Source organism: Caballeronia sp. GACF4 (assembly GCF_023631025.1).
In the GTDB taxonomy this organism is placed as follows: Bacteria; Pseudomonadota; Gammaproteobacteria; order Burkholderiales; family Burkholderiaceae; genus Caballeronia.
In genome coordinates this window covers 1-115,343 of sequence record NZ_JALQDW010000027.1, presented here as the reverse complement: position 1 = coordinate 115,343, position 115,343 = coordinate 1, and the positions used below count along the sequence as shown (strand labels likewise).

At 62.8% G+C, this 115,343-nt stretch carries 98 protein-coding genes and 2 pseudogenes (1 of these 100 running past the window's edge); 41 read left to right on the top strand and 59 right to left on the bottom strand.

What is annotated here, in order from left to right; translation table 11 throughout:
* On the bottom strand, positions 1-876 hold the 5' portion of the coding sequence (locus tag NCR40_RS26450) for a pyrroloquinoline quinone-dependent dehydrogenase (RefSeq protein WP_250511177.1). The gene continues 804 nt to the left of window position 1, outside the view; 876 of the gene's 1,680 nt are visible here — the first part of the coding sequence; it begins with the start codon at positions 874-876; its stop codon lies off the left edge, out of view.
* A gap of 447 nt (positions 877-1,323) precedes the next feature.
* Between NCR40_RS26450 and NCR40_RS26445 the strand changes: the two genes are divergently transcribed.
* The 3 genes from NCR40_RS26445 (at position 1,324) to NCR40_RS26435 (ending at position 4,692) form a co-directional block, all read left to right on the top strand.
* Positions 1,324-2,052 carry a GlcG/HbpS family heme-binding protein gene (locus tag NCR40_RS26445; RefSeq protein ID WP_250511176.1) on the top strand — a complete coding sequence of 243 codons (729 nt, stop codon included), beginning with the start codon at positions 1,324-1,326 and terminating at the stop codon, positions 2,050-2,052.
* A 718-nt stretch (positions 2,053-2,770) separates the two neighbouring features.
* Positions 2,771-3,853, top strand: coding sequence for a glycosyltransferase family 4 protein (locus tag NCR40_RS26440; protein WP_250468210.1), 1,083 nt, complete (start codon positions 2,771-2,773; stop codon positions 3,851-3,853).
* On the top strand, positions 3,850-4,692 hold the full coding sequence (locus NCR40_RS26435; protein WP_250511175.1) for a polysaccharide deacetylase family protein: 843 nt from the start codon (positions 3,850-3,852) through the stop codon (positions 4,690-4,692). Before NCR40_RS26440 ends, NCR40_RS26435 begins: the two co-directional genes overlap by 4 nt.
* A gap of 25 nt (positions 4,693-4,717) precedes the next feature.
* On the opposite strand, the gene NCR40_RS26430 is transcribed toward NCR40_RS26435, so the two are convergent.
* From NCR40_RS26430 to NCR40_RS26390, 9 genes are all read right to left on the bottom strand, one after another.
* Positions 4,718-5,560: a PA4780 family RIO1-like protein kinase gene (locus tag NCR40_RS26430; protein ID WP_244830330.1), complete on the bottom strand. Its 843-nt coding sequence runs from the start codon at positions 5,558-5,560 to the stop codon at positions 4,718-4,720.
* A 130-nt stretch (positions 5,561-5,690) separates the two neighbouring features.
* Positions 5,691-7,094, bottom strand: coding sequence for a sensor histidine kinase (locus NCR40_RS26425; protein ID WP_250511174.1), 1,404 nt, complete (start codon positions 7,092-7,094; stop codon positions 5,691-5,693).
* Positions 7,075-7,752, bottom strand: a complete 678-nt coding sequence (locus NCR40_RS26420) for a response regulator transcription factor (protein ID WP_244830328.1) — start codon at positions 7,750-7,752, stop codon at positions 7,075-7,077. The genes NCR40_RS26425 and NCR40_RS26420 overlap by 20 nt, the downstream gene beginning before the upstream one ends.
* Positions 7,749-9,056, bottom strand: coding sequence for an MFS transporter (locus tag NCR40_RS26415; RefSeq protein WP_250511173.1), 1,308 nt, complete (start codon positions 9,054-9,056; stop codon positions 7,749-7,751). Before NCR40_RS26415 ends, NCR40_RS26420 begins: the two co-directional genes overlap by 4 nt.
* Positions 9,057-9,150: 94 nt before the next feature.
* Complete coding sequence (locus NCR40_RS26410) at positions 9,151-10,140, bottom strand: quinone oxidoreductase family protein (RefSeq protein ID WP_250511172.1); 990 nt, start codon at positions 10,138-10,140, stop codon at positions 9,151-9,153.
* Between the two features lie 35 nt (positions 10,141-10,175).
* Entirely contained in the window at positions 10,176-11,168 is a 993-nt protein-coding gene (locus tag NCR40_RS26405) for an ABC transporter substrate-binding protein (protein WP_250511171.1), read from the bottom strand.
* 150 nt (positions 11,169-11,318) lie between these two features.
* Positions 11,319-12,449, bottom strand: coding sequence for an acyltransferase family protein (locus NCR40_RS26400; protein WP_250511170.1), 1,131 nt, complete (start codon positions 12,447-12,449; stop codon positions 11,319-11,321).
* Positions 12,450-12,621: 172 nt separating this feature from the next.
* On the bottom strand, positions 12,622-13,698 hold the full coding sequence (locus NCR40_RS26395) for an SGNH hydrolase domain-containing protein (RefSeq protein WP_250511169.1): 1,077 nt from the start codon (positions 13,696-13,698) through the stop codon (positions 12,622-12,624).
* Positions 13,699-13,749: 51 nt separating this feature from the next.
* Positions 13,750-14,646: an acyltransferase family protein gene (locus NCR40_RS26390; RefSeq protein ID WP_250511168.1), complete on the bottom strand. Its 897-nt coding sequence runs from the start codon at positions 14,644-14,646 to the stop codon at positions 13,750-13,752.
* A gap of 514 nt (positions 14,647-15,160) precedes the next feature.
* Here NCR40_RS26390 and NCR40_RS26385 point away from each other — a divergent pair.
* Positions 15,161-15,418, top strand: coding sequence for a hypothetical protein (locus NCR40_RS26385; protein WP_244830318.1), 258 nt, complete (start codon positions 15,161-15,163; stop codon positions 15,416-15,418).
* 164 nt (positions 15,419-15,582) lie between these two features.
* On the opposite strand, the gene NCR40_RS26380 is transcribed toward NCR40_RS26385, so the two are convergent.
* Positions 15,583-16,434, bottom strand: coding sequence for a LysR substrate-binding domain-containing protein (locus NCR40_RS26380; RefSeq protein WP_244830316.1), 852 nt, complete (start codon positions 16,432-16,434; stop codon positions 15,583-15,585).
* A 164-nt stretch (positions 16,435-16,598) separates the two neighbouring features.
* Between NCR40_RS26380 and NCR40_RS26375 the strand changes: the two genes are divergently transcribed.
* The 7 genes from NCR40_RS26375 to NCR40_RS26345 all read left to right on the top strand — a co-directional run bounded on the left by NCR40_RS26375 (position 16,599) and on the right by NCR40_RS26345 (position 24,005).
* Positions 16,599-17,441, top strand: coding sequence for a DMT family transporter (locus NCR40_RS26375; protein WP_250511254.1), 843 nt, complete (start codon positions 16,599-16,601; stop codon positions 17,439-17,441).
* A gap of 98 nt (positions 17,442-17,539) precedes the next feature.
* A complete protein-coding gene (locus tag NCR40_RS26370) occupies positions 17,540-17,797 on the top strand; it encodes a flavin reductase family protein (RefSeq protein ID WP_250511167.1) in 258 nt (85 codons plus the stop codon).
* A gap of 128 nt (positions 17,798-17,925) precedes the next feature.
* A complete protein-coding gene (locus NCR40_RS26365; protein ID WP_250511166.1) occupies positions 17,926-18,156 on the top strand; it encodes a hypothetical protein in 231 nt (76 codons plus the stop codon).
* A gap of 383 nt (positions 18,157-18,539) precedes the next feature.
* Complete coding sequence (locus tag NCR40_RS26360; protein WP_250511165.1) at positions 18,540-19,853, top strand: MFS transporter; 1,314 nt, start codon at positions 18,540-18,542, stop codon at positions 19,851-19,853.
* Positions 19,854-19,936: 83 nt separating this feature from the next.
* Positions 19,937-21,625, top strand: a complete 1,689-nt coding sequence (locus tag NCR40_RS26355; protein ID WP_250511164.1) for a GMC family oxidoreductase — start codon at positions 19,937-19,939, stop codon at positions 21,623-21,625.
* Positions 21,626-21,653: 28 nt separating this feature from the next.
* The gene (locus NCR40_RS26350; RefSeq protein WP_250511163.1) at positions 21,654-22,574 is read left to right on the top strand and encodes a TauD/TfdA dioxygenase family protein; all 921 of its coding nucleotides are present in this window, start codon (positions 21,654-21,656) and stop codon (positions 22,572-22,574) included.
* A 9-nt stretch (positions 22,575-22,583) separates the two neighbouring features.
* The gene (locus NCR40_RS26345; RefSeq protein ID WP_250511162.1) at positions 22,584-24,005 is read left to right on the top strand and encodes an aldehyde dehydrogenase family protein; all 1,422 of its coding nucleotides are present in this window, start codon (positions 22,584-22,586) and stop codon (positions 24,003-24,005) included.
* Between the two features lie 70 nt (positions 24,006-24,075).
* Here NCR40_RS26345 and NCR40_RS26340 read toward each other — a convergent pair whose 3' ends face one another.
* Positions 24,076-24,441 (bottom strand): BON domain-containing protein, encoded by a 366-nt coding sequence (locus NCR40_RS26340; protein WP_250494339.1) that lies wholly within the window; start codon positions 24,439-24,441, stop codon positions 24,076-24,078.
* Between the two features lie 45 nt (positions 24,442-24,486).
* On the bottom strand, positions 24,487-25,650 hold the full coding sequence (locus NCR40_RS26335; protein ID WP_250511161.1) for a porin: 1,164 nt from the start codon (positions 25,648-25,650) through the stop codon (positions 24,487-24,489).
* A gap of 87 nt (positions 25,651-25,737) precedes the next feature.
* Between NCR40_RS26335 and NCR40_RS26330 the strand changes: the two genes are divergently transcribed.
* The 8 genes from NCR40_RS26330 to NCR40_RS26295 all read left to right on the top strand — a co-directional run bounded on the left by NCR40_RS26330 (position 25,738) and on the right by NCR40_RS26295 (position 35,815).
* The gene (locus tag NCR40_RS26330) at positions 25,738-26,628 is read left to right on the top strand and encodes a DUF2889 domain-containing protein (protein ID WP_250511160.1); all 891 of its coding nucleotides are present in this window, start codon (positions 25,738-25,740) and stop codon (positions 26,626-26,628) included.
* Positions 26,629-26,763: 135 nt separating this feature from the next.
* Positions 26,764-29,604, top strand: coding sequence for a winged helix-turn-helix domain-containing protein (locus NCR40_RS26325; RefSeq protein WP_250511159.1), 2,841 nt, complete (start codon positions 26,764-26,766; stop codon positions 29,602-29,604).
* Positions 29,605-29,780: 176 nt separating this feature from the next.
* A complete protein-coding gene (locus NCR40_RS26320) occupies positions 29,781-31,670 on the top strand; it encodes a feruloyl-CoA synthase (RefSeq protein WP_250511158.1) in 1,890 nt (629 codons plus the stop codon).
* Positions 31,671-31,714: 44 nt separating this feature from the next.
* Entirely contained in the window at positions 31,715-32,854 is a 1,140-nt protein-coding gene (locus NCR40_RS26315; RefSeq protein WP_250511157.1) for an acyl-CoA dehydrogenase family protein, read from the top strand.
* A gap of 30 nt (positions 32,855-32,884) precedes the next feature.
* The gene (locus NCR40_RS26310; RefSeq protein ID WP_250511156.1) at positions 32,885-34,069 is read left to right on the top strand and encodes a lipid-transfer protein; all 1,185 of its coding nucleotides are present in this window, start codon (positions 32,885-32,887) and stop codon (positions 34,067-34,069) included.
* A gap of 28 nt (positions 34,070-34,097) precedes the next feature.
* Positions 34,098-34,538 carry a MaoC family dehydratase N-terminal domain-containing protein gene (locus NCR40_RS26305; protein ID WP_250511155.1) on the top strand — a complete coding sequence of 147 codons (441 nt, stop codon included), beginning with the start codon at positions 34,098-34,100 and terminating at the stop codon, positions 34,536-34,538.
* Between the two features lie 12 nt (positions 34,539-34,550).
* The gene (locus NCR40_RS26300) at positions 34,551-34,967 is read left to right on the top strand and encodes a MaoC family dehydratase (RefSeq protein WP_244830293.1); all 417 of its coding nucleotides are present in this window, start codon (positions 34,551-34,553) and stop codon (positions 34,965-34,967) included.
* A 23-nt stretch (positions 34,968-34,990) separates the two neighbouring features.
* Positions 34,991-35,815 (top strand): SDR family NAD(P)-dependent oxidoreductase, encoded by an 825-nt coding sequence (locus tag NCR40_RS26295; RefSeq protein ID WP_244830292.1) that lies wholly within the window; start codon positions 34,991-34,993, stop codon positions 35,813-35,815.
* 81 nt (positions 35,816-35,896) lie between these two features.
* Here NCR40_RS26295 and NCR40_RS26290 read toward each other — a convergent pair whose 3' ends face one another.
* The 12 genes from NCR40_RS26290 to NCR40_RS26235 all read right to left on the bottom strand — a co-directional run bounded on the left by NCR40_RS26290 (position 35,897) and on the right by NCR40_RS26235 (position 50,127).
* On the bottom strand, positions 35,897-37,057 hold the full coding sequence (locus tag NCR40_RS26290) for a CaiB/BaiF CoA transferase family protein (protein ID WP_250511154.1): 1,161 nt from the start codon (positions 37,055-37,057) through the stop codon (positions 35,897-35,899).
* A gap of 161 nt (positions 37,058-37,218) precedes the next feature.
* A complete protein-coding gene (locus NCR40_RS26285) occupies positions 37,219-38,775 on the bottom strand; it encodes a long-chain-fatty-acid--CoA ligase (protein ID WP_250511153.1) in 1,557 nt (518 codons plus the stop codon).
* 23 nt (positions 38,776-38,798) lie between these two features.
* Positions 38,799-39,593, bottom strand: coding sequence for a crotonase/enoyl-CoA hydratase family protein (locus NCR40_RS26280; protein WP_250511152.1), 795 nt, complete (start codon positions 39,591-39,593; stop codon positions 38,799-38,801).
* Between the two features lie 88 nt (positions 39,594-39,681).
* Positions 39,682-40,686: an acyl-CoA dehydrogenase family protein gene (locus tag NCR40_RS26275; protein ID WP_250468183.1), complete on the bottom strand. Its 1,005-nt coding sequence runs from the start codon at positions 40,684-40,686 to the stop codon at positions 39,682-39,684.
* 25 nt (positions 40,687-40,711) lie between these two features.
* The gene (locus NCR40_RS26270; protein ID WP_250511151.1) at positions 40,712-41,869 is read right to left on the bottom strand and encodes an acyl-CoA dehydrogenase family protein; all 1,158 of its coding nucleotides are present in this window, start codon (positions 41,867-41,869) and stop codon (positions 40,712-40,714) included.
* A 93-nt stretch (positions 41,870-41,962) separates the two neighbouring features.
* Entirely contained in the window at positions 41,963-43,150 is a 1,188-nt protein-coding gene (locus NCR40_RS26265; protein ID WP_250468181.1) for a lipid-transfer protein, read from the bottom strand.
* Positions 43,151-43,177: 27 nt separating this feature from the next.
* Positions 43,178-44,317 carry an acyl-CoA dehydrogenase family protein gene (locus NCR40_RS26260; RefSeq protein WP_250468180.1) on the bottom strand — a complete coding sequence of 380 codons (1,140 nt, stop codon included), beginning with the start codon at positions 44,315-44,317 and terminating at the stop codon, positions 43,178-43,180.
* Between the two features lie 143 nt (positions 44,318-44,460).
* Positions 44,461-47,202, bottom strand: a complete 2,742-nt coding sequence (locus NCR40_RS26255) for a winged helix-turn-helix domain-containing protein (RefSeq protein WP_250511150.1) — start codon at positions 47,200-47,202, stop codon at positions 44,461-44,463.
* Positions 47,203-47,517: 315 nt separating this feature from the next.
* Positions 47,518-47,778 (bottom strand): helix-turn-helix domain-containing protein, encoded by a 261-nt coding sequence (locus tag NCR40_RS26250; RefSeq protein ID WP_250511149.1) that lies wholly within the window; start codon positions 47,776-47,778, stop codon positions 47,518-47,520.
* Positions 47,775-48,752 (bottom strand): serine O-acetyltransferase EpsC, encoded by a 978-nt coding sequence (gene epsC, locus NCR40_RS26245; protein ID WP_244830271.1) that lies wholly within the window; start codon positions 48,750-48,752, stop codon positions 47,775-47,777. The genes NCR40_RS26250 and epsC overlap by 4 nt, the downstream gene beginning before the upstream one ends.
* A gap of 187 nt (positions 48,753-48,939) precedes the next feature.
* Complete coding sequence (locus tag NCR40_RS26240; protein WP_244830270.1) at positions 48,940-49,167, bottom strand: hypothetical protein; 228 nt, start codon at positions 49,165-49,167, stop codon at positions 48,940-48,942.
* 129 nt (positions 49,168-49,296) lie between these two features.
* Positions 49,297-50,127, bottom strand: a complete 831-nt coding sequence (locus tag NCR40_RS26235) for a helix-turn-helix transcriptional regulator (protein WP_250494312.1) — start codon at positions 50,125-50,127, stop codon at positions 49,297-49,299.
* A gap of 98 nt (positions 50,128-50,225) precedes the next feature.
* Between NCR40_RS26235 and NCR40_RS26230 the strand changes: the two genes are divergently transcribed.
* A complete protein-coding gene (locus NCR40_RS26230) occupies positions 50,226-51,113 on the top strand; it encodes an SDR family oxidoreductase (RefSeq protein WP_250511148.1) in 888 nt (295 codons plus the stop codon).
* A gap of 138 nt (positions 51,114-51,251) precedes the next feature.
* Here the strand turns inward: NCR40_RS26230 and NCR40_RS26225 are convergent, their stop codons facing one another.
* A complete protein-coding gene (locus NCR40_RS26225) occupies positions 51,252-51,704 on the bottom strand; it encodes a YjjA family protein (protein WP_284507869.1) in 453 nt (150 codons plus the stop codon).
* A 390-nt stretch (positions 51,705-52,094) separates the two neighbouring features.
* On the opposite strand from NCR40_RS26225, the gene tauA reads away from it, so the two are divergent.
* Genes tauA through NCR40_RS26210 form a run of 3 tightly spaced genes read left to right on the top strand, consistent with a single transcriptional unit; the run spans position 52,095 to position 54,771 of the window.
* Positions 52,095-53,126 carry a taurine ABC transporter substrate-binding protein gene (gene tauA, locus NCR40_RS26220; protein WP_250511147.1) on the top strand — a complete coding sequence of 344 codons (1,032 nt, stop codon included), beginning with the start codon at positions 52,095-52,097 and terminating at the stop codon, positions 53,124-53,126.
* Positions 53,123-53,902: a taurine ABC transporter ATP-binding protein gene (locus NCR40_RS26215; RefSeq protein WP_250511146.1), complete on the top strand. Its 780-nt coding sequence runs from the start codon at positions 53,123-53,125 to the stop codon at positions 53,900-53,902. The genes tauA and NCR40_RS26215 overlap by 4 nt, the downstream gene beginning before the upstream one ends.
* A gap of 50 nt (positions 53,903-53,952) precedes the next feature.
* Positions 53,953-54,771, top strand: a complete 819-nt coding sequence (locus tag NCR40_RS26210; protein ID WP_250511145.1) for an ABC transporter permease subunit — start codon at positions 53,953-53,955, stop codon at positions 54,769-54,771.
* A 197-nt stretch (positions 54,772-54,968) separates the two neighbouring features.
* Here the strand turns inward: NCR40_RS26210 and NCR40_RS26205 are convergent, their stop codons facing one another.
* The 4 genes from NCR40_RS26205 to phaP all read right to left on the bottom strand — a co-directional run bounded on the left by NCR40_RS26205 (position 54,969) and on the right by phaP (position 60,009).
* On the bottom strand, positions 54,969-56,096 hold the full coding sequence (locus NCR40_RS26205; RefSeq protein ID WP_250511144.1) for a zinc-dependent alcohol dehydrogenase family protein: 1,128 nt from the start codon (positions 56,094-56,096) through the stop codon (positions 54,969-54,971).
* Positions 56,093-57,757: an acetolactate synthase large subunit gene (locus NCR40_RS26200; RefSeq protein ID WP_250468172.1), complete on the bottom strand. Its 1,665-nt coding sequence runs from the start codon at positions 57,755-57,757 to the stop codon at positions 56,093-56,095. Before NCR40_RS26200 ends, NCR40_RS26205 begins: the two co-directional genes overlap by 4 nt.
* Positions 57,754-59,358 carry an acyl CoA:acetate/3-ketoacid CoA transferase gene (locus NCR40_RS26195; RefSeq protein ID WP_350029327.1) on the bottom strand — a complete coding sequence of 535 codons (1,605 nt, stop codon included), beginning with the start codon at positions 59,356-59,358 and terminating at the stop codon, positions 57,754-57,756. The genes NCR40_RS26200 and NCR40_RS26195 overlap by 4 nt, the downstream gene beginning before the upstream one ends.
* Before the next feature lie 108 nt (positions 59,359-59,466).
* A complete protein-coding gene (gene phaP, locus NCR40_RS26190; protein WP_250511143.1) occupies positions 59,467-60,009 on the bottom strand; it encodes a TIGR01841 family phasin in 543 nt (180 codons plus the stop codon).
* A gap of 480 nt (positions 60,010-60,489) precedes the next feature.
* Between phaP and NCR40_RS26185 the strand changes: the two genes are divergently transcribed.
* The 5 genes from NCR40_RS26185 (at position 60,490) to NCR40_RS26165 (ending at position 64,829) form a co-directional block, all read left to right on the top strand.
* On the top strand, positions 60,490-61,299 hold the full coding sequence (locus tag NCR40_RS26185) for a transglutaminase-like domain-containing protein (protein WP_244830261.1): 810 nt from the start codon (positions 60,490-60,492) through the stop codon (positions 61,297-61,299).
* Between the two features lie 40 nt (positions 61,300-61,339).
* A complete protein-coding gene (locus NCR40_RS26180; protein ID WP_250468168.1) occupies positions 61,340-62,428 on the top strand; it encodes a zinc-binding metallopeptidase family protein in 1,089 nt (362 codons plus the stop codon).
* 239 nt (positions 62,429-62,667) lie between these two features.
* Complete coding sequence (locus NCR40_RS26175) at positions 62,668-63,390, top strand: hypothetical protein (RefSeq protein ID WP_250511142.1); 723 nt, start codon at positions 62,668-62,670, stop codon at positions 63,388-63,390.
* Positions 63,391-63,429: 39 nt separating this feature from the next.
* Positions 63,430-63,891, top strand: a complete 462-nt coding sequence (locus NCR40_RS26170; protein ID WP_250511141.1) for a YsnF/AvaK domain-containing protein — start codon at positions 63,430-63,432, stop codon at positions 63,889-63,891.
* Between the two features lie 62 nt (positions 63,892-63,953).
* Entirely contained in the window at positions 63,954-64,829 is an 876-nt protein-coding gene (locus NCR40_RS26165) for a YsnF/AvaK domain-containing protein (RefSeq protein WP_250468165.1), read from the top strand.
* Positions 64,830-64,873: 44 nt separating this feature from the next.
* On the opposite strand, the gene NCR40_RS26160 is transcribed toward NCR40_RS26165, so the two are convergent.
* Complete coding sequence (locus NCR40_RS26160; RefSeq protein ID WP_250511140.1) at positions 64,874-65,680, bottom strand: alpha/beta hydrolase; 807 nt, start codon at positions 65,678-65,680, stop codon at positions 64,874-64,876.
* A 161-nt stretch (positions 65,681-65,841) separates the two neighbouring features.
* On the opposite strand from NCR40_RS26160, the gene NCR40_RS26155 reads away from it, so the two are divergent.
* The 5 genes from NCR40_RS26155 (at position 65,842) to NCR40_RS26135 (ending at position 71,389) form a co-directional block, all read left to right on the top strand.
* Positions 65,842-66,627, top strand: coding sequence for a DUF4118 domain-containing protein (locus NCR40_RS26155; protein WP_250511139.1), 786 nt, complete (start codon positions 65,842-65,844; stop codon positions 66,625-66,627).
* Positions 66,628-66,635: 8 nt separating this feature from the next.
* Positions 66,636-67,511: an alpha/beta hydrolase gene (locus NCR40_RS26150; RefSeq protein ID WP_250511138.1), complete on the top strand. Its 876-nt coding sequence runs from the start codon at positions 66,636-66,638 to the stop codon at positions 67,509-67,511.
* On the top strand, positions 67,508-68,296 hold the full coding sequence (locus NCR40_RS26145) for a MipA/OmpV family protein (protein WP_250511137.1): 789 nt from the start codon (positions 67,508-67,510) through the stop codon (positions 68,294-68,296). Before NCR40_RS26150 ends, NCR40_RS26145 begins: the two co-directional genes overlap by 4 nt.
* 334 nt (positions 68,297-68,630) lie before the next feature.
* On the top strand, positions 68,631-69,500 hold the full coding sequence (locus tag NCR40_RS26140) for an ATP-grasp fold amidoligase family protein (RefSeq protein WP_250511136.1): 870 nt from the start codon (positions 68,631-68,633) through the stop codon (positions 69,498-69,500).
* Between the two features lie 557 nt (positions 69,501-70,057).
* Positions 70,058-71,389, top strand: a complete 1,332-nt coding sequence (locus NCR40_RS26135; RefSeq protein ID WP_250511135.1) for a hypothetical protein — start codon at positions 70,058-70,060, stop codon at positions 71,387-71,389.
* A gap of 16 nt (positions 71,390-71,405) precedes the next feature.
* Here the strand turns inward: NCR40_RS26135 and NCR40_RS26130 are convergent, their stop codons facing one another.
* The 3 genes from NCR40_RS26130 to NCR40_RS26120 form a co-directional block, all read right to left on the bottom strand.
* Entirely contained in the window at positions 71,406-72,629 is a 1,224-nt protein-coding gene (locus NCR40_RS26130; RefSeq protein WP_250511134.1) for a glycosyltransferase, read from the bottom strand.
* A 502-nt stretch (positions 72,630-73,131) separates the two neighbouring features.
* A complete protein-coding gene (gene eno / locus NCR40_RS26125) occupies positions 73,132-74,415 on the bottom strand; it encodes a phosphopyruvate hydratase (RefSeq protein WP_250511133.1) in 1,284 nt (427 codons plus the stop codon).
* Between the two features lie 2 nt (positions 74,416-74,417).
* On the bottom strand, positions 74,418-75,446 hold the full coding sequence (locus NCR40_RS26120; protein WP_250511132.1) for a phosphotransferase family protein: 1,029 nt from the start codon (positions 75,444-75,446) through the stop codon (positions 74,418-74,420).
* Between the two features lie 123 nt (positions 75,447-75,569).
* Between NCR40_RS26120 and NCR40_RS26115 the strand changes: the two genes are divergently transcribed.
* Positions 75,570-75,764, top strand: coding sequence for a YqaE/Pmp3 family membrane protein (locus NCR40_RS26115; RefSeq protein WP_244830248.1), 195 nt, complete (start codon positions 75,570-75,572; stop codon positions 75,762-75,764).
* A 19-nt stretch (positions 75,765-75,783) separates the two neighbouring features.
* Here the strand turns inward: NCR40_RS26115 and NCR40_RS26110 are convergent, their stop codons facing one another.
* The 7 genes and pseudogenes from NCR40_RS26110 to NCR40_RS26080 form a co-directional block, all read right to left on the bottom strand.
* On the bottom strand, positions 75,784-77,526 hold the full coding sequence (locus NCR40_RS26110; RefSeq protein ID WP_250494292.1) for an IlvD/Edd family dehydratase: 1,743 nt from the start codon (positions 77,524-77,526) through the stop codon (positions 75,784-75,786).
* Positions 77,527-77,575: 49 nt separating this feature from the next.
* A complete protein-coding gene (gene yjfF / locus NCR40_RS26105; RefSeq protein ID WP_250468155.1) occupies positions 77,576-78,664 on the bottom strand; it encodes a galactofuranose ABC transporter, permease protein YjfF in 1,089 nt (362 codons plus the stop codon).
* On the bottom strand, positions 78,661-79,698 hold the full coding sequence (locus tag NCR40_RS26100) for an ABC transporter permease (RefSeq protein WP_250511131.1): 1,038 nt from the start codon (positions 79,696-79,698) through the stop codon (positions 78,661-78,663). Before NCR40_RS26100 ends, yjfF begins: the two co-directional genes overlap by 4 nt.
* On the bottom strand, positions 79,695-81,209 hold the full coding sequence (locus NCR40_RS26095) for a sugar ABC transporter ATP-binding protein (RefSeq protein ID WP_250511130.1): 1,515 nt from the start codon (positions 81,207-81,209) through the stop codon (positions 79,695-79,697). The genes NCR40_RS26100 and NCR40_RS26095 overlap by 4 nt, the downstream gene beginning before the upstream one ends.
* A 77-nt stretch (positions 81,210-81,286) precedes the next feature.
* On the bottom strand, positions 81,287-82,222 hold the full coding sequence (locus tag NCR40_RS26090) for an ABC transporter substrate-binding protein (protein ID WP_370652268.1): 936 nt from the start codon (positions 82,220-82,222) through the stop codon (positions 81,287-81,289).
* A 202-nt stretch (positions 82,223-82,424) separates the two neighbouring features.
* Positions 82,425-83,398, bottom strand: a pseudogene (locus NCR40_RS26085) (LysR family transcriptional regulator).
* A 44-nt stretch (positions 83,399-83,442) separates the two neighbouring features.
* Positions 83,443-84,402 (bottom strand): GlxA family transcriptional regulator, encoded by a 960-nt coding sequence (locus NCR40_RS26080; protein ID WP_250494287.1) that lies wholly within the window; start codon positions 84,400-84,402, stop codon positions 83,443-83,445.
* 94 nt (positions 84,403-84,496) lie between these two features.
* Between NCR40_RS26080 and NCR40_RS26075 the strand changes: the two genes are divergently transcribed.
* A complete protein-coding gene (locus NCR40_RS26075) occupies positions 84,497-85,216 on the top strand; it encodes a GNAT family N-acetyltransferase (RefSeq protein ID WP_250494286.1) in 720 nt (239 codons plus the stop codon).
* An 18-nt stretch (positions 85,217-85,234) separates the two neighbouring features.
* Here the strand turns inward: NCR40_RS26075 and NCR40_RS26070 are convergent, their stop codons facing one another.
* On the bottom strand, positions 85,235-86,785 hold the full coding sequence (locus tag NCR40_RS26070) for a GGDEF domain-containing protein (protein ID WP_244830239.1): 1,551 nt from the start codon (positions 86,783-86,785) through the stop codon (positions 85,235-85,237).
* A gap of 513 nt (positions 86,786-87,298) precedes the next feature.
* Between NCR40_RS26070 and NCR40_RS26065 the strand changes: the two genes are divergently transcribed.
* Positions 87,299-89,482 carry a hybrid sensor histidine kinase/response regulator family protein gene (locus NCR40_RS26065; protein ID WP_244830238.1) on the top strand — a complete coding sequence of 728 codons (2,184 nt, stop codon included), beginning with the start codon at positions 87,299-87,301 and terminating at the stop codon, positions 89,480-89,482.
* A 242-nt stretch (positions 89,483-89,724) separates the two neighbouring features.
* Here the strand turns inward: NCR40_RS26065 and NCR40_RS26060 are convergent, their stop codons facing one another.
* From NCR40_RS26060 to NCR40_RS26015, 10 genes are read right to left on the bottom strand one after another with little or no spacing between them, the layout of a single operon-like run.
* Positions 89,725-90,672, bottom strand: coding sequence for a phosphotransferase (locus NCR40_RS26060; RefSeq protein ID WP_250511129.1), 948 nt, complete (start codon positions 90,670-90,672; stop codon positions 89,725-89,727).
* A gap of 6 nt (positions 90,673-90,678) precedes the next feature.
* Positions 90,679-91,635: a phosphotransferase gene (locus NCR40_RS26055; RefSeq protein ID WP_250511128.1), complete on the bottom strand. Its 957-nt coding sequence runs from the start codon at positions 91,633-91,635 to the stop codon at positions 90,679-90,681.
* Positions 91,632-92,939 (bottom strand): Zn-dependent hydrolase, encoded by a 1,308-nt coding sequence (locus NCR40_RS26050; protein WP_250511127.1) that lies wholly within the window; start codon positions 92,937-92,939, stop codon positions 91,632-91,634. Before NCR40_RS26050 ends, NCR40_RS26055 begins: the two co-directional genes overlap by 4 nt.
* Positions 92,914-93,663: a DeoR/GlpR family DNA-binding transcription regulator gene (locus NCR40_RS26045; protein WP_250511126.1), complete on the bottom strand. Its 750-nt coding sequence runs from the start codon at positions 93,661-93,663 to the stop codon at positions 92,914-92,916. Before NCR40_RS26045 ends, NCR40_RS26050 begins: the two co-directional genes overlap by 26 nt.
* A gap of 40 nt (positions 93,664-93,703) precedes the next feature.
* Positions 93,704-95,239, bottom strand: a complete 1,536-nt coding sequence (locus tag NCR40_RS26040) for an amidase (RefSeq protein ID WP_250511125.1) — start codon at positions 95,237-95,239, stop codon at positions 93,704-93,706.
* A gap of 43 nt (positions 95,240-95,282) precedes the next feature.
* Positions 95,283-95,999 carry an ABC transporter ATP-binding protein gene (locus NCR40_RS26035; protein WP_244830232.1) on the bottom strand — a complete coding sequence of 239 codons (717 nt, stop codon included), beginning with the start codon at positions 95,997-95,999 and terminating at the stop codon, positions 95,283-95,285.
* Positions 95,996-96,721 (bottom strand): ATP-binding cassette domain-containing protein, encoded by a 726-nt coding sequence (locus NCR40_RS26030; RefSeq protein ID WP_250511124.1) that lies wholly within the window; start codon positions 96,719-96,721, stop codon positions 95,996-95,998. The genes NCR40_RS26035 and NCR40_RS26030 overlap by 4 nt, the downstream gene beginning before the upstream one ends.
* Positions 96,718-97,761, bottom strand: coding sequence for a branched-chain amino acid ABC transporter permease (locus tag NCR40_RS26025; protein WP_250511123.1), 1,044 nt, complete (start codon positions 97,759-97,761; stop codon positions 96,718-96,720). Before NCR40_RS26025 ends, NCR40_RS26030 begins: the two co-directional genes overlap by 4 nt.
* Complete coding sequence (locus tag NCR40_RS26020; protein WP_250468144.1) at positions 97,758-98,630, bottom strand: branched-chain amino acid ABC transporter permease; 873 nt, start codon at positions 98,628-98,630, stop codon at positions 97,758-97,760. Before NCR40_RS26020 ends, NCR40_RS26025 begins: the two co-directional genes overlap by 4 nt.
* 14 nt (positions 98,631-98,644) lie before the next feature.
* Complete coding sequence (locus NCR40_RS26015; RefSeq protein ID WP_244830228.1) at positions 98,645-99,889, bottom strand: urea ABC transporter substrate-binding protein; 1,245 nt, start codon at positions 99,887-99,889, stop codon at positions 98,645-98,647.
* A gap of 691 nt (positions 99,890-100,580) precedes the next feature.
* Between NCR40_RS26015 and NCR40_RS26010 the strand changes: the two genes are divergently transcribed.
* From NCR40_RS26010 to NCR40_RS26000, 3 genes are all read left to right on the top strand, one after another.
* Positions 100,581-103,013 carry a two-partner secretion domain-containing protein gene (locus tag NCR40_RS26010; protein WP_250511122.1) on the top strand — a complete coding sequence of 811 codons (2,433 nt, stop codon included), beginning with the start codon at positions 100,581-100,583 and terminating at the stop codon, positions 103,011-103,013.
* 328 nt (positions 103,014-103,341) lie between these two features.
* The gene (locus NCR40_RS26005; RefSeq protein ID WP_250511121.1) at positions 103,342-105,198 is read left to right on the top strand and encodes an AAA family ATPase; all 1,857 of its coding nucleotides are present in this window, start codon (positions 103,342-103,344) and stop codon (positions 105,196-105,198) included.
* 150 nt (positions 105,199-105,348) lie between these two features.
* Positions 105,349-106,521 (top strand): acyl-CoA dehydrogenase family protein, encoded by a 1,173-nt coding sequence (locus NCR40_RS26000; protein ID WP_250511120.1) that lies wholly within the window; start codon positions 105,349-105,351, stop codon positions 106,519-106,521.
* 75 nt (positions 106,522-106,596) lie between these two features.
* Here NCR40_RS26000 and NCR40_RS25995 read toward each other — a convergent pair whose 3' ends face one another.
* Positions 106,597-107,175: a DUF4865 family protein gene (locus NCR40_RS25995; RefSeq protein WP_250511119.1), complete on the bottom strand. Its 579-nt coding sequence runs from the start codon at positions 107,173-107,175 to the stop codon at positions 106,597-106,599.
* A gap of 117 nt (positions 107,176-107,292) precedes the next feature.
* Here NCR40_RS25995 and NCR40_RS25990 point away from each other — a divergent pair, with 117 nt between their 5' ends.
* A complete protein-coding gene (locus tag NCR40_RS25990; RefSeq protein WP_250494336.1) occupies positions 107,293-108,159 on the top strand; it encodes a LysR family transcriptional regulator in 867 nt (288 codons plus the stop codon).
* Here NCR40_RS25990 and NCR40_RS25985 read toward each other — a convergent pair.
* Complete coding sequence (locus NCR40_RS25985) at positions 108,154-108,732, bottom strand: DUF1993 domain-containing protein (protein ID WP_250511118.1); 579 nt, start codon at positions 108,730-108,732, stop codon at positions 108,154-108,156. The genes NCR40_RS25990 and NCR40_RS25985 overlap by 6 nt on opposite strands.
* 301 nt (positions 108,733-109,033) lie before the next feature.
* Between NCR40_RS25985 and NCR40_RS25980 the strand changes: the two genes are divergently transcribed.
* Complete coding sequence (locus NCR40_RS25980; protein ID WP_250511117.1) at positions 109,034-110,197, top strand: GNAT family N-acetyltransferase; 1,164 nt, start codon at positions 109,034-109,036, stop codon at positions 110,195-110,197.
* Positions 110,198-110,212: 15 nt separating this feature from the next.
* On the opposite strand, the gene NCR40_RS25975 is transcribed toward NCR40_RS25980, so the two are convergent.
* The 5 genes and pseudogenes from NCR40_RS25975 to sdhB form a co-directional block, all read right to left on the bottom strand.
* Entirely contained in the window at positions 110,213-110,611 is a 399-nt protein-coding gene (locus tag NCR40_RS25975) for a hypothetical protein (RefSeq protein WP_250511116.1), read from the bottom strand.
* 140 nt (positions 110,612-110,751) lie between these two features.
* Positions 110,752-111,168 carry a rubredoxin gene (locus NCR40_RS31375; protein ID WP_284503456.1) on the bottom strand — a complete coding sequence of 139 codons (417 nt, stop codon included), beginning with the start codon at positions 111,166-111,168 and terminating at the stop codon, positions 110,752-110,754.
* 190 nt (positions 111,169-111,358) lie between these two features.
* A complete protein-coding gene (locus tag NCR40_RS25965) occupies positions 111,359-112,390 on the bottom strand; it encodes a porin (protein ID WP_250511115.1) in 1,032 nt (343 codons plus the stop codon).
* Positions 112,391-112,465: 75 nt separating this feature from the next.
* On the bottom strand, positions 112,466-114,898 hold the full coding sequence (locus NCR40_RS25960) for a glucose/quinate/shikimate family membrane-bound PQQ-dependent dehydrogenase (protein ID WP_250511114.1): 2,433 nt from the start codon (positions 114,896-114,898) through the stop codon (positions 112,466-112,468).
* Between the two features lie 361 nt (positions 114,899-115,259).
* Positions 115,260-115,343, bottom strand: a pseudogene (gene sdhB, locus NCR40_RS25955) (succinate dehydrogenase iron-sulfur subunit); the annotation flags it as partial.

Sequence of the window (115,343 nt, the reverse complement as noted above, 5' to 3'; positions counted from 1 at the left end):
AAGGTCCGGCGAGGGATTGCCCACTACGAAATACACCGTACGTGTCGCGCGATCGACCGCAGGCGCCATCCACACGCCGCCGCCAAGCGTCATCTCGAAGTCGTGGCCTTTTTCCGCGAGCGTCTTTTTCTCCGCCTCGATATCGCGCTTCATATTGCGGCCCACGGCGTCGTTCTCGGCCCACACGCCTTCGCTGCCGGAGTCGGGAATGGTGTAGAAGGTCCAGAGCAATTGACCTGAGTTCGCGTCGAATGCCTTGACGAAACCACGTATGCCGTACTCGCCGCCGTTCGTGCCGATCAACACCTTGCCATCGACGACGACCGGCGCCATCGTTTCCGAATAGCCGTCCTCCGGGTCCGCGATCTGCGAGGTCCACACGACGCTGCCGGTCTTTGCATCGAGCGCAACGAGCTTGGCGTCGAGCGTGCCCATATACAGGCGGTCGCCGGATATGGCGACGCCGCGATTATTCGGTCCGCAGCAAAAGGTCGTAACCGGTCCCATCTTGTGCTTGTAATGCCAGAACTCCTTGCCGGTGACCGCGTCGATTGCATAGATGTGGTTGTAGGAGGTCGTGAGAAACATGACGCCGTTGGATACGATCGGCGCGGTTTCCATCGACTCCATCACCGCCGTCTGGAAGATGAATGCCGGCTTCAGCTTGGCTACGTTTGAACGATTGATCTGCGCTGCCGGCGCATAACGCGTCTCGGCATACGATCCGTTCGAATGCAGCCATGAGGCGCTGTCGTTCGCGGCGGCATCGAGTTGCGCCTGCGATATCGGCCGCAATGACGTGGGAACCGGCGCTGTGGCCGTAGTGTTGGCGTTCTGGATTTCGTCGGCGGAGTAAGCCGCAGGCGCTGTAATCATTCCGAAAGCGCCGACAAGAGCCGCGACTGAACCAAGCAAAGCACGGGGATAGCCTGCCATGACGGTCTCCTTATTCGTTTTCTTCTGCGCCTGTGGGCTGGATTCGAGATGCGCGTCGCGAAACGCGCGGAATCCGAGAAAAAGCATAGGCAATTTAACGAGGCACTTCCAGAGCGTATTGATACGAGCCGCGCGGCTCGTGCCAAGCGATTCATTCTTCAGCCGACACTTCCGTCGCCTATATACCCTTCCCGACACGGCCCAAGCTCACACATACGAATCCATTACACATAAATTAATGGCGCATTCTTGAATGTTCGAAAGCCCATATTCCTTAGCGATTAAACGCTCGTTCTATTCCATTCGGCCTACTACGGTTTACCAAAATAAAAATTCATAACCCCCTTCTTGTTCCTTCCTTAAACGTCTCTTGTCGGGAGAATCGCCATGCTTGAAAAAGTCGCGAAGTGCTTGGCCGTGGGTGTGCTTATTTCGGGTTCCTCATTTATTTACGCACACGATTACGACGATGTCCCTACCGGCCGGTGCACGCTTCCACAAGGAACGATTTCTCTCGTCGAACGACAGCTTTACACCGTCGTCAATCTATCCGACTCGAACGGCGGAATTTTCAAGCCCAACCGGATGTGGGCCGCCATCGTCGACCGCGAGGGTCATCTATGTTCGGTCACCAAGACCGGCGATGCATGGCCTGGCAGTCGCGCCATAGCAATAGCCAAGGCGTACACCGCAAACGGTTTTAGCAACGATGCGCTTGCGCTTTCCACCGCAAATCTTTATGCCGCCACGCAGCCGGGCGGATCGCTTTATGGGTTGAACAATTCCAATCCCTTCGACGCGCGCTTCCTGGAGCAAGGCAGCGGGATCAACCATAGCGTGGGCGGTGTGATCACCTTCGGCGGCGGCGTGGCGCTCTACGCCGGTGGAAAAGTAATTGGCGGCCTTGGCGTGAGCGGTGACAGTTCGTGCGCCGACCATGCGATTGCCTATCGCATGCGCAAGCTTGCAGGACTTGGCTCCGTGCCTGCTGGCGAAGGACCGAACAACACGGACAATATCAAATACTCGACCGGAGCCTCGCCGATGGGATTCGAACAACCTCACTGCTTCCCGAGCGATCTAAGCGCAAGCGGAGTCGAGAATATTCCGCACTGACCGCCTTCAATGACGCGACGGGCAGAGGACGGCCCGTCCGACTGATCGGCATCGACGTGTTCCGAGCGCATAAGCGATAAGCGCCCTGTCGATGAGCAAACGATTGCGCCGCTGTCAAAGCCGAAACCAATTGAAGTCGTTTGTCATTAACTGATAGACGCATCTTTTTAGCTTTTGCTTAACGACGCATCGCTCTTTGCGGCATTGTCCATTGCAAGCGAATGAGACTCTCACGCTTAGGTAGCGAAAGATTGCAAGGAACTAAGCCCTTGAGCTTCGGCACCACGACTTTCTTAGCCAAAACCTGCTCGCATACGTTTGCCACCGTCTCAACGGCGAATCTCGACCTAAAGTCACCTAAAAGAACTAACAACCTCTTTAGAAGCACGTTAAGCTATTTCCGCTAAAAAAATTTGCATGCTGTTGGTCAACCGCAAGTAAGACATCCCCGTTAGCTATCGATGCCAGGCATCCGCATGGTAGCGACCTCTTCGCTTGCCGTGATGGACATCGAGCCGAATTCTCTGCAGAGGATCCAGACCTGCTTCGTTTGAAGCGGCCTGTCTTATCCCTCGGCTAGAAAAATCCTCTAAGAGTTTTTTCTTTTCTTCCCTTCATTTTCTTTACTAAAGACATGAAGGCAGAAAGCCAATCGAATTATTACCAAAAATTTCCTAAGCGTTTTTTTAATGACGCAAAGGCCTTGGAGATTAGTGCGTTGAAGATCCTACATAGCGAGTCCTCGAAGGGATGGGGCGGTCAGGAAATCCGTACGCTCAAGGAGATGGTCGCGCTGCGTGAGTGCGGCCATAGCGTGGAACTGCTGTGTCCGAGCGATGCACGTCTCGGCATTCGTTCAACCGAGCTTGGCTTTGCCGTGCACCACGCGCGCATGCGTAGCGGCGGCGACGTGCGCTCCATGATGAGAATCAAGGCGCTGCTGCAACGCCGTGCCTACGATGTGCTCAACACGCACAGCGGTCACGACAGTCTGGTTGCCGGCACGGCCGCCCGATTGGCGGGAACGCCTCTCGTCGTGCGTACGCGGCATCTCGCATTGCCTATCAGTTCGCTCGCAACTTATACGTGGATTCCTCATCGCGTCATCGCGGTCAGTCATTTCGTGCGCCGCTATCTGATCTCGGCGGGGGTCTCCGAGAAGCGCGTGGAGACTATCCACGACGGCATCGCGACCGAGCGCGCCACGCATTCGTCGCTGCGAGACGAACTCAAACTCGGGCCGGATGCCACCATCGCATGCATGGTGGCGATCATGCGCGACGAGAAGGGACACGAAGATCTGATCGACGCGGTACGGCCTTTATTCGACACGCATCCACACCTGCATATCGTGATGGCCGGGGACGGTCCCGCTTTCGAACGCATAGAAGGCATCGTGACGCGTCTGGGTCTTGCGAGTCGCATCCATCTGCTCGGTTTTCGTACCGACGTCCCCAACATTTTGCGAGGCAGTGATTTCTTCGTGCTGCCGACGCATCAGGAAGCGCTCGGCCAAGCGTTCATCGAAGCGATGGCCGCGGGCCTGCCCGTCATCGGCACGAGTGTGGACGGCGTGCCCGAATTGATCGAAGACGATGTAAATGGTCTGCTGGTACCGCCGCGCAATCCGCCGGCATTGCGCGCGGCTATCGCTCGCATGATCGACGAACCCGGCTTGCGTGAACGTCTGCGCACCAATGGCATGCGTATCACCGAGCGCGGCTTCACCATTGCAAACATGGCATACGAAACCGCGCTCTTCTACCGGCGCGCATTGAAAGAGAGGGAATCTCGCCGATGAAACAACAAGCGCGCGCCATTCCCGTGTTGATGTATCACCACGTCAGTCCGTCGCCGGGCATGATCACCGTCAAGCCCGAGCATTTTGCGGAGCAAATGGCGTATCTCGCGAGCGCGGGGTATCGCACGATCGGCGCCGTGCAACTCGCGGCGTTTCTACGCGGCGAAGAAATGCCGGAGCGCTCGTTCGTCATTACCTTCGACGATGGCTATCTGGATAACTGGGTCCATGCACATCCGGTGCTGCAGCGTCACGGATTTACCGCACTGTGCTTTCTCGTCAGCAGCTGGCCGGGCGATGGCAACGTGCGGCCCAATGCAGCCAACGCGCCAGCCCATGCATTGCCCGCACTGCTCGACCATCACGCGGGCGAACGCGCTATCGAAGAAGGACGCGCCGACGACACGATCCTGCGCTGGTCAGAAATCGATGCGATGCGCCATGCCGGCACGTTCGAATTTCATAGCCATACGCATACGCATGTTCGTTGGGACCAGAAGACCGCATCGGCCGATGAGAAGCGGCAGCGCCTCAGTGAAGATTTGAAGACTTCGCGCGCGACCTTGAACGCGCGGCTGGGCCAGGTATCGGACCATCTATGCTGGCCGCAAGGCTATTACGACGAGGACTATCGCGAAGTCGCACTGGACGCGGGCTTTAGCCACTTTTATACCTGTCATCCCGGGACCAATTCGCGCGGACAAGAGGCATCGAACGAAGCGCGTGGATCGATCCGACGTCTCGAGGTGAGAGATCGCCCGGCATCGTGGCTCCGTTCGCGTATGTGGGTGCTTAGCCGGCCGTTGGTGAGCCGCGCTTACCTCAGCGTCAAGCGGTAAGCGTTAAGCGGTAGCCGATCTGCGCTCAGTCCAGCTCTCGCCGCACGCGCGCGTCTTCTTCCAGACGCGTGTCTTCGATCTCTTGCAACACGCTATCGAGATCGACAGGGCCAGTGGGCGCTTCGACGTGACCGGTCAATGCGACATCGACATGCAGGCCGCCCGCTTCGAACAGCGACCATATCTCCGTTCCGTAGTCGGTGCGCAGAAGTTTTGGCGCGAACTGACCGAAGTAACTCGCGAGGTTGTCGACGTCGCGCTTGAGCATGGGCGCGGCTTCGTTGTTGCCCGCCGCATCGACGGCCTGAGGCAAGTCGATGATCACCGGACCTTCGGCCGCCAGCAAAATGTTGTATTCCGACAAGTCGCCGTGAATCACGCCCGCGCACAGCATGCGCACGACTTGCTTGAGCAGCATTGCGTGCAGTTCCAGCGCGCGCGCTTCGGTCAGGTGAACGTCGTTGAGGCGCGGCGCCACGTTTCCCGATTCATCGACGACGAGTTCCATCAGTAACACGCCGTCGGTGCAGATGAAGGGTTGAGGCACGCGCACGCCCGCATTGGCCAGGCGAAAGAGCGCATCGACCTCGGCGTTCTGCCACAACGCTTCCTGCATTTCGCGGCCGTAACGCGTGCCTTTTTCCATCGCGCGCGCTTGCCGGCTGTTCTTGACCTTGCGGCCATCCCGATACGACGATGCCTGCCGGAAGCTGCGCTGCTTCGCGTCCTTGTAGACCTTGGCGCAACGCGTCGCGTCTTGGCAGCGCACGACGTAGACGGTAGCTTCCTTGCCGCTCATGAGCTGGCTGATGACCTCGTCGATGAGTCCTTCTTCGAGAAGCGGTATGAGGCGTTTAGGCGTTTTCATGCGAGCCTCGGATGGGGCTCGTGGCGCGAGCGTTCGAGATGCGTAACGTTCCGCGAGCGGAAGACTGGCGGACCGACGCCATGGAAAAGAGCGGCGTAGCCACAGGGCAGATTGTGCGATTCATGCCGAATTATACGGGGGTGCGTGCGAACGGCCGCCTCGGCTCCTGTTCGCGCGCCAGAACCACCTCCACCATTGCTCCCACGCCTCCCGGCGCGTCGTGGATCGCAACCACGCCGCCGTGCGCCCGCACGATCTCCTTGGCAATCGCGAGTCCAAGTCCGCTGCCTTCTTCTGCCGATGCCCGGAAGAACGGCTCGAAAACGCGCTCGCGCAACGTCGCCGGAATGCCCGGCCCTTCATCCACGACGCTGACGGTCACGTTCACGTGCGTTTCCTTGGCATCGACCGTGACGCGCGTGCCGCGCGGCGAGTAGCGTATGGCGTTATCGATGAGATTGGAAAACACGGCCGACAAGAGCGGCTCGCTTCCCGTCACGACGAGCGCACCTTCGAACGCTACAGCCAGTTCGATATCGCGCCGCCGCGCCACGAGCGCGAGCTTCTCGACGGCCAGCGTGATGACCGCGCGTAAGTCCACCGCCTCGCCTTCGTAAGCGGTGTAGTCGGCGGCTTCGGCTTGGGCGAGCATGAGAAGCTGATTGATCAGCGTCACCATCGCGCGGTTGCTTTGATGCATGGCAGTGAGCGTTTCCCTCACTTCGTCTAGACCGTGCTGGCGGCGCGCGTACTGAAGCTGCGACCCGAGCAACGTAAGCGGCGTGCGTATCTGATGCGCGGCATCGGCGATGAACCGGCGCTGCGTCGCCGTTTGCCGTTCGATGACATCGAGCGATGCATTGAACGCCGTGACGAGTGGATGCAGTTCCACCGGAAGACCTGTCGCGTCGATTCGCTCCTTGCTCTTGAGCGGATGAACGGCCAAGCCGCTCGCGAGCTTCTCGAGTGGTCTCAACTCGAGTGCGAGCCCGGTGCAGATCAGGATCATGGCAACCGCGATGCTGCCGAGAATATAAGCAATCTGCGGCGTCCAGAGCGATGCAACCAGCGCGTCGCGGGCAACGAGCGTGCGGCCTATGGAAACGACCAGTTCGATGGTCTTGCCATTGTCGAACATGGCGCGCTTAAGCGATACGGCGCGAATGGGCGAGCCTGCCACCTGCGCGTCGTACCACTGCGGAGAGGCGCTCAGACGCGTCCGCGGAAAGTCGGATGTTCCCGCGATCACCGCGCCGCCCGCGATCTCGATGCGATAGAACACTTGATCGCCTTCGGGCGTGCCGACGATCTGAATCGTGCTTGGCGATACCGAAGCCACCAGATCGTTGTCGTTCCAGCGCACATCGGCGGCCATCACGCGTGCTGCGGCAAGCAACGCCGCGTCCTGCAGCAGGTCGGCCGTGCGCCGCGCGTTCAAGTGCGTGGCCCATCCCGCGACGATCCCGAAGATCGTCGTCGGAACGATCAGCCAAATCAGGAGCCGCGCGCGCAGGCTATGCTTGCGGCTCTTCATGTTCCAGCAGATAGCCGAGCCCGCGCAACGTAATGATCGCAGCCGTGCTCTTTTCGATTTTCTTCCTGACCCGCGAGACGTAGATCTCGATGGCGTCGCCGCTCGGTGGCGCGTCGCGGTCGTTCAAGGCTTCGGCGAGCACGGCCTTCGAGACCGTCCGCCCGGTTTGCAGAATGAGCGCTTCGAGTACCGCGTGTTCGCGCGGCGTGAGCGACAGCGCGTCATCGCCGACGAAGAATTGCCGCCGGTCCATGTCGTAGAGCAAGGTGCCGCAGCGCAAGCGGTTCGAGCGCACCGGCGCGTGCCGCCGCGCAAGCGCCTTGATACGCGCGATCAGTTCGCGTTCGTCGAACGGCTTGACGACGTAATCGTCGGCGCCATCCGCCAGGCAAATCACCTTTTCGCCGATGTCGCCCGTGGCCGTCAGAACCAGCACGGGCGTGTCGTTGGCCTGGTCGCGCATGCGCCGCAGGACCGCCTTGCCCGACATGCCGGGCAGGTTGAGGTCGAGCAGCACGACGTCATAGCGCGTGCCGGCGAGCGCCGCGCCGGCGGTTTCGCCATCGGGCACATGCTCGACGAGGAAGCCCTCGTCGGTCAGCGTCTTGCTCAGCCAGTGCGCCAGCTGGCGGTTGTCTTCGATCAGCAGAAGTTTCATTGCTCCGGAACGCTTTGCCACCGGTATCCATTGCGGGCTTCGCGCGACCGGTAAAGGACGAGCGTCGCGATTGCGCCGCACAGCGCGGCCACGGCCATCCATGCGCCGGGCGCCGCCTTGTCGCCGGTGAAGTGGATCAGCGAAGTCGATATGGCCGGCGTGAAGCCTCCCACCATCGTGGCGAGGCTGTACGCCATCGAAAAACCGGTCGTGCGCACGTTCGCCGGCATCAGCTCGGTGAGCGCGACCACCATCGCCCCGTTGTACCACGCATAGAGCACCGAGAGCCACAGTTCCACCGCGAGCAGACGCTCGAACGACGGCGCCGCGACGAGCCATTGCATCGCCGGATACGAGGTCAGGATGGTCAGCGCGGTAAAGATGAGCAGGATGGGCCGCCTGCCGACGCGGTCGGACACGGCGCCGGAAATGGGCAGCCACACGAGGTTCGACACGCCCACGCAGACGGTGACGATAAGCGAATCGAGCGACGAAAGATGCAGCACCGATCGGCCGAAAGTGGGCGTGTAGGTCGTGATCAGATAGAACGACGCGGTCGTCATGATGACGAGCCCCATGCCCGCCACAATCAGCCCGGCGTTCTCGACCATCGACATCATGATCTCGCCCATGCTCGGATGATGCTTCCGCGCGGCGAACTCGTCGGTCTCGCGCAGCGTGCGGCGAATCATGAACAGGAACGGCACGATCAGGCAGCCGATCAGAAACGGGATACGCCAGCCCCATGCGTTGACGTCGGCGACCGGCAGCAACTGATTCAGCAGCACGCCGAGCGAAGCCGCGAAGATCACCGCCACTTGCTGGCTGCCGGATTGCCACGAGCAGAAGAAGCCGCGCTTGCCCGGCGTCGCGATCTCGGCGAGATAAACCGAGACGCCGCCCAGTTCGACACCGGCCGAAAAGCCCTGCAGCAACCGCCCGATCAACACGACGATGGGTGCCGCCACGCCAATCGACGCATAGCCGGGAACGAACGCCACGCACGCGGTGCCCACGGCCATGAGCCATAGCGAGAGGATCAGGCCGCGACGACGCCCGTGGCGATCGACATACGCGCCGAGCACGAGCGCGCCGACCGGACGCATGACGAAGCCCGCGCCGAACACCGAGAGCGAGAGAAGCAGCGAGACGAACTCGTTATCCGAGGGAAAGAACGTGTGCGCAATCGCGCTCGCATAATAAGCGTAGACGGTGAAGTCGAACATCTCGAGAAAGTTGCCGCTGACCACGCGGAACACTGATCGAAACGGCGATTCGGTACGGCCTTGAATAACGGATGCCATGAGGTCCCCTTCTGCAAAAGGACGAGTTGCGTCACCGGCGCGGCACGGCGAGCGCCGGAAGAAAAAAGTCATGCGATGCCTGTGAGTGAAGCGGTCAACCGATTTCCATGACCGCCTTACCGGACTGACGACGTTCTTCGAGCGCGGCATGCGCCGCCTCGACGTTATCCATCGTGTAGCGCCCGTTGATCTCCACGCGCAACGCGCCTTCGACGATGGCGGCGAAGATGTCGTCGGCACGTCGCTGCACGGTGGTCGCATCGGCGAGATGGTCGGCCAGGCGCGGGCGCGTGAGAAAGAGCGAACCGGCCTCGCCGAGTTCGTACGGATCGAGGTCGCGCATGGGACCGGTGACGGAGCCGTAGTTCACGATGAGTCCGCGCACACGCGCTGCCCGGAAGCTGTCGCGCAGGGTACTCTTGCCGACCGCGTCGAACACGACGTCGACGCCACGGCCGTTGGTCAACTCGCGGGTGCGATCCGCGAAGCCGCCGTTCTCGTAGAGCAGCACGTGATCGGCGCCGCGCGCCTTTGCGATGGCCGCCTTGTCCGGGGTACTCGTCGTCGCGAATACTTCCACGCCGCGCCGTTTTGCCAACTGCACGAGCAACTGGCCGATGCCGCCCGACGCCGCATGCACGAGGCAAGTCATTCCCGCTTCGAGCCTTGCCACGTCGTCGAGCAGATAGTGCGCGGTCGAACCCTGGAAGATCGACGCGGCCGCGACGTCATAAGCAATCGCGTCCGGAATGCGTGCGAGCCGCGCAGCGGGCACGATCGCATAGTCGGCGTAGGCGCCCCACGAGATGCACCACGCGACTCGGTCGCCCTTGCCGCACGAGGTCACGCCCGCGCCCACGGCAACCACTTCGCCCGCGCCTTCCATGCCGAGCGTGCATGGAATGCTCACGGGATAGGTCCGCGAATCGCGATACTTGCCTTGTCGCGTGTGAACGTCCATGAAGTTGATGCCGGCCGCGACGACGCGCACCAGCACTTCTCCCGCACGCGGCTTCGGAATCTCGATATCGACGCGCCGCAGCACTTCGGGTCCGCCGTACTCGTGAATTTGAATGGCTCGCATCGGCATGTCTCCATTGAAATTAAGGTCGCGGCGCGTCAGTGCGCGTCGGCGACGAAACGGTCGGTCCAGGTTCGCGTGAGATCGACGTGACGCGCCGATACCTCGGTATCGATGTCCGCAAGGGTCGCGAGCACGGTCGATGGCGCACCGGCGGGCATCCGGCCTGTCGAGGAGAACGCCGGCTTCATCACGGACAAGGCTTGGCGGTAGATTGCCGGGTCGTTGCCCTTGAGCGATGCCGGCATGGCGGCCTCGATATCGGCTTCGCTGTGTGTGCCGATGAAGCGCAGCGCGTCGAGCAACGCGTGCGCGAGCCGGCCGGTTTCATCCGGATGCGCGTCGATCCAGTCGCGCCGCATGTAAAGACAGGCACCGACGTATGGGCCGCCCAGCTGGCTTTGCGTATCGGCGACACTGCGTAAGTCGACGAGCGGCTTTGCCGCGCCGCGCGACAAGAGGCGCGTGGCGGTGGGCTCCTCGGTCATGACGGCATCGACATCGCCGCTCGAAAGCGCTTTGTCGAAGGCGGCTTCATTGGCCAGCGGAACGATGGTGTAGGCGTCGGGCGCGAGGCCGGCGCGCGTGGCGAGGTAGCGCGTGAGAAAGTAAGTCGATGAACCGAAGCCCGTGACGCCGAGGCGCCGGCCTTTGGCATCGGCCATGTTGCGCATGCCGTTCGTGCCAAGCTCGATGAGTCCGGCCGACTGCCCGAGAACGATGACCGACTGCACGTCCATGCCGCGGCTTTGAAGACCGATGGTGTGATCGTAGAAGCCCACCGCGCCTTCGATTGCGCCCGCGACCAGTTCGGTGGAAGTATCGATGCCGGCCGGCACGGACAGCACGCGCACGTCGAGCCCTTCCCTGCGGAAGTAGCCAAGCCGATCCGCGAGCACGACAGGCAGATAGATGAGCTTGGCCGCGCCGCCGGTCATGAGCCGGATCGGCTGCGCGAGGCTCACCTGAGCCACGCATGACGCGATCAGGAAAATGAGTGCGCGGCCAAGCGGTCCTGCACGACGCGGCATCGAAGTCTCCTTGTTATCTGGGCGCCTGTCGTCGCAGGCGTCGTGATGTCGAGGAGTATAAGAAACCGCGCCCTTCTGAATGCTTTCCGCGAAGCATCTCTTTTCTACGTAGTTTCCCGACGCGCGAACGGTATGCGTTCGCGCGCGGCCTCAAACCGGATGCTGATCCGTTCGCATGCCGAGCTCGGTTACGCTCTCCTGAGTTTTGGAAGAGCGAATAAACCGTTTGGCGAGAAACGCGCGAATCGGCTCTTCCACGAACTTCGTCAGGAGCACCGCGCACACGATGGTAATCGCGCAAGTTGCCAGCATGGGCGCTACCGCATACTGGTTCGCTTTTCCGAAGTACATAAAGACCGCCTGCCCGATCGGATAGTGGATCAGATAAATCGGGTAGGAAATCCAGCCAAGAAAACGCGCGATATTGATATCCACCGCCGATGTGCAACGTACAGTCGATCCGAACGCCACCAGCCACGGCGCGACGCCGAAGATAATGAACATCGGGTAAATCCCGTGCAGCGACATGGGAAAGAAAAACAGAACGAGTACGAGCGTGAATAGAAAGTAAATATTGGCGAACGCGCGAGGTACGATCGCGGTCGCGATTCTCGTGATCGAATCTTTCTTGTTGTAGAAAAATACACCCACCAGGAAACCGAAGGCCACGCGGAAAAATCCGCCGTCGAACCGGCTGCCGGACCAGCCCTGCTCGAAATCGAACAGACCGTGGCCATGCAGGTCGATGGTCGTCAGCGCGCTCGTCGTCAGGAACGCCGCCGCGCTCAGAAGGATCATCTTGAATATCGAGCGCATTTGCAGCCTGACGATCAACACGAACGAAAGGCTGGCCACCATTTCGAAGAAGAGCGACCACGCGGGCGGATTACTGGGGAAAATGGGACCGCCCAGCTCGCCGATATACGGCGCGAGAAACGAGTTATAGAGCGTCGAAGAAATGATGTTCCCCGACGAGAAGTTCGTGAGCCCCTCGCGCCCCGCCTCGATGAAAACGGGTAGCCCGATCAGCAGCGAAAATATGAGCATCGGATAAAGCCGGATAATGCGCCTCTTTATATATTCCGCGTTGGTCATGCCGTTCTGCAACCGCGCGCCGTAAGAATGCGCGATGACAAAACCGCTCAGCACGAAAAATAAATCGACCGCTTCATAAGCGTTCCTGAAAAGCATTTCCTGACTGAGGTGGGAAATCATGACCGCGAGCGCGGCCACGCCCCTGAGGCCGTCCAGCGCCTCATATCTATTGTTGGTCTCTGCCATTAATCCCCCGCTGCCTTTTTTGTTAGGTTTGCGCGAATTTACCAATCGTGAAAATTTTGAAAAGTGCGGTGGAGTACGGTGTCCCGATACTCGTGCAGAACATAATCTTACGATTTTCTAATTTACCGAATGTATTTGTAATTATCTGCGGTCGAGGCTTAGCTCGTCTCTTCTAACGCATAGCAATGGATTGCGCAAAGGCTTCACGGAACATCGGAACCAGGCGCTTGTTGCCGAATTCGCTCAGGTGATCCGCGTCGTAGTACAGCGGTCTCAGTTGTTGACTCGCCCAGCATCGCCCGTGATCGCAAAGGCGCGGCTTGGGATCGAGAAGTTTGATGCCGCATTGCGCCGCCGCCGCTTCCTGCGCCATCCGCACGACATGGTTACGCCTGTCGTAGTCGTCGAGCGGAATGGACAGGTCGTTGGTGCCCCGCTTGAACATCAACTGACGCGACACGGCTTGCGGCACCTCGAATGGCATCTCCGGCACCGGCTGCACGAGATAGACCGGATGCGACTTCGCGATCAGACAAGCCGATGCCACGAGATGCTGCGCATACTCCGCGAGGAACGCGGGCGTCGGCGAATCGTACGGGCGCGAGAAATAGACCAGCGGATGGTGACTGAGTGCGCTGCCATCGATCGGACCCAACGCATAGTCCGACGTGCGATTGACGATCAACACGGGGATGGCCGAGTCGATCGATGCCAGCTTGCGCAAGGCCCAAGCGTTGAAGTTGGCGCATTGCTCGTCGGCATCGCGCGAACCCGGGACCGCATGCTCACCGTAGATCGTCGGACAGCCCGAGTAACTCAGCTCCATGATCGAACCGTTGGGCAGTGCTTTCTGGACGGCGCTCACCATTGCATCGGCGTGGCTGTCGCCGAGCACGACCGCCCGAAGTGGACCACTGCCGAACCTACAAGCCGGCGATTTGCCTCCGGACGACGCGAGGCATTTGTCGCGCATCGGGCTGAAATCGAGTTGCTCGTTCGCGGCCATGTCCCACAACTCCGGCACGCGGTTGGGGACATGCTGATATCGCGCGCCAATGGCGACGAGGGTCACGCCTACCATCGCCGTGCCCAGATACAGCAAGCGTGCGGGCTTCGTCGCGCGAGCGAGATATGCGCGCGTCGGCCGTTCGATGAGTTGATAAGACGCCTCGCCAAGCAGCACGGCCGCAACGATACCGCCCGCGATACTCATGGGATCGTGCAGACGATCGGAGTAGACCAGCAACACCGCGACCGGCCAGTGCCAAAGGTAGAGCGAATACGAACGCGTGCCGAGCCATTACACGATGCCGTTGCCCGTGAACATGGAGCGCTGTCTCGATGCTGCGATCACCAACGCCGCGCCGAGCACGGGCACGATTGCAAAGCCGCCAGGCCAACTGAGGCTAGAATCGAAGCGCACGACCGCCAGCGCGATCAACGCAAGTCCGACGCCTTCGAGCACACGCGTGAGCGCGGCGGGCAACTTGCGCTGTCCGGCGTAAAGCCAGACCATGCCTCCGGCGAGCATTTCCCACGCGCGGCTTGGCAGGAGATAGAACGCGGCGTCGGGCCAGCGCCACGTGGCATAAATCGACCAACTCAGCGACGCCACGCCTGCAGCGGACAACAGCGCAATGACACCGGCTCTGCGCCGCCAGCGCCATGCGAATGCGGCTGCGAGCGGCAGCAACAGATAGAACTGCCATTCCACGGACAACGACCACGTGTGCAGGAGCCACTTCTCATGCGACGCCGAATCGAAATAGCCTGAGCGTCTCCAGAAAAGGACATTGGAAACGAACGTGAGCGCGGAGGCCGCGTTAAGCGAGAGCTCCCGATAATCGACATGCACGAGCCAGAACCAACCGACTCCGAGCAAGACTACGCACAACGCGATAAGCGGCGGCACGATACGCACCGCGCGCGACAGATAGAAATCGACCAGCGAGAAGCGGCCGCGCTCGAGCGCCGCGACGACGATTCCAGTCATCAGAAAGCCAGAAATGACGAAGAACACATCGACGCCGGCGAAGCCGCCGGAAAAACCCGGAATGCCGAAGTGAAAGAGGACGACGGGAAGCACTGCCCACGCGCGCAGGCCATTGATGTCGTAGCGGAACGCCGTGCGGACGGCGGATTCCGCGCGCCGTTCGCCAGCAAGGCCCGTCTCGGCGGGCATTCTCGTTGTTTGCATGGATTCGTTTTCTAAGGTCTGGATGGATCGAGGCGCGGTCTTAAGAATTACGGCGCCGCCTCCTTCAGCAATCGTAAGAACAATAACCGGGTTGCTTTGTTGCTTCCGCTGAAAACGATGTCGCTGGGTTCGTTAGCGCACCAGGAGTGTTCGCGACGTGCCAGCGGCACGCGGTTAGATAGGCCGCCAGCAAAGGGCCGAGCGGCGATGCGGTCCAAGTGTTCACCCTGAAAACGAAGAAAGCGTTGAGTTGTTCTCGCGCCACGACATGTTGTTTGTTCGATTATTCGCGGCACGCGGTTGACCTCGCCCTCCCGACGTCACGCAAACGTCAATGGTTGGAACAAGAGTGTTAATCTCCCCGACGGTGGCTTGAAAGCATCAAGTCCCGTACTCGTTGACGCACAAGCGTTCGTCTCAATTCGACGCCGGGGTTCTCGGCACGCGGATTGCCTTAGACGCTTCCATGCCGCGGGATCTGCTCGCGGCCGACTATCAACATCAAGAGGACAATATGAAGATCGTAACTAAAGGCATTCTTGTCTCGGCACTGACGCTTGGCTTGTCGTGCGGCGCGTTCGCGCAAGGGAATGGCGCGGGCGAGCCGGGCAGCAACGGCGCGGGTCGGGGTGGCGTCGGCGTCGGTACGCCCAACGGCGACGGCGAAACCGGCTCGCCTTCGGGCCCGACCGGCAAGCACTCGACGTTTCCCAAGAAGCACTCGAAGGCCAAGAAGAGCAGCAGTACGACGACGAACGCCGCGCCGCAGTAAGGCAATTTAGTCGCGGATTCAATCGCGCATCGAGAATCAGGCGGGCATGCTCCTGTTGGCGCATGCCCGTTCGCCGCTCAAGCCTCTGCTTTGAGAAGTCGAGCGCATGTCCAAGTACTTAAGGCGAAACCAACAACGCCCACGCCTCGAAGCCATTCCATTCCTTAGAGCCGGAAATTCTCCCGGAGGGTGGCAATGAGCAAGTCGATCGCTTCGCTACCACGGCCGCCGGCATCCCGCATCAAAACCACTTCGTGGTCCACGACGCGCGGCAGCTTGTCCAAGACTCTCATCTCTTCGCTCACCCGCGCGCGGTCCAACAGCGTGACCGCAAGCCCGGATTCGACGCATGCCTTGATGGCCTGGCTCGAAGCGCTATCGAGTATGACGCGCCATTTTCGCCCTGCGCGTTCCAGCGCATTGGTCATCGCTGCACGATACGGGCAAGGCTCGGCATAAAGAGCCAACGGAAGCGGACGGCTCTCGTCCAGCGTGAACGCTGCGCTTCCGACCCATACCGGCGTAGTCACTGTCAGCACCTCAGCGGGCCTGCTTGCCTTGATAGGCTGAACCAATAGCGCCACATCGAGCTTGCCCCGGCCCACCTGGTCACGCAGTTTGAGACTCGGTGCGGTCCTCACTTCGAGCACGACGTTGGGCCACGTTGTCGAAAAGCCGGGGAGAATGTCGCGAATCACATGCGATGCATATTCATCCGGCACACCCAGCACGACCCTCCCAGCCAGAGCTTTCCCATGAAAATCCTGCAAAACACGGTCGTGCGCGTTTAGTAGCTCACTCGTACTAGAAAGTAACCGCTTGCCGAGCACGGTGAGCGTCACCGCCTGATTGTCCCGATCGAGCAAGCGGCCGCCAGCAATCGCTTCGAGACGCTGAATGTGAATGCTGATCGCGGCCGGGCTCTTGTGCACGAACTCGGCCGCCGAGCGAAATTTGCCAAGTCGCGCTACCGCGTGAAACGTGCGCAACAGTTCGATGTCGAGGACCGCTTCCATGGTGGTTTAACCGAATTGAACGAGATGGTCAGTATATTTTGATTTTCGAATCGTCGTGCACTGTCTACGCTAGGTGCATGACCAAGCTCTCGACACCTTGCCCGACATCCCGCCCGCTCGCACTGCGGCCGCTGCGCTTGCCTTTACCGGCATTGGAAGCGTTGATGATCGTCGCGTGGAGCTCCGGCTTCGTCGGCATGCGCTTTTCCGCCGACTACGCACCAGTTTTCCTCGTGGTGTTATGGCGTTGCGCGGCGGTCTCGCTTTGCCTGCTTCCGTTCGTGGCGCGCGAAATCATGCGCACGCCGCCCGCCGTCTTACTGCGGCACGGCGTGATCGGCTTATTCGCGATGGCGGGCTATATCGCTGGCATCGGAAAGGGCATTGAACTCGGGGTATCGGCGGGACTTTCTGCGCTGATCGCAAACCTTCTGCCTGTCGGTACGGTGGTGATTTCGTCCGTGTTTTTCAGCGAGCGTGGTTCACGCCGGACGTGGCTTGGCATGGCGCTGGGCGTGGCAGGCGTGCTATTCGTCAGTCGCGATGCTTTTACACTTGGTTCCGCTCCTGCGTGGGCGTACGGTCTGCCGGTGGCAGGCATGGCGTCCCTGGCCGTGGCTACGGTGTGGCAGCAACGCGCGTCCGGTCGTCTTGGCTCGCTAAGTCTATTGGCCACCCTTTGGCTCCATTGCAGCGTGACGTGCGTGGTTTTTCTCGGCCTGCAGACATTTCAAGGAAGCATCGCGCCGGTTGCCACCACGGGATTCGCCGCCAGCGTGCTCTGGACGGCGCTCCTCTCCACGCTTGGCGGATATGGTCTGTACTGGTTATGTCTGAAGCGTTCGTCAGCGGCGAGAGTATCGAGCGTCCTTTTCTTGAGCCCATCGGTCACGCTCGTATGGGCATGGGCCATGTTCGGTGAACCACTTTCCTGGTCGATGCTTGCCGGAACCGTCGTGGCGGCGACAGGGATCGTCTTGATGACGCGAACGCCTGTGCCGAGTTGACGGTCGACATTTCACATGACGCTGAAACATGCCGCAGTCGACTGTCGCAAAATGACTTGAGCATCATCTGCTTGTCCCTTGACCCGAAGGAGGACACGATGGCTCAACGCATCTTCCAGACAATCGAACCGAAGATTCTTTACTTCGGCACACCGGTCGCTCTGATCAGCTCGCTCAACGAGGACGGCACGACCAATCTCGCGCCGATGTCGTCGTTCTGGGCGCTCGGCTGGACGCTCATGCTCGGCTTGCTGGACGAGACAAAGACGGCTGAAAATCTCGAACGGCATGCGGAATGTGTGATCAATCTTCCGTCGCCGGAAATGTGGAAGCAGGTCGAAAACTCGCGCCTCTGACTGGAAAGAACCCCGTCCCCGAGTTGAAGAAAAAGCAATTTCGCTTCGAGAAGTGCAAGTTCGAGGAAGCGGGGTTCACTCAGCTCGCCAGTGATTGCGTGAAGCCTTATCGCGTTGCCGAGTGTCCCATGCATCTGGAGGCTCGCGTGCGTCACATTCACCGAATGGGCGGCGAGAAACTTCAAGCGCTTGGCGGTGGCGTCGCCGCAGAAGTCGAGATCGTGCGCGTGCATGCAGACGAAGCCTTCGTCAAGAACATGCACCATATCGACGCCAAAAAATGGTCACCGCTGGTCTATAACTTCCGCCACTACTTCAGACTCGCCGATCACGAACTCGGAAAGACGTTCAGAGCGTGAGGGTCGAGCAAGGAACTCAGCCGCGTATCCGAACGACGAGACCGCAGACTGATACTTTCTTGCATACACGCCAGCCATTGGCCGTTCTTTGAAGATTCGCGGAAGACACCGGTGCAAGGTCACTTCCTTTTGCGGAAGCCGGAAACCCACGCGCGGCCTTCTGCCCACCGCTCATCCCCGGCCATCAACAAGGTTTTCCCTCCCCTACCTGTTGCGGGTGGGTTGCCTCCCACTGCTAGGTATTACCGTGACGTTACGAGACCGTCATTGGCCTGCCGCCGCATGCGGCGAGGCCAGAAAAATACCAAGGAGACAACAATGCAACCCAGGTTCCTCACGGCCGCTTCAGGCGCCGGCGACAGCGTCTTCCGGCGGGACTGAGCATGACGTCTCCGCCCGATTTCCAGTCGCGCCCGGCATGGACCATGACCGTCATGCTGACGGCCCTCTCCCTCATCAATTTTCTCGACAAGATCGTGCTGGGTCTGGTGGCCGTGCCGCTGACGGCGGAACTTCATCTGTCGCCGCAGCAGTACGGCCTCGTCGCCGGCAGCTTCTTCTGGCTGTTTTCGGCTTCGACCGTCGTCGTCGGCTTTCTCTCCAACCGCATTGCGACGCGCTGGATTCTGCTCGCCATGGGGCTGGCCTGGGCGGTGCTGCAAGTGCCGCAGGCGCTGACCACGAGCGCACTCGGGCTGCTGGCTTGCCGGGTGATTTTGGGCGCGGCGGAAGGACCGTCGTTTCCGGTCTCCGTGCACGCGCTGTACAAATGGTTTCCCGATCGCAGGCGCAATCTGCCGGTGGCTGTAATCAATCAGGGAGCCGCCGCTGGCATGTTGCTGGCCGGCATGCTGATTCCGCTCGTGACGAAGCAATGGGGCTGGCGCATGAACTTCGTGCTGCTCGGCGCAATAGGCCTGATCTGGTGCGTGCTCTGGCTATGCTTCGGCCGCGAAGGACCGATCGACGAGCGACGATCAGCACGAGGCAACCAGCGTACCGCTAGTCAATCCGCGCTTGCCTCATCGCAACGGCTTTCGTATCGCCGCATCCTGACGGACCGTTCGGTCCTCTCCGTGTTCGCGCTCGGCTTCACGGCCTACTGGACACTCGGACTCAGCCTGACCTGGCTGCCCACTTATCTCGAGAAAGGGCTTGGTTTCTCCGGCGTCGAGGCGGGCCGCTGCTTCGCGGCAGTGGTCGCCACGGCGGCGCCCGTGAACCTTGGCCTCAGCTGGATCTCGCAGCGCATGCTGGCAGGCGGCGCATCGAGCCGCCGGGCGCGGGTGCATCCAATCTGCCTGAGCGCCATGGCCGGCGCGCTGGTGTTCGTCTTGCTGATCCTGCTGAATGCGCCGCCCATTCAGAAAGTCGCGCTGCTAGCCATCGCCTGCGCGCTGCCGACACTGAGCTTCACGCTCGCGCCCGCCCTGCTCGCGGAGATAGTGCCGGACAGTCAACGCGGTGCGCTGGTCGCGATCCACACCGCGCTCGCAAGTCTCGGCGCCGCCATTGCACCGGCGGTGATGGGGCGGATCGTGCAGACCCACGGCGGCGGCACTAGCCATGCGTATGAACTCGGCTTCGTCGTGAGTGCCGTTTTGCTGCTTGCCGCCGCGCTCGCCGCGCTGCGCTGGCTTCGTCCCGAGCAGTCCGTGAAGACGTTGCAGCACGTGGCCGCCCGCGCCCCCGCCTGATGGACCTTGCCCCGAGGCCTCCCCACTGCCTTCCGGCGAACAAGCAGCGAAACACCGTGCTCATCTGAACCGCAAACCGAGCCATGAACAGACCTGAGAGAAACCAGCAGCCCGATACGAGCGCTGCGGAGTATGACTACATCGTCGTGGGCGCGGGATCGGCCGGTTGTGCGGTGGCGGCCAGACTGGCCGAAGATCCGTCGGTGAGCGTCGCGCTTCTCGAAGCCGGTCCCCATGACCACCACCTGAGCGTATGGGCGCCTATCGGCCTTGCGGCCACGGTGCGCAAGCACGGTCCGCGCAACTACGCCTACTACTCCGAGAAGCAGCCCGGTCTCGGCGGTCGCCCCTCCTTCCAGCCGCGTGGCCGGGGACTCGGCGGCAGTTCGTCGATCAACGGCATGGTGTACATCCGCGGGCACCGCAGCGACTACGACGCGTGGGCAAAGCTCGGCTGCACCGGCTGGAGCTACGACGACGTACTGCCCTATTTCCGTCGCAGCGAATGCAACCAGCGCTTCCTCGACGACAGCGGCGATCCCTGGCACGGCGGCACCGGCCCTCTGCACGTCAGCGACCTGCGCACGCCCAATCCGTTCTCCCGGCGTTTCGTCGCAGCCGCGCTGCAAGCCGGCTATCGCCCCAACGACGATTTCAACGGCGCGGAGCAGGAAGGCGCAGGGCTCTATCAGGTCACGCAATGGAACGGCGAACGGTGGAATGCCGCGCGCGCGTATCTGCATCGTGGCGACAAGCGCGACCCGAGCTTCAGCGGAGGTCGGCCGAATCTTGCCGTGCTCACCGACGCCCAGGCGCTTCGTCTCGTCTTCAAGGGCAAGCGTGCAAGTGGCATTCACGTCGTGCGCGCGGGCGTCGAGCAAACCTTGCGGGCCCGCCGCGAGATCGTGCTCGCTTGCGGCGCGTTCAATTCGCCACAACTGCTGATGGCCTCCGGCATTGGTCCGGCCCAACATCTACGCAGCGTAGGCATCGACGTGATTCACGACCTGCCCGGCGTCGGCGAAAACCTGCAGGACCATCTCGACGTCATCGTCAACAAGCAGGTGAGGTCGACGGACCTCTATGGCTATTCAGCCGGCGGCTTCCTGCGTCTCATGTCCGAGATCGTGCGATACCGGCGCAACCGCACGGGCATGGTCAGCTCCAACTTCGCCGAAGCGGGTGCGTTCGTCAAGACGCGTCACGACCTTGCCGTGCCCGACGTGCAACTGGCCTTCGTGCTGGCGCTGCTCGGCGATCGCAACAAAAACAAGCGCTCGAAGCTCGGACACGGCTATTCCTGTCATGCATACGTCCTGCGGCCCGAGAGCCGCGGTCATGTTCGTCTGCGCACGGCCGACATGCGCGATGCTCCGTCGATCGACCCGCGCTTTCTCTCCGCCGAAGCGGACATGGACGCGCTCGTTGCGGGCGTCAAAATCGTGCGCCGCATCTATGCGCAACCCGCTCTGGCCGATGCAGGCGGCAAAGAAATGCTCACCGACGACTTCGGACCCGACGGCTCGAACGAAGACGCGATCCGTGCGTTCGTGCGCAGTCAGGCCGACAGCGTCTATCACCCGGTCGGCACCTGCAAGATGGGCATCGACACGCAGGCGGTCGTCGATCCAAGCCTGCGGGTGCGCGGCATCGACGGTCTGCGCGTGGCGGACGCGTCGATCATGCCGACGCTCATCGGCGGCAACACGAACGCGCCGGCCATCATGATCGGCGAAAAGGCGGCGGACTTGATCCGCGCCGCAAACAGATAGATTCGGACAGCTTCAAATGGAGCATCACATGCAAGCAATCGAAACCGCACCCGCGTTCAACACAACGCACGCCGTACCCGAGAGATGGCCCTTCGCGGTGGAGCGTCACACGCCGACGATCGGCGCGACGATCGAAGGCGTCGACCTGCGCGATCCGCTCGACGACGACACCTGTCTCGCCTTGCGCCGCGCGCTGCTCGAATACAAGGTCCTGTTTTTCCGCGATCAGGACATCACGCCGTCCCAACATGTGGCGCTGGCGCGGCGCTTCGGCAAACTGGAGATCCACCCGGCGTTTCCGCATCACCCGGAGCATCCCGAATTGGTGATCCTCGGGCGCAACGAAACGCGCCGTGGACGCGAAAACATCTACCACTCGGATGTATCGTGGCGTGACATTCCGTCCATGGGTTCGATGCTGCGCTGCGTGCAATGCCCGGACGTGGGCGGCGACACGATCTGGATCAACATGGTCGCGGCCTATGCGAACCTTCCCGAGGAGATCAAGGCACGCATCGCTCATCTCGAAGCCGTCCACGACATTCTGCCGCTGTTCGGCACGGCGTTGCCGAAGGACCAGCATCCCGTCATGCGCCAGAAGTTTCCGCCGGTCACGCATCCGGTGGTGCGCGTGCACCCGGAAACCGGCGAGAAGGTTCTCTACGTCAATGAGGCCTTTACCACGCATCTATCGAACTACGGGCACGTGACGGCTGAGGCTTATCGCGTCGGCTTCGACTACAAGCTCGCCGAGATGGATCTGCTGCAATACCTGTTCCGTCAAGCTCAGGCGCCTGAATACCAGGTTCGTCTGAAGTGGAGACCCAACACGATCGCCTTCTGGGACAACCGCGCCTGTCAGCACTACGCCGTGCAGGACTACTTCCCCGCGCCGCGCCACATGATGCGCGCCACGGTAATCGGCGACCGTCCGGTCGGCATAGCCTGAGGAGACGGCATGACAATATTGAACACGTTCTACATCGGCGGCGCGTGGGTCGAACCGTGCGCCGGCAGCACGCTGATGGATATCGTCGATCCCGTCACCGAGGAACCAACCGGCAAGCTCGCGATGGGCACGAAAGCCGATGCCGACCGCGCCGTGGCCGCGGCGCGCGCTGCGTTCCCGGCGTGGTCAGCGACGAGCCGCGAGGAGCGCATCGCCTTGCTCGAACGGGTGATCGAAAGGTATCGCGCCCGTCTCGACGATCTTGCCGACGCCGTGCGCCGCGAGATCGGCGCGCCCATCGCACTGTGCAGGCACTTGCAGGCGCCGATCGGCCTCGCGCAGCTTCAGGCGGCGCTGCAAACCCTGCGTCATTTCGAATTCGAGACGAATCACGGCAAGAGCGATGTACGCCGCGAAGCGATCGGCGTTGCCGCACTCATCACCCCGTGGAACTGGCCTCTGAACCAGATCACCGCCAAGGTCGCGCCTGCGCTCGCGGCGGGCTGCACCATCGTGTTGAAGCCTTCCGAGATCGCCCCGTTCGACGCCGTCATTTTCGCGGAAATCATGCATGAAGCGGGCGCGCCGGCAGGCGTCTTCAACATGATCTTCGGCGAAGGACGGGTCGTGGGCGAGCATTTGTCCGCGCATCGCGACGTGGACATGGTGTCGATCACCGGTTCGACGCGCGCTGGCATCGAAGTCGCCATGAGCGCCGCGCCGACAGTCAAGCGAGTCGCTCAGGAGCTTGGCGGCAAGTCGCCGCTCCTGATCCTCGACGACGCCGACCTCAAGGCCGCAGTGACGAGCGGCGTCGCACAATGCATGGCCAACTCGGGGCAGACGTGTGTCGCGCCCACCCGCATGCTGGTGCCGCGCGACCGTTACGAAGAGGCCGTGACGATTGCCGCCGCCGTTGCCAACGCAGTGACGGTTGGCGACCCGGCCGATCCGGCCACGAAGATGGGACCGATCTCCAACCGCGCCCAGTATGACAAAGTGCAGCGAATGATTCGCACCGGGCTCGAAGAAGGCGCGCGGCTCGCGGCGGGCGGCGTGGGCCGGCCGGAAGGCATCTCGCGAGGTTTCTATGCGCGCCCCACCGTCTTTGCCGATGTTCACAACGGCATGAAGATCGCGCGTGAAGAGATTTTCGGCCCTGTGCTGGTGTTGATCGCCTACGACGATGAGGAAGAAGCCATCGCTATCGCCAACGACACGGACTTCGGGCTTGCGGGTTATATCGCCACCGGCGATGCACAACGGGCCCGGCGCATCGCAACGCGGCTGCGCGTGGGATCGGTGCGGATCAATGGCGCCATGATGGACATCACCGTGCCCTTCGGCGGCTATAAAACTTCCGGCAACGGGCGCGAATGCGGAGCGGAAGGGCTGGCCGAGTTTCTGGAATGCAAGTCGGTCACTGCCTGACGGAACACGTGAATCGGTGGAAAGAAAGGCCTGCAGCACGAGGCCTTTCTCATGGCGCCGCGAAGCGCCCTCAAATCGTGGACAAGGTCAGCGCGTTCTTCACTGACTTCACGCCCTCCACGCCTTCGGCCACTTGAGTGGCCAGTCTGATCTGCGCCTCTTCCGGTACGGTGCCTTCCAGTATCACCGCCCCTTCAGAAGCGCGAACCGTGATGCTGGCCACCCGCAGCCCCCGAGTCTTGCTGAGTGCGCGGAGCACGCTCTTTTGCAACGCCCGGTCGGCCGCCTTGCTGGCTGCTTTGCTTGCCTTCGCATCCGATGCCGGCACGGAGGACGCGGCATAACTACTCTGAGCGTGCGCACCGGAAGACCCGCCTATGGAAGCCGCCAGCATGAAAGCAGCGCCGACGAGCCGCATCGCTTTAATCGATTGCATCAGGATTTCCTTTCTCTCTTTGGTTGTCGTGAACGAACCCCATCGTCAGAAACGATGTGTCATGCCAACGAGTCCCAGAACCTGTTTCGAGCCGCTGACGACTCCCGCCACGCCGGGCCAGCTCATGTTTGCGCTGCCGTTGTTCTTCACGTACCCGGCGCGCATATAAAAACTGGTGCGCTTCGAAATGTTGTGGTCGACGCCGACCTCGACACCGAGGCTATTGTCGTGAACGCCGCGCACGACGCGTTGAATGCCCGCAAGTTCGACGGTATCAAAAGGCGTGGCTTGAATCGTCGCGCCCAGCTCCATGATGCTGTACGAATGCACCAGCATCTCGAGCGGCAGACTCACCGCGGGCGTCACCGTCACCAGCGCGCCATCGGGCACATCCTTGGGGCGGTTGTAGGAATAGTTGAACTGGAAGTTCACGATGCCCAGCCGATACGCCAGCGCCCCGGTGAAATGCTCGGTCGCCATCAATGGGAACGATGTCAAGAGGGAAGGCGCGGAAGGCACCAGCGGCGCGGTCTCGTTCGAGCCGTGCTGATACTGATAGCCGACGCCCGCGTAAAAGCCGTAACCGGAATAGCTCGCGGCCAGGTCGAGCATGTTGCCTGAAGTGACGGCCACTGGCTGGGTCGTGGCAGACGCCAGCGCGTACATCGCATAGAGGTGAACGCCGCTCAGGTCGGGCGAGAGATAGACGATCGAACTGCTGGTTCGCCCGGACACATACTGGGTCGCGAGAGTGGCGCGATCGGTGGCGCCGGCCAGATCGGCTGCGGCCAGCGGCGACAACGCTTCGTTGCCGCGGAACGGGTCCGTGAAATACACCGCCCAGAAGCTGGGCTGATATTGACGCCCGAAGCTCAACTGGCCGTAGGTGTCGTGCTTCAATCCCACCCAGGACTGCCGGTAGAACATGGCGGTGCTGTCGGCGAAGTAAGTGCCGTTATTCGTGTTGTACCCGCTCTCGACATCGAACACCGCCTTCAGCCCGTTGCCGAGGTCTTCCGAACCCTTCAGGCCGACCAGCGAACCTGTCGACCCGCCGCTTCGCTCGGCATATGAATGCCGTCCACCGTTATCCAGATACTGTACGAATACGTCCGCGACGCCGTACAGGGTCACGCTCGACTGCGCGGAAGCCGCCCCGGCGGCGAGCATCAAAACAGCCCCGAATACAGGTCTGATCCTGAAACGCATGCATGTCTCCCTTTGTTGTTTTGAATCCGGTGAACATGAGCAATGCCAAGGTGTGTCGACCGTGGCCAGCCAACACGCATCGAGCCGATGCCGCGATCGCCACGTCGGCGCGCGGGGCCCAAGATCGACGTCTCTGTTGTCGCGAATCAATATTGCGGGGACCGCCAGACGGAACCACTACCCGAACCGAGGGGGGACGGGAATACCCCGAGCGAGGCAAGGGCGAGCGGCCTCGACGCCTACCCGAAAGAGGGGGCGGCAAAAGCGCGCCGCGCCGTTACGCTCGACAGAACCGGTCATCAGCGTGCCGATGCCCCCGGGCATTGGTTCTTGCATGACCCATGCGTTGATCTGCTGCACTTATCCTTGAGCGAGGTGGCAATGTCCGCGATCCGATCCATGCCCGTCACGCGGCGGCCTGTGCATACCCGACGCATCGAGTGTGCGGGTTATGAAAGAAGCGACGGCCTGTTCGATATTGAAGGCCACATGATCGACACCAAGGCCGACGACGCCAATCTGATCTTCAAGGTCGTGCCGGCCGGCTCGCCAATTCACGACATGCGTATCGTCGTGACCGTCGACAGCAGGCTCGTGATCCATCGCATAGAGGCTCGCACCGAGGCCGCGCCAAGCCGCTATTGCGCGGAGATCAACGCGTCCTACGCGTGCCTCGCGGGCGTGGCAATCGGCGCGGGATTCATGAAGGAAGTAAGACGCCGCCTTGCCGGGACAAGCGGTTGCACGCATCTGAGCGAACTGCTCGGGCCAATTGCGACGACCGCTATCCAGACGCTCATAGGCTTGCGCGCCAGCGGAAAGGTCCGTCAAGAGCAGTCCGACCAAGCCGACATGCCAATGCTCGATACCTGCCATGCGTGGCGCGCGGACGGCGAGGTCGTGCGTTTCGTCTCCCGGCGCAAGCGCGAGCGCGAAGCTTCTCGGACTGCTCCTTCACGCGCCGGTAAAACATCGTAGTTGCACCATCTCGACCGCCCCGCCCCGGCGTGAAAATCCGCGACTAGCGCTGCGCTACAATAAGCCGGTCATCATTTTGTCTTCTGGCAGGCGCCGCTCAGGCGCCTAACCGGAACGCGCAAGGCGCAGGTCAGCATGCCGCAGAATTCTCCTTTCGAGGACCGTCCGCTCTCGCGCCGCCTGCAAAACGGCAGGATCGAACCCAACACCGAATCCCGTCTGGTCGCACCGCGCGGCGCCGCACGCATCGTTGCGCGCGAGCGCTTGCTCGCCCGGTTGCTCGACGCGCGCCGCAGTCGTTGCGTGATTCTTCAAGGTCCCGCCGGTTGCGGCAAAACGAGTGTCGTGATTGCGTGGCGCGAGGCTTTGCTGTCGCTCAGTTTCGACATCGCGTGGCTCACCCTCGCACCGGAAGACAACGACCTCGCCCACTTTTTCGATTGCCTCGTCGCCAGCCTCGCGCACGTCGACCCCGCCATCTCCCGCGAAGCCGGGCTGCTGGGCGGTCGTGGACTGGATGACGAAGCCGTCGAACGCACCGTCATCGCGCTCGTGCGCGGCATCGCCGGTCATCCCGGAGACGTCGTGCTGGTGCTCGACGACCTGCATCATCTCGCCAACGCACGCAGTCACGAAGCGTTGCAATGGCTCCTCGATTACGCGCCGCCCAACCTTCACCTCGTGCTCGTTTCGCGTGGCAGCGTGCCACTCTCGCTTGGCCGGACGCGCGACGAGGGACTCGTGCTCGAACTGGACATGCGCGATCTTCGCTTCACCGCTGCGGAATCCGAACAATTCCTGAGAGAGCAGCTCGGTGAAATCAATCCGCGAGATGCCCGCTACACGCATGAGCAGACGGATGGCTGGGTCGCCGGCCTGCAACTGTGCGCGATGCGCTTGAAAAAGAGAAAACCAGGCGCGGCGGATATCGCCGGAGCCGATCTCTCGACGCACGGTAGGCTTCAGGACGCGCGCGGCCTGGCCGAGTACTTCGAGCGGGAAGTGTTGTCGCGCCTTGCGCTCCCCGAGGTCGAGTTGTTGATTCGAATTTCCGCCTGCACGCTGTTTTGCGCGCCGCTGTGTATTGCGTTGCTTGGAGACGAACAGACAGCGGGCGAAGTGCGCGTGCGGCTGGCGAGACTTGAAAGCGACAACCTCTTCATTGCGCCGATCGAAAGCGCGGGCAGCGAAACGTGGTATCGGCTCAACCCGCTCTTTCGCGAGACCCTGCTGGAACGCTTTCAGGCGCGCAGCGAAGTGCATCGACGTGCCGTGCATCGGGCGGCATGGACCTGGTTTCGCGATCACGATCATCCCGACGAGGCGGTGCGCCACGCATTGCTCGCGGGCGAAGCGGCCGCCGCAGCCGATCTCGTCCAGTGCGTTGCCCGCACCATGCAGGTCGCCGGGAAACTGCGCAAGCTCGTCGGGCTCATGCGGCTGCTCCCATGCGTCGAGGTTCAGGCTCGCATCGGTCTGCGGCTTCTGATGGCGCATCTGCATCTGTATGCGCGCGAATTCGGCGCCTGCGCGGCGGCCATCGCGCGACTGCACGACGACATTCCTTTCGCCGACGCTCAATCGCGCTACCGCCTGGCTCTTTTGCGCACGGCGCTTGCCGTGCAACGCGACGACCCCGACGCCGCCGCCTCGATGTTGCCGCAACTGCTGGACATTCCCTCCGACGCGGACAGTCTCGCGACGGGCGCGCGCACCAACCTGCTCTCGTGGATCCACATGCGCCACGGCGCGTACGAAGAGGCGCGGCGCGTGCAGACGCAGTCGGCGCAACTGCTCTTCGAAGGCGCACCGCTTTCCGGCACGCCAGCGGGCGCGCTGAACGGCCGCTGCATGATCGGATTCAGCCATGCGCTGGAAGGCAGGTTCGTGCAGGTCGAGCGCATTGCCCGCGACGTACTCTGCAAGGCCGACAGACTCGGCAGTGCGGCCGCCGAAGCCGCATGTTTCGCCGCCGCGTTGCTGGCCGAAGCGCTCTACGAGTTCGGCGAACCCGGCGCCGCGCGCAAGCTGCTTGAAGAGCGTATCGACGTGCTGGAGCGTGTCTCCATCCCCGACTCCGTGCTGCGCGTGTTCACCGTGCTTTCGGCGGTGCACTGGACGACCGGGCATCGGCTGAACGCGTTCGCATACCTCGAACGGCTTGAACGATACGCGACGCAACACGGCCTCGTGCGGCTCGTCGCTCATGCCGTGGCAGAACAGACGCGGCGTCATCTGTCATGCGGACAGTTCGACGCGGCGCAAGCGGGACTGACCCGCCTCGACACGATGGCCGCGCACAGCGACGCCGCCCCTTCCACGACCGTCGCGGAGATTCGGGCGATGGCGGCACGCGGGCAGATCGACTGGTGCATGGCGCACGAAGACTGGGAAAGCGCGGCACTGCGTCTGCAATCGCTCATTCCGTTTTACGAAGCGCACGGCTGGCAGCGGCACGTTGCCTGTTTGCAAATGCAGTCGGCATTGGTCGATGAGCGGCGCGGCCGACCGGACGCGGCGCGCGTGGCCGTGCTGGCCGCATTGCGGCGCGGACACCGGCTCGGTCTCATACGCAGTTTGCTCGATACAGACCCCGGCGCCCTCGATCTCATCACTCATGTCGAGCAGAGTGAACCGCACGATCCCGTGCTTTCCTTTTACGTGGACCGATTGCATGCCGCGCAACAAGGCGCGCCGCGCAGCGGTGCCAAGCCGGCCGCGCGGCTCAACAACGCGGGCGGGAGCATCGACACGTTGAGCGAACGCGAAACGCGCGTGGTCGGATTGCTGGCGCACGCGCTGCCGAATAAGAAAATCGCGCGCACGCTCGGCATTTCGCCCGAAACCGTCAAGTGGCATCTGAAGAACATCTACGGGAAGCTCGGCGTGGCAAGCCGCGACGAAGCAGTCGCCCGCGTGCGCGATCTCGAACTGAGCAACGCGACGCTGGGCAGTGCCGCCAGTGGAGCAGGCTGACGAGCCCTGATTCGTTCTTGCGCAGCCACGCCACCCGCCTTGGGTGGTTCCGTCGCAGCCGCAACGCACTATCCTTCGATTCAAGGGGTAGTGCGTAATCATTGCGCACACAAAACTCCACGAAATAACGCCGGTGCGCGCCGCGGTGCGCACTGAAGCCAAGGAGACAGGCGTAAATGAGTACGCTGATGGATGACGTATCTGCAGTAGCGCCTTATCGTCCCGTGCGTTTCCCGGAGCGCCGGCCGCACATCGAGCACCGTCCCGACGGCACGCTTATCCTCAGTTCGGCGAGCGCGCCGCCGGTCATTGCCGAGCGCAGCTTTGCCGCGTTCATTCCCGCGTGGGCCGAGCGTCGCGGCGATGACACGGCATTCGCCGAGCGCGATGCAACGGGCGCATGGCGCACCATTAGCTGGCGCGAACTGTGGGTACAAGTCCAGACGGTTGCCGCCGCGCTGCTCGAAATGGGACTGGGTCAGCAGCGTCCCGTGATCCTGCTATCAGGCAATTCGATCGAGCAGGCGGTATTGCTGCTCGCGGCCGAATACGTCGGCATTCCGAGTGCGCCGGTGTCGCCTGCTTATTCGCTCGTCAGCCGGGACTTCGCGCGTCTCAAAGGCGTGCTGCGAATGGTTCCGCCCGCCACGGTGTTCGTGCAGGATGCGGCGCAGTTCGCGCGCGCGCTTGCCGCTCTCGCCGCTTCGGGCGTCGCGGGCACATCGATCATCACCGTGCGCAACGCCGCGCCCGGCCACCGCACCTGGGCCGACTTGCTCGCCAGCGGATTGACGCACGCGCGCAGCGCCGCCGTCGCGGCAGCGCATGCATCGATCGACGGCGCCCACACCGTTCGCGTGCTGTTCACCTCGGGCTCGACCGGTGTTCCGAAGGGCGTGCCGCTCACCTACGGCAACTTCAGGGCAGTCGCGTCCTACTACGCCGACAACCTCGGCTGGCTGCTGGAATCGCCACCGGTCTTTCTCGACTGGCTGCCCTGGCACCACGGTCTGGGCGGCGTGCTCAATCTCGGCCGTTCGATTCAGTTCGGCGCGACCCACTATATCGACGACGGCCGGCCGCTTCCGGGGCTGATCGAGCGCACGGTTCGCAATCTGCGCGACGTCTCGCCCACCGTGTTCACGAGCGTTCCCTCGGCGTGGGCCGTACTGGCGGGCGAACTCGAACGTGACCCCGTGCTCGCGCGAAGCCTGTTCGCCGACGTCCAGTATTTCGGCTATGGCGGGGCCAGCCTTCCCGCCGACGTGTGGAATCGCATCCAGCGCGTCGCCGTCAATACCATCGGCCGGCGCATCGTCTTTTCGACCGGTCTCGCCTGCACGGAAACGAGCGGCATGGGCACCTATTGTGGCTGGCCGTCGAAAGACCTCGGCAACATCGGCGGCCCGGTACCCGGCTCCGAAGTGAAGCTGGTGCCGCTCGACGGCGGCGACGAACGCTACGAGATCCGCATGCGCGGCGCGAATGTCTTCGGCGGCTATCTCGACAATCCGGAACTGAGCGCGGCCGCGTTCGATTCAGAAGGCTTCTTCCGCCTCGGCGACGCCGTCCGTCTGGCCAATCCGGAAGATGCGGGCGAAGGCCTGCTCTTCGCCGGCCGCGTGGTCGAAGACTTCAAGCTCACCAACGGCACCTGGGTACGCACGGGCGCCGTCCGTCTCGGTCTGCTCGAACTGTGCGCCCCGCTCATTTCGGACGCGGTGATCTGCGGTCACGATCACGACTATCTCACCGCGCTTGCATGGCCGAACGTGGCCGCCTGCAAACGGCTCGCCCCCGAGCTTGCCGAACTGGACGCGGAAGCGCTCGCCCGGCATCCGCTCGTGGTGGCCGCGCTGCGCGAACGCCTCGTCACTCAGCGAGGCGGTGGCGCCAGCCGCACCATCGAACGCGTGATGCTGATGGCGGAACCGCCTTCCATCGACGCCAACGAGATCGCCGAAAAAGGCTACGTCAATCAGGCCGTCACCCGCGCGCGGCGCGCTCATCTGATCGAGCCTCTCTTTCACGCCGAGCCGGCCGCGCATATCGCCTGCGCACGGTAAGCCTCACACCCGGATCAGGCGGATCCTTTCTCAGGAACTTAGTCATGCACATTACTCGAACCGTCTTCCGCGACGATCACGAAATGCTGCGCACCAGCGTGCGCCGCTTTCTGGAACGGGAATGCGTTCCGAAACAGGCCGAATGGGACAAGACCGGCCGCGTCGATCGCGAAACCTGGCTGAAGGCGGGCCGTGAAGGACTGCTGTGCCTGACGCTGCCAGCCGAATACGGCGGCGGCGGCGGCGATTTCGGTCATGCGGCCGTGCTCAACGAGGAAGTGAATCGCGCGGGCCTGAGCGGGCTGGGCTTCGGCGTTCACTCGGACGTCATCGCGCCTTATATCGCGCGCATCGGCAGCGAAGATCAAAAGCAGAAGTGGCTCCCCAAAGTCTGCTCGGGCGAGTCGATTCTCGCCATCGCAATGACCGAACCGGGTACCGGCAGCGACCTCAAGTCCGTGCGGACGAGCGCCGTGCGCGATGGCGACGAGTACGTCATCAACGGCAGCAAGACCTTCATCAGCAATGGTCTGAATGCCGACCTGATCATCGTGATCTGCAAAACAGACCCGAGCGCGGGTTCGAAGGGCGTGAGCCTAATCGTAGTCGAGGCAACTCGTCCAGGATTTCGCCGTGGCCGCAAGCTCGACAAGGTCGGCATGCACGGGCAGGACACCGCCGAGTTGTTCTTCGACGACGTACGCGTTCCGGTCGCCAACCGTCTCGGCGAGGAAGGTCAGGGCTTTGCCTACCTGATGGGTGAACTGCCGCAGGAGCGCTTGTCCATCGCCATCGGCGCGGCGGCGAAGCTCGAAGCCTGTCTCGAACATACGCTGAACTATGTGAAGGACCGCCGCGCCTTCAATCAGACCGTATGGGACTTCCAGAACACCAAGTTCAAGCTTGCCGACATCAAGGCCCAGGCCACGGCCGTGCGCCTGATGGTCGATCACTATCTGGCCGAGCACGTGCGCCGTCGCCTGACGCTCGAAGAAGCCGCCATCGCCAAGCTCTACGCCACCGAGACACTTGGCAAGGCGCTCGACGAGATGGTGCAGCTTCACGGCGGCTACGGCTACATGCTCGAGTACCCCGTCGCACGCGCCTTCGCCGATGCGCGCGTGAACCGCATCTATGGCGGCACGAGCGAGGTCATGCGCGACCTCATCTCCCGCAAGCTGTAAGTCGAACCTTCTTTTCCACGGAGCAGTGATATGACTCGTAACGTCTTCGTCGCCGGCGTCGGCATGATCCCGTTCAAGAAACCCGGCACCAGCGACACCTACGACGTGATGGGCGCCGGCGCGGTTCGCCAGGCACTGGCCGATGCCGGGCTCGACTACGCCGACGTCCAGCAGGCCTACGCCGGTTACGTCTACGGCGATTCGACCTGCGGTCAGAAAGCGCTCTACCGCGTGGGCATGACCGGCATTCCGGTCATCAACGTCAACAACAACTGTGCAACCGGTTCGTCGGCGTTGTTCCTCGCCGGTCAGGCCGTCCAGAGCGGCGCGGTGGACTGCGCGCTTGCGGTCGGCTTCGAATTCATGCAGCCGGGCGCGCTGTCATCGAAGTGGAGCGACCGCGCACCGGCGCTCGAACGCGCGCTGGATCTGGTCAACGAACTGGTCGACCGAACCGATCTGCCGTCTGCCATCCGCCAATTCAGCGGCGCGGGCCGGGCGCACATGGAGAAGTACGGCACCCGCCTCGAAACCTTTGCCAGGATTCGCGCGAAGGCGAGCCAGCATGCGGCGCGCAATCCGCTCGCCGTGTTCCGCAATGTCGTGACGCCGGAAGACGTGCTGGCCTCGCCGATGATCTGGGAAGGCGTGCTGACGCGCCTGATGGCCTGTCCGCCGACTTGCGGGGCGGCTGCGGCGATCGTCGTGTCGGAGGCGTTCGCGCGGCGGCACGGCTTGCGCACCGACGTGCTGATCGCCGGCCAGTCTCTCACCACCGACGAGCCGAGCACTTATGACAGCCGCGACATGATCCGCGTGGTCGGCTTCGACATGACGCGCTCCGGCGCGAAGCTCGCGTACGAGCAGGCAGGCGTCGGTCCCGAAGACATCGACGTAATCGAATTGCACGACTGCTTCGCGCAGAACGAGTTGTTGACCTACGAGGGCCTTGGTCTGTGTGCCGAAGGCGATGCGGAAAAACTCGTGAACGACGGCGACAACACATACGGCGGCAAGTGGGTGGTCAATCCCTCGGGCGGGCTCTTGTCCAAAGGTCATCCGCTCGGCGCGACCGGCCTTGCCCAGTGCTACGAGCTGACCCATCAGATGCGCGGCACGGCCGACGAACGTCAGGTGAAAGGCGCGAAGGTCGCGCTGGCGCATAACCTCGGGCTCGGCGGCGCGTGCGTCACGACCGTGTACAAGGCCGCCTGATGCCGCGACTTCCGATGGAGTATCCGACATGATCGACAAGAAGCACATCGGCCTGGTGATTCCGGCCTTTCGTACCGTGGCCGAAGCGGGACGACTGCGCTTTTTCGCGAAGGCGATCGGCGAGACCAACCCGATCTATTTCGATGAATCGGCGGCGCGCGATGCCGGCCACCCCGGCCTGCCACTGCCGCCCACCTTCCTGTTTTCACTGGAACTCGAGCAACCCGATAAAAGCTGGCGCGACGAGATCGGCATTCAGGTCGCGCGCATCCTGCACGGCGAGCAGTCGTTCACCTATCACCGTCTGGCCTATGCGGGCGACGTGCTGCGTTTCGGGTGCCGCATCGCCGACATCTACGACAAGAAAGGCGGCGCGCTCGATTTCGTGGTGCGCGAAACGCGTGTGACCAACCAGCATGGCGAGCATGTCGCGGATCTGCGCAGCGTGCTCGTGCATCGCAACGGCTGAGGAGAAACCCGAATGACACCATTGAGTTTCGATGACATCGAGGTGGGCGACACACTGCCGCCGCTCACGCTGGCGCCCGTCGACCGCACGACGCTGGCGCTTTTCGCAGGCGCATCCGGCGATCACAACGCGGTTCACATCGACCTCGATTTTGCACGGCGTGCCGGCATGCCCGACGTCTTTGCGCACGGCATGTTGTCGATGGCCTGGCTCGGCCGCCTGCTGACGCTGTGGACCGACCAGCGCAATCTGCGGCACTTCGGCGTGCGCTTCGTCGGCATCACGCAACTGGGACACCGGATCACGTGCAGCGGACGGGTCGTCGACAAATCCGAGGCGAATGGCGAACGTCTCGTGAAGGTCGAGATCCAGACCACCAATCAATACGGCGAGCCGCGCGTCCTGGGCGACGCGTCGATCGCACTGTAGTTTCATTCATCGAGGAGAAAGATATGGGCAAGCTTGACGGCAAAGTGGCACTCGTCACCGGTTCCGGACGTGGTATTGGCCGCGCGATCGCGGAGAAACTGGCAAGCGAAGGCGCGCGTCTCGTAATCAACGACCTCGACGCCGAGCCGGCGCACGAAACGGTCGAGGTTTTGAAGAAGATGGGCACGCAGGCCGTCGCGGTCGTCGGCAACGTAAGCGCGCCCGACTTCGCCGACCGCTTCATCGGCACGGCGATGAACACGTTCAAGGGCATCGACATCATCGTCAACAATGCCGGCTATACGTGGGACGACGTGGTCCAGAAGATGACCGACGAACAGTGGTACGCGATCATCGACTGTCACATGACCGCGCCGTTTCGCATTCTGCGCGCCGCCTATCCGCATGTGAAGGCGTTGCATGCCGCCGACAAGGAAGCCGGCCGCGACGTATATCGCAAGGTCGTGAATATTTCGTCGGTATCGGCGCTCACCGGCAATGCCGGGCAGATGAACTATTCGTCGGCGAAAGCGGGCGTGATCGGCATGACGCGTGCGCTGAGCCGCGAGTGGGGGCGCTTGAACGTCAATGTCAACTGCGTGGCGTTCGGGCTGATTCACACGCGCATGACGAAGGCGGATGCGGATTCCGGCGCGACGGTCAGGATCGAAGGGCGCGATATTCGCGTGGGCGTGAATGCGGAGCGGCTGAAAGCGCACGCGATGAGCAATCCGCTGGGACGCGGGGGCACGCCGGAAGAAGCGGCTGGCGGCGTCTATCTGTTTTGCTCGCCCGAGTCGAACTACATCACGGGGCAGACGGTGGCGGTAGCCGGCAATCTGCAGTGATGCGGGCAGTGACATGAACGCGCAACGGTCCGGCTCGAAGCCGGACCGTTTTGTTTGCTACCGCGTATGACTCGGACGGGCTCAGCCCTCTGCCTGAAAGCCGACCCCGTGAAGGCGCATGCGATCGACGGCGGCGTCGTCGAACCCCCAATCGTGCAACGCAGGCAGACCCCCTTCACCGCGTTGCGGCGCGGCGCGCGTGACCTTCGAAGGCGTGAGAGAAAAACGCGGTGCGGGTGCAGGCTGAACCACGCCAGCCACCTCGACGAAACTGCCGCGCGCCTGATGCTGCGGATGAGCCGGCGCTTCCGAAAAGCTCAAAACTGGCGCGACGCACGCGTCGCTACCTTCGAACACGGCGCACCATTCATCGCGCGTGCGTTCGAGAAAGGCCGCCGCAAAGCGTTCGCGCAGAACCGGCCAGCCGCTGCGATCGTGCTGCTCCGGCAATTCCGCGTCCGCGAGGCCGAGCTTCGTGAGGAGTTCGGCATAGAACCGCGACTCGACCGCGCCGACCGTCATGTATTGACCATCGCGAGTGCGGTAGCTGTCGTACCAGGGCGTGCCGCCATCCAGCAGATTGCTCTCGCGCTCCTCGCGCCAGTTGCCCGAAGCGAGCATGCCCCAAAAGATCGAACCCAGTTGTGCCGCGCCTTCGATCATCGCGGCATCGACTACCTGACCTTCGCCGCCACGCTGAACGTCGAAGAGCGCCGCCACCACGCCCAGCGCGAGAAGCATGCCGCCACCGCCGTAGTCGCCGACAAGATTCAGCGGCGGCACCGGCGCTCCGTCGGCGCGGCCGATGCCGGACAGCACGCCGGACAGCGCGATGTAGTTCAGATCGTGCCCCGCGCGCGCGGCGAGCGGACCCGTTTGCCCCCAACCGGTCATGCGTCCATACACGAGTCGCGAGTTGCGCGACAGTGCGGCCTGCGGGCCGAGCCCAAGGCGTTCCATGGTGCCGGGCCGAAAGCCTTCGATCAGGACATCGGCGCGGGAAATAAGATCCAGCGCGGCTTCGGCCGCTTCGGGTTGCTTCAGATCCAGCGTGACCGAACGACGACCGCGCCCCGTGACATCCGCACGGTTGCCGTTGGTCTTCGGACCCAGATCGGCGTGCGGACGGGGCCGGTCGACTCGCAAGACATCCGCGCCCATGTCGGCCAGCAACATGGCGCCGAACGGCCCCGGACCGATCGCCTCGAATTCCAGCACGCGTACACCGCTCAAAACACCCATCGTTCCTCCCTTTTCGATTTTGCATGACGGTGCGTTCGGCGCACCGCGGTAGATCGGCTTTCCGTCTTCCGGATGACGGCCTCGATTCAGTGGAAGTAAGCCAGAATGCAGGAGAAGCGGCACCCCCCTGGCCGGGTGGAAGGCTTCGCTGCCTGACTTCGTCAGTTGACGGCGCGCGCCCTGTCCGCCCAGTATGCCGCGCGGAGTTCGCGCTTGAGGATCTTGCCCGCGCCCGACAAGGGCAGCCGCTCCCGAAACTCGATCGTTCTGGGACATTTATAGCCGGCGATGAACGCGCGGCAATGCCTGCGTATCTCTTCTTCGCTGGTCGTTTCGCCGGGCTTGCACACGATCACGGCGTGGACCGCTTCGCCCCACATCTCATGCGGCACGCCTATCACCGCACACGCGGCGACCGCGCCGTGAAGTGCGATCACGTTTTCGACCTCGGCGGAATAGACGTTTTCGCCGCCGCTGACGATCATGTCTTTGAGCCGGTCGACGATGTACAGATAGCCTCGGTCGTCCATATACGCGCCGTCGCCAGTATGCAGCCAGCCGCGACGTAAGGCCTGCGCGGTTTCCTCCGGCTTGTTCCAGTAGCCCGCCATTACGTTCGGTCCGCGCACGACGAGCTCCCCTACCGTGCCGCGCGGCACTTCCTGGCCGTGCACATCGACCACTTTCACCAGCAGTCCGGGCAGCCCACGGCCGATGGAGCGATAAAGGCCGCTCCTTCTCGCCGCGTCATCGTGATTGGCGGGCGGATTGACGGAGATGCTGGGACAGGCCTCGGTCATGCCGTACGAATGCGCCAGTTCGACACCCGGCAGGCATTCGATCACGCGATTCAGCAACGGCTCGGGAATAGGCGACGCGCCATAGGTGAGACGCCGCAAGCGCGACAAATCGGCCTGGGCAAAATCTGGGTGATTCAAGACGCCCTGGATCATCGTCGGCACGAGCAGGGTTTCGCTGACGTGCTCTTGATCGATTGCCTTTAAGACTTCGCGCGCGTCGAAGGCGGGAATGATCACATGCGCCTCGCCCGCAACGAACTGCACGAGCGCACGCCCCAGAGCCGCAACATGAAAAAACGGCGCGGCGTGCAGCACCGCGGTCCCGGCGAGCGGCGCCGATTCCGCGATTCGCATGATGCACGACGACCACATGTTCAGATGCGTCTGCATCACCCCTTTCGGAACACCGGTGGTGCCGCCGGTGTACATGATGCAAGCGAGGTCGGCGCCGCTGCGACCGATGTCCTCCATCGGCGCGGCTGCCGCGATCAGGGCGTCGAACGACAGCATGCCGTCCGGCGCCGCGCCATCGCCTGCGTGAATCAGTATTGGAACGGTTCGCACGAGGCGGCATACGTCGCGCGCGGTCTCGAGGTGCTGGTCATCCACGATCAGGATGCGCGTGTCGCAATCGTTCAACGAATAGGCGATCTCCGCGGCGCTCCAGCGAATGTTGACGGGATTGAGCACGCCGCCGCCCCACCAAACGCCCATCGCATACTCGAGGTAGCGGTCGGAATTCAGCGCCAGCATGCCGACCCGCTCGCCCTCCGTCAGGCCGAGTTCGACCAGAGCCGACGCAAGCCGCGCGACGCGATCGCCGAATTCACGAAAGGTCCGCCTGCGCCCTTTGAACGATACCGCCGTCCGGTCCGGGTTCTGCCGAAGCGAGCGATGAAGGCCCTGAGTCAACTGCATGCTGTCTTCCCTCTGCCGGCGCGTTATCCGTTGAACGACGGCTGCCGTTTGTCGATGAAAGCGGAAACGGCTTCGCGGTGATCGTCCGTTTGATGAGCCAACGCCTGATAAGCCGCCGACATTTCCAGCAGCGTGTCGAGCCGGCAATGCATGCCTTCGCGCAGCAGCCGTTTGGCAAGGCGCACCGCATGCGGCGGATTGGCCGCGATGTCCTCGGCGAGGGCGCGCGCGGCCGCAAGCAGCGTGTCATGCGCAACGACGCGCGATACGAGATTCCATTCGAGCGCCTGCTGGGCGCCGATCACCCGGCCGGTGAAGGTCAGTTCCGCCGCCCGCGACAGTCCGATGATGCGTGGCAGGAGCCACGCGCCACCATCGCCGGGAATGATGCCGAGCCGGACAAAACTTTCGGCGAACTTTGCGTGTTCCGACGCAATGCGTATATCACACATGCAAGTGAGATCCAGTCCGGCGCCGATTGCCGCGCCATTTACCGCCGCGATGACAGGCACTTCCAAATTGAAGAGCGCGAGCGGCAACTGTTGAATGCCTCGCCGGTACTCCTGACGGATCTCCACGCCTGACATGGACCCCGATGCATGCCGCTTCATGTCATGGACGTTGCCGCCCGAAGAGAAGGCCGTTCCGGCACCGGTCAGGATCACGGCCCGCACCGAGCGGTCCGTCTCGATCCGCCTGATCGCGTCGAGGAATTCGTCCACCGCCGTGTTGCCGGTCAGCGGATTGCGGCGCTCGGGCTCGTTCATCGTCAGCGTGACGATATGACCGTCCTGCTCGTACTTCAGAAAGTCGTTCATGGAATGTCCGGTCGTTATTAGAAGCCGTCGTCTCAGGCCGCTTTGTCTCAGGCCGTTTTGTCTCAGGCCGTCGTCTCAGGCCCGTCACTCAGGCTGTTTCGAGCGGCGCGGTTCGTGCGAAGTCGGCGATGGTGGGGGTCATCCGCGCGAGCGCCGCCTCGCCGACCACGCAATTCCAGTACGCCTCGGAACCGTCGGCCATGCGCCATTCGTGCAGTCTGCGCGTATAGAGCTGCAGGTCGTACTCCGCGGTCACGCCGATAGCCCCGTGCAGCGCGTGAGCGATGGATGCCACCAGCGGCACCGCCATGCTGGTGCGCGCCTTGGCGATCGCCGTCGCGAGCCGCGCCGGCACAGGGCCGGCGCCGGAAAACGCCAATTCGGCTGCAATTGCCGCCGCGCTCGTGTGCTGGGCCATCACACTCAACTGATGTTGCACCGCCTGAAACTTGCCGATGGACTTGCCGAATTGAGACCGGTCGTTGCAGTACCGAAGCGTCATGCCGAATACGCGATCCATCGCACCGGAGATGGCTGCCGCGTGAATGGCCGCGCTGAACAGAGGCACTTCCCCGCCGCTTCGACCGAGCGGCGCGGAAACGCGGTCGCCGCGCCATGTCAAGGTTGCGCACAGGCTGCCCCGCACGCCGCCCGGCTCGCGTGCGGCATGGTTCGCGTCGAGCAGAAGCAGAGCGCCATCGAGATTCGCGAGCACATATTCACAGATGGTCCCGAACGGCGTGGCGGGCGCCTCCAACGAATGGTGCTCATCGTCAAGGCGTCGGCAGCGGCCCGCCAGCGTGATCATGCCGGCTGGAGCCGCAATGCCGCTCTCGCGCAACAACGCCCGCGCCGCGATGCTCTGCGCCACCGGCGCGGGCGTGGCAAACCGCCCCAGCGTGACGAAGACAGGCGCGAGCGCGGACAGCGCAAGCCCGGCACCGCCCGCGCTTTCCGGCGTCAGCAGTTCCAGAAAGCCGGCTTCTTCCAGTGCAGCCCAGATAGCCGAGGGCGAGCCACCGTTTTCGATGGCCCTGATGGCGTCCGGAGTCGCGTAATCGCGCAGAATGGCCTCGATTGCTTCCGTGAACATGGGAGTCTTTCCTGATGCATGAGAATTAGCGCAAGCCCAGGCCGCGCGCGATCATGCCGCGCAGCACTTCGCGCGTGCCGCCGCGCAACGAGAATGCAGGGGAAACTTGACTGAGATAGGCCAGCGTCCGATACAGCTCGGGTGCGATGGACCGTGCCGGATCGGCCGTGATCGCGGCTTCCAGCAGCGCGGGTATGGTCTGCTCGAACTCGGTGCCGATGTCCTTCACCAGGGCGGCTTCGACCACGGGGCTCTCGCCGCGCGCGAGCCGCGCCGTCACCGCGATGGACATGCAACGCAATGTCGCCAGTTGCGCGACGAGGCTGCCAAGCAAAGCAAGGTCAGCGGGTTTCGCGCTCTCTCTTCGCAAATGGGCGACCCAGCTATCGAGCAGCACGACGCTCGAATAAAGCCGCTCCGGGCCGCTACGTTCGAACGCGAGTTCCGCGGTCACCTGTTCCCAGCCTGCGCCTTCCTCGCCGATCAGCGCTTCGTCGTTGAGGAAGACATCGTCGAAGGTCACTTCGGAGAAGTGCGCGTCGCCCGTGAGGTCCACGATAGGCCGCACAATCACGCCCGGCAACGCGAGATCCACGATGAACTGCGACAAACCCTTCTGGCGATCCTCCGGCGCTCCCGACGAACGCACGAGCGCGATCATGTACTGACAGTGCTGTGCATTGGTCGTCCATATCTTGCGGCCGTTCAGCCGCCAGCCGCCTTCACTGCGTACCGCGCGGGTTCGCACGCTGGCGAGATCCGAGCCCGCGTTGGGTTCGCTCATGCCGATGCAGAAAAACGCCGACGCGGCGCAAATGCGCGGCAGGTAGAAGTCCTTCTGCGCCTGCGTTCCGTAGCGCAGGATCAATGGACCGCTTTGCCGGTCCGCGATCCAGTGCGCGGCCACCGGTGCGCCAACGGCAAGTAATTCTTCCACCAGCACGAACCGTCGAAACGCATCCATTCCCGCGCCACCGTAACGCGTGGGCAGCGTGAGCCCGACCCAGCCGCGCGCGGCGAGCCGACGGCTGAATGCGGCATCGAAGCCCATCCATGAACGGGCGCGGACGTCGGCCGCGGCGGGCGGCAGATGTTCCGCGATGAACTCCTTCACTTCCGCGCGGAAGGCTTCGGCCTCGGCGGGCAACGCCGTTAGATGAAAGGCATCCAGCAGATTACTCACGTCTCGCTCCCCGTGTTTGCATGACAGACGTCCGATGAACGGCGCCCGTGTTCGAAGTGCGAAGTCGAATGCATGGTCACGCTCGAAGCCGCGTCAGTTCGTGCCGTAAAGCGTGACCACGCACGCACCGCCCAACCCGAGGTTGTGCTGCAACGCATGCCGCGCGCCCTCGACCTGACGCCGGTCCGCGCTGCCGCGCAACTGATGCGTGAGCTCGTAACACTGCGCAAGCCCCGTCGCGCCCAACGGATGTCCCTTCGATAGCAGCCCGCCCGACGGATTGACCACGACCTTGCCGCCATACGTGTTGTCGCCGTCCTTGACGAATTTTTCCGCGCCGCCTTCCGGACAGAAGCCCAGCGCCTCGTAGCAGATGACTTCGTTGTGCGCGAAACAGTCGTGCAGTTCGCATACGTCGATATCTTCCGGTCCGACACCCGCGTTTTCGTAGACCTTGTTGGCCGCCGAACGCGTCATATGCGTGCCGACGTAATTGAGCATCGACGGCGGATCGAACGAAGCGGGCGGATCGGTGGTGAGCGCCTGCGCGACGATCCGCACGTCGTTGCGCAGCCCGTGCTTCTTCGCGAAACGCTCCGACACGAGGATGGCGGCAGCGCCGCCGCACGTTGGCGGGCATGCCATCAGGCGCGTCATCACACCGGGGATCAGCACCGTATCGTTCATGACGTCTTCGGTGCTGACTTGTTTGCGAAACAGCGCCAGCGGATTATTGGCGGCGTGACGGCTCGCCTTGGCGCGCACGGCGGCGAACGTTTCCATCGTCGTGCCGTGACGCTTCATGTGTTCACGTCCCGCGCCGCCGAAGGTTCGCAACGCCTGTGGAAGATGCGCGAGATCCGCCGTCAGGCCATGCATGATCGGCACGAACCGTGCGCGCGTGACCGGGCGGTCGTCCCAGTGCGACTTCAGCGCGCCCGCCTGCATCTGTTCGAAGCCGAGCGCCAGCACGCACTCGGCGTCGCCCGTGGCAATGGCCTGACGCGCGAGATAAAGCGCCGTCGAACCCGTCGAACAGTTGTTGTTGACGTTGACGATCGGGATGCCCGTCATGCCGACTTCGTACAGTGCGGTCTGGCCGCAGGTGGAATCGCCATAGACGTAACCGGTAAAGGCCTGTTGCACGAGGTCGTAGGGAATGCCGGCGTCGGCGAGTGCGCGGCGCGTCGCCTCCGCGCCCATTTCGATGTAACTTTGGCTCGCGCCCGGCTTGGCGAATTGAATCATTCCGACGCCTGCCACCAGCACTTTTTCGCTCATGATGTTTCCCGCCAATAGTAGGGATGCTTACAGTTTTCTGGAGATCAGGTCGCGCAGCACTTCGCTGGTGCCGCCGAAGATGCGCGTCACCCGCATGTCGGCGAACGCGCGCGCGATCGGATACTCGAGCATATAGCCGTAGCCGCCGTGCAACTGCACCATCTCGTCGATGCACTTCCACATGGTTTCGGTCGCGAACAGCTTGGCGATGGCGGCTTCCTGCAAGGTGAGCCTGCGCTCCATATGCTCGCGGAGGTAATAGTCCACCAGCGTGCGTACGGCCACCGCTTGCGCCTTGACATCGGCCAGCTTGAATTTCGTGTTCTGGAAGTCCCACACCGTCTGATTGAACGCGCGGCGATCCTTGACGTATTGCAGCGTGAGCTCCAGTTGGCGTTCGAGTTTCGCCGCACTGTAGATCGCGATGATCAGGCGCTCCTGCGGCAGTTCTTCCATCAGGTGGATGAATCCACCGTTTTCCTGACCGATCAGATTGGTGACGGGCACGCGAACGTCGTCGAAAAAGAGTTCGGCCGTGTCGGCGGCGGCCTGACCGACCTTCTCCAGCTTGCGACCGCGCCGAAAGCCCGCGCGGTCGGTCTCGACCATGATGAGGCTTACGCCTTTTGCGCCCGCGGACGGGTCGGTCTTGCAGACCGCCACCACCATGTCGCAATTCAGGCCGTTGGATATGAAGGTTTTGCTGCCGTTGATGATGTACTCGTCGCCGTCGCGGACCGCCGTGGTGCGGATGGACTTCAGGTCGGAGCCCGTGCCCGGCTCGGTCATGGCAATGGCGAGAATCTTCTCGCCGCGACAAATGGGCGGCAACCAGTTGCGTTTCTGCGCCTCGGTGCCGAGACGCACGATGTACGGCGCGGTGATGTCCGAATGCACGGAATAACTGAAGCCCGACACGCCAGCGCGATGCAGTTCTTCCGCCACGATGGCCGAGTGCCCGAAGTCGCCGCCGCCACCGCCGTATTCTTCCGGCACGGTCACGCACAGCAGTCCTTCGCGGCCCGCTTTCAGCCAGGTCTCACGATCCACGCAACCGGCCTCGTCCCACTTGGCCTGACGGGGCAGGCATTCCCGCTCGAAAAAACGCCGCGCGGTTTCGCGCAGCATTTCATGGTCCTCGCGATAGACATTACGCTTGACTTCCACCGAACACTCCTCATGACGGATTGTCGCGGCCCACGCATGCGGGAGCGTGCCGCTTCGACAAGGTCATTCTGCGTCGGGAACGGGTGGAACGAGCCCACCCGCGTAGGGTGGAAAGCACGGGAAAGCGGGCAGCGAGCGCATGGTCAGCCGGCGTTCAGATCGCGCATTCTGGCGACAGCGCCATCGCGGCCGGATACGTCGAGCTTTCGATAGATATTTTTCAGATGCCATTTCACGGTGTCGAGCGATACATCCATGACGCGCGCTATTTTCTTGTTCGGCAGCGCGAGCGCGAGCAGACTCAGCACCTCGCTCTCGCGTTCGCTCAACAGATCGCCCGAGGCCTGCGGACTGCTCGCCCCGGCAGGGAAGCGTGCGCGTGCTTTCCCCGCATTCACGAGACGCTCCGCGTAGAACGCCAGCACGGGATCGAAGTGCGGGTCCGACACGACGACGTCGAGCATTGCCTGCGAGTCGCCCGCGCCATCGAGCACGCTGCGCATGAGACCGAGGCGATGGCCCACGCGCAACGCCTCGGTCAGATGCTCGCGGGCGCGTTTGTCGTTGCAACGGCCTTGCTCCGCGATGGCCAGTTGCAGGCGCAGGCTCGCCACGCGGCTCCACCGCCCGCCCGCCTCGGACAACGCGGCGAGCGGCTTCAGACGCGCGACGGCGCCGTCGAAATCGTTCTGATGCAGACACATGGCGATACGGGCAAGACCGGCGCATACGCTGATCTCCCACGCCGTGCTGCGCACCGCGCCCGAGTAACGCACGGCGAGCGCCTCCAGCCGCGACAGCGCGGCATCCGCTTCGTCGACCTGGCCGTCGTCCAGCAGCCAGCGCGAACGCCAGTGGAGCGCGCAGGCGAGCAGCCGGTCGACCTGGCGGCGCGCCGCGTAATCTTCGAGACGCGTCAGATAATCGAGCGCTTCGCCGCGTCTGCCGGCCAGCCAGTGAGCGCCGGCCAGCACGGTCAGCGCGCGCAGTACGGTGTCGGGAATGGACACTCGTTCGAGCAGGTCGATGCGGTTCTCCAGCAGCGCGAGCGCGGCCTCGACATCGTTCAGTTCGTAAAGCGCCTCGCCCAGCAGCGCCGCCGACATGCACGCAATACCGATATAGGCCGCGCCTTGCTTGTCTGCCTCGGTCAGCACCTCGCGTAGAACGCGCTCCGCGAGCAGCACCTGTCCTTCGGCGGCGTGCGTCATGCCGCCCATGCATCGGCCGAGCAGGATGCCGCGCGGCGCGCCTTCACGCGACGCACCTTCTTCCAGCACCTTGCGCGCCTCCGCGTACTCGCCGCGATGGATGAACATCCACGAGAGAATGTTGCTGCGCCCGGCACGTGTGAAGGCGTCGGCGTCGGACGGCACGCGCTGCAATTCCGGCAGCAAGGCGGCCACGGAGTCGGTATCGTCGCGCTGCAGCGCCAGTCCACCCCGCAACACGGCAAGCGCATACCGCTCGCGCGGGCCGGACCGCTCGCTGCGCCGTGCAATCTGCCGAATGCCCTGCTGCAGCGCATCGGTTTCGCCGGCATACATTTGCAGATACGCCTGCATCACGAGGAGATCGAAGCGCGCCGCCACTTGTCCCGGCGGAAGGCGGCGCATGAGGCTCGCGAGCTGCCGCAATTCGCCGCGCGCGAGCAGCGTGTGAGCGAATCCCTCGACCATATTGGCGGCTGCCTCGCTGTTTCCCGCAAGCACGGCATGTTGAACTGCCTCGTCCATGTGACCGTGCGCATCGAACCAGTGCCATGCCGCTGCATGAAGCCCACGTTGCGCCTCGTCTGGCAGACTTGCCACGCGGTTCAGCAGGACGCTGCGCAACAACGGATGCAGGCGGTACCACGCATCGCGCTCCTGTTCGGGGGCGACAGACGTGACGAACAGATTGTCTGCCTCCAGGCGAATGAGTTGCGCGGCGATATCGTCGATGGCGAGACCAACGACGCCGGCTTGGTCCAGCAGATCAGCGCAGAGTGGCGCGCAGAAGCGGCCGCAGAGGGCCGCGTGGGTGAGCAGGAGCACATCGTCGCGGGGCAAGCGGGCCAGCACCTCGCGTTCGAAGTAGCCCACGAACGCCGCGCCTTCGCACACGCTCGCTGGCGCAAGCGGAGCCCCGCGTCTGGCTTTGAGGTCGTTCGCGAATAACTGGAGGCCGGTCGCCCAGCCGTCGGTGAGTTCGTGCACGACCTGTGCGTCGCGCTTGCCGATCCGGCCGGACTGCTCGCGAAGAAAACGCTCCGATTCCTCGGCGGAGAAACGCAAGTCCTGCTGATCGAACTCCGTGGTCAGACCTTGCGCGCGCAATCGCGCGAGCGACAGCGGCAACGGCCGCCGCGAAGTCAGTACCACATGCAGTTGCGGCGGCGCGTAGTCGATCAGCCATCGCAACGCCTCGAATATGCGCGCGTCCCTGAGATGGTGGACGTCGTCGAGCATCAGCACGAGTTCGCGTTTGTGGCGGGCGACACCCCGCACGAGAGCGATAACCCAATGTTCCACGGCAAGTTCGTCGCCATCGCGTGCGGTGAGGCGTTCCGCCATGTCGACGATCGTCTGGTCCACCAAGGCGAGACTCGACAGCAGACCGGCGAAGAATGTGCGCACCTCGTCGTCCGCAGGCGCGAGCGACAGCCATGCCACGTCGAAGTCGAGCGTCAAAAGGGAGTGCCGCCACGCCATGAGCGTGCTGGTCTTTGCGCTTCCGGCCGGCCCGTGAATGACGATGCAGCGCTGGCGCCGTGCGTCGAGCAGGCGGGCCAGCAAGGCGCTTCGTGGCATCAACTGACGTGCGCCGCGTGGCGGTACGAACTTGTGCGCCACACACACGACAGACACGGGGGATTCGACTGCGGTTTCGCCAAGATCGGACATGCTGGACTCTGCAAGCGGGGCCGTGATTCGTCCCGATTGTAGGACCCGGTCGATGCATTCCGAAGGCCTCTTACGACCACCCACCCGATTCGGGTGGGTTGGCGAGCCGGCTACCCTACCCCGATGGCCACGCATGCGGCGACGGCATCGGCGGATTCATCGACGCGCGGCCTTTGTTCCGAATTGAGATCGTCTTGAGGAGCGGCCCGCCGGGACGGCCAAGCGCGATGCTGCCGCAGGCTTACGAGACACTTCAAAAGAAGCGTCTGTGCATGCATCGCACGCAATACGGCCGATGAACCCGACGCGCCCGCGTCACTTCGCCGATGGCGTGGACTCCGATATCAGCGACGCCAGATCTCCACGCGACGCGCCGAAAAGACGCCCCGCCGGCACATTGAACGCTTGCGCGATCTTGTCGAGCGTCACGATGGAAGCGATGCACGTCCCACGTTCTATCTCGCCGACATAGGAGCGATTGAGCCCCGCATATTCGGCGAGTTGTTCCTGCGTCCAGCCGAACGACTCGCGCAACTCGCGCACGGTCGCGCCGAAGTGACGCACGACCGTGCTCATGGCGTGACCTGTTCGGCTTGCGGCGCGCGCTTGGGCGTTTGCACGACCGTTTGGGTCGGCGTCTGCGCATGCGACACCGCCGCGCTCTGCGAAAGCGCCTGCGTCACGTAGCTTCCCGGCGCGACATCGTGCGTGAGCCATACGTTGCCGCCGATCACCGCGCCTTGACCGAGCGTAACGCGGCCCAGAATGGTCGCGCCCGCGTAGATGACGACATCGTCTTCCACCACGGGATGCCGTGCGAGTCCTTTCTCCAGATTGCCTGCGGCATCGCGTGGAAAGCGCTTGGCGCCGAGCGTCACCGCCTGATAGATGCGCACGCGGTCGCCGATCACCGTCGTCTCGCCTATCACCACGCCCGTGCCATGATCGATGAAGAATCCCGCGCCGATCTTCGCGCCCGGATGAATATCGATGCCCGTCTCGCTATGCGCGAGTTCCGCGACGATGCGCGCGAGCAAAGGCAACTCCAGCCGGTACAACTCATGCGCGATCCGGTGATGAATCATCACGAGAATGCCGGGATAGCAGAGCAGCACTTCATCGACGCTGCCCGCCGCCGGATCGCCCTGATAGGCCGCGAGAATATCGCTGTCCAGAAGGCTCCGAATGCGCGGCAACGTCTTCGCAAAGGCCTTCACCGCGGTGCTCGCGCGTGCGTCGATGGCCGCATCGTCGCGCGGTGCGTGACGCGCCTTGTATTGCAGTTCCAGCTTTGCTTGCACGAGAAGCCCTTGCAGCGCGAAGTCGAGCGCATGGCCCACGTAAAAGTTCTCGCTTTCCTGACGCAGATCGGGCGGTCCGAGCCGCATTGGAAAGAGCGCGCCCTTCATCGCGCCGACGATATCGGTCAGGGCCTCGCGCGCCGGAAGTTCGCGCCCGCCCGGTTCGAGCGATCGCCGCTGCACTTCCCGCCATTGCTGGCGCACCGTCTGAAGCGACTGGACGATGTCATCGATATCGAATACGGCCACGGTTGCAGTCCTCTATGTTTGAAGCTCGACGTCTTGGTCACCTGACAGTCGCCCGACAAAAAGGCAACCGTCTATAGCCATCAATCCCGACTATGCGAGACATGGCGGGAAAGTGGAACCAAGCAAAATTCATTTGCATAGAAGATGGTGCGGATGGCGCGGCGCCTCGCCGCGGTGAAGATTGCTGCTAGCGCCTGAGCGCCGCAAACCGCTTGTTGCGCTGGTCGATCCACATCCGCGCCCAGCGCAACGCATACGCGACCGCGTGATCCGCCTCGAAGAAGTAATCGAGTGCATCGAACGTGAACGACGAGCCGTGCGGCGACACCTTGTTCTCGATAGTCAGGTTTGCCGCGAACAGGCCGCTCGGCATGGCATGGGCAGACGGTGCCACGTCGTATCCCTTGTATCGCATGGAGGTCTCCGTTTATGCGCGTGCGGACCGTAGCGTCCGCGACGTTTTTATCCTAGTACGCGCGCCATGCCGCACCAACGAAGCCTTTGGTCTTAGCAAATTAACAACGCGCTCACTTGGATAGGATCGTTACGCCTTCGCGGCAGCGAGGACCTTGACGCGCGCGGCTATCTCCGGGTCCATTGGCGTGTAGACGATCATGCCGAGATCGGGCCGGCCATCGACGGAGAATGCGGAATACTCCAACTCGATCTGACCGAGCACGGGATGAAGCAGGCGCTTGATGCCATTGCTGTCGCCGTGGTTCAGCACATCGTTGTCGCGCCATAACGCCTCGAATTCCGGGCTTGCGCCGCAGAGTTCGTCCACGAGTTCGCTCACCTCGGAAGCGAGTCCGGCACGCGCCACATCCGCTCTGAACGCGCCCACGACGAAGCGCGCGACGCTTTCCCAATCGTGCTGCTTGGCCCTGACGGTGGGATTGCGGAACAGGAACTGCAGGATATTGCGCTCACCGGGCGGCAGCGTGCCGTAGTCGGTCAGCACGACAGCGGCGGCGCGGTTCCACGCGACCACATCCCAGATGGCGGTCTTGATGATTGCCGGACTCGCTTCGAGCGAATCGAGCAGGCGTTGCAAGCGGGGATGAACGCCTTCGACCGATTTGTAGCGCACTTCGGGCGGCCGCCCGAGGCCCAACATGAAGAGATGCTCGCGTTCGGTATCCGTCAGCATCAATGCGCCGGAGATGCGGTCGAGCACTTCCGCCGATGGCGCGCCGCCCCGCCCTTGTTCGAGCCACGTGTACCAGGTCGGGCTGATATGCGCGCGCTGCGCGACCTCTTCCCGGCGCAGGCCGGGCGTTCGTCTGCGCCCGGAATATCCGAAGCTCGCCGGGTCGAGCCGCGAGCGACGGCTCCTCAGGAAATCGCCCAGCGATCGTGCCGTGTTGACTGACATGAAGACCCTGTTAGTCGCTTTACCATGATGAAGTCACTACTTTAACGGGATAAGAAACGATCGGATAGTAAGCGGGTCACGACCAGGGAGCTTTGACCATGCGTATTTTTCTGACAGGCGCGACCGGTTTTATCGGCTCGGCCCTCGTTACCGAACTCATTCGCGCCGGGCATCAGGTGCTCGGCATGACGCGCTCCGACGCGGGTGCGCAAACGCTCGAGAAAGCGGGCGCCGAGGTTTATCGCGGCACGCTGGAAGAGCCGGACAGTCTCGTCGCTGGCGCGGCGCAAGCAGACGCCGTCATCCACACGGCTTTCGATCACGACTTCTCGAGGTTCGTCGAGAACTGCGAGAAGGACAAGCGCGTCATTGCCGCGCTCGGCTCGGCGCTCGAAGGCTCGGACCGGCCGCTCGTCATCACGTCGGGAACCGGGATGGGCGGTGGCGCGCATGGCGAGGCGGCGAGCGAGGATGTGTTCAACGCGAGTCATCCGAACCCGCGCATCGCGTCGGAACTCGCGGGTCATGCGTTGCTGGACGCGGGCATCAACGTCTCGGTCGTGCGGCTGCCCCAAGTCCACAATCCGTTCAAGCAGGGACTCATTACGCCGCTCGTCGAGGTCGCGCGGAAGAAAGGCGTATCCGCTTATGTCGGCGATGGCCAGAACCGCTGGCCGGCGGGTCATCTGTCGGATGTCGCGCGGCTTTATCGGCTGGTCGTGGAAAAGGGCGAACGGGGCGCGCGATATCACGCAGTGGGTGAAGAAGGCGTCAGCAGCCGTGAGATCGCCGAGTCGCTGGGACGAGGCCTGAAGCTGCCGGCCGTTTCCGTCGCGCCGGAGGAAGCCGCCGCGCATTTCGGATGGATGGCCATGTTCGTCGGTCTGGACATGCCCGCATCGAGCGCGTTGACGCAGGCGCGGCTCGACTGGCATCCGACCGGGCCGACGTTGATCGCCGATCTGGACGAGGCGCGGTATATTTAACGCTTGAACGCGCGGCGCGGCGCCTCGGCATGAGAGCGCTGCGCATCGCTTTTGGATCGCTTAGGTGGCGGTGAAGTGTCTTCGACGCAAACGTCGAGGACGCTCTCGCGGAAGCGTTCACTTGCCGACGTCAAACCGTCAACCACCCAGCAACGACTTGCCTTGCGACAGTATCTTGTCGCAGACCTGCTTGGTAATCTGCTCCTTGAGCCCGCCGCCACTCAGATCGACCTTGCCGCTGCCGCTATTGAGAATGCCCTTGGAGCCGTCGGTGTATCCGCTATCGCTCGTCGATGCACCGCCCGGCAGCTTGCTCATCAAGCCGTCCTTGACCGATGAAGCGCCACCGCCGAGGTAGTTGTTCTTGATGCAATACTGGAGCACGCCGGCTACGTTGCCCGTGCTGTTCGATGTCAGCGATTGCAACGACATCCCGCTGCCCAGACTGCCGAGGCTGCTCAGTCCGCCACCGGCTCCGCTATTGCCCCCCTGATTGAGCAGATTGCCGAGCTGCGCATGCGCGGCGGGGACATACGCGAGCGTCGCGGCGAACATCGTAGCGGCCAGGGTGGAACGAGTGCGTGAGATCATGCGAGCCCTCTCTCTTCGTTGAAAACATCCTCCACTATAGTGCGTTTCGAAGAAGCGGCGACCCGGACTCGAACCCTTCGATGAAACAGTGCTCGCGAGATCGAGCAATGCACGCGCGCCACGCGTTCAGACAAGCTTACGGAATGTCGACCCGATGCGCTTGCCTAAACGGTCCGACTTGTCGAACTGTGCGATCGGCTCGTGCATGCGGAGCGCATCTTCGAACGTCGGCGCCAAGTGTCGCGCCGTTTTTTACGCCGCGCATCAGGGTGCGGTTTCAATGAAGACCAAAGCAGTCGCGATGTGATTTGCTACGCATAAAACATTGGTAGCCGCGGCACGTGAAGTGCCTATAGTCGAAGGCTTTACAACGACCATAGCGCCTGCTCCATGAAACACACGACCCGTCGTCAACTCCTCGCCAGCCTCGCCTCTTTTGCACTTGGAACCGTCGTTCTCGCACCGATGCACGCGCGCGCGGAGACACGCGAGGTCGTCATCGGCTATCAGGACATGGTCGTGCCGTGGCGCTATGCGCAGGCAAGCGGCGCGGTCGAAAAGGCGACCGGCTACAAGGTCACGTACCGCAAGCTAGGCAGCGGCGCGGACGTGATCCGCGCGCTGGCGTCCGGCTCGATACACGTGGGCGAAGCAGGGTCGAGCCCGATCGCGGCCGGCCTGTCGCAAGGCGTCGATCTCTCGCTCTTCTGGATTCTCGACAACATCAACGACGCTGAAGCGCTCGTCGTGCGCAACGGCTCCGGCGTGACGAAGCTCGCTGATCTGAAGGGCAAGACGCTGGGCCTGCCGTTCGTATCGACCTCGCATTTTCATGCGCTCGTGGCGTTGCAGCAGGCGGGCGTCGATCCTTCATCGGTGAAGATCGTCAACCTGCGGCCGCCTGAAGTGGCGGCGGCGTGGGAACGCGGCAATATCGACGCGACCTACATCTGGGACCCGGTGCTCGCCAAGGTCAAGCAGAACGGCAAGGTGCTCGTGACATCGGGCGAAGTTGCGAAGGAAAGCGGCAAGGCGACCTTCGATGGCTTCGTCGCCTCGCGCAAGTTCGCGCAGGACAACGCCGCGTTCATGGCGGGTCTCACCAAGGTGCTCGCCGATACCGACGCGCAATACCGCGATCACAAAGCCGACTGGACCGCCGGTTCGAAACAGGTCGAGGCCGTGGCGCGAGAGTCCGGTGCAACCGCCGCCGACGTGCCCGCGAGTCTCTCGCTCTACGCCTTTCCAAGCGCGAGAGAACAGGCGTCGCCAACCTGGCTCGGCGGCGGTCAGCAATCCGGCGCTGCAAAGTCGCTCACGGCCACCGCACAGTTCCTCAAGCAACAAGGCACGATCCAGAACGTCCTTGCTGACTATTCGACGGGCGTCGATCCGCGCTTCGCGCAGCAGGCCGCGAAATGACTTCGCTGTCCATCCGCAATCTCGGCGTCACGTATGAAGGCGCGAGCGCGCCCGCGCTCAAGGGCGTCGATCTGCAAATCGGCAGCGGCGAGTTCGTCGTCGCGCTCGGCGCTTCCGGATGCGGCAAGACCACGCTGCTCAATTGCCTTGCAGGCTTTCTCGATCCAACCGAAGGCGAAGCGTCGCTCAACGGCGAGCCGATTCTCGGGCCGGGCGCGGAACGCGGCGTCGTGTTCCAGAAGTACGCGCTCATGCCCTGGCTCGACGTGCTCGACAACGTCGCGCTCGGCTTACGCTTTCGCGGCGTCAAGCGCGACAAGCGTCGCGAGATCGCGCGCCGCACGCTTGCCCTCGTCGGCCTCGCGCAATACGAGCACGCGAAGGTCTATGCGCTGTCGGGCGGCATGCAGCAGCGCGTGGGCATCGCGCGGGCGCTCGCCAGCGATCCCGAAGTGCTGCTGATGGACGAACCGATGGGCGCACTCGATGCGCTCACGCGCGAAACCGTGCAGGAACTCGTGCTCGATGTCTGGGCGCGCACGCAAAAGACGGTGTTTTTCATCACGCATAGCGTGGAGGAAGCGCTCTTTCTCGCCACGCGTCTCGTCTTGATGACGCCGGGTCCGGGCCGTATCGAGGAAGTGCACGAACTGCCGTTCTCGCGCGAGTACGTCGCGAATCGCGATGCCCGCGCGGTGAAGGCATCGCCCGCGTTCATCGAGTGGCGCGAGCGTCTGACGCGGCGATTGCATCGTCCTATCACGGAGGCCGTGTGACGCAGCCCGTTCAGGAGGCCCGCTTCGCTCCACCCTCGGAAAACGCGGCTGTGCCTCGCGCCCGGCGCGCGAAGCGTGGCAAGCGCTATCGCGGCATGCCGGGCGCAGGACCCACTGCGATGCCGAGCACGTTATGCGTCGTGGCGATCGCCGTGCTGTGGTGGGCGACCACGCATTTTCACTGGTTACCACCGCTTTTTCTGCCGTCGCCCGAGGCCGTGTGGCGTGCTTTCATCGATGCCGTGCACGGGCGCATTCAGGGCGGTCTGCCGCTATCGGAGCATCTGCTGTGGAGCGCGATTCGCGTGTTCGGCGCGTTCGCGCTCGCGGTCGTGACGGCGGTGCCGGTCGGCATTTTGATGGGCGTGAACCGGATTGCGCGCGGCGTGCTCGATCCGCCTCTGGAGTTTTACCGGCCGCTGCCGCCGCTCGCTTATCTGCCGCTCGTCGTGATCTGGTTCGGTATCGATGAAACCGCGAAGATCGTCGTCATCTGGCTCGCGTGTTTCGCGCCGATCGCCATGGCCGCGCGCGCGGGCGTGCGCAGCGCGACCACCGAGCAGGTGAACGCCGCGTGGTCGCTCGGCGCGAGCTTCCGGCAAGTGGTGCGGCATGTCGTGCTGCCCGCCGCGTTGCCCGAGATTCTGACGGGCTTGCGCATAGCGGTCGGCTTTGGCTGGACCACGCTCGTCGCGGCGGAAATGGTCGCGGCTAACGCCGGTCTCGGACAGATGGTGCTGAACGCGTCGAGCTTTCTGCGCACCGACGTAGTGGTGATGGGCATCGTGCTCATCGGTGCGATTGCGTGGATCTTCGACTTCGGCATGCGCGCGCTGGAACGGCGGCTCGTGCCGTGGAAAGGGCGTTGAAAAGCGCGCCTTTCACGCAATCATCGCAGCGAAGACAAGCGCGATGCTTTTCTCAAGCGGTCGTCGAAGCTCGCTTCTCGATGGGCTGCGGCGGTCACAAGGCAGCTTCGCGAACCGAAAGACATCGTCCGCGAAGGCAAGGCGCGATTGCCTTCCTTCGCGAACGACTTCATGCGGCTACCCGTGGTCAAGCCGAATCAATCGAACACGACCACCTGCCGAATAGCTTTTCCCTCATGCAGCAGGTCGAAGCCATGGTTGATCTCGTCGAGCTTCAGGCGTCCCGTGAGCAGCTTGTTCACGGGCAAGCGGCCTTGCGAATAGAGATCGACGTAATGGGGAATATCGCGTGACGGCACGCACGTGCCGATATAACTGCCCTTCAACGTGCGTTCCTCCGCAACGAGACTCACCGCCGGCAGCGGCCAGTTGGCGGTCGATGGCGGCAGCCCGGCGGTCACCGTCATTCCGCCGCGACGCGTGATGCGATACGCGAGATCCAGCGCGCGAGTCGAGCCCGCGAATTCGAATGCGAATTCGACGCCGCCCGAACTCAGCGAGCGAATCTGTTCGAGCGCATTGTCCTGACCCGCGTTGACCGTATGCGTGGCCCCGAGCGCGCGTGCCTGTTCGAGCTTGTCGTCGGCCAGGTCGATGGCGATGATCTGCCGCGCGCCCGCCGCGTGTGCACCGATGAGCGCGGCGAGACCGACACCGCCCAGCCCGATCACCGCCACCGACGCACCGACTCGCACCTGCGCCGTGTTGACGACAGCGCCGACGCCCGTGAGCACCGCGCAGCCGAAGAGCGCGGCATCGCCGAGCGGCACGGCGGGATCGATCTTCACGACCGAGCGGCGCGAAACGGTCGCGTACTCGGCGAACACGGAGCAGCCGAGATGATGGTTGAGCGGCTCGCCCCCATGCGAAAGCCGCCGCTCGCCGGACAGCAGCGTGCCGGCGCCGTTCGCGGCCGCGCCCGGCTCGCACAACGCCGGCCGCCCTTCGGCGCACGGGGCGCAGTGTCCGCAACTCGGCACGAACACGACGACCACGTGATCGCCCACTTTCAAATCGGTCACGCCCGCGCCGAGTTCCTCGACGATGCCGGACGCTTCATGCCCAAGCGCCATCGGCATGGGACGAGGCCGGTCGCCATTGATGACCGACAGATCCGAGTGACACAACCCCGCCGCCGCGACCTTGATCAGCACTTCGCCCGGGCCGGGCGGCGCAAGCTCGACCTCTTCGATGCGAAGCGGCTTCGATTCCGCGTAAGGCGTGGCCGTACCCATCGCGTTCAGAACTGCTGCCTTGATCTTCATTTCGTCCCCTCGATGCCGCGGTTGCCGAGTTCCTCGACAAGCACGCGAATGTTTTCCGAATAGTCTACCGGCACGATCACGAGCTGCACGCCGCCGTCCTCGAACGCGCCCTCCAGCGCCGGAACCAGCCCTTCGGCCGATTCTACGCGCCGCCCTTTCGCGCCGTAGGCATCGGCATACTTGAGGAAGTCCGGATTGCCGAAGGTGAGGCCCCAGTCGATGAACTTGTCGACGGCCTGCTTCCAGCGAATCATGCCGTACGCGTCGTCCTGAATGATGAGCACCACGAGGTTCAGCTTCAGCCGCACCGCGGTTTCCAGCTCCTGCGAATTCATCATGAATCCGCCGTCGCCGCACACCGCCATCACGCGCCGCTCGGGGTGGAGAAGCGCGGCCATCATCGCGGATGGAAGGCCTGCGCCCATCGTCGCCAGGGCGTTGTCGAGGAGCAGCGTGTTGGCGCTGCGTGTGCGGTAACAGCGCGCGAACCAGATCTTGTACATGCCGTTGTCGAGCGCGACGATGCCATCGGCGGGCATGACTTCGCGCACGTCGTGGACGATCCGTTGCGGCGTCAGCGGAAAGCGCGATTCGTCGGCGCGGTCGAGCGTGCGCTTCAGAATGCCTTCGCGCAGCGGCGCCAGCGCACCCGCGCACGGCAACCTGCCTTCGACGCGCGCGGCGAGGCGCGACAGGCTCAAGCCCAGATCGCCGACCACTTCCGCATGCGGAAAGAACACCTGCTCGACATTGGCGGGCGTGTAGCCCACATGGATCACCTGCGGCCCCTTCGGTCCCATGAAGAACGGCGGCTTTTCGACCGTGTCGTGACCGATTGCGAGGATCAGGTCGGCGCGGTCGATCGCTTCGTGCAGATAGTCGCGCTCGCTGAGCGCGGCCGTGCCCATCCACAGCTCGGTGGCTTCGTCGTTGCCGATAGCCGCGACCGTGCCCTTGCCCATCTGCGTGTTGAAGAACGGAATGCCGGTGCGGCGAATGAAGTCGGTCAACTGGCCCGCGAGCCGCGGCCGGTTGCTCGCCGCGCCGAACATGACGAGCGGCCGTTCGGCGTGCATCAGCAAGTTCGCGGCGCGTTCGATCGCGGCGTCATGCGCGACGGGCAGTTCGACCGGATGCCTGGGAACGATGCCCACGTCGTCGCTCACTTCGGTGGCCGCCACGTCTTCCGGGAGTTCGAGATGCACGGGGCCGGGACGCTCTTCGGCGGCGAGCCGGAACGCATCGCGTATGACCGTCGGAATACTCGCGCCGCTCACGATCTGCCGCGATGCCTTGGTGAGTGGCTTCATCGTCGCCACGATATCGACGATCTGGAAGCGCGCCTGCCGCGAGGTCATGATGGCCTTCTGGCCGGTGATGAGGATCATCGGCATGGCGCCGAGTTGCGCGTAAGCCGCCCCGGTGACGAGGTTCAGCGCGCCGGGACCGAGCGTCGCCATGCACACGCCCGGCTGACCGGTCAGACGACCGTGCGTGGCCGCCATGAAGGCCGCCGACTGCTCATGGCGCGTCACGATGAGCTGAATGCTCGATTTGCGCAGCGATTCCACGACATCTAGGTTTTCCTCGCCCGGCACGGCGAAGATACGATCGACGCCTTCGTTTTCGAGCGCCCTGACAAACAGGTCGGATGCTTTCATTGGCAGTCTCCTTGCAACGCGAGTTCGCGGGTCATTGCGCCGCGCTCGGTGAGAATGGTCGACAGGTCCATGATCTGCGGAAGGAAGATGCGCGGGTCCATTAGCCGGACCTGACGCACGATGGGCGCAAAGTCCATATGCGCGAGGATATCGCGTTCGAGATCGATACCCGGTGCGATCTCCGTGAGTTCGAGTCCCTCGGGCACGCGACGAAACACGCAGCGTTCGGTCACATACAGCACGGGCTGACCGCGCGCGGCCGCGAATTCGCCATTGAAAGTGATCTGTTCGACGCGCTCCACAAACTTTTTCTTCGCGCCTTCCGCGATGATCTCGAGCCGCCCGCTTTCGATCTGCACCTTGAGTCCGCCCGCCGTGAAGGTGCCCGCGAACACCACGGAGCGCGCGTTCTGACTGATGTTGATGAAGCCGCCCGCGCCGATGAGCCGCGCGCCGAAGCGGCTCACGTTGACGTTGCCGCCGCGGTCCACTTCGGCCATGCCCAGGCAGGCGAGATCGAGACCGCCGCCATCGTAGAAATCGAATTGCTGATTCTGATGCAGGAGCGCATCGACATTGATCGCGGCGCCGAAATCGAGGCCGCCGAGCGGCATGCCGCCGATCACGCCTGGCTCGGCGGTCAAGGTCAGATGACTCAGCAAGTGCTCCTCGCCCGCGACAGCCGCCACCACTTCAGGCACGCCGATCCCGAGATTCACGACGCCGCCTGGCGGCAACTCGAACGCACAACGGCGTGCGATCACCTTGCGCTCGTCGAGCACGGGGCTTTTCATCTCGCCGACCACGGCTTTCGTTTCGGCGGAGAACGCTGGGTCATAGGCCGTGCCGTATGTCTGCGGCTGCGCGCCGGCGGACGCGAGCACGATGCGATCGACGAGAATGCCCGGCACCACCACCGCGCGCGGATCGAGCGTGCCGCTTGGAACGATCCGCTCCACTTGCGCAATCACCAGACCTTTGCCGTTATGCGCGGCCATGGCGATAGCTTGCGCGTCGAGCACGAGCGCTTCGCGCTCCATCGTGATGTTGCCGTCGGTGTCGGCCGTGGTGCCGCGAATCAGCGCCACGTCGAGCGGAAAGGCTTTGTAGAGCAGCCACGGTTTGTCATCGATCTCGATGACGCTGACGAGCTCTTCCGTCGTGCTCGCGTTGATCTTTCCGCCGCCAAGCCGCGGGTCGACGAACGTACCGATTCCGACTTGTGTGATCGTGCCCGCGCGATGCGCCGCGATATCGCGGAACAGATGCGACATCGTGCCGAGCGGAAGGTTGTAGGCTTCGATCAGGTCGTCGGTCGCCATGCGTGCAAGCTTCGGCACGAGCGACCAGTGTCCGCCGATAGCGCGCCTGATGAGCCCCGGCAGCGCGATGCGGTTGAGTCCGCGCTCGCCGCCGTCGCCCGGTGCGGCGGCGAAAACGACCGTCAGATCGCGTGGCGTGGCGGAGCTTCGGAAACGCTGTTCCAGCGCGATCAGCAATTCATCGGGTGTACCGATGCCGACGAATCCCGAGCAGCAGACGGCGTCGCCGTCGCGGATCAGTCCGATCGCTTCGTCGGCGGTCGCAATCTTGTCTGTCATGGCGGGACCTCTCTAAGCCAGCAAAATCACCGGAGTGCTCCAGGCGTGGCCGCAATAAAAAGCCCGCTTAAGCGGGCGTTGGCGACGGATGTCACATTCCCGGAAACTTCACGCCGAATGTTTGGGGCTGGTGTTCAATAGCTCGATGCTGGCGTTGGTCGCACCAGTCACGCTATCCACCGTGCTCTCGCTTGCATCGAGAATGAGCTTGGGCGCAGCGCTTGCCGCATGCGCGGACGAGGCCACATCCGATATCGAAGCAATCGACTTTTGCACTTGCGACGAGCCTTGCTGCATGGCCGATTCGAACGCGCCCTTCATGCCGGAACCGTATTGCTCGTACTGGCTGCGCGCTTCCTTGAGGATGTCGGCTTCCGTCTCACGAACGATCTGGAAGAAGTGGCGCGCATAAGCGGCCGACTTCTCCGGCACTTCCGCGAACAGCGTCCACTGAAAACCCATGAAGTCGCCCGGTTTCACGTCCGAACCCGACGTGAGGACCGAGGCGCTTTCCTCGAACACAGCCTTGACCGTCTGCACATTCAGATCGGCAAGCTGTTGAAGTCCCATCGCATAGCGCTTCGTGATGCCGAAAAACGCTTCGAGTTGTGCCGTTGCCGCCGGTGCCGATGATTGAAGAATAGGAAACATTGTCCGCTCCATAAAGAGGTACGTACGAGCCGATCCGTGGGTACGGCGCCCGTTTTTGCTGCATTGCAACAATGAGTCCATCATACGGGAGTGGTCGCATGCGTCAAGCGAAGTTTTCGTGATCTTTCGGTTTCCTGATGTTTTCCATCGGCGACACCCTTGAAGCGATTCGAGCAAGATGCGTCAAGTCGAATGAACCGGTCTTGGCGCGCTTCGGAGTGGAAGCTGCTTTTCTTTCCAAAGCATTGGGACAAAGTAATGGTGTTATCGTGTATTCACAAGCATCGATGGTTCCAGGCCCCGATGTTGCTGAGACAAGTCATCTCATGCTGGCATGCAACAAGAACGTCCTCATCCGATGCATACATCAGGTGAATGGCGGCGCTTGGCGAAGCTGGCAAAATCTCCTGGGTCGTGTCGAAGGTCGAGGCGTTCGGTTGATCGCCCTAGTACGCCCGTTAATCCTTTGGACCCACCTCCATGAAGCTCCGCGTCGGTTTTCAATTGACCTATAACTGCACTCAGGCCACGCCTGCGGTGCTCATGCTCAACACGCATCCTTCCATGTCGGACAAGGTCGTCGTTGCCGATCGCATTACGTTCGATCCGCCGCTCGCGTTCACGCACTATTACGACGGCTTCGGCAACTTGTGCACGCGTATCGTGACGCCGTCTGTGGGTCCGCTCGTCGTGGCGACCGAAGGCGTGCTCGAAGTGCCCGATACGCCGGAAAGCTATCCCCTGGAAGATGGTCAACTCCCGGTCGAACAACTTCCCGACGAGTGTCTACAGTTTCTGCTGGGCAGCCGCTATTGCGAAACCGACTTGCTTTCCAACTTCGCGTGGCAACGGTTCGGCGGACTGCCGCAAGGGCGAACCCAGGTTCTCGCCATCTGTGATTACGTGCACGCACACATCAAGTTCGACTACAAGACGGCACGGCCCACGCGCACGGCTTCCGAAGCGCATCAGGAAGGCATCGGCGTGTGCCGCGATTACGCGCAACTCGCGGTGGCGCTCTGCCGCGCCCTGAACATTCCGGCGCGGTATTGCACCGGCTATATCAGCGACGTGAACCTGCCGCCGCCTTATGCGGACCAGGATTTCTGTGCATGGTTCGAAGCCTATCTCGGCGGAACCTGGCAGACTTTCGATCCGCGCAACAACGCACCGCGCACTGGCCGTGTACTCATGGCGCGCGGCCGCGATGCGACCGACGTGCCTATCAGCATGACCTTCGGGAGCGCGGCGCTGGTCGACTTCAAGGTGATTTGCGAGCCGTGCGAATGACCTTCGCGTCCACCTTCAGAACGCCCACGAATCGTCCGTTATGAAAGCGTTTCACTGCACCGACTGCGGACATCTCATCTTCTTCGAAAACGTTCAATGCGAACGCTGCGGGTCGATGCTCGGCTTCATTCCGGAAACGGGCGAGATGAGCGCATTCGTCAAGCTGAAGGGGCCTCGGTGGGAAGCGAAGCCGGCGGACGGCGACGTTCGCTACAAGCCGTGCCACAACTATTCGGTCGAAAAGGTTTGCAACTGGATGGTGCCGGAAGACTCGCCGGACCCGTTCTGTCATTCTTGCCGTCTGACCGCCGTGATCCCGAATCTGAAAGCGCCGCGCCGTCGTTATTACTGGGCCAGACTCGAAGCCGCGAAGCGTCGTTTGCTGTACACGCTCGCCGTGCTGGGATTGCGGGTCGACACACGCAAGGAGCATCCGGAAACCGGGCTCGAATTCGAGTTTCTCGAAAGCCGCCGCGGCAAAAAGGTGCTGACGGGACATCATAGCGGCCTCATCACGATGAACATCGCCGAGGCAGACGACGTGCGTCGCGAACGCGTACGCATCGCCATGCGCGAGCCCTACCGGACTTTGCTCGGTCACTTCAGACACGAGATCGGCCACTACTACTTCGATCGCCTCGTGGTGGGCGCGCGGCGAACGGCGTCGTTCCGCACGCTCTTCGGCGATGACCGGGCGAGTTACAGCGAAGCGCTTTCCCGCCACTATCGCAACGGCGCGCCTGCCGACTGGGCGACGAATCACGTCAGCGCCTACGCGACCATGCATCCCTGGGAAGACTGGGCGGAAACCTGGGCGCACTATCTTCATATCGTGGATACCACCGGCACCGCGCGCGCATGCGGCATCAACATCGCGCCGGTGAGCCGCAAAGGTCCTAACTTCGCCGCGCAAGTGCTGCCTCACTCGCCGAGTTTCGAATTGCTGATGAAGCAATGGACGATGCTGACGTACGCCATGAACAGCCTTAACCGAAGCCTCGGCATGCCGGACCCGTATCCGTTCACGCTCGCACCTGGCGCCGTGAAAAAGCTGAGGTTCATCCATCGTCTGATCGAGGCGCAGAGCCTCGAGCATGAACACGATCGCGTGGAAGCAAACTCGCCCTGAGTCCGCATTGAAGGACATTGATAGGTCAACGCGGCGATAAGTGTTCTTCGCCCGCCGCGCGACACCCTCAAGCAGATCCCACCTATTTGCTCCCGACCGCATGCGCGAACCTTCGTCCATGCCGGTTCAAGCCGCCTCCGGTACTTCGTGGGAATGGTGATTGCACCTACAAGTTGGTCAGCACGCGTTGCTCACTAGACGTGCCTGTTTTGGCTTCCTAAATTTTTTTGGATACCGCTATGCGCCTGCTTACTACACAATATGGTCTACCCCGCGTCTCATGGGGCGCCGTCATCGCGGGAGTCATCCTCTCGCTGATCGCGTACCTCATGTTGACGGTGCTCGGAACCGCTATCGGGGCATCGGTGCTGTCGCCACTGACTCAGCCCGATCCATCGCGAGGCTTCGCGTTCGGCTCCGGCGCCTACATGATCGTGATGACGGTCATCGCCGTGTTCATCGGCTCCTATTTTGCAGGGCGTTGCGCGCCGGTTCTTGGCTGGCTGCATGGCCTGCTTGCATGGGCCGTGATGATCATCGCGATGGCATACGGCGCAACGTCGCTCGTCGGCAGCGCAGTGAATGCGGCAGGCAGCATCGCATCGACCGGTGCAACGGCTACCGCCGCGGCCAACCCTTCGGCCGCAAGCGGCACGATGCTGGGTTCGCTCAAGGCGCAGGTTCAAGGCGCGGTTGCTTCCGCAACGGCCGCTGCATCCGGCCCGCAAGCTGAAGCCGATGCACGTCAGGCCGCCGATACCGCCGCACGCGGCGTCGCCCGCGCTTCGTGGTTCTCGTTCGCTGCACTTCTCGTCGGCGCGATCATCGCGATCGTGTCGGGTGGTGCGGGATTCCGTCACCAACCGCCGTTCGAAGATGCAAGCAGCAGCGCTCGCGATGACGTCGCCTTGCGCGCCGGTGCCGCAGGACGCCTTGCGCCGGACAACCGTGTCACACGCTAAACGCCCTATCCGACTGATCCACGAAACCTGGAGTCGCGCATGAGCACGCAGAATCGAACGGCGACAGGTGTCGTGGAAACGTCGACGTTGACCGCCACTGAAGAACGTCTGCACGTATCGACGGAAACGCTCGAAACCGGCATGGTGCGCGTTCGTGTCGTGACGCACACCGAGTCGCGCGAGGTGCCTGTCGTTCTGCACAACCGCACGGCACGAATAGAACGCGTTGCCCTCAATCGTTTCGTGGACGCGGAGTTTGCGCCGCGCCATGAAGGCGACACGTTGGTCGTGCCCGTGTTCGAGTACGTGCCCGTGACCGAACTGAGGCTGATGCTCAAGGAAGAAATCCGCATCACCACTGTAGTGACCGAAAAAAATGACGTGCACAGAGCCGAGTTGCAACGTCAGGAAGTCGTCGTGGAAAGGCGCGCTGGAACGGTTGGAGACTGGATTGCGGACCCCGCGATACCGTCCTCGGGCTCGGGCAAGACATCTTCCTGAGCCGTTCTTCGAAGCAACGTCTGGCCGCCATTCAAATCACTCAAAATTACCCGGAGCAAAACATGACTCAAGCAATCGTTGGTGTATTCGATTCGTTTCAGCAAGCCGAAAGCGCGGTCGCGCGTCTCGTGGAAGGCGGTCTGGACCGCGCCGACATGGAAGTGCACGCCAGTGACGAGACGAGCGGCGCGGAACGTCCCGTGGTTGCAGATCGACCAGCTTCCGCCGCCACGGAAGAAGTCGGCATCGTCGGCAAGATCGAGAATTTCTTCGGCAACATGTTTGCTGGCGACGACCGGTCGGAAGACATCGGCAACTATCAGGAAGCGGTTCGTCGCGGTGGCGCGTTACTCACGGTCAACGTGAAGGAAGAATCACAGGTGCCGCTCGTGCGTTCGACGATGCACGAGGCGGGCGTCGTGGATATCGACGAACGCGTGGCGCATTGGAAAAGCGGCGGTTATGCGGGCTTCGATGCATCCGCGAAACCGTTGACTTCGGATGAAGTGCTGGCCGATCGCCAGTCATTTGCGGTGACGCGTGAGTCGCTCGAAGTCGGCAAGCGCGAAGTCGAAACCGGCGGCGTGCGCGTTTATTCGCGCGCCACTGCAACGCCTGTCAGCGAGACCGTCAATCTGCGTGACGAGCATGCGACGATCGAGCGCCGTCCGGTCGACCGGCCCGCCACGGCCGCCGACCTGAAGGAAGGCTTCGTGGAAATTCGAGAGACGGCAGAACACGCCGTCGTCGCGAAGACCGCGCATGTCGTCGAGGAAGTCGTCGTGGGCCGGCAGGCAACCGAGCGCACCGAGACGATCAACGAGACACTGCGCGGCACGGATGTCGAAGTCGAACACGTCGAAGCCAAGAGCGTCGACCCGGTGCGTGCGATCGACGGAGTGAGCCCGGTTGCGCCTGTCAAGCCGACCTCGCATTGAGCCCGCGCGACTGACCGACGAGGAAACGCCGGCGCCGGGCTTCGTCAGCCGGCGTGCATCCACTGCAAGACCTGCCGCCAGTCCGCCTGCGTCATGACGCCGAACCAGTCGTCATGATCGGCGGTTGGCAGGAGCATGAAACGCGCGCGTTCGTGTTCGTTTGCGAAGCGGCGCGCGTGCACCACCGGGATCAGCGTATCCAGTTGCGCGCCCACGATCACGAGCGGGCCGTCGTAATGCGACACGGCGGCGACGGAATCGAAGCCGTCGTGCAGCATCCAGCGGATCGGAAAAATCGGATATTTTTCGGCGGCGACGTCGGCGAGCGAGTCCCACGGCGTGATCAAAACGACGCCCGCAAGCGCTGCTTCATTGCCCTTCACGACCTGCGCGGCCATGCCTGCACCGAGCAACTCCCCAACGAGATAAAGCGGCCCGCGCCACTGCGCGATGGTGGCCGCCAACGCTTCCCGCGATGCGGCCAGCGCCGCCTTCATCGTGCGCTCTCCCGGGCGTCTGCCGTGCCCCGGATACTCGACGATCACCACCCTGTAGCCGTCGCGCACGAACACGTCGGCGAGCGGCAATTTGGTGTCGGCCGACTCCTCGTTACCGTGATAAACCATGAACGTCCCGCGCGGTTCGCGCCCGGCCGGAGTGACGACATAGCCCGCGAATTGGTCGCGCACTTGCAACAGGTCGACGCTTGCACCGGCGTGCGGGACTGTGCGAAGATCCGGCGCGCTCGGAGTGGAAGGCAGAAGCATCCGGTCCTGCACCATAAAGAGCGTCAGCGCCGCAAGCAGATAAGCGGCAATGGCAAAGCGTAGACCGTGGGACAGCAGGGGCATGCGAATTCTCTCGTTCGACATCATCAAGCTTTTTCAGACGTTGAAAGCATAATCATTCCAGCGCCCGCGCGCCGCGAAAGCCCGTTATGCCTCACATGGCATTAAAGTCGCGCGCCGGAACGCCGATACCACGAGGACAGTCACACGCCTCGTGCAATAGCATGCATATCAGTAATTCTCGCCGATGGGCGCCGCGCGGCGGCAAACGATGGATCATCGCGGCAAGCGCGCTTTTTACCGCCGCACTCATCCGCACGCTGCTGCACCCGCTGCTTGGACCCGTCATGCCCGGAACGGCGTTTCTCATTGCCGCCGTTCTCGTCGAGTACTACTGCGGTCTAGCGCCGGCTATTTGCGTGATGCTTGCCGGACTGTGTATTGCCGACTTTCTCTTCGTGCCGCCCTATGCACGCATCGAGGACTTCGACCGCGCGGATATCAAGCTACTCGTGTCGTATCCGTTGATCACTATCGTCATGATGACGCTCGTCGAGCGGCTCAAGCGCGCGCAGTATCGCGCCGAGTTGCTCGCTTCGGTGGCGCAGTCGCGCTATGAGATGCTCTTGCGTCACGACAACGAACGCCTCATCACGCGCCGGGCGACCGAGGAAATGCACCGGATGCTCCAGCACGTCACGCAATACAACCGTTCGCTGATTCTCATCAAGGCGCTCGATCCGACGACGCGCGTCTCGCCCGCCAATTTCGTCGCGGCGGCGAATTCCCCGCTTATCGACGATGACGCGCCGCGCGCCGGCATCGCATATGGCGCCAAGCATGCCGATGCCCACGGCGAAGATATTGCCCGCGTCAGCGATGCCCTTCTGCCGGGGCTTCACCGTATCCGGTTCCAGTCGGACGAGCAGGACTGGCGGCCCGTCGAATGTGTTTGCGAGCGCTTCGCCACGCCATCCGGCGATTATCTCGTCCTCCGTTCGGCTGCCTGACCATGAACATGCCTTACTTTCCCCCCGCCCAGAACCGGGATCACGCGGTCCTGCTGCTGCACGGCCTGTCCAGTTCGCCGCTCGAATTGCGCTTTCTCGCCCGCTATCTCGGTGAAGAGGGCTTCGCAACGCACACGCCGGAGTTGCCCGGATACAGCGCGGGCGCCGGACACGCTTCGATGGAAGAGTGGCTGCGCGCGGCCGTGGCGGAATTCGACGCGTTGGCGGCGCGGCATCGGCACGTTTCGGTGTGCGGCCTGTCGATGGGCGCGGCGCTCGCCGCCGCGGTCGCCCATGAACGCCCTTCCGCGCGCGCCCTGCTGTTGCTCTCGGTCACGCTCGACTATGACGGCTGGGCCATCCCGTGGTATCGATTCCTGCTCGACTGGGCGTACTACACGCCGTTGCGTACGCGTTATCGCTATCGCGAGCACGAGCCTTATGGTCTGCGCAATGAAGCGCTGCGCACGAAGATCGCACGCGCGATGCAAAAAGGCGAGATCAGCGAAGTCGGCCCGGCATCCATTTCGATGCCCGCGCTGCACGAGGCCAGCCGTCTCGCGGCATCGGCGCGTGGCAAGCTGAAGCGCGTCACGAGCGACTGCCTCGTCATTCACGCTATCGACGACGAGACCTCGAGCCCGCACAACGCGCGATTCGTCGCGGCAAACGTAGGCGCCTCTTTCTTGCGGACCATCTGGCTCGACGACTCCTATCACATGATCACGTCCGACAACGAGCGCGAAGTGGTGGCTCGCGAATGCACGATGTTCCTGCGCGAGAGCGCATCTGCCTGCGACTCCACCGATGGCACAGGTCCCGTGATGTCGCGTGCCCTGGCGCGTCGGCTCCGGCAAACGGCTGCAGGCGCGAAAAGAGCATGAAGCGCGCGCAAACGTTCATCGCGCGCACCTGCGTGGCGCTTGCGGCCGTGCTCGCATGTGGACCGGCACACGCCGCCGACGCGGACACGCAAACGAATGGTGACTGGAAAATCTCGATCGGGCCCGGACTGTACGTGTTCCCCGAGTTTCCGGGATCGTCGCGGATCAAGGTATTTCCCTTGCCCGTGCAGGATATTTCCTGGCGCGACCGTATCTTTTCGCAAGGTCCGGACGTGCTCGGCGTCAACGTGCTGCGCGGGGAGAACTACCACGCAGGCATGTCGGTGAGTTTCGACTTTCAGTCGCGATCATCGCCCGATGACGCGCGACTCGACGGCCTGCCCAACGTGCACTACGGACCGAAGCTGCGACTATTCGCCGATTACACGTACTGGGCCTTCACCGGATCGACAGCCGTTTATCAGGACATCGGTGGCACCGGGCAAGGACTCACCGCGATGGCGGATCTCTATGTCTCCGCGCCCATCGGCAGATTGCTGCTGTCGGCGGGGCCGGGGCTGACTTGGGCCAATGGCGCTTATACGCGCACGTTCTTCGGCGTTTCACAGCCAGACAGCGTGGCGTCCGGATTGCCGCAATACTCCACCGGCTCGGGCCTGCGCGACGTCCACTTTAATCTGGCCGCTAATTACACGATCTCTTCGCATTGGTCGGCCAACCTGGTCGCAGTCGTTGGCCGGCTCGAACGCTTCGCTGCCGGCAGCCCGATTACAGAACGCAGGTTGGATGTGAACGGAATGGCCTCGGTCGCATATCGCTTCTGAACGCAATCTATCAACTTGATTACATACAGATTCGAAAGAGCTTGAGATATCGGGCCTCACGCGCTTGCTTTGGAAATAAACTCCGCGCATTTAGTAAGACGTGAACTTGACGTCCCTTACGTTCCATCGCAACGTGCGTTAGCGCACAAAACCAGCCACGTCGCTGGCCATACTTGACCCACGTGACCTTCTTCACGTCTGAAAGGCTGCAATTTTCACCGCGACTTATTCAGTAACTGCATTATTTTGAATATGGCACATTGTGCGTGCCCTGCTTCGCCAAAACGGAATGAATATCTAATTCACGATGATCGCGAACGCCTTCAAAAATTGGATGCCCGACGAACTCTTCCTCCGTCTGCAGCATCGCAGGAAGATCGGGCGATTCCCGAGTCTTGCAAATCCCGAAACCTTCAACGAGAAAATGCTCCGGCGCAGTCTGAACCCGGACGCGCGCTTTACCGATCTGGCCGACAAGCTCATTGTGCGTGACTTCGTCAGGCGCGTGATCGGCGAAGAACATCTGATTCCGCTGCTCAAGGCGTCCGAGCTCTTCACCGAAGAGGATTTCGAGGCGTTGCCCGACTCCTTCGTCATGAAGGCCAATCACGGCAGCGGCTTCGTCAAGATCGTCCGCGACAAAGCGGAAACGAGTTATCAGGAACTGAGGACGCTTGCCGACCGGTGGCTTGCAACCGACTTTTCCAGAACCGGGCGCGAGCGGCATTACCGCGCGATTCAACCACGGCTGCTTTTCGAAGCCCTGCTTCTCGATGAACAAGGCAACATTCCCGCCGACTTCAAGATCCACTGCTTTAATCCCGAAGAAGGACCTTCCAAGCTGTTTGTCCTGCTGATCTCCGATCGCTATACGGGCCATCCGCGCGGAGATTTCTTCGATGAATCGTGGAACCACCTCGACATCAGGATCGGACACTATCCGCGTAGTGCGACGCCTTGCGAGCGCCCGGCCAACCTCGACGCGATCCTCGCCAAGGCGAAAGCGTTGTCGGCATCCTTCGACTATGTGCGCGTGGATCTTTATGCACCCGACTGCAAGATCTTCTTCGGCGAAATGACCTTCACGCCGGGCGGTGGACTATATCCCCTCTTCCCGGACAGCGTGGATTATCAGTGGGGGCAAATGTTGCAGGCAGCGCCTCTCTTATCTACGCCGAAAATGTCGACGCGGACGATCGGGTGAATCGGCGTGTGTACGGTTGTCGAAACGCTGACACCACCCGCATTGGTCACTCAGGCGTGACGTGAACACACTGAGCCATCGGTTCACGTCACGTCACATCGTTTCCCTAAGGCTCTTTCTCTTGAACAACGTCGCGTCTGCGGTTGCGTTGCATTTCGCAAGCCTTCGCTAACCCGAAGCGTTCGTGCGTTATCGATGGTTCAAGATTTCGATCACGCTCTTTGCATTGTCTTTACGACGCATTCACGTTTTTTCATATTGCCGCCTCACAAAGCGCCGTTAAGGAAAAGCGTTTGCGCAACTCTGTAGTTCGAGAAGCGACCTGCAAATCCCGGCCGAATTCGTTCAGACTCGAAGTGTTCCGCGTAGTCCCTGGCGTCAACGCAGTCATCGCTTAACGCAGGTCTCGAGGGCTCTCGACCGCGCCTCTGGTCAAGGCAGCGCAGGCATCCTTTCGCCTTCGATTTATTAGTTCGCATTCCTACTATGTCTAAAGAATGGCGATTTTATCGCAGAGTAATTGGAGTTTTCCGCGAGAAGGCGGATTAGCATATTCGATGATTGATCGACGTAGATTTTTAGCTAGCCTGGGCGCGTTGTCCGGAACCTATACATTGGCCGCCTGCGGAGGCGGAAGCGAAAGCGACGTACCGAACTCGACATCGAGCGCTTCCGGGCGGTCCAGACAACTGAATCCCACTGCAAGAGCGGAGTCGCAAGGCCCATCGCCGGATGGCACGACCATTCCTGACGCAACCGCGATCGTGGACAAACGCGGCTCCGTCTGGACGGTGAATAACGGCGTCGTATTTCAGAACGACACGGCAATATCCATTGCCAACGTTTTGATGCTTCTCTGGTCGGGCGGCAAGATCTATCAGAGAAACACGAGCGGGCAATTCTATGTGTGGTCGAATGACTGGCTACTTTGCCGCGACCCGCGCACACCACTCGCAGCGCAATCCGGCATGTTCTTCGGCATGAACGGTCATTACGATTATCTCTACACGCCCGCGCAAACCATCGCTATTTTGAATGGCATGGGTTGCAGTATCTATCGGCTCGGGTGCAATGAGACGTCGGCTGAACTCAGACCTGTCGCAAGGATGGCGAGGGCCATGAACGGAACGGGCATCGAACTGTTCTGTCTGATTCAACAAGGTTTGACGGATGACTGGGGTAACCTGTTCGGGAGCGAGGCCGCGGCATACGCCAAGGCCTACAGCACAGGCGTGACGGTCGCGAGCACGCTGAAGCCGTACGGCGTGACGATGTACGAATGCGGCAACGAACTCACGCGCCGAGCTCAGACTGTAATCGACTCGAATCGCGCCGGAACGGATGTCGCCGACTTCAACAACGATAACTGGCCGGTCATGCGCGGCGTCATGCGCGGATTGATCGACGGCGTGAAGGCCGCGCAGCCCGACGCCATGTGCGGCATCAACTTCTGCGTGGCGGATATCGGTGCGTCGGACGCGTTATGGGAAGGCAATCAGCCGGACGGCACGAGCGGTCATCCGGTAGTCCGCTGGGACATGACGACATGGCATAACTACGAGGTCTATGGCGATTTGTTCGATATCGGTTCGGATGGCGCGGGCCCGCACTTCGACCTGCCGCAATACTGCAAGGCGCGTTACGGCGTTCCCTTCATGATTACCGAGTGGAATGCCAATCCCGAACAAAGCGACGACTACCGGAGCGCGTTCGTGCAGTCCCGATTGCAATCGTTCTACGACGCCCGCAAGACGCACAACATTCAATCCACCATGTATTACGTGCTCGACAGCGGCGACCACACCTTCGGCATCATGCACAACAGCGTGCCGATCTTGCCGACGTATCTGAGCTTCGTGAATTTCGTCCGCTCGCATGCGGATTCCTGATGCCGCGCAAACCGCATCACGTTGCGATCTCGCGCGCTTCGCCCGCACACGCCTCGACCAGAATGGCCTCCAGTTCCGCGTGCAACGTGCGGTTGTTGAAGTTCGTTTCGATAGTGTGCCGCGCGGTCGCGCGCATCTTGTCGGTGTCGATCTGTCCTTTGGCGATTTTTTCGAGCGCGGCGGAAATGCTCGGCCCCGAACGCTCGTCGACGAGCACGCCGGTCTCGCCATCCACCACGAGCTCGGGAATGCCGCTATGACGCGTCGCGACGACGATCGCGCCGGTAGCCATTGCTTCCATGATCGACACCGGAATGCCTTCCATGTCGCCGTTGGCGGCCGTCACGGACGGCAGCAGAAACACGTCGGTGCGCTTTAGTTCCGCGAACACTTCGTCCTGTGCGCGCGCGCCGAGAAAGTTGACCGGATTGCGGTTATTCGCGGCCATCGCGCGCAAGTCGGCCTCAAGTGGGCCGTAGCCGATCACGTTGTATTCCACGGGCAGGCTGCAATCGCGAACGCCGGCAATCGCATATTCAAGGCCTTTTTTCTCGACGAATCTTCCCACGCTCAGCACTTTGAGCGGGCGTCCGGGCTTCTGCTTGTCGGTGGCAAGCGGCAGTTGCTCGACATCCACTCCCACGTGATGCACGAGCGTCCGCGATGCAGGCGCGCCCCAGTCGATCAGGCGCATCCGCCAGAATTCGCTGACCGGGAGCGACAGCGACCCCCTTCCGAAGAGCTGCTTGTAGTGCGGCAGATAACGCTTGACGAGCGCTTCGTCGCTCATGTCGAAGCCATGAAAGACGGTGGAGATAGGGCCTTCAAAGTAGCCCGCATCGCGCAGATACATGGCGCGCACGCCGAGGGGACCGAAATGTGCGATCACCGCATCGAAACTTTCGTGCGACATCGCTCCGCCGCCCGAGAGGTCGAACAGCGTCGAGCGGCAACCGGATGTCGCCGCGCGCCAGGCCACGCCGATGCGTTTGCGTCCTTCCGGCGTTGACAGTGAGCTCAGTCCGAAGCGCGCCAGATGCGCAATGCGTGCCGCCGTGCCCTGTTTGCGACGAAATATGCGTAATTCGATCTGGCCTTTGAGCGGATCGTCGGCGCCTTCGTCATAGCGCGCGGCAAGGACGACCACATGATGTCCTCGTTCCGCGAATCCCGCGATCTGACGGACCACGAAGGTTTCCGATGCAACAGGATAGCTGTCGACAACAAACGCGATTTTCATGCGCCTCTCCGCTTCCGCATCATTATTCATGTTGCGGGTACGCTAGTAAGGGGGACGAATCAAATGGTGTGCACGCTTGCCATGCCTTGTTGTCCACACCTGCCCATCGTTCGATAGTGCTCAGGCCAGCATAGTCCAAAATGCCACGCATTGTTGCTTTGCCGCTGGCGCTTCGTTCATCGGTGCCTTTATCTTTGCGCGTCGATGCGCAATTACGCACACCGATGGATCATGCTTTCATCGCGGCAAGTTCCAGACCATGTTGAACAAAGGCGTGAGTCACGCCTTAGGGCCGACAACATGAGCAAGCAATTTGCCAGACCGTCGAACGCAACATACTCGCGCACACGCCAACGCTCGCGATCGCTTAAGGAATGAACGAAGCAGCCACTGTTTAAATTCCACACGTTATGTATTTTTCGTGGAATAAGTGCTCACTATTCGTCTGGATATTGTAAAGAGGCACCGGGACGGTCGCTTCGGCCTCTTAACGGACGCGATCCTATCGCCTGCGCCCGAGCATCGACATACCCGCAAACTGTGCCGCGTCGCCAAGCGCTTCTTCCACGCGAATCGCCTCGTTCCACTTGGCCATGCGTTCCGAGCGCGAGAACGAGCCGACCTTGAGCTGGCCCGCATTCCAGCCAACGGCAAGATGCACGATGGTCGTATCCTCCGTCTCACCCGAGCGCGCCGATACGATCGTGCCAAACCCCGCGTTCTTTCCCGCTTCCAGCGCCGCATGCGTCTCCGTCACCGTACCCGCCTGATTCAACTTGATGAGGACAGCGTTGACATCGCGTTGCTCGGCGGCCTTTGCGATGCGCGCCGCGTTCGTCACGAGGTAATCGTCGCCGATCACCTGCACGCGTTCTCCCACCGCTGCCGTGAATCGGCGCAAGCCGGCCGCATCGTCCTCGCTCAACGGGTCTTCCATCGACACGATCGGGTAACGGTCGCACCATCGGAGCATCAGTTCGCACATGGCGTCGCTGTCGAGCTCGCGGCGCTCCAGGCCGAGCTTGTAACGCCCGCCCGAGCCGAATTCGGATGCGGCGATATCGAGCGAAATGGCGACTTGCTCGCCCGGAACGAACCCCGCTTCTTCGATAGCCGCGACGAGCGTATCCAGCGCCGCTTCGTTGCTCTCGAACACGGGCCAGTGCCCGCCTTCGTCGGCGACACCGGCAAGATGACCACGCTTCGCCATGATCCTGCCCGCAGCCAGATAGACCTCGGCGGTCATCTCCAGCGCTTCGTCCAAACTTTTCGCGGATGGCGCCATGACCATCAGGTCCTGAATGTCGATACGCCGGCCAGCGTGCGCGCCGCCGCCGAAGATCTGGATTTCCGGGATCGGAATGCTGACGGTTCGGCCGTTGGCGACATAAGCCCACAGCGGCTGCCGACGGTCGGCCGCCGCGGCATGCAGAACCGCAAGCGACGTCGCGATCAACGCATTGCCGCCAAGCCGCGATTTGTCCTCGGTGCCATCGAGTTCGATCAGACGCGCATCGATTTGCGTCTGCCCGAGCGCATCCATGCCGATCAGCGCCGCCGCGATTTCATCGTCGATACCGCGTAACGCATCGCTCACGCCGAAGCCGCCCAGCGCGGCCGCCCCGTCGCGCCGATCCACCGCCTCGAAACGCCCGCGAGAAGCGCCCGCCGGGGCCATGCCGCGTCCTTTGGCGCCGCTTGCCAGCGTCACTTCCACTTCCACGGTCGGACGTCCGCGCGAATCCCAAATGCGGCGGCCGTGGACGGATGTAATCGCGCTGCTCATATTCAGACTCCCGCGGGTTTATCGATGGATGCCGCCTCGTTCCAGCGCTTTCGCCATTGCGCAAGGGAATCGACCGGTTCGATGAGAAGGCCGCGCGCAAGTTCGCGCACCGCCTGTATGTCGGCTGGATCTTGCAGATACTCGACGGGCGATTTGCCATCGACCCGCGCGAGCAACAACGCCGGCAAGAGCCGCGCGCAACGCAGATCTATCCGTTCCGCTGGTTCCCAATCGACGGCCGCCAGATATCGACCGCTCAGTGCGTCGAAGCTTCCGGCATAGCGTTCACGCCAATGCGGATTGAGAAAGCTCTTCAGGACGAGGTGATTCAGGCAGAACGCGAGGTCGAAGGCCGGATCGCCGTAGGTTGCGCATTCGGCATCGAGAAAGACGGGGCCGTCGGCACCGCACAGGATGTTCTTCGGGCTCACGTCGCCATGAACCAGCGCGATGCGCGCAGCCGAAACCGAATCCGCCAGATCGCCGAGTGTGTTCGCCAGGTCGGGATGACGCGCGGCTGTCGCCCGCAGATAAGGCTCGATGCGGATGGACTCGAAGGTATCGTGATTCGCGAACTGCGCCGCGAGCGCAGCCGAACCCGCGCTTCGCTCATGAATCTGCGCAAGAAGGAAACCGACTTGCGCGGCGAAGGTGTCGTCGATCTCGCCTTTCAGCAGCTTCGCCTTCCAGACGGGGTTATATTCCGCCGGAAGATACGCCATCGCGAAGCAGCCGAGCGGCGCATCTTCGAACAGAAGCGCAGGCACCGCGTGCGGCAGCCAGGTCGCGACACAGCGCAGCCACGCGGCTTCGGCGGCATTGCGGCTGACGGGCGCATGCCAGTCCGCCGCGACCTTGAGCTTGCCGAGCGCGCGCTTGATGCAGAACGTGGCGCGGCGCGCATCGACGCGCCAGATATCCGAAGACACGCCACCCGTCAGGCGCGTGAAGCGCGGTTCTTCGTCGGCATCGAGCAGGCGATGCTGGCGCAACGCGTCAACAAGGTGCGCGAGGTCGGTGGCTTCGGTCATCGAATGTCGGCCGGGCGTTTGGCGAGTTCGGCAAAGTAGGTCCCGGCCTCATGTTATGGGATCGCGCAAGCAGGTGCAACGCGGATGGTAAAGTCACCAGACCATCACATCCGAGGACCGCATATGCGTCTCTTGCTCGCACTCATCCTTCCGTGGCTGCAGTTCTTCACGATCGGCCGACCGATTGCCGGCATCATTTGCCTGCTTCTTCAGATCACGTTGATTGGCTGGATTCCCGCCGCGATCTGGTCGGTCTATGCGCTCAGCCAGTACAACACCGAGAAAAAAATCCAGCGCGCCTTCGGAGCGCGCGGCTGACAGGCAGAACGCGCGGGCGTCAATGGGAATGGCGCGGAACATCGGCGCCACGGCATCCCACGAGAAAGTCGAAGTCGCAGCCCTGATCGGCTTGCAAAACGTGATCGATGTACAGCTTGCCGTAGCCGCTCGTGTTCTCGCCCGCTTTGCGCGGTTCTTCCGCCCAGCGGGCGAGACGCGTCCTCAGCGTCTCGTCGCTGATGTCCAAATGCAGGCGCCCCGCGAAGCAGTCCATCTCGATCCAGTCGCCTTCTTCCACCACCGCGAGCGGACCACCGGCGCGCGCTTCGGGCGCTACATGCAGCACCACCGTGCCGTAAGCCGTGCCGCTCATGCGGGCGTCGGAGATGCGCACCATGTCGGTCACGCCCTGCGCCAACAGCTTCGGCGGCAAGCCCATGTTGCCGACTTCGGCCATGCCCGGATAACCCTTCGGGCCGCAGTTCTTCATGACCAGGATCGAATCGGCGGTGACGTTCAATTCGGGATCGCCGATCCTCGCCTTGTAATCGTCGAAGTTCTCGAACACGACCGCCCGGCCGCGATGCTTGAGCAACGCCGGCGTCGCGGCGGACGGCTTGAGCACCGCGCCGTTCGGCGCGAGATTGCCTCGCAAAATGCACAGCGCGCCGTCTTCCACGAGCGGGCGGTCGAGTGGACGAATCACCTCGGCGTCGTGGATGGGCGCGTCTTTCGTGTTGTCCCAGAGTGAGCGGCCGTTGGCCGTCAGCGCGTCGGGATACGGCAGCAAGCCCGCTTCGCCCAGACGCCGGATCACGCCGGGCAAACCGCCCGCGTAGTAAAACTCTTCCATCAGAAAGCGTCCGGACGGTTGCAAGTCGACGAGCGTCGGCGTGCCGCGGCCGATGCGCGTCCAGTCGTCGAGTTCCAGGTCCACGCCGATACGGCCGGCAATCGCCTTCAGATGGATGGTCGCATTCGTCGATCCGCCAATGGCCGCGTTGACGCGAATCGCGTTTTCGAACGCCTGCCGCGTGAGGAGTTTCGAGAGCCGCAAGTCGTCGAGCGCCATCTCCACGATCCGCATGCCCGACATGTGCGCGAGCACGTAGCGCCTGGCATCCACCGCGGGAATTGCCGCGTTGTGCGGCAAGGTCACGCCGAGCGCTTCGGCCATGCACGCCATGGTGGATGCCGTCCCCATGGTGTTGCAGGTTCCAGCCGAACGCGACATGCCCGCTTCCGCCGACATGAATTCATGCAGCGTGATCTTGCCCGCCTTCACCTGCTCGCTCAGTTGCCACACGACGGTGCCCGAACCGATATCGCGACCCTGATGCTTGCCGTTGAGCATCGGGCCGCCGCTGACCGCGATCGCGGGCACGTCGCAACTCGCCGCGCCCATCAGCAAGGCGGGCGTGGTCTTGTCGCAGCCGACCAGCAGCACGACGGCATCGACGGGATTGCCGCGAATGGATTCCTCTACGTCCATGCTGGCGAGATTGCGCGTCAACATGGCTGTAGGCCGCAGATTCGATTCGCCGTTGGAAAACACCGGAAACTCCACCGGAAAGCCGCCCGCCTCGAAGACGCCGCGCTTCACGTGCTCCGCGATCTTCCTGAAATGCGCGTTGCAAGGCGTGAGTTCCGACCACGTATTGCAGATGCCAATAATCGGCTTGCCCTGAAACTCGTGGTCCGGAATGCCCTGATTCTTCATCCAGCTTCGATACATGAAGCCATTCTTGTCCTGGGTTCCGAACCATTGAGCGGAACGGAGCAGGCGTTTTTCATTGGGCATGACGGATTCTCGACGAGGGTGGCAGGGTGTGCGTGCTTATGTGCGTGCTTCAGGTTCTGGGGACCATCGCGAGCGGCTCGGCTTTGCTCGCGGCATCGGGCGGCAAAGGCGTGCGCGGCTCTTTCGATCCGATGCCTTCGCCGAGCTTCGTCCCATTCGATTTACGGCGCGCGGCATGACGTTCGATGACTCGCTGCAGCAGACAGAACGCGCACAGAAGCGCGCCGATCACGATGCGCGTCCACCATGAACTGAGCGTGCCGTCGAAGGTAATCAAGGTCTGGATGGTGCCGAGAATGCCGACGCCGAACACCGAACCGATCACATAGCCCACGCCGCCCGTGAGCAAGGTTCCGCCGATCACCGTCGCGGCGATGGCGTCGAGTTCCATGCCCTGCCCTTGCAATCCGTAGCCCGAGAGCACGTATAGCGTGAACACCACGCCGCCGAGCGCCGAGCAGAAACCCGAGAGCGCATAGACGCCGACCTTGGTGCGCGCGACGGGCAAGCCCATCAGCAGCGCCGAGCGTTCGTTGCCGCCGACCGCATACACGTTGCGTCCGAAGCGCGTGAAGTGGGCGACGAAGATCGCCACGATCAGCGTGACGATGGCGATCAGCGCGCCCGTCGTGAGCGACGCGCCGCCGACATCCACATGAAAGGCGGACAGCGCGCGGAACGTGGAATCGGTGATGGTGATGGATTGCGTCGTGATGAGAAAGCAGGCGCCGCGCGCGAGGAACATCCCGGCCAGCGTGACGATGAACGGTTGCAGCCTGAAGAAGTGGATGAGCGCGCCCATCGCCGCGCCATAGCAGGCGCCGAAGGCCAGCACGAGCGGCACGATGATCCACACCGGCCAGTGCAGACGTTCGGCGAACACGGCGCACAGGATCGTCGTCAAAGCGACGACCGAGCCGACCGACAAGTCGATGCCGCCCGACACGATCACGAACGTCATGCCAATGGCGACGATCAGCAAGAACGCGTTGTCGATCAGCAAGCCGAGCAGCACTTGCAGCGAGAAGAAGCCGGTGTACATCACCGAGCCGAAGCCGAACAGAGCCGCGAACAGAACGACGGTGACGACGATAGGCAAGATGCGCGGGTCCGTCAGACGGTCGAAGAAACTTTTCATCGGGATGCCTCCGCGAGCGGCTGTTTCGAAGCGGACGGAAAGACGCGTCGCAACTGCCGCATCAGCACGGCGCGCGCGGTGGACGACTGAATCACGCTGACGACGAGCACCACCGCTGCCTTCACCACGAGCGTCGCTTCGGGCGGCACGCCGATGGAATAAGTCGTGTAGGTGAGCGTCTGGATGATGAGCGCGCCGAGCACCGTGCCTGCAAGACTGAAGCGCCCGCCGAGCAGCGAAGTGCCGCCGAGCGTGACGGCGAGAATCGCGTCGAGTTCGAGCAGGAGACCGGCGTTGTTGCCGTCGGCGCTGCGCACGTTCGAACTGGCGAGAATGCCCGCCATGGACGCCGTCAATCCGGAGAATGCATACACGCCGAACACGATCACGTTCGAGCGCAAGCCGACGAGCCGGGTTGCAACCGGATTCACGCCGATAGCCCGAATGAAAAGCCCGAGCGCGGTGCGATCGACGAGAAGCGCCGTGAGGATGAGCGCGCCCGCCGCGATCCACACGGAACACGGGACGCCCGCCAGATAGCCGCCGCCGACCATCAAATAAGCCTGCGCGCCGATCGGGATGATCTGGCCGCCCGTCAGCAACTGCGCGACGCCGCGTCCCGCAACCATCAGGATGAGCGTCGCGATGATCGGCTGCATGCCGATGAACGCCACCAGCAAGCCGTTCCACATGCCCGAGAGAACGCCGGCCGCGAGCGCCGCCGCGATGGCAAGCGTCACGCGGGAAGGATCGTCGGCGAGGATCGTGGCGGCCGTCGCGCCGGCAATCGCGACGATCGCGCCCACCGAGATATCGATGCCGCGCGTCGCTATCACGAGCGTCATGCCGAGCGCGACGAGCACGAGCGGCGCCGCGCGATTCAGGATATCGACGGGCGCGCCGAACAGGTGGCCATCGAGCATGGCAATCGACAGGAACCGCGGGTTATGCGCCAGATCGAGCAGACACAGCGCGACGAGCGTCACGCAGGGCCACACGAGCGGATGCTGCAAGACACCTTTGATACGGTTCATTGCGATCCTCCCGCGATCAGCCGATACACCTCGTCTTCCGAGGTCGTATGTCCCGCGACCTCGGCGACCTTGCGCCGGTCGCGCAACACCGCAATCCGGTGACTCACGCGCACGACCTCGCTCACTTCGGACGAGATGAAGAGAATGCCGAGCCCTTTCGCGCAGAGCGCGAGCACGCGGTCCATGATCTCGAACTTCGCGGCCACGTCTATGCCGCGCGTCGGTTCATCGAGAATCAGCATGCGCGGCTCCGTTGCAAGCCAGCGCGCGAGCAGCACCTTTTGCTGATTGCCGCCAGAGAGCAGACCGATAGGCTGCTCGGCATCGCGCGCCTTGATGCCTAGCTGCTCGATATAGTCGTCGGCGATCTCGCGTTGCTTCGCCTTCCGAATGCAGCGCCAAAGCCCGAGCCGCGCCTGAAGCGCCAGAGTGATGTTCTCGCGAATCGACAGGTCCGCGACAATGCCTTCCTTCTTGCGATCCTCCGGGCAATAGCCGATGCCCTGACGCACCGCATCGCGCGGCGAATGCAGCTTGACCGGTTTGCCGGACACCTTCGTCGCGCCTGCATCGGAACGCTCCGCGCCGAAGAGAAGCCGCGCGGTTTCCGTGCGCCCCGAACCGAGCAAGCCCGCGAGCCCGAGTATCTGACCCGGCTGCACGTCGAGATCCACGGGATTCATCAAGCCGCGACGGCCCACGCCGCGCATTTCGAGAAACGGCGCAGCCGCGCCTCGTTGCGCGGGCGGCTCGGAAGCCGCGCGCTTCAGGCGCTCGGTCATGCGTTCGTGGCCCACCATCTTCGACACGAGCAGTTCGACCGGAAGATCTTTCGCGAGATATTCGCCTTCGCGCTCGCCATTGCGCATGACCGTGATGCGATCCGATACCGCATAGGTCTGTTCCAGAAAGTGCGTCACGAAGAGAATCGCGAGACCTGAATGGCGGAGCTTGCGCAACACGTCGAAGAGGCGCGTGACTTCGCCGTCGTCGAGACTGGAGGTCGGTTCATCGAGGATCAGGACGCGCGCATCGACCGACAAGGCACGCGCAATCGCCACCATCTGCTGCACGGCGATGGGATACGTATCGAGCGATTTCGTGACGTCCACCGAAACGTTAAGGTCCGCGAGCGCCTTTTGCGCCCGCATGTGAATGCTCTTCCAGTCGATCGCGCCATGCCGCTTCAACTGTCTGCCCGCGAAAACGTTCTCCGCCACCGAGAGATTCGGACACAGGTTCACTTCCTGATAGAGCGTGCGAATTCCGGCGGCTTCCGCTTCCATGGGCGCGGCGAAATTCACGGGACTGCCACCGAGCCGGATCTCGCCTGCATCGTGCTCGTGGACGCCCGTCAGCACATTGATGAGCGTCGATTTGCCGGCGCCGTTCTGCCCCATCAACGTATGAATCTCGCCCGGAAACAAACGAAAATCGACGTTGTGCAGTGCGCGCACGCCGGGGAACGACTTGGACAAACCGATGGTTTCGAGCACGGGTGTGTCGGTCATGGATATCGCCGGAAAGGGAATGAGTCGTCCATCGCGCTCACATGATGGCGCGATGGACGTGCGATGGCGCCCGAGCTTCAGTATTTGCGCTGCGGCAGCGTGGCAGCGGCAACGCTCATCGGGAAAATGGTCTCTTCGGTCACGATACGCTTGGGCAGTTCCTTGCCCGCGACCACATCCTTCACCGCGGTCATCAACTGCGGGCCGAGCAGCGGACTGCATTCCACGTCCACGTTGATCTTGCCCGCGACCATGGCGTCGAAACCGCCCTTGGTTGCATCGAACGAGACGACCGTGATGTCCTTGCCCGGCTTCATGCCCGCCTCCTCCATTGCCTGAATGGCGCCGAGCGCCATGTCGTCGTTATGCGCGTAGACCACGTTGATCTGCTTGCCGTAGGTCTTCGCGAAGGCTTCCATGACCTGCTTGCCGCCAGCGAGCGTGAAGTCGCCGCTTTGCGAGGCGATCACCTTGAACTTGGGATCGTTCTTGATGACTTCGAGCAGACCCGCACGCCGGTCGTTCGCCGGCGCCGATCCCACCGTGCCCTGCAACTCGACGATATTGATCGGCCCCTTCTCGTTCTTGTAGCGTTCTTCCAGCCACTTGCCGCCGCGCCGGCCTTCTTCGAGGAAGTCCGAGCCGATCATCGTCACATAGAGCGACTTGTCTTTCACGTCGATGTTGCGGTCGGTCAGGATCACGGGAATCTTGGCGTTTTTCGCTTCGATGAGAATCGGCTCCCAGCCCGACTCGACGACCGGCGAGAACGCGATCACATCGACCTTCTGCGCAATGTAGGAGCGTATGGCCTTGATCTGATTTTCCTGCTTCTGCTGGGCGTCGGAGAATTTGAGGTTGATGCCCGCGTCTTTCGCGGCGGACTTGACCGAGACCGTATTGGCCGTGCGCCAGGCGCTCTCCGCGCCGACCTGTGCGAAGCCGAGCGTGATCTTCTTGTCGTCGGCGTGTGCATTCACACTCGCGGCGAGTACCAGCACCGAACCAAGCATTGCGCCGAGCACCGCGCGTCGGGTCTGTTTCATGGCTGTCTCCTGATTGGATCATGTGCGCCGCGGCTCGAAGTCCGGGGTCGAAGGCTCAGGCTGAGCCCCGGGCAAGGTTAGCCCTCACTCCCATGATGGTCCAATCACTTATTCAGCGATCCCGATACCAATGTTGATATAGTGGAAAACGCGATTCGGGCTAACCCGGTCAGGCGCTCAGGGCATCGGCGGATACGCCGTATACTTCGGCGGCGGCGTCGTGAAGCGCATGCAGCACCACGGTCGCCGCGGGCGAGAGCGCATGCGCTTGCCGCGTGATGATGCCGAATGCATCCATGCGGCAAGGCAGGTCGATTGCAAGACGCTTGAGCGTGCCGAAGCGCTCGTATTGCCGCGCCACTTCATCGGGCATGACGGCGAGCATGTCGCTCTGCAACAGAAGGCTCGAGATCGCCAGAAAGTTGTTGGTGTTGACCACATTCCGCGGCGGGTTCAGCCCAAGCTCCGCGAACGCCATGTCGATACGATGCCGCAAGACACTCCCCGGCGGATGCAGCACCCATTCGGCGTCGGCGATACCGCTCATGGTGAGCCCCGCAATCTGTTCGAGCGGATGCCCGGGGCGCACCACCACGCACAGCGGTTCATCGGCGATGGGCGCGTATTGCACGGCGGGCTTCAGTTGCACGTGCTGCTGGAGCACGCGGCCGATCATCACATCGAGTTGCCCCTGCGTGAGAAGCGGCAGCATGACATCGGAAGTCTCCACCTGCAGCCAGATTGCAGTTGCGGATACTGCGCCTTCACGCGTCCGATGGCGAGCGGAACCATTCTGGCCGCCGCCGCCGCGATCACGCCGACGCGCACTTCGCCCACCAGACCGGCGCGCAAGGCGGCAATCTCGTCTTGCGCCTTGTTGAGATTCGACAGCACCATGCGCGCATGACGGATCATCACTTCGCCGTAGAGCGTCGCCTGCATGCCGTGCGGCGTGCGATCGAAGAGACGCACGTCCAGCACATCTTCGAGTTCCTTCAGAAGCCGCGATGCCGCTGGCTGCGTCATGCCGAGGACATCGGCGGCACGGCGCACGTTGCCCTCTTCCTCCATCGCGGCGAGCAACAAGAGCTGGCGCGTCTTGAGCCGCGCGCGCACGAACCAGTTCGAGTGTCCCTGTGTCAATGCCGTCTCCCGGTTTTATGTTCGTGGTCGCCCGATGCCTGGCGTTATCGCCCGGCGCGCAACTCGCGCACGCCACGGCCGAGCCTGCGGCGCAGCAAGGTGCGCAAGGTCGCCGTATCGGCATAGCCGACTTCGCTTGCAATCTTCTCGATGTCGTAGCCGATAGCGACGAGGTGCTGCGCGCGTTCTATGCGCAAATCCTGAAAGAACGCCAGCGGCGACTTGCCGAGCACCGACTCGGTACGGCGCTGCAACGTGCGCGGCCCGACCGACAAGGCACTCGCCGCCGCCTGAAGCGAAAAGCCCGCCGCGAGATTGTCGCGCGCCCATCGCTCGAAACGCGCGACTAAAGGGTCGGCATGCGCGAGATGATCGGGGATGATGTATTCCGCCTGCGACGCACGCTTGTCGATGAGCATCATGCGAGCGACACGCGTCGCCAGTTCGGGACTCGCCTGACGCAGCAACCATAGCGCGAGATCGAGATGACCCATTGCGGAGCCCGCCGTGACGACGCCTTGCGATGCGACGACCATGCGCGAATCGTCGAGCATGACGGCCGGATAGCGCTGTCGGAAAAACGGTGCAAGCGACCATGTGGTCGTGGCCTTGCGATGATCGAGCAAACCGGCTTCGGCCAATATGAACGTGCCGATGCACGCCGCCGCTACGCCCGCGCCCGCCGTGTGCCGCGCTTGCAGATAAGCGATCGCCTCGCGCGTGTCGCGACGCTCGAGCGCCTCGGCAAGCCGCTCCGGCTGCCTCACGTTCAGCGCGGGCACGACGATCCAGTCCGGCGACGGCGCGCTGCTCGCCAATTCGACCGAAGTCGACAAGCCATGCGCGGTGCGAATACGTCTGCGCATGCCGATGAGCCTCACCTCGAACGGCGCGGCCTCGAACCCTTGCGCGGCGGCCACTTCATTGGCCATCGAAAAGGTATCGAGAAACACGGTCAGTCCGGTGTCGAACAGGCCGTCGAGCGCGAGGATTGCCAGTCTCATGTCGCAAATAGTGCTAATAATGTCATTTGCGACTATAGCCCCGTGCGCCCGGGCCGTCTAGACTGCACAGCAATCACACGCCATTGGAGCGCCCATGAGCCATCCGAAACCTGCCGACCTCGACCGCCCTATCTGGGAGGCGCTGACGACCCGACACGCACACCTCGCGCTCGGCGACACGCTCGTTCGTCGATATCATCCCGACGTCGCGCCGTTCGCCGCGCTGGCAACCGCAACGCCGGATGCGTATGACGCCCTTCACCGCCTTCTGCAGCCTGGGCAGCAAGTAGCCTTGCTCTCCACGCAGCCCTTGCCGTCATACGATGCCTTGCAGATAACGCGTGTCGGCATCCTTCATCAGATGGTCGCGAACACTCGCAAAGCGCCCAAAGCCGCAAGCGTCGAAAAGCTGGATGTGATCCGACTCACCCAGGCAGATAACGACGACATGCTGGATCTTGCCGGAAGAACGCGGCCCGGGCCGTTCTCCGTACGGACCCGCGAGACGGGCAATTACATCGGCGTGCGAGACAACGGGCGGCTCATTGCAATGGCCGGTGAACGCCTGCATCTGGATGGTTACGTCGAGATCAGCGCCGTATGTGTCGATGAAACGCATCGCGGCAGAGGCCTTGCCGGGCGGCTCATGCAGATCCTGCAACGAGAGATCGAGGCGCGCGCGGAGACACCGTTCTTGCACGTGTTCAGCGACAATCTCGCGGCTATCGGTCTATATGAACGTCTCGGCTTCGAGTTGCGGCGCGCGTTTCATCTCGCGCGAGTCGAGCATGCGGCCTCGCGCGAATTGATTTGAAGCATCAGGCGTCAGGCATCAAGGCGCGGTGCCGACCGGTTCGCCGCGCCGCTTCTCGGACACAGCCGCGAGCGTCACGCGATTGCGTCCGCCGCTCTTCGACACATACAAGGCTTCGTCGGCGCGGCGCATGGCGTCGTCGATAGTCGAGCCGCTATCGGGTCGAGCCACCACCACGCCGATGCTCACGGTCGTCGGAGGAAATTGCTGGCGAAGTCGCGCGCCGTTCGAATTGGCCACGTCGATACGCATGGCCTCCGCCACCGCCTCCGCGCGGCTGCGGGTGCAGTCGGCGAGCGCCACGACAAACTCCTCGCCGCCGTAGCGCGCGACCAGATCGTGCGGTCCTCTCGCATGCTTCACGAGACATTCGGCGATGAACTGCAACGCCCGGTCGCCGGCTTCGTGGCCGTGCGTGTCGTTGTAAGCCTTGAAGCGATCGGCATCGACGAAAAGCAGCGCGACCGGATAACCTTCGCGCGCCGCCGAGGTCCAGAGTTCGTCGAGCGCCGCATCGAGCTTGCGGCGGTTGGCGACGCCGGTCAGACCGTCCGTGTCCGCGATCTCGACGAGCTTCGCCTGCGCCGCGTCGCGCTGGCGCACCGCGAAGACCAGCAGCCAGACCACGATGGTGAACGCGCCCGCCACGGCCACCACCAGCGTGCCGATGATGAGCGAGTGCTGCTGCCACTCCGAGGTCACGTCGTCCTTTCCGAGCGCCACCATCATCACGAGATTGCTGCCGCGCACGCGCGCAAACGTCATGATGCGGTCGACGTTGTCGACGGGCGAGCGCGCGTCGAACGAGCCGCTCTCGACGCCGAACATCTTCGAGAAGATCGGCCAGCCGCGAATGCTGCTGACGCTGCCTGGACGCAGCTTCGGATTGCGCGCGACGATGTCGCCATCGCTCTGTACGATCGTCGCCGCGCTTTCGTGGCCGAGCCTGATGTCATCCACCAGTTGCTGGAAGTAATCGAGGTTGATGGAGATGAGCGCAACACCGCCGAAGCTGCCATCGGCTTTGGAAATCCGCCGGCTGAGGGCAATCGATGGCGCGCCGTTTCGCAGACGCGACGCGTACGGCTTCGAGATGAAGAGCCCGACATTCGGATTGGCGCGATGCACCGTAAAGTAATCCCGATCGGAGAGATCGACGGTCGGAAGAAGCCGCGCACGGCCCTGCACGATCCGGCCGCGTTCGTCGAGCGCATAGATGCCGCTGATATAGGCGGCGGTGGTCGAACGGTCGAAGAGAATCTGCCGGCGCAGTTCAGGCGGCAGCTTCAATATGGTCGGGTCCGCCATGCCGTCGACGACGGCCTGCAGCGAGAGATCGTAGATTTCGAGGTTTCTCGACATGTCGCGCGCGAGCGCCACCGCGACGTTCGCCGACGTGCGGCGCGCCTTCGCGATGGCTTCCTCGCGGCTCGAGATCAGCACCGCGACGGTGGCGATCAGCACGATGACGCTCGCCAGTGTCGCGCCGAGCGCAACCAGCACCGAGTGTCTGTCGACCCACGATGCCGGGCTTTCTGCTCGGACGCTCCTCTTGAACCACGGTCCCAACGATTCTCTCCTGCCGAACCCCGCCACGCGACGCTCGACGACTCGCTTTCTTATTCGTTGCTAAAGAGCCGGTATAGCGGACTTCTGCTCGCTGTCCGCGCGGCTCGCATAAAGGTTTACGGCCAGATTGCGCAACTTTTGAGCCCGTGCCGGCCAAACGATGAACGCGGAGTTTACCGGAGCCCGAGCCAAGCGCCACGGCCATTCCGCTGCCGTCTAGCAATCAAAAAACCACAGGCAATTAAGTCGGCAACAAGCCGTGCTACCATCAACCGTATGAGTATTATGAATAGTAGGTACGTCTTACGACGTCCAGACCTTTCCCGTTCGCCTGACAAAGCCCCCTTCGGCACGATGCGAGCAAGCTTAGCGGAGCGAACATCCGCAGCTAGGAACCAGGCGTGATACGGGGAGGAGGTCGCGGGCGCGCCACCGCCAAGGAATTTGAATCGATGTTTCGCGCAAACATGTGCCGGCGTCGGATGACTCCCCTTAGCGTGACCGGGGTGTTTAATGACTGAGTTCGCGACTCAACATTCCGACCCGTCGGACCGGGTTTCGTTTCCTCCGCTCAATTTCAGGGCTGCCCGCCGGCGGCTCGTCCTCGCGCTGACCGCCTCGGTGGTCGTGCCGCTGAGTCTGTCGGCGCTTTACGCCTACTACACCTACGAACGTGCGGTCGCGGAGCAGTCGGAGATACTCAATCGGCTGGCGTGGGTCGCGGAAGGCAAACTCACCAATCTGCTCGACTCGAACCGCGACCTCATCTCGCGCGTCCAGGACGTGGTCGGAACGGCGGACGAGCGGCAGATTCTGCGCGAACAGGCAAGCCTGCACAGGAAACTCGAAGCGCTCGTCGCCAATCATCCGCAGGTCGTCGCGCTCTCCATCGTCGATAAAAACGGCCAGTTGATCGTCAGCAGCCGCTTCTCCCCGACGCCCGACGTCTCTATCGGCGACCGCGGCGACTTCATGGCGACGCGCGCGGCCTCCTCGCAGCTCTATGTCTCGCTGCCCGAGCGCGGCCGCGTTCAGGGCACCGATATCGTGAACACGCTCGCCGCCCGGACCGCTCCCGACGGGCGCTTTCTCGGCGCCATCGTCGTTTCCCTGCATCGCTCCTACTTGCTGCAGTTCTATCAGCGGCTCATCGCCGAAACGCCCGCGTTGACGGTCGGCCTCTATCGCGCCGATGGCGGCATTCTGCTCCGCCTGCCCGCGCCACGCCTGGCGAACCCGCCACCGAAGCACGAGCCTCTCGCGGCCGCGTTCGCGCGAGGGGCGGAACAGGGCATCATCAAAATCGATTCGCCGCTGGACGGCACCCGCAAGATGCTCGCGTACCGGCGCGCCGGTCAGTACCCCGTCTACGTTTCCGCCGGCTACGCAATCGACGATGTGGTCAGCAACTGGCTGCGCGACGACATGTCCCTCGTGGCCGTCGCGCTGATTCCTTGCATGTGTCTGTGCGTGCTGATCGTGTTTTCGCTGCGGCGTCTTCGCGCGGAGGAAACCTCCTGGCAGAACTGGCGGCGCGAGCTGTCGCGGCGCCGCTCGGCGGAAGCAGCCACGCGCAAGATGCAGCGCATGGGCGCGCTCGGCAATCTCGTCGCGAGCGTCGCCCATGACTTCAACAATCTGCTGATGGTCGTGACGGCCAACATGGAGATCGTCCGGCGCAAGAACTACAACGGCGTCAAGAACGAGATCGATGCAGTGGAGCGCGCCTCCACGAGCGCACGGGCGCTCGCGCGCCGTCTCATGAGCGTGGCGCGCCGACAGCCGTTGCAGATGCAGACGCTGCTACCCGGCGCGTGGCTGCTCGAAACCGAGGCGCTGATCCGCTCGGCTGTAAGCAGCAAGGTCGCCGTGCAGATCGAAGTGGCGGAGGCGTCGTGGCCGATCAAGGTCGATCCGTCGGAGATCACTTCGGCGATCATCAACATCGCGGTCAATGCAAAGGACGCGATGCCGCAAGGCGGCACGTTTATCGTTCGCTGCAGGAACGTGGCGTTATCCCAAGGGCGCTACGAGCTCGAAGCCGGCGAGTATGTCGAATTCTCCTGCCAGGACAGCGGCACCGGCATGACGCGAGAAGTCGCGCAGCACGCGTTCGAGCCGTTGTTCACGACCAAGCAGGCTGGCGCGGGAACCGGGCTCGGCCTTGCACAAGTGCTCGCCATGGCCGAACAGGCGGGCGGCAAGGCACGCGTGGAAACCGATGTCGGGCGCGGCACCACAATCTTCTTCTACCTTCCGCACTGGACGGCGGGCGTCACGGAAGCATCGCCGGCGGAGCGCGAGGGTGCCATCGAACCGGGCGGCGCGAAGTCCACCATCCTGCTCGTCGAAGACAACGAGGAAGTGGCGGCGGGGCTCGTCGCCGTTCTCGATGTGCTCGGCTGGAGCGCGCGCCACGAGCCTTCCGGCGATGCCGCGCTCAAGGTGCTGGAAGAAGGCCTCGAATTCGACCTCGTTCTGTCCGACATCCAGATGCCCGGAACTTGCGATGGCATCGGCCTCGTCGAATGGATCAAGCGGCAACGCCCCAAGCAGGCCGTGACGCTGATGACGGGTTATGCGGAGCATCTCGAACAGGCGCGACGGCTCGGTGTCGCCGTGCTGTCGAAGCCGTTCAACGCGGACGATCTGGACATGTTGCTCAAGGGCGTGGCGCTATCGTCACGCCATGCGTGAAACTTGAGCGTTGAATTTCGAACCGGCGTTCGCAAGTTTTCTCAAGTCCGCGACCTTTCGGTCGTTAATCTGGTCACGGATTGATTGTGCAAGAGACTGCCGCTGATTCAGGCGATCGTCGATCACATAAAGCGCTGCAGTCCCAGGGGGTTGTCAAAAGTCTGATTCGCTGCGTGGCGACTTGAAGGGCGTGCGAGAGCACGCCCTTTCTTTTGGACGGTCATAACGCTCGACGACTTTCTTCAAAGGCTGCGCAACCAGTCTTGCCAATGCGGCGCCTCGATCACCGAGCGCGCGCGCATGAACTTCCACGCGCCGTATTTGGCGTAGTCGAAATCGAGCGTGGAGATTTCGTTCTGCAACATGGACCAAGTGGCCCACTTGATATCGGCGAGCGCCTTGTGCACGGTGACGCGTGCCATGACGTCGTTGCTCACGCGGCCGAAGTATGTCTCGACCAATTCCGTTTCCACGTCGGCCGTGAAGAACATCTCGCCGGAGAGCGCGCCGATGTCATAACAGCGGTCGTTATTCGATGCGTATTCGTAGTCGATGAGCAAGATCGTACCCGCATCGTCGCGCAGAAAATTGCCCGGCATGGGATCGTTGAAGCACGGCACGATATCCAGTCCCGATGCCTCCAGCGCCGCGCGCGCCTCGCGATAGCGCGCGTGAATCAGCGCGAAGTCGGCGGGCAGCGTGCCGCCTACTTCATGCACTTGCGCGACGTGTTCATCGATCAGATCGAAAATGGTCTTCGTGAGCGGCAATGGCGGCGCGCCGTGCAGCGTGCGATACGCGTGCATGACCGAAGCGCGCACGTTGCGCTCCAGAAAGTCGCGGTTCGAGCAGGTCGCGCGGCCTTCGACGAAATCGTTGATCTCCACGCCCTGCTCGAAAGCATAGTCGTAAAGACGCGGACCAATGCCGATCTGCTCCGCGAGCCGGCTTGCGGCAAACGCAGCCTTGCGGTCGATGAACTGCTCCGTGCCCCGGCCCGGCACCTTGACGAAATAGCTTTGCGCTTCGCCGTCGACCCACACGCGCCAGTTCGTGTTGCTGATGCCGCCCAACACGGGCGCATAGCGCAACGCGCGACCCGACCACGGTTCGATCCTTGCAAGCACCGCTTCCACCTCGCGCTCGGCGTCGCACGCGGCGGCGCCCATCGTCTTGATCTGCATGAGCATGACCTCTCAAATCGATGCCGGCGCGGCGTCGAGGTTCCAGCGCGGCAGCGCCATGGAGCAACGCAGCAACCGCCATTGCGCATACTTGAGGAATTCGACGTTGCGGCGCGGCGAGTCGCGGTCCATGCGCATGCCCCACAAGCCCCAGCGCAAGTCGTCGGCGAACGCGTAGGCGCGGCAGCGCGCGAGCATGCGTTCCGAGGCGGCGCCCATCGACTTTTCGATGGCCTGCATCCAGTCGTGTCCGAAGCCAAGCACTTCATTCAACGTGACGGCCAGGTCGAACGCGGGATCGGTGTTCGCGGCTTCGTCGAAGTCCACCAGCATGAGTGCGCCATCGTCGTGCAGCATGACGTTCGATGTCACGCCGTCCGCGTGGCAAGGGCGAACGTCGGCACCGGCCGCGTCGATTGCCGCGCGCAAGTCGCCCGCGAGATCGACCCATGACACCTGATCCGGCGTCAACGGCATGCCTTCGGCAAGATGCTCGATACGCTCGAAAACGTTCGTCGTGCGCGCAAACGCAGGCAGCGAATGGATGGCGCGCTTCGCTTGCAGGAGCGCGTCGAGCGTGGCGGGCTGTGCGAGATCGTCGAGATGCGCGGTGCGCCAGCCGTCATCGAGAAAGTCGAAGACGGTCGCGCCGTGTGCTTCGCTCACGTAGTGCGCCGCCGGTGCGAGACCCAGCGATGCCGCCGCTCGCGCCGCAAGAAACGACGCGCCGGTATCGATGGATTCCGTCAGATCGCCGTGCGCCACTTTCATGAAGAAGGTCGCGCTGCCGTCCACGCGCACGCGCCAGGCGCTATGCGACACGCCGCGATGCATCGGCGACATGACCGGCGCAAACGCGGGTTCGTGGCGTACGTCGACACCGCGCCATGCATCGATCGAGGCGATTGCCGCTGCGGCCGCTCTGGCCGCCACTTCGGCGGGGTTGCGCTCGCGCGCGGTCGTGTTCATCGCCGAGGCTCCCAGGCGGCCGCCGCGACCGGATCGCCGCGCGATACACACAAGCGATACGCCGCGCCCATGAGCACGGTCATGCCCGTGTCGAGGTCCTCGCCATGCGTCTCTTCGTTCTCGTTATGCGCGATCCCGCCCACGCTCGGCACGAACATGAGCCCGGTCGGGCAGACATCGAGCAGGCTCAACGCGTCGTGGCCCGAAATGGTGTCGATGTCGCGGCTCTGCACGCCCGCCGCGCGCGCGCAAGTCCGCACGAGATTGCCCACTGCGGGCGGCAGTTCCCGGATCGGCCGGCTCGTGCGGCTCAGGATTTGCACACCCACGTTCGCGCGCTTCGCGGCTTCGTCGATGCACGCGAGAATGCGCGCTTCGGCTTCGCGAAGAATGGCGTTATCCACGGCGCGCAGTTCCACGGACAAGTCGGTTTGCGCCGGCACCACGTTCGGCGAGTTCGGCTGCACGACGAGCCTGCCGACAGACGTATGGATGCGCTCCGGCCATTCGTCCGCGATGGCGCGCACGTTGCAGATCAGCTGTGCCGCAGCGACGAGCGCGTCGCGCCGCGCGTGCATCTTGGCGGGCCCCGTGTGCGCCTGCTCGCCCGTGAAGCGCACGTCCATTTTCGCGGCGCCCCAGTTGCGCGTCACCACACCGACAGGCACCGATTCGGCTTCGAGCAAACCGCCTTGCTCCACATGCATTTCGATATAGCACGCGGGCACGGGCGGCGGCGCATCCACGCCGTCATGACCGATGGCGGCAAGCGCTGCGCCGAGCGTCACGCCGTCGTCGTCGATACTGGCGAGGGCATCGGCCACGGCGATCTTGCCGGTGAACGTGCCGCTGCCAAGCAGGCTCGGACGAAAGCGCGCGCCCTCCTCGTTCGTCCAGTTCACCGCGCAGAAGTTGGCGTTGAAAGATGCGCCCGCGCGCTTCGCCAGCATCAGCCGGCGGCCCGCCTCGAACGCGGCAAGCACGCCCAGCACACCGTCGAAGCGTCCGCCGCGCGGCTGGCTGTCGAGATGCGAACCCATCATGACGAGCGGCGCATCGGCCGCGTCGGTCAGGGTGAAAACGCCGAACTGGTTGCCCACCGCATCGGTGACGACATGCGCGCCGGCATCGCGAAGCAGTGAGGCGAAGGCATCGCGCGCCGCGCCGTCTGCCGCGCTCGCACAGAGGCGCGTGACGCCGCCCGTCTTCAAGCCGCCGAACGCGGCAAAGCGCGTCAGCAAGGCCGCAAGCGTACCCGGTTCACCCGCGCCGAGCGCCTCAGGCATGAATGATTGTGATGTCATGCTCGGCGAATTTATCCATGAAAGGCTTGGGCGGCGCGCGGTCGCACACCACCGTGACAGGTTGGGAAATGGGAAAGGTGTTGAGATAAGCTTCGCGCCCGAACTTGTCGATATCCGCGAGAATCACCGAATGACGTGTCTGCGACTTGAGCACGCCGCGCAAATTGGACTCGTGTTCCTCGTAGTCCATCCAGCCGTGATTCAGGTCGCACGCCGCGATGCCCATGAACGCGGCATCGTAAAAAAAGCGTCTTGCATAGGCGAGCGTCTCGTAACCCACGAGTGCGTTGTCCTTGCCGCGCAACATGCCCGGCGTGAGGTTGACGCGGCTCACGCTCGTGCCGAGCAAGAGCGCGATGTTGATGGAGTTGGTCGTCACCGTCACGTTACGGCCGATCAGCCGCCGCGCGAACGCAATGGTCGTCGTGCCCGAGTCGATGAACACCGACATGCCGTCTTCGATGAGCGGTTCCGCAAGTTCCGCCACGCGCGCCTTCCCCTTTACATTGACCTTGCCGCGTTCGGTCACGGGCCGCTCGACATCGAGCCGTGGCAACACGGCGCCGCCGTAGATGCGGCGCAGCAAGCCGCTTTGCTCCAGTTCCTTCAGATCGCGCCGGATGGTTTCCTCGGCGACGTCCAGTATCTTCGCGAGCGGCGTAACCGAAACGCGGCCCTCGTCGCGAAGGCGGGTGAGAATTTCTTGGTAGCGGTGCTCGGACATGGTCTCGTTACTGGAAACTGCCTCGTCTCTCGCGCGCTCCTCAAGCGGTCAGTTCGGGGACGCGCCGATGACGTCCGGCGACCTCGTAATCGTAAGCCATGGCGAGCAGCGCCGGCTCGCTGAAGCGCCGTCCCACGAAGATCAGGTTGAACGGCGAACCCGATTCGTAATAGCCGGCGGGAATGGTCACGCCGGGCAATCCGGCGATGTTGATTTCGCAGACCGTGGTCTCGTGCAGCGTCTCGGTTCCCTCGCGCGGCGGCAAGGCGTCGCGCAATTGCGGGAATACGAGGCCGTCGAGCGCGTGCTTCGTCATCACGTCTTCGAAGATGGCGAGATAGGTTTCGCGCAACGCATAGAAGGCATCGATGACAGGCGGCGCGGCTGCATCGCGCAGATTGGCGGCCATGTCGGGCAGGCTCGACATATAGGTCAGCACGCCCGTTGCGCCGAACGGATCTTCGGCGCGCGTCGCTTCGACGAATTGCGTCCATGTCGTGATGGTGTTGCCGGGTCCCAGGCGTTCGAGGTACTTCTGCATGTCGTAGGGCAGGCTTTCCATGCCGCGCGCGTCGAAGTAATCGGAGCCCGGCGCGGGCATGCCGAGTGCCGCGAAGCCGCTGCCGGCGAAGGGATCGTCGACGAGCACCGCACCGCGCGCTTCGAGTTCCGCCTGCGCGCGCTCGTACAAGTGACGCGTCTCTTCCGACAACGCGCGATCCCGCCATCCCGGTCCGTACAAGCCTAGACGCTTGCCCTTGAGCGCATCTTCACGCAGTCCCGCGGCATAGCCGCCAGCGGGCTTCATGCCGACGCCCGCCACCGTCTTCAAGTCTTCCGCCGAGAATCCGGCCAGTACATCGAGCGTGAGCGCGGCATCGCGTACGCATCGGGCGATCGGACCGACGACATCGCGCGTGCTGCCCGCAAGCGGCATCACGCCTGCATTCGGCACGAGCGCGAAGGTCGGCTTGATGCCGACGAGCGCCTGCGCCGACGCCGGATTCTGGATCGAACCGCCCGTTTCTTCCGCGAGACCGAGCACGGCCATGCTGCCCGCCACGGCGGTGGCCGTGCCGGCGCTGCTGCCGCCCGGCATGAACGCGGTATCGACGGCATTGAGCGTCGGACCCGCCCAGCTATCGTTGGCGTGCGAGCCGGTGGCACTCAGCACCGGCACGTTGGTCTTGCCGAGGATCACGCAGCCCGCCGCGCGCATGCGGGCGACGACCGGCGAATCCGTCGATGGCATCAGGTCCACGCCGCCCGTCTTGCTGTAGAGCAGCGTCCAGCCGCCGGTCGTCGGAAAGCCTGCCATGTCCATCGTGTCCTTGACCACGACCGGCACGCCAGCGAGCGGCCCGAGAGCCTCGCCAGCGGCGCGGCGGCGGTCGATCTCGCGGGCATCGTCGAGCGCGGCGGGGTTCAGGAAGTTGAGCGCCACGTAGCGCGGGTTGTAGGTCGCGATGCGATCGAGGAACGCGGCCGTCAGCGTCTCCGACGTGAACGCGCCGCTCGCAAAGCCGGCCTGGACTTGTTCGACCGTCAGCTCGGTTACATCGATAGTTTTCGTCATGATGTTTGATCGCTTGCTTATGGATTGGCGGAAGGAAGGCGCGTCAGGCAATGCCCGCGAACTCGTCGAGCATGGCGGGATCGGTGACGATCTCGGGCGGAATCTCGCGCGTGACCGTGCCTTTCTGCAGGATCAGAATGCGCTCGGACAGCGACGCGATGAAGTTGAGGTTCTGTTCGACCAGCAGCACGGTCAGGCTGCGTGCTTCGGCCACGCTCTTCAACGTGTCGATGATTTCATCGATGATCGAAGGCTGAATGCCTTCGGTCGGCTCGTCGAGCAGGATGATCTTCGGGCCGCCGCACAGGCATCGCGCGAGCGCGAGCAATTGCTGTTCGCCGCCCGACAGCGCGCCGCCCGGCCGGTCGAGATAAGCCTTGAGCCGCGGAAAGAGCCCGAGAATGTCCTCGATGGTTTCGCCTTCCGCGCGCTTCGACAACAAGCATCCGACACGCAGGTTCTCCATCACCGAAAGCTGCGGGAAGATCTCGCGCCCTTGCGGCACATAGCCGATACCCGCTTTCGCCCGCGCCGTCGCCGACAGATGCGTGATGTCCGCGCCGTTGAAGCGCACGTGTCCCGCCGTGGTCGGCAAATGGCCGGTGAGCGTGCGCAAAAGCGTGGTCTTGCCCATGCCGTTATGCCCGAGAATGCCGACGCGCTCGCCTTCCCTCACCGTGAAATTGACCTGATTCAGAATGGGAATGCGCCCGTAGCCCGAACAGAGTTGCGAGACTTCGAAGAGAATCGTGTCGCTCATGCCGCGCGCCTCCCGAGATAAACGTCCTTGACGCGCTGATCGGCGAGCACCGTATCCACGGAACCCTCCACCAACACCGCGCCTTGCGAGAACACCGTGACCGTGCGCGCGATCATGCGGATGAACTGCATGTCGTGCTCCACCACCACGAGCGCCTGCGTGCGGTTGATTTCCTGAATCAGTTCCGCCGTGCGATGCACTTCGTCGTGGTTCATGCCGGCGGCGGGTTCATCGAGCAGGATGAGTTCGGGTTGCTGCGCGAGGACCGTTGCAATCTCCACCCACTGACGCTGACCGTGCGCGAGCTGGCCCACGATACGGTTCGCAATGCTGTCGAGCTTGAGCCGCGTGAGGGTTTCGTCGACGATGCGCCGCGCCTGCGCTATCGACTTCCTGCGTCCCGCGCCGATAAACACGTTCTCGCGCACCGAAAGCCCGTTGAAGACATTAGGCACCTGCGTCTTGATGCCCACGCCCAGCCGCGCGATCTGATGCGGATTGCTGCCGGTCACGTCGTTGTTACGAAAGTGGATGCTGCCTTCGGTCGGCTTGAGCTGCCCGGTGAGCATCTTGAAGAAGGTGCTCTTGCCGGCGCCGTTCGGTCCGATCAGGCAGCGCAGTTCGACTTCGCGCAAGGAGAAGTCCACCTCGCGCACGGCGGTCACGCCACCGAAACGCATGGTGACGCCCTTGGCCTGAAGAAGCGGAGGAAGCGCGTTCATGGGCGTGATTCCGGGTTGGCCGCCGCGTTGGGCGCCACGGCCTTGACTTCTTTCGATGAGCTGAACACGCGCAACAGCGCCGAGCGCACGACCGGCACCACGCCCTGCGGCACGAGCAGCACGAAGGCCACGAGCACGATGCCGAGTCCGAGGCTCGGGTCGATTACATGCTGCGTGCCCGCCACGTTGATCAGATACTGGATCGCGACCGCGCCGAGAATCGGCCCGATGAGCGTGCCGAGCCCGCCGATCAGCACGGAGATGATGACCTGCGCGGACATCGTGAGCGCGAACACGGTCGGGCTGATGAAGCCGCCCCAGTTGGCGAAGAGACAGCCCGCAGCCCCCGCGATGCCCGCACCCGTCACGAACGCGAGCAGCTTGAAGACGCGCGGGTCGTAGCCGATCAGCATGGCGCGCGTTTCGTTCTCGCGGATCGCCACGACGACGCGGCCGAAGCGCGACGCGAGTATCCACTTGAGGAGCGCATACGCCACGATGAGCGTGCCCATTGCGACATACCACACGCCGATCTGATCGAGCGGCTCGTCGGGCGCGCCGGGCGGCGCGAGCACGGGTATGGCGGGAATGCCGTTGAAGCCGCCGAGCACCGCTTCGCCGATGTGATACTGGCTGCCCGAAGTCGAGTTCATCAACTCGAACAGGATCACGGACACGGTGAGCGTGATCACGCCGATATACGCATCGCTGATACGCCCGAAGAACATGAAGTAGCCGAGCAAGGCCGCGAACAGCATGGGCGCGACGATCGCGAGCGCGGCGGAAACGGTGGTGTCGCCGAGATTGATGGCGGCAATGGCATAGGTATAGCCGCCGATGCCGAGGAACGCCGCCTGCCCGAACGAGAGGATGCCGGCGTAGCCCCACACGAAGCCCTGGCTCAGGCCGTAGACCGCCATGGCCGCGAAGAGCGTAGCCTGCATCACGCCGAACGCACTGATGGTTTTCGGCAACGCGAACATGACGACGAGCGCGACGATGATGACGGCGCCCGCGCCGCCCAGACGAAGCGATTTCATGAACTGCGCCTCAGGAATCGACCAGTGATGCCTTGCGGCAGGATGCGGATCAGGAGCACCGCGGAAGCAAGCAGCGCGATGTCGCCGATGACCGGCGTCGACAGAAACGACACGATCTCGTTGATGAAGCCGAAGAGACCCGCCGCGAGCCCGGTGCCCGCGATGATCGCCGGACCGCCGCCCAGCACGGTGATGAATGCCTTCGCGATATACGCGGCACCCATGCCCGGCGATACACCCGAGATCGGCGAGAGCACGCCGCCCGCGAGTCCCGCGAGCGCCGCGCCCAGCGAGAACGTCGCCATGTATACCGCCGACGGCCGCACGCCGAGCGACGCGGCCATCGCCGGGTTCTGCATGGTGGCGCGCAGGATCAGGCCGAAGCGCGTCTTGCGCAGGAGTAGCAGCATCGCGACCATCACGACCACGCAGACGCCTATCAGCACGAGGCTATAGGCGCTCACGTGATACTGCCCGATCGAGAAACTGCCCACGGGCATGGGCACCGACTTGATGACGTTGCCGAAGATCGACGTAATGAGCCCGATCAGCCCGAGACTGATACCCCAGGTCGCGAGCATGGTGTCCATCATCCGGCCATAGAGAAAGCGGATGATGACGCGCTCGAACAGCAGCCCGAACAGTCCGACCACGATGGGCGGCAGGATCAGCATCGAGATCCAGATGTTGATCCCGGCCGTGCTGGCCGTCACCGCCGTGTATGCGCCGAGCATCATGAACTCGCCGTGCGCGAGATTGATGATGCGCATCATGCCGTAGATGACGCCCAGCCCAATCGTGATCAACGCGAGCGTGGCGATGCCCGTCAGCACGTTGAAGGCGAGCAATCCCACGAGATCTGTTGCCATCGCTTAGACTCCGCTCAGACTTGCGGCGTGAATTGCTTGTTGGTGCGCGGCGACTTGATGAGGTCGCACGCACCGCCGGTATCGGACGGGAACTGGTCGTTGAAAGTCTGCAGGATCTCCCACTTCTGGTTCTTCGGACGCGCGAGATAAGCGTTGCGAATGGTGTGATGCGTGGCCGGGTCCATCTTGACCTTGCCCGAAGGCCCGTCGATGGTGATGCCCGTTTCGAGCGCCGCCACGACCTTCGCCTGCTCCACGGAACCGGCCTTCTTCACCGCTTCCGCCCAAAGCATGATGCCCTCGTACGTCGCGGTATCGAGTTCGCCGAGGTCGGTCAGACTCGGGCCGTATTTCGCCTGCATGCCTTTGACGAAGGCATCGGCGGCGGGCGTGCCGAGGTTGTTGTAAAACCCGAAGCAGGTGATGATGCCGTCGGTCGTCGCGGCATCCATGGTCGTAAGTTCGTCGCCGAGACCAAACACGGTCGCGCCGATCGGAATCTTCGACTTCATGCCGGCCGCCGCCCATTGCCTATAGAAGCCGACGTGATTCGCGCCGACGAGCGCCGAGAGCACCATGTCGGGCTTGGCTTCCTGAATGCGGCTGATCGTCGATGAAAAATTGGTGACATCGAGCGGAAAGAAGTCCGTAGCGACCACCGAGCCGCCCGCGGCTTTCACGAACTTGGTCATCCAGCTTGCGGTGATATGACCGTAGTTGTAGTCGGCGGCGATGATATAGACCTTCTTGCCCCAGTTCTTCATCGCGTAGTCGACGATATGATTCACCGTCTGCGCGGGCGTCGTGCCGGTACAGAACACGTTGCGGTCGCACACGCCGCCTTCGTACTGCGTGTTGTAAAAATAAAGCGTCTTGCTGCGATCGAAGATCGGCCGGATGGCTTCGCGCGACGCCGAGGTAATCCCGCCCTGAATCACGTCCACCTTGTCTTGCAAGACGAGTTGCTGCGCGTACTGCGTGTAAAGCTGGATGCTGCTCTGTGTGTCGTAGGCAATCAGCTTGATGGGACGCCCAAGCAGGCCGCCCTTGTCGTTGATCTGATTGACGGCGAATTCGGTTGCCTGAATCATGCGACGGCCTTCGAGGCCGAGCGCACCGGTTCCGTCGAGCAGGCTGCCGAGCTTGATCGGTTCGGCCGCCTGTGCGCTACGGGTCACGTAAGGCCCGACCAGCGCGCCGACGGCTGCCGCCGCACCGAACTTCAACGCTTTACGACGTGATCCGGATTCCATTGTCATCTGTCCGCTCCGCATGCGAGATGTGTGTGATCTGCCCGGTTTAAGTGTACGAAGCCAAAATAAAGCAAACTATTTGTCAATAAAAACCACAGAACGGGCAAATCGGGCATCGACTTGGTATGAGGAATGGACGTCACTCGACGCGACGGCCGCAAGTCGGCTCATCGTTCGCAAGAGGCCGAGCGCTCGTAGGCCCTGCGCGCGGTAAGTCCGCCCCTCAAGCGCAAACGCGGCTTGCGTTCGAAATCGACGATGTCCGTGTCGCGATGCGTGGTTGGAGCGAAGGCGGCTCGGAGCGACAGCGGCGTGTCGGCAATGCTGCGGTCAAGGCCAACACGACGCGACATTCATCGAACATCGAGCCTCATGGCGGGTATCCGCCAAGTTGAATAATCTCGTGATCCAAACTATATTCAAAGGCAACATCTGCCACGCTCGACGAACGTTCGGGCATTCCGATCAGACCTGGAATACCTAGCATTCCGATGTATTCCCGATGCCTGCTTTCGACCCACTTCCCTGGTGCAGTTAATCGTCACGGCACGGTCACGATTCATGCCGGCGACCGCCCCGCCCGCTGACGCGGCGAACGAACCGCGCCCGTCGTCTTTCACAGGGAACCGGTTGTCGAAGTAACAACGGCGAAACGTCGTTCGTCGTGAAGATGCGCCACATGTGGAAAGGAACGTCCATGATTACGCCTTTGCTGCAATGCCTCCGTGCTTCTTTGAGACTCGTGCCGCTTGTGCTCGGTGTATCGGTCGCTGCGACGATCGTCGGTCAAACGGCGATGGCGGCCGGTGTTCTGCCGCAGGGAGGCCACTATGCGGCGGGCGCGGGAAGCATCGCGGGGCAGAACGGTCAACTCGTCATCACGCAGCCAGGCTCGACGCGCGGCGTCATCGACTGGAAGAGCTTTTCCATCGGCACAAGCAATGCGGTCGTGTTCAACAACGGCACGGGCGCGACACTCAACCGCGTGACCGGCGGCTCGCCTTCGGAGATCCTCGGACGCCTGAGCGCCACGGGCAGCCTGTACGTGATCAATCCGCAGGGCATCGTCGTGGGGCCTTCGGGTGTCGTCACTACGGGCGGGCGCTTCGTCGCCTCGACGCTGGACGTCGCCAACGACGCTTTCATGAAAAACAGCGGCGCGCTCACGCTCGCGGGCAAGACCGATGGCTTCGTCATCAATCTCGGAAGCATTAGTTCGAGCGGCGGTGACGTGTTCCTGATCGCGCAACGCGCAGTGATCAATGCCGGCAGCGTGAAGGCGCCCAAAGGCACGGCGGAATTGGCTGTCGGCGAAAAGGTCTTGCTGCGGGACTCGAAGAGCAGCAAGCAGGTGTTCGTGCAGACGGGCAGCGACGGCGTGATCGTGAACAAGGGGCGCATCGACGCCGCGCAGATCGACCTGCAAGCCGCCGATGGCAACGTCTACGCGCTCGCGGGCGAAGGCACGCGCGTGCGTGCGACGGGCACGGCCACGCGCGATGGCCACGTCTGGCTGGTCGCAGGCGACGGCAAGGTCACGCAACGTGGGGTCGTCACGGCGAAGAACGCGGATGGCAGCGGCGGCACGGTCGATTCGCAAGCGGCGCAACTCGCGTTCGGCGACAACGCCGAAGTGCACGCCGCGCAGTGGAACATCGCGACGCCATCGATCACGGTACGGTCAGCCACGGCGCACGCGCTGCAAGATAGCCTCGGCGCGGGAACCTCGGTTGCGCTGACCACGACGGGCGGACAGGGGACGAACGGTGACTTGGCCGTATCGGCGGATATGCGGTGGAAAGGCGCCGCCGGTCTCACGCTCGCGGGGTATCGCAACGTCTCGATTGCGCCTCACACGACACTGCGCAACGCGGGCTCGGGCAGCGTCGTGCTGCGCGCGGATGCATCGGCTATCGATAACGGCGGCAGCGTGAAGAACGGCGGCACCATCGACTGGTCGAAAAGCACCGGGACCGTCAGCGCGTTCTACGACATGACCGGCAGCTTCACGCGAGGAACCATCCGCGCGAACGGGGCGTGGAAGGCGCCCGTCTACAGCGGGCTCGTCGGTCAGGTGACGGCATACAAGCTCGTCAATACGCCTGCCGATCTGGATAACGTCGTGCTCGATCTGGCCGGTAACTATGCGCTCGGGAAGGACATTGCGGCGAACCGTTCGGCCTTCGGCTACAGCACGCAGATCGGCAGCGTCGCCACGCCCTTCACCGGACAATTCGACGGCATGGGTCTGACCGTCACGAATCTGAACAGCGTCGAGCGGGGCGAATGCTGCGGACCGGAAGGCTACGCCGCAAGCGGAATGTTCCGCGTGATAGGCCCAACGGGCGTCGTGCGCAACATCAACGTGGATGGCAGCGCTGCGAGCAGTGGTGGTGGTTTCAACGGCGCGGTCGGCGTGCTCGCGGGCCTTAATCAGGGCACGATAGTGAACGCGCATTCTAGCGGCTACGCAAGCGGCACGCTGATCAGTTCGGGCGGTCTCGTGGGAGAGAATGCCGGACTTATCATACGTTCGTCGAGCAGCGCGAGCGCTCGTTCGGATGGGAATGCAGGCGGGCTCGTTGCGGTCAACGATATCACCGGTGTAATCAGTCAATCCTATGCGACGGGCGACGTGGAAGGTTACGCACATACGGATGGCTCCGGTGGACTGGTCGACGGAAACGCTGGAACGATTACGCAGTCGTACGCGACGGGCAGCGCCTCATTCAGCCCGAACTATTGCGGCTTCGGTGGAGGCACGCTCTGCGCAACGGCGCCGGGTGCGCTTGTGCGGATCAACACCGAAACAGGCAAGATTACGCAGTCGTTCGCAACAGGCATGCTAGTCGACGATCTGACGGTAACCGAAGGGCCACCGCCCGGCGGAATCGCCTTCGAGAACGATGGTTTGATCGGCAAGGACGTGTACTGGAACAAGCAGACGACGGGCGCGCCGGCGGGCGTCACCGTGGGCAATACCGTTCCCGCCTCGCAAGGACGCACCACGGCCCAGATGAGCCAGACAGCGAGTTTTGGTCCGACATATAACTTCGGCACGAACGGCGTCTGGGCGATGCCCGCGGGAGCAACGCATCCTGTGTTGCGGTGGCAGACCGAGCCGTTTTGAGTGGCCAGCGACTTAACGCCGTGACGTCACGACGCAAGCTGCCCGGCAGCTCGCAACTCCCCATTTTTACCGAAGCTGCCCTCGCGCTTCAGCGTCCCGCCTCAAGCCGCCACTAAAGATTGGCGCGCCCTCTGCCGTCATTCAATTTGAGTACGACACGCGTCACTCGAGCGCTCGCAAAGTGCGTAACTCGCTCCATTGCAAGCGCCTCGTCAGATCGAATCACGACAGCTACAACGGCCGCCTCGCCGCGCCCCTCAGGACATGTTTAATGGATAGGCTCAGAAAACTGCTACGGTCGCGCATCGGCCGCTTCATCGCGTGTGGCATGACCACAGCCGTGCTCGTGGCAGCCGTGAGCGTGCTGCTTTCGCGCGACGAACCGGCCGCTACGCAGACCACGCCGACGGTGGCAGGCGTCGCGAGTCAGATGCGCCGCGATGCGTCGCCGTGGACGCATCGGGAAAAAGACGTCTCGGAGATGATGCGCGATATCCGCGAACACGACGTCGCCGCGATCGGCGTCAGCCGCGACGCCATCCTCGTCTCGACGCTTCATGCCGACCAATACTTCGTCGCCGATCATAACGGCGCCTTCTCCAACGCCCTGCTGCTCGGCGACCTGAAATCAGGCAACGCGTCGCCCTACCAATTGGTCTGGCTCCCCGATGTCAACGTGCGCACGGGCATGGCGCGCTGGACCGACCGGTTCGACCTCGTGCGCGACGCCTTGAGCTTGCTCTTGCCGATGCTGATGATGGGCGGTCTGATCTGGTTCATGCGCCGCGAAATGCGAGGCGGCGCGCGTCTGCTCGCCAAATCGCCGACGCTGCGTTTCGCCGACGTCATCGGCGCGGGTGAAGCCAAGGCGGCGCTCGCCGATGTGCAGGCGTGGCTCACCGACCCCGCGCAATTCACCGGCATGGGCGTGCGCGCGCCGTGCGGCGTCCTCATGACGGGCGGCCCCGGCGTCGGCAAGACGCGTCTCGCGCAAGCGCTCGCGGGCGAATGCGGCGCCAACTTCATCGCGATCACGGGCAGCTACTTCAGCGCGAAGTATTACGGCGTGGGTATCCAGAAGGTCAAGCATCTGTTCGAACTTGCGCGCAAGAACGCGCCGACGGTCATCTTCATCGACGAGGCGGACGGGCTCGGCAAGCGCACGGATAGCGGCGGCGGTCCGGTGGAAGCCGAAAGTAACCGCATCATCAATCAGTTGCTCGCGGAAATGGACGGCTTCGCTTCGAACGAAGGCGTGATCGTGGTCGCGGCGACCAATCATCCGGACAGTCTCGACGAAGCGTTGCGACGCCCGGGCCGCTTCGACCGGACCATTCAGGTGCGGCTGCCAGATCTCGCGGATCGCGCCGAGATCCTGCGTTTCTATGCGGCCAAGCTGAAGACGAAGCCAGACGATATCGACTTCGATCAGCTCGCGCGTCTGACTACCGGCGTGTCGCCGGCCACGCTGTCGATGATCGTCAATCAGGCGGGTCTCGTCGCGCGCAAGGCGGGCGAGCGCGAAGTCGGTGCAAAGCATTTCGTGGAAGCGGTGAAGATTGCGCGCATCGGCGACATCAACGGTGCGGAACGTGCGTTGTCGGAGAGCGAGCGCAAGCGTATCGCGGTTCACGAAGCCGGACACGGTCTCGTCGCCGCGCTGCTCGGCACGGGCGTGCTGGAAGAAGTTACCATCCTGCCACGCGGCGGCGCGCTGGGCGTGGCGCTGATCACGAAGATGCAGGACAAGCACCTGTACCGCGAAACCGAACTGCGCAACGAGATTCAGGTGCTGCTCGGCGGGCGCAATGCGGAACTGCTGATGTTCCGCGAAGCATCGAGCGGCGCGGCGCACGATCTTCAGGAAGCATCGCGCATCGGTCTCGACATGGTGTCGAAGCAAGGCTTCAACGCGGACGGCGATCTCTTCAGTCTTGCATCGCTGCCGCAGCAGTATGCGGGCTTGCAGCTCAAGAACGCGATCGAACACGCGAATCGGCTTCTGCACGATCTGAACGATGCCTGCTACGCGCTGCTGCGCGCGAACGAGCCCGTGCTGCGCGCGATTGCCGCGCAGTTGCTGGAGGATGAGACGGTGCCGGGTGATACGGTTTATCGGCTGATTCGCGAGCATGCGGTTGCCTTGGCCGAAGTCGATGAGGTGGTGGAGGCATTGGCTGCGTAGTGCGGCACCTGGCTCGCGCGAGAAGTCATCCGCAAGACAGGCTCTTATCAAGCGATAACTTGCCCGGCGCGCTATCGTGCGTTACCTTGCGAGGCGCCGGGATACGCTCGTGTCCCCGCATATGGCGAAACGCTATCGGGAGACACCGGCATGACCCACATCGACGATGCCTTGAGCGCAACCCTTGAAGCCTTGCTGCGCGAATGGGCGCAAACCGCCGCCGCACGCGACAAAGCCGGCGGCACCGCTCTGCACGAGCGCCGTCTCCTGCGTGAAAGCGGCCTGCTGCGCTTGAGCGTGCCCGAACAATACGGCGGCGATGGCGCGAACTGGTCCACGACACTCGATGTCGTCCGACGCATGGCGCAAGTCGATAGCTCGCTCGCGCATCTCTTCGCGTTCCATCATCTGCAACTCGCGACTATCCGCCTCTTCGGCCGCGACGCGCAGATTCGCCAGTGGCTCGGCCAAACCATCGAGGAAGGATGGTTCTGGGGCAACGCGCTCAACCCGCTGGATCAGGGCACGCGGGCCGAAGCGGACGGCGCGAACGGCTATATCTTCGACGGCCGCAAGAGCTTTTGCTCCGGCGCCACCGACTCCGACCGGCTTCTCGCTTCCGCCTTCAAGTCCGATGGACGTCTTCTGATCGGCGTGGTGCCTACTAAGCGCGCAGGCATCACCATCTTCGACGACTGGGACAACATGGGACAGCGCCAGACCGATAGCGGCACGGTGCGCTTCGATCAGGTGAAAGTCGCAGCCGACGAACTGCTCGACGATCCCGGCCCGCTCTCCAGCCCGTTCGCGTGCTTAAGGCCGCTGCTCGCGCAATCGATCCTGAGCCACATTTATCTCGGCATCGGCGAAGGCGCGCTGCAGGCGGCGCGCGAGTCGACGCTTGCGCAGACGCGTCCGTGGATCGCATCGCCGGCGGCGCGCCCGAGCGAAGACTCATACGTGCTCGCGCATTACGGCGACTTCTGGCTCGCGCTCGAAAGCGCGCGGCTCCTTGCCGAACGCGCCATGCATGAATTCGATACCGCATGGCAACGCGGCCTCGCGCTCACCGAAGACGAACGCGGCGACGTGGCCGTCGCGGTGGCGGCATCGCGTGTGGCGGCGGCGCGTGCGGGTCTCGATGTAGCGCATCGCATGTTCGACGTGACCGGCGCGCGATCGACCGCCGCCGCGTTACGACTCGACCGCTTCTGGCGCAACGTGCGCGTGCATACGCTGCACGATCCGATCGACTACAAGGTGCGCGAGCTTGGCGAGTGGGCGCTCAACGGACGCATGCCGACGCCATCGTTCTACTCATAGCCTGGCTTCCATCGATACAAACCGGCCCATGAACCGCGAAGATGAGCCACGGCCCATACGCCGGTTCGCGCATCATCAACGGCTCGCCGATTCCAGCTCGTGCAGCAACGGCGTCGCGAAATGCAGCACTTCGTAGGCGATCGCCTTGCCCGTTGCATCGGGCTCGCGTTCGCTCACCACTACGCGCGTCAACTTCCACTGCTGTGCGTCCACACCGACCGCCGCGCTGACCACATGCGACTCGGCGGCCGTCTGCCGGTTGCGCTCGATCTCCGCCTTGAACACCGTTTGCAAATCCGTGTCCGGTGAGACAGCCAGTTCTTCCTTGTACACGAAGCGTGCGATGCGTGCCGGGCCTCTCGCGGCATCGAGCGCGAAGCGCGTTTCGATTCGCGGCCGTCCGAAACTGTCCGTCACCGTCTTGAAGCGGCCATCGACGAGAAAGGATCCGAAGGCCTCGTCACGACGCCACAGATAAAGCGACGAATAAGTGTTTTCGAGCGCGCCATGACGGCCGCTCTCGCGCAGCAGGAATGCCTTGAAGTGCAGATCGGGCAAGTCGTCCCACAAGGGTCCGCGTTCTTTTGCGCGCGCGCGAATGATGCCGGTGTCGTAATCGGCCGGGAGACGATGAGCATATTGAGCGAGCAGCATAATCGATCCTTTCGAGAGTGAACGAGCGTGGAAGATGCTTGCATTCAGAATACCCATCGCCCTATCATTTGAAAACGATATGAATCGATATTTCAATGATTCGAAAAACGAATGACCATGAAGACTCTCGATATCGAGGCCGTGCAGGCATTCGTGCTCACCGCGGACCTCAAAAGCTTCACCCGCGCGGCCGAGGCGATGGATTCCACGCAATCCGCTATCAGCCTGAAGATCAAGCGTCTGGAAGATAGCCTCGCGCGCCGGCTGCTGGAACGCACGCCACGGCTCGTGCGTCTGTCGGCGGAAGGCAGCGCGTTTCTCGAACCGGCGCGTGCGCTGCTTGCCGCGCATCAGGGCGCGCTCGGTTCATTCGGCGCTGGTACTCGCCGCATGGCGATCGGCATCGGCCACCATATCGTCGGTACGGAACTGCCGCTTTTGCTGCGGCGCGTGAGCGAGGCGGAACCGGGCGTCGTGCTGCAGATGCGAATCGCGTCATCGCGCGACTTGCTCGAGGATTTCGACGCAGGCCTGCTTGATGCCGCCGTCGTTCTGCGCCACGACAGCCGGCGTCTGGACGGCGAGACCATTCATGAGGAAGCGTTCGGCTGGATGGCCGCGCCCGACTTTCAGCATTGCGATGGCGAGCCGCTGCGGCTTGCGACTCAGCCTCCGCCGTGCAGCGTGCGCAGCATGGCAATCGATGCACTCGATACAGCCGGCATCGCGTGGACGGAAGTGTTCGTGGGCGGCGGATTGGGCACGATAGGCGCGGCGGTATCGGCGGGACTGGCAGCTGCCGCGCTCGGACGACGCGTCACGCCGAAGGGAACGATCGATGTCGGATCGCGCTTCGAGTTGCCGCCGCTGCCCGCACGCGATGTCGTCATGTACTCCAGTCTCACCGACCGGCAAGCGCGCGAAACGCTGCGCACGCTCGGCGCAGCAATTCGTTCGACGGCATACGGCAACCCTGCGTCATGAATTCGCGCCCGGCAGCGTTCCTGGCCTGATGTAGGCGTGCATGTGCGCCACGTAATCGGGTTTGCCAAGCGGCACGCCATGATGACGAAGGATCGCGTAGGCCGTCATGATATGGAAATAGAACTGCGGCAGCGCCCAGTCGCGCGCGTATTGCTCGCCAGTCATATCGAAGACGACGCCGTTGGGAAGATCGAGCGCGACGGGCCGGCTGCCTACTTCATCGAATGCGTTCGGGGCGACGTTCGACAGAAAGCCGATGGCATCCGCTATGCAGGCTTTTGCATCTGTGAAAGTGCCGGGTTGCTCGTTCGAATGAGCGCCTTCCGCGCGCAGCGCTATCAGCGCATCGGGCAGCGCCGCGCCAAGCAGACGATGCACCGGCTCCTGCGCCTGAAAGCAGGCAAAGCGCACCTGTGCCGCGAGCGGAAACATGTCGGGCGCGAGACGCAACGGCAGCAATGCATCGGCGGTCATGCCACGCGCTTTCTCATGCGCGTCGGCCTTGTCGAGCCAGGCGGCAAGTCCTTTCAGCATTTGCGTGAAAGTGGGGACAAGCAAGGTAGTCGGCTGCATGGTCGCTCCCGGAAGTAAGACGCTGCCATCATATACGCCTCGCGCGTCAGGCTTCCGCCTTGCACATGCACGTTGCGGTGCGCAAACGCTTACATGCGTTTCCATCATGAAGCGCTCGCATGTAGCGCGATACATGCGCCATTGCTTCGGCAAAGCATCGACAATCTGACGCCTAAATTACTCTAACCTTACGGTCTGCGTGACGGCGCGCAAATCATGAAAACCTATGAGCGATCCCGAACCTAAGTCGCTCTGAAGTCGTGGGATATTCAAGGATGGACAGTCAGTCAAGAGCGACCCGATGCGCGACTCCGAGATACGAATCGAACTCGTCTGCGACGAGCCTGGCTTGCGTGCGCTCAAGGACGAATGGGAGACGCTTTGGCTGAAAGCACAGGGCCGCTACTTCCAGCGTTTCGATGTGTCTCTGCTTGCGTGGCTGCACGTTGCCAAACCGCGACGCCGCAAGTTGCGCTGCATCGTCTTGCGCGAGAACGGCGAGCTTCGGCTGGTGTGGCCGCTCGTTGCTTATCGACGCGCACTGTGGACGTATCTGCTGCCCCTTAGCCCCGATGCCGGCGATTACACCAGCGTGCTCGTCGAGGACGGTCAGGACGCACGGGCGCTGATCGAGCGCGCATGGCGTATTGCGTGTGAACGCTTCAAGACGGATTTCATCCACCTGCCCTACATGAACGAAGGGTCGGAGTTGCATCGCATTGCGTCGGCGGAGCGGCATATTCTCGGCCGGTCGCGGCATGAATCGTGGATAGCGAAATTGCGCGACGAAAGCGACTGGAAGACGTTCTCCGGTTCGCTCGGCACGATGTTCGGCAAGAAGCCCGGTCAGCTCGAACGTCGCTTGGCCAAGGAAGGCGCACTGAGTATTCGTATGGTCAATACATCGGATACCGAAGCAATCGCGCGCTACGTGCGCTGGATGCTCGAATCCAAGCGTGGCTGGAGCGGCCGTGTCGGCAAGCGCGGAAAATGGCTGTTTTCGCCGTACTATGAACGCTTTCTCATCTCCACGCTCACCTATCGCGGCGAGACGTCCGACAAGGAACCGCCCGCGCGACTCATGATGGTGACACTCGACGACCAGCCAATGGCCGCGGTCATCATGAGTCACGGCAATCCGATGGCGAACGCCGTCATCGCGGGATTCAATGCGGAATACGGCCGGTTCGGACCGGGCTCCATTGCATGGGAACACAGCGTGAAGTGGGCCTTCGAGCAGCGCTATGACATCGACTTCGGCGTGGGTTCCGAGCGCTTCAAGACCTACTGGAGCCGCAACAACGGCAGCCATGCATGGACGATGCAGATTGCCAATACGACTTGGGGATTGATCGGCTACCGTGTCGTGCGGACGCTGCGCGATCTTGTCAGCGCGGCGCGAGGGACATCGAAGGGAACACCTGCGCCCGAGGGGGAAAGCGCTCCCGCGCGCGGCAAGGGATGAGTCGCGCCGCGCGCTTTATTCAAGCGCGGCGTCTTCCACGAGACGCGCCTTGAGCGCGCGAATGCGACGATCGACAAAATAACCGCCGCCTTCCGTATAACGCAAATAGAGCCTGCCGCACTTCGAGCATTCCCACACGTCGCAGCGGTTATACGGAAAGTAGCGCGGCGCGATAGGTGCCTCCGCCGACCAGTATTGCGAATTCCCCGGCGGATACTCCGCGTAAGTCGGCTCGGGATCATCCGGCGGCATGAGCGTGCCGACCTGAACGAGCGCCGCTTCGTCTAGCGATAAAGGCTGCGATTGCCAGCCATCGAGGGCTGTCTTCGTGCAGTCGCATGCAACACCCCGCGCGCGATCTTCGGCGGCTTGCGCGCGTTCTGCGAGTGCTGCGGCGTTGAGCAATGGATGCATGGCGGTGGGGTCTCGATGCAATGCGCCGATTATCGCAGATACCTTCCACCGCGACAGACCACGGACAAGCGCCGATGCAAGGTCGCCCGCTAATCGGCAACTCGGCAACTCGGTAACTCGATGAAACGAACGAAGGTCTTTCAGAACTCGACCAGCGCGAAGTCTTCCTTGCCGACATCGCACAGCGGGCAGCGCCAGTCGTCCGGAATGTCGCTCCAGCGCGTGCCGGCTGCAACGCCGTGTTCAGGATCACCCGTGGCTTCGTCGTAGATCCATCCGCAGATCACGCAGACCCATTGCTTGAATTCGGATTCGACGTGGGAGCGTGCCGCTGGCGGCTGCTCGTCCTTGAGCGTCTCGTCCTCTGCGCCACGGTCGAGCGTGACCACCAGCGGGTCTGCGCCCCGCTCGCGATCGGCGGCGAGGTACGCGTCGAGTTCGGCATGAAGACGTCGCGCTTCTTCCACGGTCAGATCGATCCAGTAGGGATCGCCAGCGCCGCTATTCAAACGAGCCGGAGCAAACTGCAATTCGAGTGCCGCGCCTTTTTTGTACATGGATTCTGTTCGACTTCTTATTTCGGATAGGTCAAATGATGCTGAATTTCGATGCCTGACTTGACATGCGCCCGCGATGAAGTTCGTCGGCGAGCCGACATCGGACGATCTGTTGCGCGTCGCGTTGCGCGGTTTGATCGGCACACTTCGATAAAGCCGCCTAGAGTCACTTAAAGCCGCCTGGAGCCGCTCAAAATCGCTCGATTGCGCCGATCTGCACGCCGCGAATCGGCGCACCCGGATACGCGGCCGGAAGCCCCGTCACATTCACACCGCGCAAGGTGAAGGTGGCATCGCCGCGATTACGCAGCATCGCGCCTGTCGCGTAGAACATCAATGTCTTCGAAAGATCGTATTCGCACGCAATGCTGAACTGGTCCGCGTTATTGTCGCCGCCCGATCGATCGCGCGCATAAGCATAACCAAGCGATGCACGCAGAGCCGGCGAGAACGCGTAGCGCATCGAGACGGACATGCCGTCGTCGTGATAACGCGGCGATCCGCCATCGCCATTGAAGAAGTTGAGAAACGCCGTCGTCTTGCCGAAGCGATACGACACGCCACCCAGATTCGAACGTAGCCCCGTGCTGCCCTGCGTGTCCTGATGCGCGTAAGCAATACGGAACGGCCCGTTGCGATACGCGAAGGTTTCGTAATTGCCCGACAAGCCATTGCCCGCGCCGGCATCGCGCAAGGCGAACATGATGGTCGTCGTGAAGCCGTGAATGTCCGGCGACAGATACGTGATGCCGTTATCCGTATAAGGCGTGATCTTCGACAGGTTGTTGAGACCCGATGCGATCGTCCCGGCACCGAAGGCGTCGAGTTGTCCCTTGAACGGAATGTAGATCGGCGAATACTGACGCCCCATGCGCACTTCGCCCCACGGCGCGCCGACGCCGATCCATGCCTGACGATTGAACAAGGTGCCCGCGGTCGCAAGCGTCCCGTCAGCGGAACTGAAGCCGCTTTCGAGATCGAACAGGAGACGCGTGTCGCCAGTCAGTGGTTCGGCGCCCCGCATGCCGAAGCGCGAACCGCGATACGCGCCCGAATCCATGCGCGGCGTCCACCCTGAACCGGGATTCGTCACCTCGATGCTCGTGTCGATCGTTCCATACAAGGTCACGGCGCTCTGCGCATGAACCGCCGTAGCGCCCATGCCAAACGTGCCTAGCAGGGTCAGGGCCAGACAGCGGCCCGAAAGAGATGTAAGACGCATATTGTTGTTGTGCTGACGCGCCAGGCCGACAGGCTCGAAGAGAAGCCGTCACTTTAACCAAGCGACGGCGCGTACTCAATGATCCAGTGCATAGGCGATGACATAATCGCCCCGATCCGGCGACTGTCGCGCGCCGCCCGCCGAGATGAGCACGTACTGCTTGCCCGTTTTCGGCGATACATAGCTCATCGGTCCACCCTGACTTCCCACCGGCAGACGCGCCTTCCATACCTCCTTGCCGGTCGCGCTATCGAAGGCACGCAGGTAGTAGTCTTGCGTCCCCGCGATGAACACGAGGCCGCCCTGCGTCGCCAGCGTGCCGCCGAGCGTCGGCATGCCAATGGGCATCTTCATCCCCATCTTGATACCGAAGGGACCCGTGTCCTGCACCGTGCCCACAGGCACTTGCCATACGATCTTCTGCGTCTTTAGATCGACCGCGGAAAGCGTGCCGAAAGGCGGCTTCTGACAAGGGATACCGAGCGGCGACATGAAGCGGTTTTTGTTGACGGCGTAAGGCGTGCCTTTCAGCGGCACCGCGCCCATGCCGGTGTTTACGGACTCGCCGCCGTTGCTGGCCTGCACGTTGTCGGTCTTCTGCGGAATCATCTGCACCCAGAGGCCGAGGCGCATGTCGTTCACGAAGATGTAATGACTATTCGGATCGGTCGAAAGGCTGCCCCAGTTCATGCCGCCGAGCGAGCCTGGAAAGCTCAGCGAGATGTCCGTGTCGGGCGGCGTGAAGAGACCGTCGTAACGCATCGACTTGAAGCTGATTCGGCAGATGAGTTGATCGAAAGGCGTGGCGCCCCACATGTCCGATTCCTTCAGCGTATCGGCGCCGATGAGCGGCATGCCGACCGAGTACGGCTGGGTATCGGGATACTGCTCGCCGGGAATGCTGCCCTTTTTGACGGGCTTTTCCTCGACGCGCGTGAGCGGCTGACCCGTAAGCCGATCGAGCACGAAGACCTGCCCGGACTTCGTGCCGAACACCACGGCAGATTTGGTCGAACCATCCTTCTCGGGGAAGTCGATCAGGCTCGGCTGCATGGGAACGTCGAAGTCCCACAAATCGTTGTGGACCGTCTGGTAGACCCACTTCTCCTTGCCCGTCGTGGCATCGAGCGCGAGGATGGACGTGGCATAACGATGATCCAGAGCCGTGCGGTTCGCGCCCCAGAGATCCACCGAGGAGCTGCCCATCGGGATGAACACCGTGTTCATCGCGGGATCGTACGACATGGGCGCCCACGAGTTCGGCGTGCTCCGAGCAAAGGTCTGACCCGGCTCGAGTTGCGCGTTGGGATCGTCATGACCCGGATCGAAGGCCCAGCGCATTTGCCCCGTGATGACATCGAAACCGCGCAGCACGCCACCGGGCATGTCGGTCTGCACGTTATCTGCTACTCGCCCGCCTACGACCACGGTCGTGCCTGCAAGCGTCGGCGCGGAAGTAAGCTGATACTTGGGGGCATCCGCTGCGCCAAGGCCTGCTTTAAGATTCACGAAACCATGGTCGCCGAAGCTTTCGCAGAGCGCGCCGTTATCGGCATCGATGGCAACGAGGCGCGCATCGATCGTGTTCATCAGGATGCGGCGCTGACACGCTTCGCCCGATGCAAGCGTCGGCGCGATCACGGGCGTCGAACCCGCGACCGAAGGCTGCGTAAGCGCTTGCGTGGCATCGAAGTATGCGAGGCCGCGACAACGGTTCCACACCTGCGCCTGCGCATTGATTTCGCGCTTCCAGATTTGCTTGCCGCTGTCGACATCGACAGCGATCACGTTGTTATGCGGCGTGCACATGAAGATGCGATCGCCCACTTGCAACGGCGTCTGCTGATCTTCCGCGCCGTTGCCACCGGGACTCACCGGCACGTCGCCCGTATGAAAAGTCCATGCAACGTGCAGGTCCTTGATGTTGTCGCGCGTGATCTGGTTCAGCGCCACGAAGCGGCTGCCACCCGGCGTATTGCCATAGTTGCTCCAATTCTTCTGCGCGTCGTTTTGTGCAAGCGGTGCGAGCGGCGCAGGCGTGCCCTCGAAGGCGACCGGGTCGTGCGGTTCGAACATCTGCACGAACGTGACGACCATGCCCAACGCAAACAGCGCGCTCAAACCATATGCCCATTTCGACACGGGCGTCACCCTCTCATGCTTGCGCAACGACGGCCATAGCAGCAACGCGAGCACCATGAAGCCCGTCGGCAACATGAGACGCGACACCAGCGGCCAGAAATCGAAGCCTGCGTCGATCGAGGCCCAGATCAGCGTGCCGACGAACGCCACGCCATAGACGATGACCGCGGAAGACCGCGCGCGCATCAACTGCACCGCGGCCACGGCGATCACGATCCCGGCGATCACGAAGTACGGGCTGCCGTGCAGCAAGACGAGCTTCGCGCCGCCTGCAACGAAGAACAGACCCGTGGCCAGCATTGCGAGCCCCAACAACACACAACCGGTTCTCAGCGCGGCTGAAACACGGGTATTACTCGTAGACATCTATTTTCTCCAAGAAGCTCGGGCGCGGTCGGTCGCGAAGGATAGAGCCTTCGGTACGCTGGATGGGAACGCATCGGCGAAACAGGCTTGCAGACGAAGCGTTGCTGCACGGCGCAGGGTTGCGCGCGGCATGGCCCTTCTCAACGCCATGCGGGGAGCATGGCGATTAACGGTGCCGACGACGGCACTTGTGCAATCTCGATATTCTAACCGGATAGTTAAAAATGTGCTTAGTTACTCTCAGTATCTGTCCCTTTTCGACGGGACGTTTGCGCGCTTGAGCTAGCTCTCAAACGACAACTGCCGAAGCTGACTCACGCTCAGCTTCGGCAGTCGTTCAATGCTTGTTACGCCATTCGCGCTACACCGCGCGGCGCACCATCAATTCCTTGATCTTGCCGATCGCCTTGGTCGGGTTGAGCCCCTTCGGGCACACGTCGACGCA

Bases quoted from the DNA above. Each gene is read 5' to 3' on its own strand.
- NCR40_RS26040 (WP_250511125.1), bottom strand. From the start codon at position 95,239: ATGACGAAAACTATCGATGTAACCGAGCTGACGGTCGAACAAGTCCAG.
- NCR40_RS26115 (WP_244830248.1), top strand. From the start codon at position 75,570: ATGCGTCTCTTGCTCGCACTCATCCTTCCGTGGCTGCAGTTCTTCACG.
- NCR40_RS26080 (WP_250494287.1), bottom strand. From the start codon at position 84,402: ATGAGACTGGCAATCCTCGCGCTCGACGGCCTGTTCGACACCGGACTG.
- NCR40_RS26435 (WP_250511175.1), top strand. From the start codon at position 3,850: ATGAAACAACAAGCGCGCGCCATTCCCGTGTTGATGTATCACCACGTC.
- NCR40_RS26445 (WP_250511176.1), top strand. From the start codon at position 1,324: ATGCTTGAAAAAGTCGCGAAGTGCTTGGCCGTGGGTGTGCTTATTTCG.
- NCR40_RS26355 (WP_250511164.1), top strand. From the start codon at position 19,937: ATGAACAGACCTGAGAGAAACCAGCAGCCCGATACGAGCGCTGCGGAG.
- NCR40_RS26065 (WP_244830238.1), top strand. From the start codon at position 87,299: ATGACTGAGTTCGCGACTCAACATTCCGACCCGTCGGACCGGGTTTCG.
- NCR40_RS26000 (WP_250511120.1), top strand. From the start codon at position 105,349: ATGACCCACATCGACGATGCCTTGAGCGCAACCCTTGAAGCCTTGCTG.
- NCR40_RS26225 (WP_284507869.1), bottom strand. From the start codon at position 51,704: ATGATCTCACGCACTCGTTCCACCCTGGCCGCTACGATGTTCGCCGCG.
- NCR40_RS26335 (WP_250511161.1), bottom strand. From the start codon at position 25,650: ATGCGTTTCAGGATCAGACCTGTATTCGGGGCTGTTTTGATGCTCGCC.
- NCR40_RS26325 (WP_250511159.1), top strand. From the start codon at position 26,764: ATGCCGCAGAATTCTCCTTTCGAGGACCGTCCGCTCTCGCGCCGCCTG.
- NCR40_RS26380 (WP_244830316.1), bottom strand. From the start codon at position 16,434: ATGGAAGCGGTCCTCGACATCGAACTGTTGCGCACGTTTCACGCGGTA.
- NCR40_RS26110 (WP_250494292.1), bottom strand. From the start codon at position 77,526: ATGCCCAATGAAAAACGCCTGCTCCGTTCCGCTCAATGGTTCGGAACC.
- NCR40_RS26075 (WP_250494286.1), top strand. From the start codon at position 84,497: ATGAGCCATCCGAAACCTGCCGACCTCGACCGCCCTATCTGGGAGGCG.
- NCR40_RS26130 (WP_250511134.1), bottom strand. From the start codon at position 72,629: ATGAAAATCGCGTTTGTTGTCGACAGCTATCCTGTTGCATCGGAAACC.
- NCR40_RS26250 (WP_250511149.1), bottom strand. From the start codon at position 47,778: ATGAGCACGGTCGTGCGTCACTTCGGCGCGACCGTGCGCGAGTTGCGC.
- NCR40_RS26200 (WP_250468172.1), bottom strand. From the start codon at position 57,757: ATGAAAGCATCCGACCTGTTTGTCAGGGCGCTCGAAAACGAAGGCGTC.
- NCR40_RS26170 (WP_250511141.1), top strand. From the start codon at position 63,430: ATGAGCACGCAGAATCGAACGGCGACAGGTGTCGTGGAAACGTCGACG.
- NCR40_RS26140 (WP_250511136.1), top strand. From the start codon at position 68,631: ATGCCCGACGAACTCTTCCTCCGTCTGCAGCATCGCAGGAAGATCGGG.
- NCR40_RS26195 (WP_350029327.1), bottom strand. From the start codon at position 59,358: ATGACAGACAAGATTGCGACCGCCGACGAAGCGATCGGACTGATCCGC.
- NCR40_RS26175 (WP_250511142.1), top strand. From the start codon at position 62,668: ATGCGCCTGCTTACTACACAATATGGTCTACCCCGCGTCTCATGGGGC.
- NCR40_RS25985 (WP_250511118.1), bottom strand. From the start codon at position 108,732: ATGCAGCCGACTACCTTGCTTGTCCCCACTTTCACGCAAATGCTGAAA.
- NCR40_RS26120 (WP_250511132.1), bottom strand. From the start codon at position 75,446: ATGACCGAAGCCACCGACCTCGCGCACCTTGTTGACGCGTTGCGCCAG.
- NCR40_RS26010 (WP_250511122.1), top strand. From the start codon at position 100,581: ATGATTACGCCTTTGCTGCAATGCCTCCGTGCTTCTTTGAGACTCGTG.
- NCR40_RS26375 (WP_250511254.1), top strand. From the start codon at position 16,599: ATGATCGTCGCGTGGAGCTCCGGCTTCGTCGGCATGCGCTTTTCCGCC.
- NCR40_RS26060 (WP_250511129.1), bottom strand. From the start codon at position 90,672: ATGCTCATGCAGATCAAGACGATGGGCGCCGCCGCGTGCGACGCCGAG.
- NCR40_RS26095 (WP_250511130.1), bottom strand. From the start codon at position 81,209: ATGACCGACACACCCGTGCTCGAAACCATCGGTTTGTCCAAGTCGTTC.
- NCR40_RS26180 (WP_250468168.1), top strand. From the start codon at position 61,340: ATGAAAGCGTTTCACTGCACCGACTGCGGACATCTCATCTTCTTCGAA.
- NCR40_RS26045 (WP_250511126.1), bottom strand. From the start codon at position 93,663: ATGTCCGAGCACCGCTACCAAGAAATTCTCACCCGCCTTCGCGACGAG.
- NCR40_RS26025 (WP_250511123.1), bottom strand. From the start codon at position 97,761: ATGAAATCGCTTCGTCTGGGCGGCGCGGGCGCCGTCATCATCGTCGCG.
- NCR40_RS26300 (WP_244830293.1), top strand. From the start codon at position 34,551: ATGACACCATTGAGTTTCGATGACATCGAGGTGGGCGACACACTGCCG.
- NCR40_RS26370 (WP_250511167.1), top strand. From the start codon at position 17,540: ATGGCTCAACGCATCTTCCAGACAATCGAACCGAAGATTCTTTACTTC.
- NCR40_RS26425 (WP_250511174.1), bottom strand. From the start codon at position 7,094: ATGAAGAGCCGCAAGCATAGCCTGCGCGCGCGGCTCCTGATTTGGCTG.
- NCR40_RS26055 (WP_250511128.1), bottom strand. From the start codon at position 91,635: ATGAACACGACCGCGCGCGAGCGCAACCCCGCCGAAGTGGCGGCCAGA.
- NCR40_RS26050 (WP_250511127.1), bottom strand. From the start codon at position 92,939: ATGACATCACAATCATTCATGCCTGAGGCGCTCGGCGCGGGTGAACCG.
- NCR40_RS26350 (WP_250511163.1), top strand. From the start codon at position 21,654: ATGCAAGCAATCGAAACCGCACCCGCGTTCAACACAACGCACGCCGTA.
- NCR40_RS26265 (WP_250468181.1), bottom strand. From the start codon at position 43,150: ATGAGCGAAAAAGTGCTGGTGGCAGGCGTCGGAATGATTCAATTCGCC.
- yjfF (WP_250468155.1), bottom strand. From the start codon at position 78,664: ATGAAAAGTTTCTTCGACCGTCTGACGGACCCGCGCATCTTGCCTATC.
- NCR40_RS26365 (WP_250511166.1), top strand. From the start codon at position 17,926: ATGCATCTGGAGGCTCGCGTGCGTCACATTCACCGAATGGGCGGCGAG.
- NCR40_RS26385 (WP_244830318.1), top strand. From the start codon at position 15,161: ATGAAGATCGTAACTAAAGGCATTCTTGTCTCGGCACTGACGCTTGGC.
- NCR40_RS25975 (WP_250511116.1), bottom strand. From the start codon at position 110,611: ATGCATCCATTGCTCAACGCCGCAGCACTCGCAGAACGCGCGCAAGCC.
- NCR40_RS26295 (WP_244830292.1), top strand. From the start codon at position 34,991: ATGGGCAAGCTTGACGGCAAAGTGGCACTCGTCACCGGTTCCGGACGT.
- NCR40_RS26215 (WP_250511146.1), top strand. From the start codon at position 53,123: ATGACTTCGCTGTCCATCCGCAATCTCGGCGTCACGTATGAAGGCGCG.
- NCR40_RS26030 (WP_250511124.1), bottom strand. From the start codon at position 96,721: ATGAACGCGCTTCCTCCGCTTCTTCAGGCCAAGGGCGTCACCATGCGT.
- NCR40_RS26320 (WP_250511158.1), top strand. From the start codon at position 29,781: ATGAGTACGCTGATGGATGACGTATCTGCAGTAGCGCCTTATCGTCCC.
- NCR40_RS26035 (WP_244830232.1), bottom strand. From the start codon at position 95,999: ATGAGCGACACGATTCTCTTCGAAGTCTCGCAACTCTGTTCGGGCTAC.
- NCR40_RS25980 (WP_250511117.1), top strand. From the start codon at position 109,034: ATGCGCGACTCCGAGATACGAATCGAACTCGTCTGCGACGAGCCTGGC.
- NCR40_RS26005 (WP_250511121.1), top strand. From the start codon at position 103,342: ATGACCACAGCCGTGCTCGTGGCAGCCGTGAGCGTGCTGCTTTCGCGC.
- NCR40_RS26230 (WP_250511148.1), top strand. From the start codon at position 50,226: ATGCGTATTTTTCTGACAGGCGCGACCGGTTTTATCGGCTCGGCCCTC.
- NCR40_RS26390 (WP_250511168.1), bottom strand. From the start codon at position 14,646: ATGCAAACAACGAGAATGCCCGCCGAGACGGGCCTTGCTGGCGAACGG.
- NCR40_RS26020 (WP_250468144.1), bottom strand. From the start codon at position 98,630: ATGGCAACAGATCTCGTGGGATTGCTCGCCTTCAACGTGCTGACGGGC.
- NCR40_RS31375 (WP_284503456.1), bottom strand. From the start codon at position 111,168: ATGTACAAAAAAGGCGCGGCACTCGAATTGCAGTTTGCTCCGGCTCGT.
- NCR40_RS25965 (WP_250511115.1), bottom strand. From the start codon at position 112,390: ATGCGTCTTACATCTCTTTCGGGCCGCTGTCTGGCCCTGACCCTGCTA.
- NCR40_RS26400 (WP_250511170.1), bottom strand. From the start codon at position 12,449: ATGGCAGAGACCAACAATAGATATGAGGCGCTGGACGGCCTCAGGGGC.
- NCR40_RS26330 (WP_250511160.1), top strand. From the start codon at position 25,738: ATGCCGCGATCGCCACGTCGGCGCGCGGGGCCCAAGATCGACGTCTCT.
- NCR40_RS26410 (WP_250511172.1), bottom strand. From the start codon at position 10,140: ATGCGAGCCATTCAAATTCACGAGTACGGCGGACCCGAAGTGCTGCGG.
- NCR40_RS26160 (WP_250511140.1), bottom strand. From the start codon at position 65,680: ATGCCCCTGCTGTCCCACGGTCTACGCTTTGCCATTGCCGCTTATCTG.
- NCR40_RS26240 (WP_244830270.1), bottom strand. From the start codon at position 49,167: ATGCGATACAAGGGATACGACGTGGCACCGTCTGCCCATGCCATGCCG.
- NCR40_RS25960 (WP_250511114.1), bottom strand. From the start codon at position 114,898: ATGTCTACGAGTAATACCCGTGTTTCAGCCGCGCTGAGAACCGGTTGT.
- NCR40_RS26165 (WP_250468165.1), top strand. From the start codon at position 63,954: ATGACTCAAGCAATCGTTGGTGTATTCGATTCGTTTCAGCAAGCCGAA.
- NCR40_RS26415 (WP_250511173.1), bottom strand. From the start codon at position 9,056: ATGGCATCCGTTATTCAAGGCCGTACCGAATCGCCGTTTCGATCAGTG.
- NCR40_RS26420 (WP_244830328.1), bottom strand. From the start codon at position 7,752: ATGAAACTTCTGCTGATCGAAGACAACCGCCAGCTGGCGCACTGGCTG.
- NCR40_RS26305 (WP_250511155.1), top strand. From the start codon at position 34,098: ATGATCGACAAGAAGCACATCGGCCTGGTGATTCCGGCCTTTCGTACC.
- eno (WP_250511133.1), bottom strand. From the start codon at position 74,415: ATGAGCAGCGCGATTACATCCGTCCACGGCCGCCGCATTTGGGATTCG.
- NCR40_RS26155 (WP_250511139.1), top strand. From the start codon at position 65,842: ATGCATATCAGTAATTCTCGCCGATGGGCGCCGCGCGGCGGCAAACGA.
- NCR40_RS26015 (WP_244830228.1), bottom strand. From the start codon at position 99,889: ATGACAATGGAATCCGGATCACGTCGTAAAGCGTTGAAGTTCGGTGCG.
- NCR40_RS25995 (WP_250511119.1), bottom strand. From the start codon at position 107,175: ATGCTGCTCGCTCAATATGCTCATCGTCTCCCGGCCGATTACGACACC.
- NCR40_RS26100 (WP_250511131.1), bottom strand. From the start codon at position 79,698: ATGAACCGTATCAAAGGTGTCTTGCAGCATCCGCTCGTGTGGCCCTGC.
- NCR40_RS26285 (WP_250511153.1), bottom strand. From the start codon at position 38,775: ATGCAGTTGACTCAGGGCCTTCATCGCTCGCTTCGGCAGAACCCGGAC.
- NCR40_RS26340 (WP_250494339.1), bottom strand. From the start codon at position 24,441: ATGCAATCGATTAAAGCGATGCGGCTCGTCGGCGCTGCTTTCATGCTG.
- NCR40_RS26235 (WP_250494312.1), bottom strand. From the start codon at position 50,127: ATGTCAGTCAACACGGCACGATCGCTGGGCGATTTCCTGAGGAGCCGT.
- NCR40_RS26315 (WP_250511157.1), top strand. From the start codon at position 31,715: ATGCACATTACTCGAACCGTCTTCCGCGACGATCACGAAATGCTGCGC.
- NCR40_RS26360 (WP_250511165.1), top strand. From the start codon at position 18,540: ATGACGTCTCCGCCCGATTTCCAGTCGCGCCCGGCATGGACCATGACC.
- NCR40_RS26135 (WP_250511135.1), top strand. From the start codon at position 70,058: ATGATTGATCGACGTAGATTTTTAGCTAGCCTGGGCGCGTTGTCCGGA.
- NCR40_RS26310 (WP_250511156.1), top strand. From the start codon at position 32,885: ATGACTCGTAACGTCTTCGTCGCCGGCGTCGGCATGATCCCGTTCAAG.
- NCR40_RS26090 (WP_370652268.1), bottom strand. From the start codon at position 82,222: ATGCTTGGTTCGGTGCTGGTACTCGCCGCGAGTGTGAATGCACACGCC.
- NCR40_RS25990 (WP_250494336.1), top strand. From the start codon at position 107,293: ATGAAGACTCTCGATATCGAGGCCGTGCAGGCATTCGTGCTCACCGCG.
- NCR40_RS26430 (WP_244830330.1), bottom strand. From the start codon at position 5,560: ATGAAAACGCCTAAACGCCTCATACCGCTTCTCGAAGAAGGACTCATC.
- phaP (WP_250511143.1), bottom strand. From the start codon at position 60,009: ATGTTTCCTATTCTTCAATCATCGGCACCGGCGGCAACGGCACAACTC.
- NCR40_RS26205 (WP_250511144.1), bottom strand. From the start codon at position 56,096: ATGAAGATCAAGGCAGCAGTTCTGAACGCGATGGGTACGGCCACGCCT.
- NCR40_RS26145 (WP_250511137.1), top strand. From the start codon at position 67,508: ATGAAGCGCGCGCAAACGTTCATCGCGCGCACCTGCGTGGCGCTTGCG.
- NCR40_RS26290 (WP_250511154.1), bottom strand. From the start codon at position 37,057: ATGGGTGTTTTGAGCGGTGTACGCGTGCTGGAATTCGAGGCGATCGGT.
- NCR40_RS26275 (WP_250468183.1), bottom strand. From the start codon at position 40,686: ATGTTCACGGAAGCAATCGAGGCCATTCTGCGCGATTACGCGACTCCG.
- NCR40_RS26150 (WP_250511138.1), top strand. From the start codon at position 66,636: ATGCCTTACTTTCCCCCCGCCCAGAACCGGGATCACGCGGTCCTGCTG.
- NCR40_RS26185 (WP_244830261.1), top strand. From the start codon at position 60,490: ATGAAGCTCCGCGTCGGTTTTCAATTGACCTATAACTGCACTCAGGCC.
- NCR40_RS26280 (WP_250511152.1), bottom strand. From the start codon at position 39,593: ATGAACGACTTTCTGAAGTACGAGCAGGACGGTCATATCGTCACGCTG.
- tauA (WP_250511147.1), top strand. From the start codon at position 52,095: ATGAAACACACGACCCGTCGTCAACTCCTCGCCAGCCTCGCCTCTTTT.
- NCR40_RS26405 (WP_250511171.1), bottom strand. From the start codon at position 11,168: ATGCCGCGTCGTGCAGGACCGCTTGGCCGCGCACTCATTTTCCTGATC.
- NCR40_RS26345 (WP_250511162.1), top strand. From the start codon at position 22,584: ATGACAATATTGAACACGTTCTACATCGGCGGCGCGTGGGTCGAACCG.
- NCR40_RS26255 (WP_250511150.1), bottom strand. From the start codon at position 47,202: ATGTCCGATCTTGGCGAAACCGCAGTCGAATCCCCCGTGTCTGTCGTG.